Source organism: Butyrivibrio sp. LB2008 (assembly GCF_000621565.1).
Lineage (GTDB): Bacteria > Bacillota > Clostridia > Lachnospirales > Lachnospiraceae > Butyrivibrio.
The window spans coordinates 1-115343 of record NZ_JHXZ01000016.1 but is presented as its reverse complement, the minus strand read 5'-3'; the positions used below and the strand labels follow the sequence as shown (position 1 = coordinate 115343).

Sequence of the window (115343 nt, the reverse complement as noted above, 5' to 3'; positions counted from 1 at the left end):
GTTCCTTCATAGAAACAGGCTCAGCTTCAGGACTGGCAGCTTTCGGTATTAGTTCTTCTTTTTCATCATTATAAGCAAGTCTTCCGATTCTCATATCGAAAACTATTCGTTGTTTCTCGTTAAGAGCGTTGTACATTGCGCTACCGCTTGTTAGCTGATTTACAGTGGTAGTCTGCAGCGAATTGAATTTATACATAAGTTCTTCGGATTGATCTTTATCAAGCTCGGTGTTTGGATCGTAAGAATCCATATATATAAGGAGGTCGTGTTTTACGATTTCTCTGGCTTTCTGATAAATCTCGTAAGTATCAAGTGCAAGTTCCACTTCCTGCATTTCGGTTTCTGTGAGCTTTGGGGGCTCTTTTGTCAAATTATCGGAATCATCTGCCGGATCGGTGGTAGCGGAATCTGTTGTTTCATCAACAGGTGGTGCGGGAGGAACTATATAAGAATATGCACCTCCGAGTATTGTGCCGATGATGGTGAATAGCATGATTTTTTTCCAGAATTTCAGAATATATTTTGTCATGTCTTTAAGATCTATTTGAAGATTATCTCTGTAATTTTCCACGTTAATAAGTCCTTTCATTATGTAAATATATTGTTTACATTGTATACTAGATTTGGTGGAATGGCAATTTGAAATTATGAATATGTTATATTGATATTGACTTTTAATTTTTTTAAGATTAAAATCCGTATATTAGGATAAATTCAAACAAGGCGGTTAGAAATTTTATGGGAACAAAAGATATTACAGAGAAGGCGCTTGAAGACTATAACGATGTATTTGCGGATATCGTTAATGTCCTGTTGTTCGATGGTGCTGATTGTGTTAGACAGGAACAGCTTACGGAGGGGAGTCCATATAGCAACTATACGGAAAATGGCAAAGTACGGGATCAGGAGCGGGATATTTACAAGTATTGGAATAATAATCAGATCAGGCTCGCGGCAATAGGTTTTGAGAATCAGACCGCTGACGAGGCGGATATGCCGCTCAGAGTTATGAACTACGATGCGGCCGGATATCGGGCACAGATTTCCAATGGGAGCAATAGGCGTTACCCGGTTGTATCACTTGTGCTATACTATGGTTACAAGAAGAAATGGAACAAGGCAAAGACTTTGTATGACAGGCTGGAAATGCCTGAAGAACTTAAAAAATATGTTTTTGATTACGGGATGAATCTGTTTCAGATAGCGTATCTTGATGATTCTACTGTTGCAAAGTTTAAGAGTGATTTCAGGTTTGTGGCCGATTATTATGTGCAGATGCGCAAGACGGGGAAATATGTTCCACCAAATGATAAGATAACGCATGTTCAGGAAATGCTGAGCTTAATGAGTGCGTTGACAGATGATAGCAGGTTTGCAGACGTTTATGAGGATGTAAAAGGAAAGGAGCGTGTAAGTATGTGTACAGTTCTTGATGAGATTGAGACAAGAGGGATTGAGAAAGGTATTGAAAAAGGAATAGAGCAAGGAATTGAAAAAGGTAGAGACAACACTCTGATATCTTTGGTGCATGACGGCTTGCTGAGTATCGAGATTGCAGCTGACAGGGCCGGAGTATCAATTGATGAGTTTAAGGCTATGATGAAAAAGGTATATGGTTGACATGACTATAAGAGATCGCATATTTGATAAGTTACATGAAATGAATATAACGCAGAAGGAATTTGCTAAACGTACGGGAATCGCGGAGAGTACGATAAGCGATTGGCGCAAGAAGAATACGAATCCCACAGCAGAGAAGATCATGATCATATGCAAAGTCCTGGATGTTTCGCCGCAGTGGCTGTTGTCCGGAATTGAGACGCACGGTGACAGAGGAAATCCTTCTGAATGGTATGCGATTGATGCTTTGACAGAGAGCGGACGACTTATAAAAGCATTCAATTCAATGGATAAAGCTCAGCAGGCGCGCCTTTTGGGATATGCGGAGGCGTTGAGCAATATGCAGGAATAATGGTGGGAGTATGCTTGATATGTAAGCATTCGAAGTGAAATTTTTGCTTATAGAATAGGCTTAATATTTGGAGAAAAGATGGGACAATTTTTAAATCCTGGAAAAAATTCATATATAGAGGCAGTAAATTCACAGATTTTTATAGATAAGTCTGAAATGATAGCTTTTTTGAATTCTGTCGTAAAGACTAAACAGAAATATGTAAGTGTGTCCAGACCTCGCAGGTTTGGGAAAACAATGGCGGCAGATATGATATGTGCTTATTATGACAGGGATGCCGACAGTAGAGAACTGTTTGAGTCATTGAGACTTGCTGGGTCTGATATATCATATAGTGATTTGGCATGGGATGAGTATCTGGGAAAATTTGATGTTATCAGAATTGTTATGACAGATTTTTTTGACTCGGATGCTTCTTTTAATGATGCTCTAAAAGAAATGCAGAGCATTATCTGTAGGGATATAAAGAAAAAATATCCGGATGTTGATTATTTCAATGATAAAGATCTGATAAAAACCATTGCGGATGCATACACAGAAAATGGAAGACAGTTGGTTTTGGTTATTGATGAGTGGGATGCTGTATTTAGGAATGGGAAAACAGATAAAGAAGAGCAGACCAGGTATCTTGATTTTTTGAGAAATCTTCTAAAGGATAAAAGCTACATAGCTTTGGCCTATATGACCGGAATTTTGCCGATAAAAAAATATGGCAGACATTCTGCACTTAATATGTTTACCGAATATTCCATGATGTTTCCCAGGCAGCTTGCAAGATATACCGGTTTTACCGAAGCGGAAGTGGTTGATCTATGCAATAAATATGGGCGTGATTATGAAACAATAAAGGCATGGTATGATGGCTATGAAGTCAGTGATATTATGCCGCCTGATCCTAATCATGAAGAACTAAGGAATACCGGTAATCCTCCGAAAAGTGACAGATACTTTTTATATAGTCCGTTATCTGTGGTTGAGGCAATTGGAACCGGTGTTATAAAGGATTATTGGAACAAGACTGAAAGCTATGAGGCGCTGGCTGATTATATCATAAAAGATTATGATGGGCTTAAAGAAGCGGTTACTTTGCTTATGGATGGAGCAAGGGTACATGTTGATACATCGACTTATCAGAATGATATGACCACATTTTCAGGAAGAGATGATATATTATCACTCCTTATTCATCTTGGATATTTGGGATATGATGACAATACAAGCGAAGTATATATTCCAAACAAAGAGATTTATGATGAGTTCAAAACATCTACAAAGGGCAGTGAGTGGACTGAAAGCTTTAAGGCATTTGAAATCTCACAAGAATTGCTAGAGGCAACATGGAATAAGGATTCTGATAAAGTAGCTGAGCTTATGGAACGGGCACATGATCTTGCCGGTAATAGAACTTATAATGATGAATCGGCATTGAGCTATGCTGTGCAGTATGCTTATTATGCCGCTCAGAGGTATTATACAACCATACTTGAACTTGATACCGGGAAAGGTTATGCGGATATTGTATTTATTCCGGCTCCCAAGCATGCCGATAAACCGGCAATGGTAATAGAGCTTAAATATAATAAAGATGTGGATACTGCTCTTTCACAGATTAAGAAGCAAAAATACCCGGACAGGTTGGAGCACTATAAAGGAAATATGCTTCTTGTAGGAATTAATTATGATAAGAATGTTTCCAATACCGATAAGGATTTCAAACATCATAAATGTATTATAGAGATGGCTTGAAAGGTAAAGAGCGAGGATAAGGATAACCATTAAAATGATGGCAAAAAGCTATTGATTCACCATCATTTTGATGGTTTAATTTATATATAAGGGGATTCCAGCTATGAATAAAAAATATATTACTCCAACCGGAATATCAGGGAAATCAATAAAGGAGCTAAGGCAAACTCTTGGAATGACACAGAAGGAATTTGCTGAGTTTTGTGCAGTGTCCAAGCCTACTGTTGAAAGGTGGGAAATGGGAGATAAAGAAGTGACAGGCCCGATAAACCTGATTAGCCAGCTTGTTATACTTCATCCGGAGATTGCTGATGAACTTAAGCTTCCGAAGAAAGAATATCCGCTTCGTATGTATTATTATTATAAGGATACTATCTGCACGGTTATAGATATTGATGAGGCAAAGCGACTTATTAGAATCAAGAATTATGCCAAAAATATCATGTTCAGAGCTTTTGGAGTGAATGAAACTCCCTCTTTTGAGGACTATGAAGAATTCATAGAATCGAGATGTTTTCCGAGGACAAGGGATAAGATGAAGATTATGCTTGAAGGTTTAGGCATTCCTTTTTACGATCCTATTCTGATTGTTGAAAAAACAGGTGGACGCATGGCTGAGGATGATTTTTGGATAAAGATTGAAAGGTGAGATCATGATAGAACTTTTAGAGGAAGAATTAAGAAGCTTCAGCAGACAATCATCAAAGGGAAATCAGCTTAAGGGCTGTAAGGATGGCAAATGGTACAAGGCTGATTATGCCGGTTATGAAGGGCTTGCAGAATATGTTATATCGGCTCTTTTGAAGTTTTCTTTTACCAAGAAGGATGTGGAGAAAATCTTGAAAGCTGCGGATAAGTATGGAAGCGAAGTGATTGAACGTGTACGAGACGTGATTTATGAACAGATGAGGAGATATTTGTATCTTTTCTGAAATGAGAAAAGATGGAATAAGATGAAAGTGAGACTTAAACATGCGAACCCAGAAGCAAAAGAAACTGACCACAAAACGCATAATCCTCAAAAAGACCGACGGTCTCTGCGCAAAGTGCGGCAAGTCGCTCACACTCGAAAAGACAACTATTGACCACCTTATCCCCAAGTATAGAGGTGGAACGGATGAGCTCAGCAACCTGATACCTATGTGCAAGCATTGCAACAAACAGAAGGGATCGAGGATTGTGGAAGAGGGGGAATTGACGTATCTTGAGCCGTTTTATAGGCGATAAAAATAAACCACCGGCAAAGCCGGTGGTAATGACGATATAAAAATCAATGTCTTTTATATCTTGTGCTTCGACCGCTACCATGAGATTCTATATATCCTGATTTCTTTAAGCCATTTAAGGTTCTTATGGTTTTATCTTTGCTCCAGCCGAGCGCTTCAGCTATTTCCGTACGTGAAAGGATAATACCCTTGTATAGAAGGGTAAGCAATCTTTTCTCATCATTCGTCGCTTTATAATCGGTTGTAGTTGTCGGAAGAGTTACCAAAACGGAATTGTCAAATATTTCAAAAATAGGTTTATTTGCATAATCAGCGTAGGTTTCGTTGATTCTACGAATACCTGTTCCGAACATTTCAATATAGTTCATGCGGAAGAACAGATTTCCTATTATAGGGTTTCTTAAATTAGATATGTTTCCTCTGAGGTATTCTTCCTTTGTGAGTCCCTTGGGTAATCCACCCGGAGATGCGATTTCTATTTTGTCTTCAAACATTGATATTTTAATATGTGAATTGATATCCCATGTCCTATGAACAAGTGCATTTGCTATTGCTTCTCTGAAAGCTGCTTCCGGGATACGTTCTATTTCCTGACGTTCCATTCCGACTATCTGTTCATATTTATAATTTCTTCTGAACACAGAAATGATATCATCATATTGCTTCAATACAGAGCAACCTGAAAAAGTATTTCTATCAAGTATTTCGTTAATGCTTTTACCGAAGACAGCATAGTCAATTCCGGGAAAAGAGTTTTTATCGGCAAATAGAGAGGCAGCAATGTTATATTTTTTTTCTTCTGAGAAAAAACCAAACGTTCTTAACATATCGTCGGTCAATTTGGATATTCCCAACTTTTCGACCAATTTGGATTCTAATATGGTAAAAGAGAGCGCCTTATCTTCACAAGGTAAGTCTTCAAAATACAGATTACTACCTTCCAGAGTAAGTCTTTTTAAATCCATTTGATCTACTTCAACGGAAGCTGTATCGCTTCTACGATAAGCCTTCCCTTTGTAAAGATAAGGCTTATACCTTCCTTCATTTACCGAGAGGATTACCAGCTTGTTTTTTCGATCGACTTCCAAAGAATAGTCGGGCTTTGGATGGATGCTGTCATTTATCTTTGTTTCAACATCAATACAGAACTGAGTTGGATTTTTGATGCCTTGGATAGAACCATCATCACGTCTTCCGAATTCTATTGCTCCGGAACCATAGTTAGCGTATGCGCTTACTGTTTTTAGAAATGAATTAGTCATGTCTGACTTAAATTCAAGTGTCTTGTTTTCTTTCATAGTGGAATCTCCTTCTATGAATCTACTATACTATCGTTGCAACGAAAATGCAACGAAAATGGAATCGTTGCATTTTCGTTGCGATGATTATATTCCATAGTATTTCTGCATATTTTCAATTTGTGTGAACAAAGAATGCAAAAAGTTGAATTTGCATTCGTAGAAAAAGATGTTTACGTAAATCATTATAAAAGAAAACACATAATCCTCAAAAAGACCGACGGTCTCTGCGCAAAGTGCGGCAAGCCGCTCACACTCGAAAAGACAACCATCGACCACCTCAACCCCAAGTACAGAGGAGGAACGGATGAGCTCAGCAACCTGATTCCTATGTGTAAGCATTGCAACAAACAGAAGGGATCGAGGATTGTAGAAGAGGGGGAATTGGCGTATCTTGAGCCGTTTTATAGTAGTGAAAATATTTCAGAACTAAAAAAGCGTATAGAGGATATAGAGGCTGGCCGTAATATTCATGAGCAAGATTTGATTGAGGTGGATTAATATGGAAAATATGGAATGATAAATAATGCAGAACATATATATCATCAAATAACTGAATATACGTAAATTTAAGATATTATTTTTAAATATGTTATCAAAGAATTTCTGGATTTCTTCTTTAGGAAGATTAGGGATATATGCAATAACAAAATCGAAAGATGCATCGTTTTCGAAAAGGCTTTTTGACGTTTTTTGTGTGATTCTAGCCTTCCTTTATTTTCAACTTTATATAAAATATCACACATAGTAGAGCTTCCTTCCACAAATTATCCTTTAAATATATCATATACGATTAGAACGGATAAAAGCATTAATGTAATTTAAATCAGCAGGGAAGGCGTAGGAGATGCGTCTGAATACTTAATGCATGTAGTTCAAGGATGACAATATTGATTTTTATGTATATACGATTATTTATCGGAAATTCCGTGTTCTTTGAGGAGTGCCTGGAGACGGGAAACTTCATCTTTGAGTTCTGATTTCTCGTGCTCGCTATTTTCAATTTTCTCTTCTAAATCATCAATAATCGGCTGAAGTTCCTTCTTGGCATCGATAACCCCTGAGGCGTATTGAGTGGCCATCTGTTCTCTGTAACGACGCTGGCCTTCAAGAAGCTCTTTGGCTTGATTGTCATAATTAAGTTCAAAAATCATAGTGCCCACCTCCTCTATTGCAGGATTATCCTTTGCAAGGGCTTTGAAATCTTCCCATGTTGTAGCTTTAAAAAGATTGGCCCAGTATAAAAGGTTATTGCTGATATCTTCTTTTGTAGCCAATTCTGTGTGGTTTAATTGTAGCACGTTTATTCCGATAATATCAGAGTATAAATTGTGATTCTTCACATTTAGTAATTGATACTTCGAATAAAACTCGGGACTTGCGTCTGAAAGCAGATTCTTGTCAGTTATGCAGTAAAGAGTAGTCGGTTTAAGTTGGGTATAATTGTCACCACGGTCGATACTGTCATAAGCTCTGCAAAGATATAGAATAGAACGCTGAATCCATTGCTCTTCAAAATACATCTGCAGCTCGATATTCATGATCTCATTGTTGTTCAGCGTGAGCTTGATATCCATGATTGTTTCCCTTGCTGCGTTATTAAGGTCGATAGGATTCTCAACGTGAATATCCTTTACTTCAGACGGTGTGATTCCCTTCAAGGCGCAGACAAGTCCTGTAAGCGCACCCTTAGATTTCTGCATGACATAGTGAAACATCATGTCGCTTTGCAGGGTGTACTCAATCTTGCCTGTGGCAGTTTCGTAAGTTTGCCCCTGCTTTAAGTTTTTAGTCTTCATATTAGAAAAACCTCCTAGAAAAAAATAGATGGCATAAAGCCTAGAAGCCGGCGAGAATGACTTGATCAAGTCGACCGACAATGACAATTCTATCAGACAAATCTTAAGAAATACCGTCGAAAAAACTTAAGATTTTTTGTAGGGACAAAAGAAAGAAGAATTAATAAAAAAACAGATAGCTAGAGTTGATCGAATGCAGCAGTGAAAAGAAGAGCCGCCTACAATGTGACTTGGGTGTAATACAGTTTTCAAGTTCAAAAATCAGCACAAAATAAACTGTATTTTATATTTTATATTTTTTTAATAATGATAATATTTCATTTGAAAGCACATGAATATATAATGGCTATTACATACTTTATAAAAATGAAATGGGGAGGAAATAAAAATAATACACTAAAGAAAGTAAATTAGTTGCCGATATACTTATTGGATGTAAGAAAAAAGGGGAAAACTACATATTGTAGAGAGTAGTGCAAAGCTACCATATATGGAAGAAAAATTGACAGTATGTCACACGCTCTTTATAATAAAAAGTATATTATTCGGCAAAATAACGTATACGAATTAATGGGAGCATATGAAAAAAATCGGGGGCGGAACATGTAAAATCTGATTCAGACATATACGTCAGAAAGCGCGGGTGATTTATGATGCGAATCGCGCAAAAACATGGAAAACCTAAGCATTGCGGCGTACAGGGGAGAGAACCTCCTGATACGATTTATGCAACTACGGAGATTCCGCCATAAGTAGCAAAGTGAATAAGAAAAAATTCATTTGGAGGGTAATGTGGCTAAAGAGAGCAATCAAAAGGGTAATGTCGCCAAGATAGCAATTATTGCTGCAGTTGTCGTCATAATTGCATTGTTGATTACGGTTATAGTACTTCTCACGAAAATGTCGGGTAAAAAAGAAGAGACCAAGAGAAATATGGTCGTTAATGAGACTAATGCCGAACAAATTGCAGAAGAACTTATAAACGAGCCGTATGTTGCGCCGGGATATTACAGCACGCAGATGAGTACAGAATGGCATTTCACAACAGGTGATGCTGTTTCTGAAGATGCGTATGTAAAAAATGATGCCGGTAATACAAATGATGTATATTTTGACGTATTTTTGGAAAGTGATGAGAACACCCCTATTTTAGAGTCACCTGTGATTCCTAGAGGATCCGAGTTTAAGGATATTAAATTGGATAAAAAGCTTGATGCAGGTACTTATGATTGCGTGATGGTATATCACCTTGTAGATGAAAATCAGGATACTGTAAGCACATTAAGAGTAGCCTTTAAAATTTTTGTAGAAAATTGAATATCAAACGGAATAACGAGGTTCCAGGATGGAACAATTTGTAAACATAACTCAAGGAGGAAAATGTTATGCGTAAAACTAAGAAAATGATGGCAGTTGCACTTTCAGCAACAATGGTATTGGCAAGCAGCCTTACAGCTTTTGCAGAGGAGCCGGTTAAAACTGGTAACACAGAGGGTGCAGGAACTTCTGAAGGTCACGTAGAAAAAGAATTGCTTAATGTTGTACTTCCAACAATTGCAGAAGGAGCTACACCGTTCAGTTATACAATGGATCCTGAGAGACTTGTCCAGGCAACAAATAAAGCCGCCCATGAAGGTAAGACTTTCCCTGATAAGGATAGTGATAAAGGAGTATATTTCCTGGCTGCAGCGGATACTTATGCTAATACCAGTGAAACGCTTACAGTAACAAACAAGAGTAGCTGTGCGATTGATCTGACTGTTAAGGTACAGGCAGTAGCAAGTGCAGGTGGAAAAGATATTGGTCTCGCAACAGATGATGAAACATTGACAGATGGTGATAAGCCTTTACTTTATTTGGGACTTAATGTTGGTGATGAAACAACTGTAGTTTCCGGAACAGAGCAGACTGTTACTAATAAAATTGAAGGTGTAGCAGAGAATTTCGAGGTTGCTGTTGACGATGGTGGAGACTATGTTTATCAGCAGAAATCTGGTGCAGCAGATAATTCTTGGAAGAAAATTGATCTTAATATGGAGGGAGCAGTTGGTGAACTTCCTATTACATCTGAAACAACAGCTCCTACTGTTAAAGTGACATGGTCATGGGATAAGGCAGCTACAGATGCAGCACCTTCTATAGCAACAACATCCTATACTTTGGTTGCAGATACACCAGTAGCAATAAATGTTAATCTTGGAGCAGGAAATTTGGCAGCAACTAGCGTAACAGCTCTTAAGAGTGGAACACAGGCTCTCCCTTCTGATGCATGGTCATATTCTAATGGAGTACTTACTATAACTGCAGCAAGAGTAAATACTCTTGTAAATGCGAAGGTGACTAGGACGTATACAGTGGTATTTAATGACGAAGCAAAGACGACTGTAGATATCACATTGAACGGTAGTGGAGAATAATTTTCTAGAATAAACGATAGTATTTGCTGTGAAATAATCAGCGAAAAAAGAGAAGTAATCGGTTGTTTACAGCTATTACTTCTCTTTTTTATGGAGTTGTTATTTTGTAGCCTCGTTCATATTGTTGTTCTGATGATATTAGGTATAAAATATAGAAGTGATCTATGTGAATCTTGGATAATACAGGAGAATGTATGAATTTTAGATTATTAGCTGAAGACTGTGTTGAATATAAAGATAAGATATTTTTTTGTTCAACTAACTGTAATGTTATTTTTTCTCTTAATAGAAATGATAAAAGAATAGTATTAGAGAGTTGCATTCCCGAAGAGGGAGCAAGTGCAAGGCGATTATCATCAAAATTACTTATCTGGAAAGAATCAATAATATTTGTTCCTATGAATTCAAAAAAGATGTGGATATGGGATATTAGTAACAATAAGTGGAGTTCAATTGATATACCAACATTGGGAGTTACGAAAAATAGATTTTTTCAAGCATGTATATATGGTGATTATATATATATGATTGGCTGTGCAACACCGGCAATAGTTTGCGTAGATATGACTTCACATGCGGTGAAAATGATAACTTCGCCTTTTTCAAGTCTATTAAAGAGAAAAAGGCGCGAAGAGGATATTATATTTAGAACAAACTATGTTAGATTATGTAATTTTATTTATTTAGCATCATGCGTCGATAATTCTGTTATAGAGTTTAACTTAGAAACGGAAGTTGTAAAAATATATTCAGTGGGAAATAAAGAAAATCGATATTCTGGAATTATATATGATGGAAAATATTTTTGGTTATGTCCGAGATATGAGGCAAAAGTGTTTAGATGGGAAAAAGATTTAAATGAGTTAGTTGCATTTGATATTAATATAAGCACGAATGAAAAACATATTTTGGGAGGAATATGTAAAATAAATGAAAAACAGTTTTTACTTGCTGCTATATGTGGAGGATCGATTATTTTTAGCGAGCACAATGGCGTGATTAATAGTAAAAGTAAAAATTCAAATTATTTGTTTGCAAAGAAAGAGTATGATCACATATATATGCTTGATGATAATTCTACATACACTGAAATTTATAGAGAAAAAAGATCAGACGTGATATTGGAAATAGATAGAGAGAAGCTATGGCGATTTATACGTGAAAGAAGACAGTTGAATGTCAATTTTTGTATCCAAGAAAATAAATCATTTGAATTACAAGACTACATTAAGGTTATTGGATGAAAGTAGAAAAATACAAATGGTATATTTTATGTAATACAGCATGTAAAAAATATAATTTGCAGATTTCGAGATGCAAAATAGCACAAATGATTTGGCTAATCTATCAAAGAATTTTTGTTTGCTTAGGGGATTTTTATGAAAAAAATAGTTATGTTTGGCACGGGGATTGAAGCAGAAAAATTCTTTTGCAGATATTCATCGAAATATCATGTCGAATTTGTTATTGATAATTATCGGGGTGGGTCAGAATTTCATGGTTTACCTTGCTACAAATTAAATGAAGTGTCAAGTGTTCTGGGCGAAAAATATGTGGTATTAGCAGTTGGGAGAGATATATACAGAGAAATATCAAATATCTTAAAGGATATGGGGCTTGTGGAATTCTCAAATTTCATATGGGGAGCATATTTTGAGAAAAAAATAGCAATACTATATGGAAATTGCCATGTTGGTGCCATTGCAGATTTTTTAAAACAGAGCTATGAGTTTGCAAGAATATATTCTATTCAATATTTTTTTGTTAATGAATTAGAAAAAGGGGAATTATATCCGAGAGAAGAAGAGGTTAAAAATGCTGATTTATTAATTGTTCAGGATCTTCGTGAGGATAATAAACTTGGAATTCCCGGTGCTGAGTGGATAAAAGCTCATGCTGGGAAAAAAACAAAGGTGGTTGTGATTCCAAATTTATGGGGGATAAATTTTGTTTGGCCACAAATTAGAATAAACAGATTAGAATTTGAGAATCTGCTAATAAGGAAACATATAAATAACAATGCAGTATTAGATAAAGATAGTGAGATAGTAAAGAAGCTAGCAAGAGGGATTATTGGTCATCATGATGCTTTTCTTGATGCTAATATGAATACGGATACAGTTTTGTTAGGGGAAAGAATAAGAAATGAGGAGATTTTTTCAAATGAGGAGATTGTCAGATTATTTTCTTCAGCTATCGAAAAACTGAAAGGAAGAGAAGATAAATGCGACATTAAGATTTCTGATTTTATTTTGGAAAACATATCAAAAATGCAATTATTCTATGATATAGGTCATCCTCATGAGAATATTCTGCTCGAGAAAACGAATAGGATTTTGGATTTTCTCGGGATTAGTCGTTTAAGTAAAGCATTAGTACATGTAAATGCTTATGATCAAGGTGAGATATTTGTATATGGATGTGTTCGAAAAGTGCATGAGATGAAATGGGAGAAAGAGGTGATTAGAAGCCACAATACAATATTTACGCTTGATGGTCACGGAATAACCTTGGAAGAGTATATAGATGCTTATAAAGCGTGGAGATAATATTTTTCTATCCAATATATTGTAAACGAAAAAGAGGAAAACGTATGAACGCTGTCAAGGGTTATGTAACAATTATAGTACCGTGCTTTAATGGTGGAAAATATGTTTATAGATTCCTTGATTCTTTGTTGATTCAAAGCTATAAGAAAATACAATTGATTTTTGTAAATGACGGTTCTACAGATGAAACAGAAACAGTTTTCAATGAATACATGGGCCAAATTATTAAATGTAATAAAGAATTTAAGTACAAATATATTAAGCAAAGTAATAAAGGGCAGGCAGCAGCAATTAATGCGGCACTTCCATTTGTTGAAGGCGAGTATTTGATGTGGATGGATTCGGATGATTATATTTCTCCAGAACATGTAGAGGTCAAAGTTGATTTTTTAAAGAAAAACCAAGAATATCAAATGGTTATGTGTAGAGGGAGAGTTGTTGACGAAAATGATATCGGTGAGGTTAAAAGATATCTTGAGTATAAAAATATATCTGGGAGTTTATTTAATGATATCTTATTAGAGTATTGTGGATGTGCCAATGCGCTATTTCTTGTAAGGTCATTTGATTTTTTTGAAATATTTAAAGATGGAAAGATATATGAAAGCAGGATTGGGCAAAATCTGCAAATGTTATTACCGCTTACATATAAATTGAAGGTGGGACACATAAATAATTGTTTGTTTTCTTATGTGGAGAGGAGTGATAGTCATAGCCACAACTATAACACATTGCAAGAGATTGATAGAAGGATAGTTGGGGTATTTGAATTAAAATATATAATTATTGGTAAGTTATTTGAGCAATCAATGCAAAAAGTTCAAAAGTTGAATACGATATTGGGAAAAAGAAAATTACAGCAAAGAATAGATTCGCTTTGTTTATTTGATATTAAAGAAAATGACAGACTATTGGCAGAGAAAATTATTGATGGAATAATACAAAGAATCAATATGAAAAAATCAAGATTCTTGATATGGGGGTATACAGAAAAAAATATAAAGCTCAGAGAGTATCTGCTTCAATTTGGAAAAGTAACAATATGTGGTTTTATTGATTCGGATTTGCAGAAGCAAAACATTGACTGCGTTATTTCTCCAAAGGAGATAAATAGTGATGATTTTATTATAATTTCTGTAAAAGTATATAGTGAGATAATAAATGAATTATGCAAGAAAGATTTAAAGTTAGATAGGGATTATATATATATTGATTATGAGGTGAAAAAGGAAATTAAAAATTATGATAAAAGTTGGGATAGCGACATTTCAATTTGCAGATAATTATGGGGCAGTATTACAATGCTTTGCGTTAAATAAGGCAATAAGTATGTTTGAAGATGTATCTGTTAATGTAATCAATTATTTTCCTTATAGTTTTGCGTATCGAAAAGTATATGAATCGGAATATGACAAAGTAAGATGGTATAGTAAGAGAAAAAAATTTAAAGAGTTTCTTATCGAACAATGTGGGATGGATGAACAAACAACGAATATTATTGATGGTAGAGGATATGATGTTGTTTGTGTAGGAAGTGATCAGATATGGAATCCTAAATGGGATTATAAAGAATATTTACTTCAACATGTTGGTAAAAATGTAAAGAAAATATCATATGCGGCTAGTTTGGGGTGTTCTGTTAACGAGGCAATGGTAAAGAAAGAGTTTTTTGATGATGCTCTATCTAAATTTGCAAATCTATCAGTAAGGGAAGAGGAACATACAGATTTTATTTCTGAGATGTCAGGGATTAAATGTGAGTGCGTGCTTGATCCTACGCTTTTGCTTGATGTAGATTTGTATAATGATCTTCTTGAAGGAAATGATTTTTACAAAGAAAGTAAAAATGATTATATATTTTTTTATTGGTTAGACCATGATCAGAATGTATATAAAACAGCATCTCTTGTGAATGAAATAGCATCAAGAAGAGGATTGAAGGTAAAACATACTGTATGGCAAAAAAATTCTGAGATTTTGTTTCCTGATGGTGAATGTGTATTTTACGAGAGTATAGAAGGCTTTTTATCATTAATAAAAAATGCGGCATATGTGATCACAAATTCGTATCATGGAACTATTTTTTCTATAAAATTTGGAGTTCCATTTTATACATATGTTGTAGAAAGCATGAAGAGTAGGTTTTCAACTTTACTTACCTATGGTGATATTAAAGAAAGATTATTTGTAAGTGAATTGCCACAGATTAACGATGATATAGATTTTGAATTGATAAACAAAAAAATAAATGATAAACGAGAAGATTCAATCAGATATTTAAAGAATGCAGTCATGACAAATTCTTTGGAAAAGGGTTAATTAGATGGGGAATATTTCTACAAAAGAAGAAGTGAAATGTACCGGATGTGGACTATGCGCCGAGATTTGTCCTTCCAAGTGTATTACTATGAAAGAGAATAAAGAAGGCTTTTTATTTCCCAATGTTGACAACAATAAGTGTGTTGACTGTGGTAAGTGTGTGGATATTTGTGAAGAAAAGTTATATGAACATGCTTATCAGATGGAAGCATTTGCGGCGTGGACTTTAAATGATGAGATAAGAAGAGTGAGTAGCTCGGGCGGAATATTTTATGAATTGGCCAAAAGCTTTATAGAAAGAGGCGGAGTAGTCTATGGGGCAGCGTTTGATAAAGAATACGCTGTAAAGCATATTAGAGTAAAAAATATTGAAGAATTGCCATTGATTATGGGCTCGAAGTATTTACAAAGTGATATTTCTGAATGTTTATCAGTAGTTGTTGCTGATTTACAGAATGGAATTGATGTTTTGTTTTCGGGGACGCCTTGTCAAGTGAATTCGGTTAAGAAATTGGTATGTGATTGTAGTGGAAAGCTATTCTGTGTTTCAATTATATGCCATGGTGTTCCATCGCCAATGGTGTGGAAAAAGTATTTAAAGTTAAAAAGAGGACAATATGCTGAAGAAGGCTTAAAAAGCATTTCATTCCGAGACAAAGAATTGGGCTGGAAAGCGTTTTCGATGAAGATAATGTTCGAAAATAATGCATATATTGAAAATCATTTATATGATTTATATATGCAAGGCTTTCTGGAAAATTTGTATTTGAGAAAATCGTGTTATCAGTGTGAGTTCAAAGGTGAAAATAATTTAGCAGATATTATATTGGGAGATTATTGGGGAATTGAGAATGTAATGCCTGACATAGATGCGGGCAAAGGTGCAAGTTGCGTAATTATAAAATCAGAGTATGGAAGAAAACTGTGGAACAGAATAACGGATAATATTTGTTGTTATGAAACGGAATATAAGGATGTTTTGAAGTATAATTCTGTTTTGGAAAGCAGTGTAAAGAAAAATAAACATCGTGATAGATTTTTTGAACAGTTATTGGCTACAGGAATAGTTGAGGATGCAATAAAAAATTGCACAGGAATTGGAAAGATTACGAATGAGGTTCGCAGAGATTATTATTATCCAATTATTTATAAATACTTAGAAAACAAAATAAATGGAGTCGAGATTTCGGATAGAATAAAAAAAAGAAAAATAAAAAAAATTATTCTATATGGTGTTACTGATATTCTTCAAATTGTTATTAAAGACTTGAATGAATGTGAGGGCATTGATATAGCTATAGCTGATAGGAATTGGGAGTTTTATAAAGAAAGTTATCCTGAATTTGAAGTTATTTCAAAAGAAAGAATACCTACTTTGATAGAGCAAGATAAGGCAGATGCAGTTATTATTTGCAATCTTCTAAGAGAAAAGCAGATTATGGAAGAGTTGTTTGAATGTGGAGTTCCAGACAGCCGAGTGATATCAATTGCTAGTTTTATATAAACAGTACTGTGAATGAAGGAGATAATATAGTATCTCCTTCATTTAAGGGTGTTGTTGAAGGAAAAAATACATGACAAATAAAAAAGTGTCTATAGTTATTCCTATATATAATTGCGAAAAATATATTGGAGCTTGCTTGGATAGTATTATTGCGCAATCATATAAAAACTTTGAAGTGATATGTGTTGACGATGGATCCGCTGACAATACCGGAACAATTCTAGGTGAGTACGAAAAGGCTGATGATAGAATAAAGATAGTTTCACAAAACAATCTGGGAGTCGTGACAGCTAGATATAATGGGATAAAACAGGCTGTTGGAGAATATTTGATGTTTGTAGATTCGGATGATTATATATATCCGGAAATGTTGGAATGTATGTTAGCTCAGAGTTGTGATAGCGATTTAGTGGCGTCAGGGTTAAATGTTGAGAACAAAAATGGTATACAAACTATATATGATAATTTTGATGAGGGAGAATATAACCTTATAAATGATGGAGATTATTTCTATGGAAATATGATTCGATATATAGGAAAGGATGATGAGGGAATTCTTCCTTTTAGTGTTGGAAAGCTATTTCGAACAAGTCTATTATTTGATGTTTTTTCAGAATTGGATGTTTCAATTCATTACGCAGAAGATCGCGAATTGGTATATTCATATCTTTTGCGTGCTTCGTCAGTAAAGATAATTCACAAAGCTTTTTATTTCTATAGATATAATAATGAATCAGTTCTGCGATGTGCGAATCCGTATGCTTTGGAGGATGTAGGTAGGCTATATCGTGGATTGTTCAGCAGATTTAAAAAGCATGATAAGGCGCATCTTCTAATTCCTCAATTGGAACAGGTGATAACTTCCAGGTTATATTTACTTACAAAGTACATGGGATTTGCGCCTATAAGGCAGACGGTTAGATTTATAATGCCGTATTTTGAAAATATTTCGGATAAGAAGCTGGTTCTATATGGAGCAGGTGTTGTAGGATGCAACTATTATAAGCAGACATTGGATAATCCGGATATTAATTGGGTGCTTTGGGTTGATAAAAACTCGGAATTGGAGAATGTATCCAAAGTAAGTGAACTAAAGCAAATTGAATATGACTATATCATTGTTGCGGTAATGAAGGAAGCTATTTATAAGGAAATTGCAGCTGAGTTGAATGATTTAGGTATACGAAACGAAGCAATATTATGGAAGCCTCCGGTTATTATGGCTGAATGACAGGACATACAAGTAAATTGAAATCCAAAAAATGAGTGGGAATGAGAATGCGCTTTTTAGATCAGGCAATTGAAGAAAAATTATATGAGACATCAGAGGCGGCTTTACGTGCTCAAACATGGAAAGAATTTGAAGCTGCAGCCGATAAGACACCTGTATATTTGTTCGGCACAGGTGAAGGTGCGGATTTTGCACTGAATGCATGTGGAAACAATGTAAAGTTTGCGGGTGCAGTTGATAATGATACGTCAAAATGGGATAGGGGCTTATGTGAGTATGTTTCTTATCCTGTCGGAAAAGAACTGAAGGTAAATTCGCCTGATAAATTAAAAGAAATATCAAAGGAGTGTGTGGTGCTTATTACGAGCATCAGATATTGTGATGATATAAATGCCCAGCTTAAAGAAATGGGTATACGGAATATATATTCTCTTTTACACATGGAAGCCAATAGGCGTAAAGAGGAGCAGACAGATACTGCTTGTGATGTTGTGGATGAGAAGAAAGAGTATGCGAAAGCTTGTCTTAAAAAGGAAATATCCTCTAAAAAAGTGATACTTGCCAGAGACGGTCTTGGAGGACATGGAAAGCAGATTTTTTTGAAATTGGCGGAAATGAGGCCTGATCTCGATCTTGTATGGATAACGGAGAAAAATATATCGGACGTAATAGATGGTGTTAGGATAATAGCGCAGTCAGATTGGAAAGCATATATAGAGGAACTTGAAACTGCAAAGGTTTGGATTTACGGAGATATGATTCCTGAGTTTGCTGTAAAGCGACCTGAACAGATATATATACATGTTAAACATTGGGCAAGTATAACACTTAAGAGTTTTTATTTTCATATGACTAAACATATGGAAACTAAAAGTATATATGATTATTATCGCCATAATACAGATGCAATGGATTATTGCATGGTGGGTAGTGATTTTGATGAGGATACTTGCCGAAGCGGATTTGATTTTGACGGTGAATTTGTAAGGGTTGGTTCTCCGCGTAGTGATGTGCTTTTTAAAGAAGGGGTACGTGAAAAGGTTTATGAAAAGCTTTCGTTGAGACCTGATGTACATACAGTTCTGTATGCTCCTACATTTAGATCTGTTAATCAAAAGGCTTTGATCGGTCATATGAGAGATGTTGATCTTGATTTTGATATGCTTAGAGATGCGCTTACAAATCGATTCGGCGGTGAGTGGGTAATACTTCTGAGGATTCATCCTGATGTGGCTATAGAAAGCAATAAGGTTGAGACAAACAGTTTTGTCTATAATGCTTCATATTATGATGATTCAGAAGAATTGGTTGCGGCGTCCGATGTGCTGATATCTGACTATTCCAGTATTATGTTTGAACCAGCGTTTGTAAATAAGCCGGTATTTCTTTATGCTCCGGATGTAGATGAATATATCACAAAGGATAGGGCATTATTATTGGATTATTACAGTTTGCCTTTTGCGATTGCGAAAGATAACAAGGAGCTTTCTGATATAATAACTGATTTTGATGAGAATAGTTATTCGAATGATGTAAAGAACTTTTTAAATAAATACGGAGCATCGGAAGACGGTCATTCAGCCGAGAGAGCGGCGAAATTTGTATCTGAGCTGATTGATCTGTAATATGTCATATTGATTGGAGAGCGGATAAATGCCGTACATTATTTTAAAGTTTGATGATCTGGATGAGCAGACTCTTCCAAGTTTCTATTCGCTTTATGAGTATTGTAAGGAGCGAAACGTCCCTGTTTGTTATGGATTGATAGGAAAGAGCCTGGAGAATCCCGCAAAGGAATATGTGTCAGCTTTGCTTGATATGAAAGTCGGAGGAACGGAACTGTGGAATCACGGATATTATCATTCGGAACCGGAGTTTTCATCTGAATCTGCCGATACTCAGAAAGAATCGATTCAGTTGACACAGAGTCTGATGAAGAAGTATTTGGGCGAGGCTGCAATATGTTTTGGCTCGCCACATAATAACAGTACCGAGACGACGGTCGGTGTTTTAAGAGAATTTTTCCCCGAGATAAAGAATTATTTTTTTATGGTTGATGGAAAAGGCTTATCTAAAGCACATCAACTGATAATGAGATGCAATTATGAGATAAAGACAGGAGTGGTAGATCTTGATTTTTTCCGAGAAGAATATGACAGAATCAAGGAATACCCTTATTTTGTCATGCAGGGACATCCAAGCTTTTGGAGAGATGTGGATTATGAGAATTTTAAAAAGCTTTTGGATGTTCTGATCGAAGACAGAAATAAATTTGTTACTGCAGAACAACTGTATAGTGTGGATATATCGGGAGAATACGGTGATTCTGCAAAAGAATTGTGTGACGATGTCATAGGCTTTTGCAATAACCATTCGCGTGTAGCATTTTATGGCGCGGGAGAGATCGGAAGAGAGACGTATAGGTTTATGCGTATGAACGCGGTTGAGCCGAATGCTTTTCTGGTATCTGACGGACACAAAGATGTTGAAGAAGTGTGTGACGTTCCTGTATTTACAATTTCTGAGAAAAACAGTGAGCTTATTGAGCGTGATGAAGATGGGACTATGAAGTATGGAATAATTCCTACTGTGCTTGGTAAGCTTCATAAAGAGATATTTGATAGAACGGAGTTTGAAGAATATGATATCTGGCGACCTGAGGGCGGTAAAGAATCATATGACAGATTCGTTGATTATGTAAGGTATAAGGTTTCATTGGAAAGTCTAAAGTAAGATGTGGGGAAAAATAGTTGAGTGAACCTTTTTTAACAGTAATTATTCCTGTATATAATACGGAGAAATATTTGGTGCAATGTCTTGAAAGTGTGCTGGCTCAGACTTTTACAGACATTGAGTTTTTGTGCATAGATGATGGATCTACGGATGGTTCGCCTCAAATGCTGGATGAATATTCGCAAAAAGATGCAAGGATAAAAGTTATTCATAAGGCTAATGGCGGGCTTGTAAGTGTCAGAAAACTGGGCGTTGAAAAGGCAGCAGGTAAATATATAGGATTTGTAGACAGTGATGACTGGATTGATCCCAATATGTACGAAAGGCTTTGCGATGCTGCGATAAAGAGCGATGCAGATCTGGTTTCGTCTAATTACTGGCAGGAAGGTTCATACTCCAATATTTCCAAAGATGCGGTGGAGGCAGGAGTATATACTGGCGCAAAGATTGATGAGTTGCGCAATCGAATGATACTTGATCTTAAGAAACACGATAAAGGACTTAGCGGGTCTTTGTGCACGAAGATTTTTAGAGCATCGATGTTGAAGAAGATTATTCCGGAGATTCCTGATGAGATAAGAGTTTCGGAAGATAAGGTAACTTCTCTTACTTTTATACTTGAATGTAATACGGCGGTAATTCTTGATGAGGCTTATTACCATTACAGGATCAACCGGGAGTCTATGTTTCATGTGGACGATCCGAATTATTTGCTTAACTATCATTATGTCTACAACTACTTTAGAAAATTGTACAGTCACAAGAATTTTACCGAGTACATGAGAACGCAGGCAGAACTGTATATAGTGCAGTTTCTTATAAAGGGGATAAATACTCAGATGGGATTTTCATTCAGAAACCTTATGTGGATAGATCCCGATTGGATTAAATCTCCTGATCTTGGAAAAAATATAGCGTTATATGGAAGCGGAGATCTTGGCAGAACATATGAAAAGCATATAGTAGAGAGCAGCGACAAGGCGTTTTGTGGATATGTGGATGGGGACATTATTCCCGATGATTATGACAGCATAGTAATTACAATGAAGAATAGGGATACTTCTGAAGAAGCAAGAGAAAAGCTGATAAAACTTGGTGTGGATCCGAAAGATATTTTTTGGTTTAAGCAGGAAGAGATCTTTTGGAAGTATGTCGATGCAATGGGATTAAATCGGGAGATGTGACAGTAATGGGTGATTTTAAGTATGAAGAAGAGTATAGGGCTAAGTATGTAAATGCTAAGCTTGAGGATATTATTATTTTCCGCAGTGGACCGATGGCAAGTTCGCACATAGACGGAATGGATTTTGACGATAATGCCAGAGCTTTGTTTGAATACGCGTTAGAAGCCGGTATAAACAGAAGGTATAAGCTTGTGTGGATTGTGAAAAATCCCAGCCAATGGGCGCCTAAGTTTTCAGAATATGAGAATGTATTGTTTTTGTCCTGGGAGGATGCGGATTCTGAGGATATTGAGAAGAGAGACAGATTCTTTTACCACCTGTGTCTGGCAAAATATTTTTTTATGACTGATTCATACGGGCTTGCCCTTGGATGCAGAAAAGATCAGGTGAGAGTAATGTTGTGGCATGGCTGTGGTTTTAAGACAAGGCTTGGATTTGCGCCTAACGAAGAGCATTACGAGTATATGACTGTCACAGGCGATGAGTATGCAAGAACTTATGCGAAGATTTTCGGGCTTCGCGATGATCAGATGCTGGTAACAGGTTATCCGAAGGTGGATTATATTTTTCATCCGGATGAAGAATGGCAGAGTAAGCTGGATGTTAGACCGGCTTCAAAATATGTTTTCTGGCTGCCTACTTTTAGAAATACAAGTACACCGGGACTCGAAAGGCACAATCATACAAAGCCCAAGGGAGAGACGGGCTTGCCGGTCGTAGTTTCTCTTGAAGAAATGAAGAGATTAAATGATCTTCTGGCTGAGAATGATACAGTGATGATAGTAAAGCTGCATCCTTTTCAGGACAGAAAACTCATATGCGACATGACGGATTTTTCCAATATACAGTTGTTGGAAAATGAAAATCTGCTCAAGGCTGATATACAGATCAATCAGATTCTTGGATATGCGGATGCGCTTATAAGCGATTATTCTTCTGTGGCTATAGATTATCTTGTCAAGGACAGACCGATTGCTTTTACTCTGGATGATCTTGAAAGCTATGGGAAAGAACGTGGATTTTTCTGGCCAGACGTTAAGCCTTATCTTCCCGGCAAAGAAATATATAATTACGAAGAGTTATACGGCTTTGTGAAAGATGTCCTTGAAGGACATGACCCCGGAGCTGAAAAGCGACATTCAATAAGTGAAAAGATGCAAAAATACAATGATGATCATAACAGTGCGAGGGTATTTAAAGCGCTTGGAATCGAGGTATGAATACGATGAAGACAGTTATAACCTATGGAACCTTCGATCTTTTTCATGAGGGACACTATAACATTTTAAAAAGGGCCAAGGCTCTTGGTGATTATCTGATTGTTGGTGTAACAACGGAAGGCTACGATAATTCCAGAGGAAAGCTGAATATTGTTGAGTCTGTCATGGACAGGATTGAGCATGTTCGTGATAGTGGGTTTGCGGATAAGATTATAATAGAAGATCACATGGGCCAGAAGATTGAAGATATTCAAAAATATCATGTGGATACCTTTGTTATCGGATCGGACTGGATTGGAAAATTTGATTATCTCAAGGATTATTGCGAGGTTGTTTATCTTGAGAGGACAAAGGGCGTTTCCAGTACGCTTAAAAGATCTGAAGAGTTTCAACTTATTCGGTTTGGCGTTGTCGGTAGCGGAAGAATAGCGGGACGATTTGTCAAAGAGGCCAGATATGTGAGTGGTGTTCATGTTGAGGGTGTTTATAATCCGCACATAGATAGCGCGAAAAAGTTTGCTGAAGAATTTGAACTTGATCTGTATGAGGACGACTATGATAAATTACTTGAAAAAGTAAATGCTGTATATATTGCTTCGCCTCATGAAACTCATTACGAATATGCCAAAAGAGCACTTGAAAAAGGCAAGAATGTGTTGGCTGAAAAGCCTATGGCTCTTAAAAAGAAAGATGCAGAGGAACTGTTTGCTTTGGCAAAAGAAAAGAAATGCATCTTGATGGAGGCTATAAAGACAGCTTATGCTCCTGGATTTATCAGGATGATCGGTATGGCAAAGAGCGGAATCATAGGCGAGATAAGAGACGTGGAGGCTTGCTTTACGAAGCTTACCGGAGACAATACCAGAGAACTTATGGATACTGAGTACGGCGGGAGTTTTACAGAGCTTGCCAGTTATACGGTTCTTCCTATCATAAAATTATTGGGAGCGGATTACAAAAATATTCGCTTTAAATACAATAATACTGAGAATGGATTAGACGGTTATACAAAGGCATATTTTGAATATGAAGATGCACAGGCTACTTCCAAGACGGGACTAAAGGTTAAGTCGGAAGGGCAGTTGGTGATTTCGGGAACAACCGGTTATATAAAGGTTACAGCGCCTTGGTGGAAAACTTCTGAATTTGAGATCTGTTATGAGGATACATCGCAGAATGAAAAAGTTTTTACTCAGTTTAAGGGCGATGGACTCAGATACGAGATTAGCGATTTTGTCTCCATAGTAAATGGATACGGCAATAATGATTTTAAACTTACAAGAGAGGAATCGATAGCTATAGCGGAAATTATGGAGAGGTTTCTTAAAGATCAAAGGGGAAAATAATTGGAATGATAAGAGGCTGAATTGAAAGAATCAATTCAGCCCTTATGATTCACATATTCATGTTTTTGTATTTCTCAAGCTCGGCTCGTAGTTTGGTGATTTCTGAGTCCTTGTTAGCAATAGTTGCATCCTTTTCAGAAAGCAGGCCATCTTTTTCGGCAATAGTGGCATCCTTTTTAGAAAGCAGGCCATCTTTTTCAGCAATAGTGGCATCCTTTTCAGAAAGCATGTCATCCTTTTGGGCAATGGTGGCATCTTTTTCGGAAAGCATGTTATCCTTTTCGGCAATCACGGTTTCATACTTTTCTTCAGCATCAGTATAACCTGCGGTATACTGAGAGTTCATCTGCTCTCTGTAACGACGCTGGCCTTCAAGAATCTCTTTTGCCTGATTGTCATAATTAAGTTCGAAGATCATGTTACCTACCTCCTCGATGTCAGGATGATTCTTGGCAAGTTTTTTGAATTCTTCCCAAGTGGTTGCTTTAAAAAGATTTGCCCAATACACAAGATTGTTGCTGATATCTTCTTCGGTTGCAAGATCTGTGTGGTTCAATTGTAGCACATTTATACCGAATTTATCAGTATACAGGTGGTGATTTTTAAGATTGGTAAGTCGGTATTTGGCATAGAATTCTTTTGGCGCTTTCGGAATGAGTCCCAGATCTGTTATGCAGAATAGAGTTGTAGGTTTGATGAGGGAATAATTATCACCGCTTCCGATGTTGTCGTACGCCCTGCATAGATAAAGTATTGAACGTGAGATCCAATATTTATCGGGATATACCTGCAGCTCAATGTTGAGGATTTCGCTGCTGTTGAGAGTGAGCTTTATATCCATGATTGTTTCTTTGCCTGCACTGTTGAGGTCGATTGGATTTTCGACGATGATGTCTTGTACATCATCAGGTGATAATCCCTTTAGGGCACATACCAGGCCGGTCAAGGCGGTTTTTGAATTTTGCATGACGTAGTGAAACATCATGTCACTCCTGAGAGTAAATTCGATTTCTCCTGTTGCGGTTTCGTAGGTAACTGAGTTAGATTTGTCTTTTGATTTAGACATTTAGATGATTCCTTTCTAGAAATAAAAAGATTTGGCGAATCGCCATGATGTCGACTTGGAATTGTCATTGAAAGACCGTCGACTCGTTCTATGATAGCAGATAAATCTTAAGAAATACCGTCGAAATTTCTTAAGATTTTCTGTAGGACAGAAAAACAAGGGTGGGGCTGAATATGAAGAATTTGCTAACAGAAAATGAGGTGTTACATGTTTTTTTCAATCTCGAAGGATATACCGTGCAGTGCCTTCTGGAAAAGATAGAGAAATCAGACGTGATCAGCTTTGACTTTTTTGAAACTCTGATTGCAAGAATCGAGATGTGCTACACGGATCTTTTTGAATTGATAGATCTGAAGCTTAAGGAAAAGGGCATTATCATTCCTGATTTCGCAAGGCTACGTCTGTATGCTGAGAAGGAGCTGTCAAAAAATCATGCACCTAGATTGGAAGAGATATACGCATTTCTTCTTGAGGCAGCAGGCGTACATTCTGTATCCGCGGGAGAATTGGCGGATTTTGAATGGATGTTGGATCAAAAAACTATCATTGAGAGAAAAGATGTATGCGGGATTTGCAGAAGTGCGATTTCTGCAGGGAAGACAGTTTGCATTACCTCGGATACTTACTATTCAAGAGAGCAGATAGAGAGTATTATTGGCCGATTTGGACTTGGTGATGTGAGTGAGGTTTTTGCTTCCTGCGAGTATGGAGTGTCGAAGACGCAGGGGCTGTATTCTTTTCTCAAAGAAAGATATCCGGGGAAGAAAATCTTGCATATCGGTGATGATGAAACGACGGATATTGAAAAGGCTTCGGAATATGGTATAGATACTCAGCGTATATATAATGGTGCCGATCTGTATGATCATTTGGGCGGCTTTGGTTTGGATAATGAGATAAAGAGCTATTCTGACAGAGTTAAAGTCGGAATGCTGATCGCATCGGTTTTTAACAGTCCGTTTTGGTTTGAAGAAGCTTCGCAAAAAGTATCTGTAAAGGATTCGTTCGGGATAGGATATTCCTTCTGTGCGCCGATGATCACTGATTTTGTTTTGTGGATGAAGCGAAGCGCTGAGGAACAGGGCTATAAGCAGCTTTTGTTCTGTGCCAGAGACGGATATCTGCCGATAAAGCTTTACGAGAAGGTTGCGACGAGTACTAAGTCTTTTTATTTTCTTTCGTCCAGAACTGCTGCAATCCGCGCAGGGATGGAAAATCCGGAAGATATAGAATATGTGGACAGCATGAAGTATTCCGGATCCGCGGATGAAGCGTTAAAGAGACGATTTGGTATAGATGCTGCGAATTTTTCGCGTTCTGAGCGCGATGAAGAGATACTCAGGAAATCCGGGATGCAGCGCGAGAATTACAAAAAATATATTGAAAAGCTGGATATAGACGAGGGTGCGATCGGAATGTTTGATTTTGTTGCAAAGGGCACTACTCAGATGTATCTTCAGAAGTTGTTCGCTCAGCACATCAAGGGTTTTTACTTTTTGCAGCTGGAGCCTGAATTTATGGCGGATAAAGGTTTGGATATAGAACCTTTTTATTCTGATGAAGAGAAAAATAGCAGTGCAATATTCGACAATTATTATATTTTGGAAACTATTCTTACGGCGCCGTCCCCGCAGCTTGAGGAATTTGATGAAAGCGGTGAACCTGTTTTTGCTAAGGAGACCAGAAGCAAGACAGATATAGAGGTCTTTGAGAAAGCACAGAAGGGAATAATTGAGTATTTTGAGAAGTATATTGAACTTGTGCCTGAGGCTGCAAGAATAGAAAATAAGACGCTTGATGAGAAAATTCTGGCTCTTGTAAATAAAGTTCATATTGAGGATGAAGATTTTTTGAAGCTCAAGGTGGAAGATCCGTTTTTTGGGAGGATGACGGATATAAGGGATGTGATTGGGTGATGTACGAATAGACGGGAGTAAAAATGATAAAATAAGGGGCTGAATTGAAAAATCAATTCAGCCCTGATGTAACTCACTTATTCATGTTTTTGTATTTCTCAAGCTCGGCTCGTAGTTGAGCGATTTCTGAGTCCTTGTTAGCAATAGTGACATCCTTTTCAGAAAGCAGGCCATCTTTTTCGGCAATAGTGGCATCCTTTTCAGAAAGCTTAGCTTTCTGCTCTTTAACCTCTTCTTCAAGTTGATCTATCATATATTTAACTGTATTATCATCCAGAATCTTCAATTCTTCAGAAAAAAACATAGTCATCATCCTTTCTGTGTTCCGGCATATGCCATAAAGGTCATGGTACATAGACTTGAAATCGGGATGTGTTTCTAACAGCTTTGAGATATATTTAGGTTCGTCACAGCCAAGGAAAGTCAGCCACGCATCCATATCACTTCTAATACCATTATTATGTAGATTTTCAAGGAAAATATCAACGGGAATAAATATAAAGTTTTGGAGCATATTCATCTTTAGGCCTGTATCCGATACGGTAGAAAATTTGTGAACAAAAACATCTTTGTATTCTTTGAATGCAGAAGGAGAGTTTTCGAGAAATACGATGGTGTATACAGGAGCGATATCCTTATATGAGAATTCTTTTTTACGTAGATCCCTGATGCGCTTGTATTGACGCAGCAGAAGATCTGCGGAGTAGCATGAAGCTCTTTCTCCTGTGAAGGCATAGCCGAGTTTTTGCACTTCGATGTTTGCGAGAGTTCCGTCTTCGAGTTCTACTACGATGTCTGTTATAACAAGGGATGATTCATCTCCGATGCGGGTGTTGTCGTTAGTCAGCTGATATTTTACTGTGACTTTTCTTCCAAGTATTGTGCTTAGAAGCGAGGACAGACGCTCAGGAGCATACTCGGGATTGAGAATCTCTTTGAAGTAGCAATCATAAAGCATTTTTACGCCTTTGGAACCTGTGCAGATTGACAGAAACTCATTTTGATGTTTTTCCGGCCAATTGTTGAAGATTGCACGAAGCGTATCATTTGCATTGATTTCTTCAAGTATCTGCTCTTTGGTCTTGATCATTGGAAAAAATTTTGAAAGATTTGTTTGGTTACTTTTCATTTGATACCTCACTTATAGAATTTTTATAGATTTGGCGAATCGCCATGGTGTCGACTTGGAATTGTCATTGAAAGACTGCCGACTTTTTCCATGATAGCAGATAAATCTTAAGAAATACCGTCGAAATTTCTTAAGATTTTCTGTAGGACAGAAAAACAAGGGTGGTGCTGAATATGATGTGGAGAAGGGCACTAATCAGATGTATCTTCAGAAGTTGTTCGCTCAGCATATTCCGTTTTTTGGGAGGATGACGGATATAAGGGATGTGATTGGGTGATGTACGAATAGACGGGAGTAAAAATGATAAAATAAAGGGCTGAATTGAAAAATCAATTCAGCCCTGATGTAACTTACTTATTCATGTTTTTGTATTTCTCAAGCTCGGCTCGTAGTTGAGCGATTTCTGAGTCCTTGTTAGCAATAGTGGCATCCTTTTCAGAAAGCAGGCCATCCTTTTCAGAAAGCTTAGCTTTCTGCTCTTTAACCTCTTCTTCAAGTTGATCTATCATATATTTAACTGTATTATCATCCAGAATCTTCAGTTCTTCAGAAAAAAACATAGTCATCATCCTTTCTGTGTTCCGGCAATCTCAGCTTCTTTTTCAGCAATAAGCCTTTCTTTTTCGGCAATCTCGGCGTCTATTTTAGCGATAAGTCTTTCTTTTTCAGCAATCTCAGCATCTTTTTTAGCAATCTCAGCTTTGCATTTTTCTTCAGCATCAGTATAACCTGCGGTATACTGAGAATTCATCTGCTCTCTGTAACGACGCTGGCCTTCAAGAATATATTTTTCTTGATCGGCGTAATTTAGTTCGAATATCAAAGTTTCTACCTCCTCAATGCCAATATCATTCTTGGTAAGGCTTGTGGATTTAATTGTACCACAGTTATATCGAATTGATCAGTATATAGGTGGTGATTTTTGAGGCTGGTAAGGCGGGAGGGGTATATGTATAATCTATGATATATGTAATCATGTGTTTACAAACGTAATCATACAATATATAATAAGAATAGAAGGAGGGTGATATATATGGCAAGTACATTGATTCAATTCAGAGCAGATGATGCAGATAAAATTGAGGCTACTCAGATATGCGATAACATAGGTATAACGTTGCAGACTTATTTTAAGATATGTATGATGAGATTGATTAAGGAACAGGGGATTCCTTTTTCTATGAAGATGGATGGTAGAGAAGAAAATGCCGGTATTAAAGCATTAAAACGAGCAAGTCAAATTGCAGAAGAGAACGGAATTTCTGACATGAGTTTGGAAGAAATCAATTCTGAAATAGCTGCGGTAAGGAAGAGATGAAGAAGTATTATGCAGTTATTGATACAAATGTAATTGTATCAGCAGCGCTTCGTTGGAAATCTGTTCCGGGAAGTATTTTGGAATTGGCATTTTCCGGAGTTATTATTCCGGTGCTTAATAATGAGATTGTCGCAGAGTATAAGGAAGTGCTTTCGAGACCTAAGTTCAAATTTACTAAAGATATAGTCAAAGATATTATTGAAGAAATTTCTAAGAATGCTGTTTTTGTTGATGGTAAATCTTTGAATATAGATTTGCCTGATCCAAAAGATAGAGTTTTTTATGAAGTGACTATGGAAGAAAGACAAAATGAAGATGCATATCTTGTTACGGGAAATATAAAACATTTTCCGATGGAACCTTTTGTTGTTACGCCAAGAGCAATGCTTGACATCGTTCTGGAAAATATTGATGATAATTATTATGGAAACATTTATTGAGACTCCAAAGATGAGCGAAATATTGTATGAAGAATTCATGGAACCCTTAGGAATATCCGCTTATAAACTGGCACAGGCTATTCATGTTCCTGTATCGAGAATTCAAGATATTCTTCATGATAGAAGGAAAGTGACTGTTGACACATCTCTGAGATTGGCAAGATTTTTCGGAGTGTCGGATCGATATTTTTTAGATATCCAAAATGATATAGATATAAGAAAGCTTAGAATATCAATGGCGGATGATATTAAAATGATTCACCCGTATAATACGGCTGTGATGTAAGTGGAAAGAAGAAAAGGACCGGATTAATACTTTGTGGTTAATTCGGTCCTTTTTTAGTCAAAAAAATTTATTATTTCATAATCAACTTCAAATACTTCAAAAAGGATAAGTCTTAGGATTTATGCATCTCCACACAACGTAATATAATTCATATCCTAACTATTTTACGTATCCTCACCTCTCGCGTATAATATAATCAGGACAAAGTTTTCTGCCGATATACATATTGAAATATTTTCGGTTAAGTATAGAGGAATAATGCTTATGAAGAATCCAGGGATGAAAATAAAAGCGTTGTTATCGGTAATATCTACGGCAGTCATGCTGACTGTGAATTCTGTCAATGCGATGGCGGTTGATACGGTTACGCTGCCTCTTGAAGTATATGGAAAAGATGTGGTGTCGCTTGCGCTTCCGACGATCAGTGAGGAGGGGGAGTCGCCGTTTGACTTTATTATCGATCCTCAGAATCTGATCTATGAGACTGATGCGGCCAGATATGGCGGAGGTAAGGTTGAAGAGGGCGCTACGCTCTTGTTTAGGAACCATGAGGGAGAATATGATTTTTCAAGGCGAAGTGACAGGCTGACGGTAAAGAATCAGAGCAATGTCCCTGTCGAGGTTACGATAAGCGCATGCGTTGAGAATCGCGGAGAGATTGATATTGTCGGAAATACTGATTTTGGAGATTCGGATTCGTGCAGTATGTATCTTGCGATTGTCGATGATGAAGGCAATGAGAAGCCTATTTCGGAGGACGGAGAGATATCTGTAAGTACCGAGATGCACAAGGCGCCGGATGATGCGTATGTTTACAGGATTGATGAGGAGAGCGGAAGTTATTCGTATGAATTTTCGAGATCTCCTGATGAGATAGATTTTGACTCGTATTCTTTTGGGCTTATCGGATATTGTAATCCGGGCGGAAATTGGCAGGATATTGCGGTTCATCCGGTAGTGAGGGTGACTTGGAAGGTTGAGCCTGTCTTGTCCGAGGAAGAGCAGGAAGAAGAGGAAGAACAAGAGCAGGAACAGCCGGAAGAGGAAGCTGCCACAGAAGGTGGCAGTGAATCTGAGGAGGAAGCAGCTGCAACAGAAAGCTCAGAATCTGCGGCAACGGAAACTTCGGTTGTCGAAAAACGTGAAGTTCTGCAGATACAGGCGGATGTAGAACCGGGTGATTCAAATGCAAATATAGAGGCTTCGGTAGAAAGTGCAGAGGAGGTCATTGTCGAAATGCATGATGCGGAACCTCCCGAAACAGACGAAGAAGAGGATGTTTCAGAGAGCATGAGATCACCTGCCGAGGGTGATGGAAACACGGATTCTGCGGGAGCGGGAGCTGATAACGAAAGCGAAGGCGAAGGCGGCAATTAAAAGTTGTAATTAAAAGCCGGCAAATAAAGATACTAAGTGGGCAAGCACATATGGTTTCACAGGGAGAAAGGAGATATCTTCTATGAACACTAAGGCAATGTACAAGTTATCTTATGGTCTTTTTGTATGCACGGTAGTAAGCGGTGATAAGAAGAATGGATGTATCATCAACACCGCGGTTCAGGTTGCATCGGATCCAAATCGAATCTCCATTGCGATCAACAAGGCAAACCTGACTCATGACATGCTAAAAGAAACGGGAAAGTGCAATATTTCTGTAATCAGCACCGATGCGTCTTTTGACATCTTCAAACACTTTGGATTTCAGAGCGGAAGAGATGTAGATAAGTTCGCGGACTTTAACGATTGTAAGTTCGCAGACAACGGCATTCCTTATATCACCAAGGGCACCAATGCATATTTTTCACTTAAGGTGGAAAAAGAAGTGGACTTGGGTTCCCATACTCTTTTCATCTGCGAGCCTGTATTCATGGACATTCTCACAGATATACCTTCTTGCACATACGAGTATTATCAGAATAATATCAAGCCTAAGCCCCAGCCTGTCGGAGAAACTCCAAAGGGAGAAACTATCTGGAGATGCACTATCTGCGGATTTGAATATGTTGGAGAGGAAATGCCCGATGACTATATTTGCCCGATATGCAAGCATCCGAAGGAGGATTTTGAAAAAATAATAAGATAGCATGACATCTTAAATGAAATTACAGAAATCCGCACTGGCTGCGGATTTCGTGAGAACATGATTCAGGAGTCAACCAAGCCCTATCGACGAAGTCGATTCAAAATGGCTTGGTTGATGCATTCTTGAACTTCATGTTCAAGAATATAAAAGCTACAATTTGAATTATACAGAGTAATACTATATTATTTATACGTTATAATTATGTGGCTGAATATAAATGTAAGAAGGTAATTTTTTAAAATGGCGAAGAAACTTAACGGAACAGTTATAGTAACATACAGATGTAATGCGCGCTGCAACATGTGCAACAGATTCAAGGCACCGTCAAGGCCCGAGGATGAGATATCAATTGAGACGATCAAAAAGCTTCCCGAGATGTATTTTACCAATATCACGGGCGGTGAGCCTTTTATCCGCGAAGATATCAAGGATATTGTGAGAGAGCTTAAGAAAAAGAGCGACAGAATTGTTATTTCTACAAACGGCTTTTTTACCGACAAGATAATCGATCTGTGCAAAGAGTTTCCCGATATCGGAATAAGAATCTCAATCGAGGGACTTGAGCAGACCAATAATGAGATCAGAGGTCTCCCCGACGGCTTTAACAGAGGTTATACGACGCTCAAAAAGCTCCGTGAGATGGGCATGAAGGACGTCGGATTCGGAATGACGGTTCAGGACAGAAATGCGCCGGACCTCTGCGAACTCTATAAACTTTCCGATGAGCTTGGAATGGAGTTTGCGACTGCATCTCTCCACAACAGCTTCTATTTCGTCGAAGCCAAGAATATCATCAAAGACAGACCGATGGTTGCGCAGAACTTTGAGAATCTTGTCAACATGCTCCTTAAGTCGAAGAGCCCCAAGAAGTGGTTCAGAGCGTACTTTAATCACGGGCTTATCAACTATATTTATGGGCAAAAGAGGCTTCTTCCCTGCGATATGAGCTTTGATACTTTCTTTATCGATCCCTACGGCGATGTTATGCCTTGTAACGGGACCAAGGATAAAGAAGTAATGGGAAATCTCAACGATCAGACCTGGGATGAACTATGGAACAGCGAGCAGGCCGAGAAGGTGAGAAAAGTTGTAAGATGCTGCGACAGGGATTGCTGGATGATAGGTTCTGTATCTCCTGCGATGCACAAGTACATCTGGGTTCCCGCATGGTGGGTTATCCGCCACAAATTCAAGGCTCTTTTCATGAAAAAGCCTTATTCAATGTACGAACTTAAAGTTGTTCGCGATTACAGGGACGGCAAGGTGTCCAAGGAAGAACTTGATAAGTGCAGTACCTGCGATTTTAACGCGGTTGCAAATAACGGGCTTAAAGATTGCGGCGGTTGCACCGGTGACAAATAACAGCTTAGGGGATGAATGATGGACAACTCCATTGATTTTCTGCGTGATGAAGTCAGAAACGGCTTCTATATACCTACAGCGATCAAACAGGCTTGGGCAGCCACGCTGGACATCTTAAGTAAAATAGACAGTATATGTAAAAAGCATGGAATCAGATATTTTGCCGACTGGGGCTCGTTTCTGGGCGCAGTAAGGCACGGTGGATTTATCCCGTGGGATGACGATCTCGATATCTGTATGCTTCGTGATGATTATGATAAGTTTAGACAAGTCGCGGACGCAGAGCTCCCGGAGAGCTTTGTGATCCACGACTATGAGAGAAAAGAAAATCACTGGCTCTTTCTTGCAAGAGTCGTCAACAACTCCAAGATGTGTTTTGACTTGGAGTATCTTAATGAACATAACAATTTTCCGTGGCTCGCGGGCGTGGACATCTTTATCAAGGATTACCTCTATGAGGATGAGGGAAAAGAGAAGGCGCGCTGCGACGAGATCCTTAATATCCTGGCGGTTGCGGATGCCATCGCGGACGGAGAAGGTCATAACGAAGGAATTTCTCAGAAGTTAAAAGAATTTTCGAAGAAGTACAATACTATTTTTCCCGTATTATTAAGGAATAAAGATTCTGAAAGACAAGTTGCTGTCGAGCTATATCGCCTTGCGGAGAAGCAGATGGCGAGAGTTAAGCCTGAAGAAACGCAGCGTGTCGGACAGATTTTTCCCTGGGTAATAAAGTATGGAAGCGGTGCCGGTGAAAAGAAATCCTGGTATGAAAAAAGTATTCGCCTTCCTTTTGAGAATACTACTATACCTGTTCCCGCAAATTACAACGAGGTTCTGAGTAAAAGATACGGAGATTACTGCACTGTCAAAAAGAACTGGGACGGACACGATTATCCTTTCTTCGAAGGGCAAAAGAAGGAAATGGAGAGGGTGTCGGGCGAGTCTGTTTTAAGGTATAAGTTTGACAGACGACTTCTTAAAAGAACTGTTCCGGAAAAAAGCGAATCTCTTAAGACAGTTGCAAAAGAATGTACCGCAGAACTTGAGAGGATGCTGGCTGATGCCAATCGGATATGTGCAGAAGATGCGGCTACATCAGACTTTTTTGACTTGCTTACACAGCTTGTTGGCGATATGCAGCAGCTTGCGGCGGATCTTGGGACACTTGTGGAAAATGTAAAGGGAACGGACAGAGAGTGCACCGTGAAACTTGTCGGTTCTTTGCAGGCGCTGTGCGATGCGCTTTGGGAAGAATATTCTGAGATAAAAGATAAGATAGAGAACGGGAACGGCGATGTTGCGCTTTCTTGTGGCCTCGGAAATGGCTTTGCTAAGAGTAAAGACGCTTTAAACAAGGCTATTCAGTCTGTGAATGATAATATTCTGAGCAGAAAAGAAGTTCTGTTCCTTGCTATAGGAACAAAGGAGTGGAGTGCCTTTGAATGCTTATACGAGAAGGAATTAAAGACACCCGATACCGATGTATACGTAGTTCCACTTCCTGTTATGAAAAAGAGCTTCGACGGCATGATAAACATGACGGATGATGAGATTGTAGAGTCTGCACATTTAAATGAGTATCCGGAGAATGTAGAGTGTACCGACTTCAGGGAATACGACCTTGGTATGCATGCGCCCGACAGAGTATATATCCAGAACCCGTACGATGAGGTCAATCCCTGCCTTACGGTTCCGCCATATTTCTATGCAAGCAATGTCCGTAAGTATGCGGATGAAGTTGTATATGTTCCTATTGCGCCTACATCGGAGTTCTCAGAAAATGACGGCTGTGACATGTACAATTTGGGCCACTATGTAACTGCTCCCGGTGTGATTTGCGCTGACAAGGTCATTGTTCAGTCAGATAATATCAAGAGATTGTATGTGGATGCGCTTACTTCTTTTGCGGGAAAAGATACTGCGGATGTGTGGGAAGATAAGATCGTGGTGGCGGAGTCGGAGAAGAATCCTGTGGATGCGAAGAAGTGTGCCGATAAGGGTGTTGGTGAAACGCAGAACAGCAGGAAAAAGAAGCTTCTTGTGTGCATAGGTGCAAATGAGCTGGTTGAGTCTAAAGAACGCAGCGTGCCTTTGGCGGAGGCATTAAATAAAAAGTTTAAAGTTCTGGAAGATGCTGCAGATAAAATTGAGGTTTCGCTTGTTTTTTATCCTGAAGATAAGCGTTTGTGGCAGGAAGTAGATGAAAGCTTGTCGAAGGAAGTATTTGAGATTATAGATAGAGCAAATATGCATTTTATATCATCAAAGCCACAGGACGCAGATAAGATTGCGCAAGAATTTGACGCCTACTATGGTAGTCCATCCCCATTTGTCCCCGCGTTTTCTATCTCTGGAAAGCCTGTGATGATAGCAGATTTTGGATTGGAATAATTATTATCTGTATAGTGGGCTGTTTGTTGTTAACACATTATTTTTATGGTAATCTTTAGATGATAATAAGGTGTTTGTTTATTTTGGAGGATATAGAATGAGCGTTGACACATTATTGAATGAGGTCAATGGATTATCAGAGGAAAGATTGGATGAAGTCATTACATTTGTTCAATTCCTCAAATCTATAGACAACAAGAATGATAAAGAAAAAAGAAGTACAAATGCATATAGAAATCCCGGAGGGCTTTCAGGAACTTTTGTGATGGCTGATGATTTTGATGAGACACCGGACTGTTTTAAGGAGTATTTATGAAATACCTTTTGGATACCCATGCGTTACTATGGTTTCTTTATGATGATCCGCAATTATCGGATGAGACAAAGAATGTGATTTGTAACGCAGAGGAAGTATATGTAAGTATTGCGTCATTGTGGGAAATAGCAATTAAGAAGAGCATTGGCAAACTTGAGATAGATTATTCGATTATGGAGATTGCTAATGTATGTGAGAGTAATAAAATTAAAATCATGCCTATAAAACCGATGCATTTAGATTGGATTGCAAGGCTTCCTATGATTCATAATGATCCGTTTGACAGGCTAATAATTTCTCAAGCTAAAGTAGAAAATTTGGTTTTAATTTCACGCGATAGTAAATTTTCCGGATATAATATAGACCTTTTATGGTAATAATCAAGCAAAAATGCCCTTCTGAAATATCTAATGCGGCTTATTTCAGAGGGGCTCAATTGATGTAAACAACATTATTGGGAGATTGGCATAAACATAATGAATAACTACAAAAAGCAAAGGTTTCCTGTAAAAAGAATATTTATTTTGGATGAGATAGCGCTTTTGTTGTCTCTGGTTTCGGCATTTGTAATCAGATACGGCGAGAACGCGGTGAGATGGCATGACATGTTCGACGGGCTGTATGTGTCGGTTGCTGTTTTCGTATGTATTTTGCAGGTTATAGTATTTCTTTTATATGACTGCAGAAGAGAGCATATATTCTTGCAGGACCCTGTAGAGAACTTTATGTCGGTTCTGAAAGGCAAGTGCATGATCGTTGCATTCTTGCTGCTGTATCTTTATGCTTTGCAGCTGGGAAAAGATTCTTCCAGACTCGTGATAGGAATGTTTTTTGGCTTCAGTGTCCTGTATTCGTTTATCTTCAGAATGATCTACAGGAAGAAGAACAAGGACAGATTCCTTGCTATGGGAGACAGGAATACATATAAGGTGCAGCTTCCTGTTAAGGATATCATAGATATTATTGAGAAATACTACGCATCGGGCTGTGATGATATGCTTATTATCGGCGCGAGAGAAGATGATGAATCGGCAAAAGAACTGCTGGAAGAGACAGGAAAGCGCGGAATTCGTACATATCTTGCCCTTAATTCAATGGGATATGATGTGCAATCGGGAATCGTTACCGATATAGAAGATCATGCGGCAATACCTGCGACTGTTCGAAACGAGCGCTTTGAAGTGTTTGGCATAAAATATGCCGTTGCAAGAACTGAAGAAGCTGTTTTTCATGTGATCACACATTTAAAAGATCTGGCCGGAAAATATATCTGTTTTTCAAATGTACATACTTCGGTAATGGGAAGAGAGAATCCCGAGTATAAAGAAGTTCTCAACAGTTCCGCATTTACTTTCGCAGACGGAACTCCTATAGCTAAGCTCCAACAAAAGGCCGGCTATATAGGTGCTGAGAGAGTTGCGGGACCTGACTTCATGGAGCATATGTTCAGAGATACGACCGATGGAAAAGTGTCGCATTATTTCTATGGATCATCAGAAGAGACCATTGAGAAACTGCGTGAGAATCTTTTGAAAAAATATCCCGGAATAAATATTGCGGGAATGTACTCGCCTCCGTACAGAGCTCTTTCCGAAGAGGAAGACAATGCGGATGTCGAGAGGATAAATGCATCCGGTGCGGACATAGTCTGGATAGGTCTTGGCGCGCCCAAGCAGGAGAAGTGGATGCTTGCTCATAAGGACAGGATAAATGGCGTTATGATGGGCGTCGGAGCAGGCTTTGATTTCCACGCAGGAACGATCAAAAGAGCTCCCGTCTGGATCAGGAAGATAGGTTTTGAATGGCTTTACAGACTGTTCCAGGATCCGGGAAGGCTTTTTAAGCGCTACTTTGTTACGAATACAAAGTTTATATACTATGTGACGAAGGATTCTATGGCAAAAGGCAGATAAAACTTTCGCTTATTGTAGACTCTATAATAAATAATAAGGACAAGAGCATGACGGAATTAAAGGTAAGAATGCAGAAGATGTTGACCGGAATATATGGCAATGAAGTGATAGGAGAGAGGATTTATCTACTATTCTTTGCCTTAACGGTTGGAACAAGAGCTTTCGGTTGGTATGACGGAATGGTTCAGATCAAGGCGGCGATTGTTATCTGTGCATTCTTATTTTTGTGCAAGATTCTAGTAACAAAGCATACCGCCAAAGAGTATGCGATTATTGCGGCGCTCATGCTTCTTGCAGGTCTCGTGTACATAAACACGGACCATAGCCAAAAGGGACTTATAGAATGCTTCATGATGATGCTCGGAATGAAAAAAGTTGATTCCGCAAAAGTGATACGCTGCGGAGCGCTTGTTGCAGGGCCTCTTATCATGCTCAAGATCTTTCTCGGGGCATTCGGACTTGCATCGGAGATTTATTATCCGCAGACAAGAGAAGGTGCCGGAACTATGTTCAGGCACGCTTTCGGATATGCGCATCCAAACACGCTTCACATGAATACGATCATGATAACCATGATGTGCATGTATCTGGTCACTGTTTATCTTAAGGGAAAAGAGAATTCAAAGTTATTACTATTTATGGCTTCTGTCGCAGCAATCCTCTTTAATCTTTATGTCTTTCAGTATTCCGGCAGCAGGACGGGGGTACTTGCAAGCGTTGTTTATGTCACAGTAAATTACTATCTTTTCGTTATTAAGAAGATCGGGCTTTTGGAAAAAATCCTTAGCTATGCGGCATTCCCTGTTACGGCATTTATCTCTATAGTGCTGCCGCACATCCTTCCCGATAATCTGTTTGATCTTTTCAACGGGAAAATATTCAATACCAGATTTGCACTTGCGAAATATTTCTGGAGCAATAACAGTATCTCGCTGTTTGGAATAAGTCTGATAAATCCTGACGAGTCCTACAGAACATACGGAATCGACATGTCGCAGCTGTATCTCTTTTTGCAGCTTGGAATAGTGGCATTTGTTGTTATGTTTGCTCTTATAACATTTCTTATGAATCGCTGCATTGCGGAGGATAAGAGGGCAGAGATCGCGGTTATGGTGACTATGTTGTTTATCGGAATCTGGGAGCCGCTTCTCTATAACTTATCGGCAAAGAATTTTACATATGTCTTTATCGGAAGCGCGCTCTATGCATTCCTTGAGAACATTGAAGAGAAATCGGTTCATGTCGGGACTGCAAATGAAGCTGATACCGGAAAAGAAGATGTATTAAAGCTTGGGAAGCGCATCCTGGTCGGAGTGGCAACCGGTGTTGTCATGACACTTATCTATCTTGCGGTCACAAAGGAACCTACGGCTTTGTACGGCGCAAGGGAGAGAGATGAGAGCAACAAGAGCCTTGGTATGAAGCCGGAATATTATACATCACAGGAGATTGCGGAGTTTAAGAAAAACGGTGATATTGTCATAGATTATGACGGGCAGGACAAGCCAATGTACAAATATGATGAGACGCTTGCCGTCGGAGAGTATCGCAAGAAAGTTATGAGTGTGGGCGTCTGGACGGGAATGATCGTTTTCTCTGCATATTGCGGCTTGGGAGTGATAAGAAAGAAAAAAGTGTAAAACGAGATTAAACACTTTTTTCTGTGAATGTAAAATAATATAATTATTATACGAAAATCCGCTGACAACAGGAAAAGGTTCGGGAGGATCTTATTATGGATAGGCTGTTACGAGATTCGTATAATACTAAAAAACAGATGTTGAAGTTGGTTTGCGCGCTGGTACTTTTGAATGTCGTGGTCATCATTTTGGTTGTGATCAGAATTTTTCAAAATGCCGGCGATGCGCCCATGTATGTAGTTGCAGGTTCCGAGGGGCATTTCTATGGCGAGGTCAGTGTGTATCCGCATAGTGATGAAGAGTCCGGGAATCTGTACTTTTTTTTACCCGGAAAAAAAGACAGTTCAGATTACAGGTTGTATATTGAAAAGGCCAAAGAGATAAAAATAGGAAATAAAAGCTATCATGCGGGAGATAAGCTTGATAAAAGCATTATTACTTACGCCGGTGAGGGCAATAAGAGGCTTTTGGAAAACGGAAACAGCTATACGCTTGTAAAAAAGAACGGGGATGTAGCCGAAGGAAAAATATTTTTTATGTGTGGCGGTGATGTGGAGACATTTTATATCTCTGCGAGCAAGAACCATATGGAAACGGTCGATGAGGATCCGCAGCATAAGACCAGGGCCGCGGCGACTTTCGAAATATATGATTCGGGTAATGTAAAAGAGAGTGCGGGAGCTTTAAAAATCTCCGGACATGGCAATTCGACATGGACAGAACTTATGGAAGAGTTTCCGGGGCGGGAATTTAAGCGGTCTTACAATATTTCTTTTGACAGTGCAAAAGAAATTCTTGGAATGAGTGCGGCTAAGAGTTTTGTTTTGCTGTCAAATTTTTATGATGAGAGCGAAGCAAAAAGCTATATCGTACTTGATACGGCGCGGAAACTCGGAATGGAAAATGTTCCCGACTGCAAGTATGCGAATCTTTATATCAACGGAGAATACAGAGGTTTATATCTTGTTGCCAAGAAGATAAAAGAAGGAAACGGCTTTTTGGATCTTTCTTCAGACGGATATCTTGCGAAGTTTGATTATGAGGAAAGAGTTAAGGCGGATGGGAATGTTTTTACACAGATAAATAATAATTTTGCTGAGATTGTCTATCCGGGAAAGCCAAGCAGTAAGGAACTTGAAGATATAACCAATGATCTTACCACGTTGGAAAATGCGATATCGTCCGGTGAGTTTACGAATCTTGTGGATGAAGAGAGTTTTGTGAAGTTCTATCTGATTCAGGAATTTTTTGAGAACGGAGATGCGGACAGAGCAAGCCAATATGTATATAAGGCAGGTATGGACAATAAACTTATAGCAGGCCCTGTCTGGGATTTTGATCTTACGATGGGACATCCGTGGTTTTCGTATGACGGCGCGGAGATAAATGCTCTGTGGATAAAGGGGCTTGTCGATGAAAAAGGGTGGCTTAGGCAACTTAGCAACGATGATGCGTTTATGGGGAAAATTTGCAGATATTACAGAGATTATTTTTCCGATGTTATAGAAAAGGAGATGGATTCAACGTTTCCGCTTGTTATGTATAAGATCGAGAGCAGCTTCTATATGGATATGATCCGCTATGAAAGAGGACCGGAATACTATGATAAGTTTGACTATGCCAAATACGGATATGACAGATTTGATTCTCTTGGGATAATTGGAGAGACCAAGAACTGGGTTATGGCAAGAAAGAGCTTTTGGGACGGATATGTGAAAAATCCGGATGAATATGAGGTATTTATAACGGAACCCGGAAAGGGAACCAAGTCGATAAGGAGCCTGATAGTGATGAAAAATAAGCGGGAGAACATAAAATAGGGTGATTATTGTGAAATCATGCTATAATGGTTCAGTATGAGTAATAAAAACAAGACATTTCAAACGTACATGCTCTGGCTGATAGATATGGCATGTATCATAACTTCATATATTCTTGCTATCTGTATAAAAGATATCGGTAACTGGGGAGTTAAGATCGAAGATAGGACAAAACATAATATGATATGTGTTGTCTTTCTTTTGGTGTGTGTAGTTTATTCATTTCTTGCAGACTGGAACAGAGATTTTGCAATAAGGGGGTATATCAAGGAATTCTTATCTGTTTTCAGATTTATGACTGTGATGATTGTTGCATCATTTCCCATCACATTCTTTTTACAGATCTCACCGATAATGTCCAGATTTGTAGTGGCAGTTTTCATAGTTATAGATATCATACTCACTTATATTGCAAGAATAATATTTAAAAAAACTTTCAGGAAGGTTATTTCAAACGACAATAATGCTGTGCGGGTGGTTGTTGTTGCAGAGAGCAATCTTATGGAGGATACTGTTCGCAAATTGGCAGAGAACGCGGGAAATCTGGGATATAAGATTGTAAGAGCTTATGCGGCGGATGACACAAACAGACAGGAATCTTCCGGGGAACCCTGGTATATAGACGGCGTTCATGTTCATCATGGAATAGAGAATCTTACATCACGCCTTATAACAGATCCTTTTGATGAGGTATTTATCAATACTCCCAATATTCCTCAGAAGGAGATGAGAGATATCATACTCGGCTTTGAAGAGATGGGAATCACGACTCATTATAATCTTGAGCTTCCCGGATTTGGCAAGGCAAATACACAGTTTGATGATTTCCTTGATTATTCTGTTCTGACTTATTCAATGAACAGAACAAGTTACAAGCGTCTCTTTATAAAAAGAGGACTTGATATACTCGGCGGAGTTGTGGGACTTATTATCACCGGCATCGTGACAATATTCCTTGCGCCTGCCATAAAGCTTGACTCAAAGGGACCTGTTTTCTTTTCACAGACAAGAATAGGAAAGAACGGAAGAAGGTTCAAGATATACAAATTCAGATCGATGTATATAGACGCCGAGGAGCGCAAGAAAGAGCTTGCAGACAAGAATGAGATGAGCGGATTTATGTTCAAGATGAAGGACGATCCCAGAATTACCAAGATCGGTGCATTTATCAGAAAGACAAGTCTCGATGAGCTTCCTCAGTTTCTCAATATATTAAAGGGCGAGATGAGCCTTGTCGGTACCAGACCGCCTACGGAAGAAGAATTCAAGAATTACAACGAACATTACAGAAGAAGGCTTTCCATGACGCCCGGTCTTACGGGACTTTGGCAGATCAGCGGAAGAAGTGATATCACAGACTTTGACGAAGTGGTCAAGCTTGATCTTGAATATATAGATAACTGGAGTCTTACAGAGGACATCAGAATAATCCTCAAGACAGTATATGTTGTGCTGTTCGGAAGAGGAGCTGAATAATAAAGAGGTTATATATGTTAGAGAGCAATATAGATCTTAGCGGAAAAAGAGTTCTGGTGACCGGAGCGGCAGGTTTCATCGGTTCCAATCTCGTGCTTGAACTTATAAGAAACTATAAAGATACAGGCATATCTGTCCTTGGTATAGACAATATGAACGATTATTACGATGTAGGGATCAAAGAGGACAGACTTAAGAAAATTGACGAGCTGACAGGCTCAGATGCAGGGCTGTTTACTCTTATAAGAGGAAGCATCTCTGACAGAAGTCTTATAGACAAAGCTTTTAAGGATTTTAAGCCCGAAGTTGTCGTAAATCTTGCGGCACAGGCAGGCGTCAGATATTCAATCGACAATCCTGACGCATACATAGATTCCAATATAATAGGCTTTTATAATATTCTTGAGGCATGCAGACATTCCTATGATGAGGAGATGAAAGACGATTCGTATAATGGCGTTCTTCATCTTGTATATGCTTCAAGTTCAAGCGTTTACGGAAGCAACAAGAAGATTCCTTACAGCGTGGAGGATAAGGTTGATAATCCGGTATCTCTTTATGCTGCGACCAAGAAGTCAAACGAGCTTCTTGCACATGCTTATTCCAAGCTCTACGGCATTCCCTCTACGGGACTTAGATTCTTTACGGTTTACGGACCTGCGGGAAGACCGGACATGGCTTACTTTGGATTTACCAATAAGCTTGTAAAGGGCGAGACTATAAGGATCTTTAACTTCGGTAATTGTAAAAGAGATTTTACCTACGTTGATGACATCGTTGAAGGCATCGTGAACGTAATGAAGAAGTCTCCCGATGAGAATGAGAACGGAGTTAAGTACAAGGTTTATAACATCGGAAACAACGATCCCGTAAACCTTTTGGATTTTGTCGATATTCTTCAAAAAGAGCTTATATCTGCGGGCGTTCTTCCGCAGGATTATGACTTTGAGGCACACAAGGAACTTGTGCCTATGCAGCCGGGCGACGTTGAGATTACCTATGCGGATGTGACTGCTCTTGAAAACGACTTTGGATTTAAGCCTTCTACTTCGCTTACGGACGGTCTTAGAAGATTTGCCAAGTGGTACAAGGAATATTACGGTTAAGGATACAAAAAATGCTTGATTACAAGTTACCTGTTTTAAAAAAGAAAATTTCATTTAAGACACTCAGCAATGTGCTTATATGTATCTATGTGTTAAGTCTCATTCCGATGCTTATTTTGGGCTTTTACAATTTTCCGTCGGCAGATGACTTTTCCATGGCGCTCCAGCCGCATCAGGATTTTGTGAGAACGGGAAATTTCTTTGTGGCATTTTTCTCGGCATTAAAGAAGGCACATTGGATTTTTTATAATTACGAAGGATATTATTTTTCAGCTTTTCTTACCTGCTTATGTCCTGCGATATTTAGTGAGAAGCTGTATTTTCTGGTACCTGTCATTGTTATTTCCATGCTTACGTTCGGAGTATGCTATTTCTACAATGCACTCTTTGTAAAAACATGGAAACTTGATAAGCATCTCACCAACGTGGTTTCAATGACAACGCTTATCATGATGATCCACTTCCTTGAAAATGAAGCGAGATCGCAGGCCTTTTACTGGTGGAGCGGCGCGGTCAATTACGTTTTTACTTTCGGAATGGCTTTTTTCTGGGTGGGACTTCTTTTAAGAGTACTCTATGATGAGGACAAAAAAGCCTGCAAAAGACATTTTATCTGGGCGTGTATTTGGGCTTTTCCCATGGGCGGCGCCAATTATATGACTGAGCTTGAACTTGCGATATTGATGGTTCTTATGATCTTTATCTGCGTGATGCACAAGTTTTCAAAGATATCAGTTGAAGGACTGGGCGAAGCCGGCCTTAGATATATAAAGCTAATATGGATTCCGGCGGTGATCTATCTCATAGGATTTGTAATGAGTATCACGGCACCCGGACTTAGTAACAGAAAGGCCGAGACTGAGGGCTTTTCGCCGGTCAAATCTGTTTTGCTGTCGCTATATGGTACATTTGATGTTATTATAGATAAGATGGCGAGATGGGAAACACTTGTCGTTTTATTGTTCCTTATTCCCATATTCTGGAAGCTTGCGGAAGGGCTTAAGGGCAAACTTCGTCATCCCGTTGTATTTACGGTTTTTGCGTACGGCATGGTGTCATCAAATATGACGCCTCTTTATTTCGGAGTGGGCAATTTTGATTCCGGAAGAGTTATCGTACTTGCATGGATGGAATTTGTATTTTTTGCGATCATGACCGTGTTCTACATTACGGCATGGGTCAGAAATATATTTGAGGAAAAGGTTGCTTCGAAAGAAGAAAAATCTTTTTCATGGGAAGCATCATCGGCCATATTGGTGCTTGCAGGAATTCTTATATTCGGTTCTGCGCTCTGCGTAGTTCCGAGCCCGCATTATTACAGTGTGACAAGTGCTGTATATGATCTGACAACGGGAAATGCGGCACATTATAGTAAAGAAAATGCTGAGAGACTCAGAATTTTAAATGACAGTAATACTAAAGATGTAGTGCTTAAACCGTACGAGGTAAGGCCCGAGATGCTTTTTAACCAGGATGTTATCGTACTTAGTGAAGATATGCTAAAAGAGATGAAAGAGCTTAAAGAAAGTAAAGGCTATGAGGCATGGGAGGACAGTAAGATCGAATGGATCAACCGTGCAATGGCGCGTTATTACGAGAAGGACAGCCTGACGCTTTCAAAAGGAGTGACACAATGAAAAGTGATTTTGAAGAGAACTACAAAGTTCTTGAATTTAAAGAGTATGGTGACGAGAAGGGAAATCTTGTAGTTGCCGAAGGATCGGGATTTGATATTCCGTTCGATATCAGAAGGGTTTTTTATATTTACGGATCCGACAGAGATATCAAGAGAGGCAATCATGCCAACAGATATACAAAGTTTGTGCTTATAAATGTAAGCGGAAGCAGTAAGGTCCTTATTGATGACGGCAAGAAGCGCGAAGTTGTGGTTCTTGATAAGCCGAGAATGGGACTTTATCTGGGACCAATGGTATGGAAGGAGATGTACGATTTTTCTCCGGATTCTGTTCTTCTGTGCCTTGCAAGCGAACATTACATTGAGAACGAATATATTCGTGACTATGATGAATTTATAAAGGAAATTAGTGGGTAAAAGAAATTATGAGTAAGCTTTCTATTGTTATTCCGGTTTATTACAACTCGGACACACTTGAACTTTTATATGACGATCTCAAGGAAAAAGTTCTTGGTAAGATCGGTGATTATGAGATTGTTTTTGTCGATGACGGCTCGGGAGACAATTCCTGGGAAATTATAAACAAGATTGCCGCAAAAGATAAGAATGTTGTAGCAACCAAACTTTCAAGAAATTTTGGTGAGCACGCTGCGCTTCTTGCGGGACTTTCGGTCTGCACCGGTGACTGCGCCGTGACCAAGCAGGCGGATCTTCAGGAAGATTCAACGCTTATCCTTGATATGTATGAGAGCTGGAAACGCGGAAATAAGGTTGTTCTCGCAATCAGAGGTTCAAGAGATGAGAACGCGGTTAAAAAGTTCTTCGCAGGTTGCTATTACTGGCTCGTAAGAAAGACTATCAACAAAGATATGCCTCAGGGCGGATGCGACTGCTACCTGGTTGACAGGCAGGTCATCAAGGTTCTTGAGATGATGGATGAAAAGAATTCATCACTTACGCTCCAGGTTATGTGGGTAGGCTTTAAGACAGAAAAGATCTATTTCCACAGAAAAGACAGAGAAGTCGGAAAATCCCGCTGGACACTCGGAAAGAAAGTAAAGCTTGTTGTGGATTCAATGATGAGCTTTTCATATTTCCCGATAAGATGTATGGCAACGGTAGGTTTTATATTTGCTTTGATGTCACTTATCGGAATCATATTGACCATAAAAGAGAAGTTCACAACAGGAACACCCATACTTGGATATGCGTCACTTATGAGTGTTGTTCTCTTTGGATTCGGACTTATCTTTATAATGCTTTCGATGCTCGGAGAATACATCTGGCGTGCTCTCGAGGAATCACGTAAACGTCCTCCTTTCATCATCGATGAGGTACACCGCTCAGAAGAAAATAAAGAAGAGAAGTAATAGAGAGGCAACTATGGAAAAAATAATGCAAGGTCGTATGGATCGCGGATATTTCAGATATCAGAAAGAGTATGAGGACAAGGCTCTCGAAGTGCTAAGGTCGGGATGGTATATTCTCGGCAAAGAAGTTGAGAAGTTCGAGGAAGAGTTTGCATCTTATGTCGGAACAAAGTATTCGGTTGGTGTTGCAAACGGACTTGATGCTCTTTGGCTTGCATTCAGAGTGCTTGGGATCGGAAAAGGCGATGAAGTCATAGTTCAGGGCAATACCTATATCGCAAGCGTAATGGGAATAACCATAAATGACGCTACACCGGTATTTGTAGAACCTGATGAATATTATCAGATAGATGCCGACAAGATCGAAGAGAAGATAACAGACAAGACCAAGGCTATATTGGTCGTTCATCTCTACGGTCATGCCGCAAATATGGAAAAAATCTGTGCTATATGCAAAAAGCACAATTTAAAGCTTGTTGAGGATTGCGCACAGTCTCACGGTGCAATGCATAACGGTAAGATGACGGGATCATTCGGAGATATCGGATGCTTCTCTTTTTACCCGTCCAAGAACATGGGAGCTTACGGAGATGCGGGCGCTATAACAACAGACGATCCGGAGCTTGCAAGACTTGTTAAGATCTACAGAAATTACGGAAGCGAGAAGCGCTATTACAACATGGTTGTAGGTGCGAACTCAAGACTTGATGAGCTTCAGGCGGGGCTTCTCAGGGTTAAGCTGACTCATATGGATGAGATAACAAAAGAAAGAGAAGAGCTTGCAAACTATTACACAGCCTGCATTGACAATTCCAAGGTGATAAAGCCCGCTGTTGCAGAAAATGCAACTTGCGTGTGGCACCAGTTTGTTTTAAGAGTACCTACGGAAGGTGCGGGAGAAGACGGCAGATCGGCATCTGCTGAGCGCGACAGATTCAGACAGTACCTTGAAGATAACGGAATTATGACGATAATACATTATCCCATTCCTCCTCATCTGGCACAGGCATATGAATATCTGGGCTTAAAAGAGGGAACTCTTCCGATTACGGAGCGTTTTGCTGCGGAGGTTATATCACTTCCGATGTATACGGGGATGACAAGAGAAGAGCAGGACAGAGTTATCGCCTGTGTAAATTCTTTTAAATAATCGCAGAGATAGTAGAGGATAGAAATGAACATAGTTTTATTATCCGGCGGAAGCGGAAAGCGTCTTTGGCCTCTTTCCAATGATGTAAGGTCAAAGCAGTTTATCAAGATGTTTCATCCGGCAAATGCAGATGGCAATGGCGAACTTGAATCTATGGTTCAGAGAGTTTACAGCCAGATAAAAAAGGCTGATAAAGATGCGAAGATAACAATTGCGACCAGTAAGACACAGGTTTCAGCCATTCACAATCAGCTTGGAGACAAGGTAAGTGTGTGCGTTGAGCCTACAAGAAGGGATACATTCCCTGCGATAGCGCTTGCAGCCGCATATCTTTCAGATAAACTGGGCGTAAAAAGGGATGAGCCCGTAATAATATGCCCTGTCGATCCGTATGTTGATGACGGGTATTTCAAGTGCTTTGTGGAACTTGAAAAAATGGTTTCGTCAGGTGAGTACAACCTTAATCTTATGGGCGTTGTACCGACTTATCCAAGTGAGAAGTACGGTTATATCCAGCCTGAGACTAAGGATATGATAAGTAAGGTATCCGCATTTAAGGAAAAGCCCGATGTAGCGACAGCTGAGAAGTATATTGCAGACGGAGCTCTTTGGAACTGCGGAGTATTTGCATTTAAGCTTGGATATATTCTTGACAGAGCTCATGAACTTATTGATTTTAAGGGATATGAGGATCTGTATGAGAACTATGCCGATTGCAAGAAGATAAGTTTTGATTATGCGGTCGGAGAACACGAGAAGTCTATCGGTGTTGTAAGATTCTCGGGTGAATGGAAGGATATCGGTTCATGGAATACTTTTGCCGAGGAAATGCACGAGAATATAATCGGCAAGGGCGATATGGACGAAGCCTGCGAAAACAGTAATATTGTAAATGAGCTTAATATTCCCATTATTGGAATGGGACTTAAGAATATGATCGTGGCGGCATCAAATGACGGAATCCTTGTATCCGACAAGGGAAGATCGAGTCATATAAAACCTCATGTTGAGAAGCTCACTCAGCATATAAGATATGCCGAGAAATCATGGGGAAGCTTTACCGTAACCGATGTTCAGGAGGGAGCTCTTGTCATAAGAGTAGAACTTTTGCCCAATCACAGACTTCATTATCACAGTCATGAATTCAGAGATGAAGTGTGGACTGTAATGAGCGGAGAGGGAACGGTCATTATCGATGGAGAGAAAAAGGCGGTCTGTCCCGGTGACGTTGTTTCCATGAAAGCCGGTCAGAAGCATACGGTTATCGCAAAGACAAAACTTGTTATAAATGAAGTTCAGATAGGAAAAGACATAAATGTAGAAGATAAGATCAAGTATGATTTTCCTGTTTGATCTTTGGGTTGGAGTAGATTATACATGAAGAAAGAACCGGCAGTGGACAAACTTATAAGAAATCTCATAGATAAGCATTTATTCGAGATCTCGCTTGGATTGCTTATTCTTATTTCTGTATTTATAAGATTTAAGCTTGCTCCCAATACGGAACTTTCTCCGGACTACGATTTTTATTACAGGGATTGGGTTGAGTTTTACAGACAGAACGGAATTATAAAGGGGCTTTCAAACGCACCCGGAGATTACTATGTTCCGTTTAATGTGATATATGCACTGTGTTCGCTTCTTCCGTGCGAGGCGTGGGTGCCTCTCAGCATTATTCCTGCAGCGTGCGAACTGGTATCGGCATTTTTTATTTATAAGATCTTTTATTTCCTTACGGGAAGGAAAAGAGCTTCTGTTTTTGCCGGTGTCATGACTCTATATCTTCCGTTTGTTATTTTTGACGGAGCGCTGTGGAAACAGGTTGACGCGGTATATACGTGCTTTTTGATGATAGCGGTGTACAAACTTTTACAGCAGAAATACAGAGCTTCGATGATCTGGTATTCTGTTGCATTTGCTTTTAAGCTTCAGTCGATATTGTTCCTGCCTGTATATCTGATAATCTATATCATCGGCGGATTTAACGGCGAAGATAATCATGAGAATGAATCAGGTAAAAAGACAGGATTCAGTATCTTGGAGTTTTTGTGGATCCCGGTTGTTTATCTTATCGCCGGACTTCCGGAAGTTCTTGCAAAGCACGGGCTTAGGGCAACTTACTTTGCTTATCTGGACCAGACTGCGGAGCTTGATTCCGAAGGATACGGAATGGTATCTTTTTTTCCAAATATTTATAACTGGGGATTTGACGATCATTACAAGCTTCTTTCAACGGCTGCCGTTATGGTACTTGCGGCGGTGCTTGTGAGCATTTCGGTTTTCTGTTACAGATTCAGGGAAAAGATAGACAGGAATAAGGTCCTTTATCTTGCAATATGGACAGCCTGGACATGCGTGATACTTCTTCCGGGAATGCATGAAAGATATGATTATGCGATGCTCATTCTTCTTACACCTTTTGCGATAATGGTTAGAAAGAAGATAGTGCCTTTTATGGTTATAGCAAATATCTGCTCTTTGATAGTGTACGGCATTACATTGTTTGGTGCGGATATAATTGACATTGCTTATGTTTCGGTATTCTATGTGGCTTCATATTTATTTGTTACCGCTGATATTGTTGGCATTTTAAACGGAGGTAATGAGAGAAGTGAAGCTTAAAAAAACATTTAAAATGGCAATCTGTGTATGCCTTCTTATTGGGGCGGTGCTTATCCTCGGATTCAGTTTTTTTACAACGATCTACTATAAGATGAATGAGGAGAATGATAAGCCGTTTTACGGATTTGAGAATATTCCGCTTCTTGTCTTGTTTATGGGGCTGATCTTATTTGGTTTTTATCTGCTTAAGAAAAAAGGAGTATTGGCGAATTACAAAAAGTTTGCGATATGCGGACTTACCTTTTGCCTGGCATATTGCCTGCTTCTTATTTTCTCGATAAGACCGCTTCCCGTAAATGATTCCAAGTTGTTGGATGGCGTAATAAACAATTTTGTTAAGGGGGATTATTCGAAACTGACGAATAAAGGGGGGTATTTATTCATCTGGCCGTTTCAGCTTGGTTATGTGTTTTTTGGCGAGATGATGACTTCTTTTTTTGGTGCGGGAAATTATCTCGCGTGGGATCTTGTTCAGCTTGTATCAGTTTTTTTCACCATGTTCTTACTTAATAAAATCTGTATGGAATGTTTTGACGATCCGGAAATTTGCGGTATCATGTCGCTTTTATCCATGGGCGCATTGTTTTTTTATAACTATGTTACCTATATTTACGGTGATATCTTAAGTATGGGACCGCAGACGCTTGCGCTGTATCTTATGATCAGATATATGAAAACGGGTGAACAGCGTTACGGGCTTTGTTCGGGGCTTTCTATCGCAGTGGCGGTGATGCTGAAAACGAATTGCAAGATTACTGTGATAGCACTTATCATGATGCTGCTTTTTAACAACATCAGGGATAAAGATGATGAGAAAAAGGTTAAGCTTTCAAAAAGGCTTATCGTTGCGGCTTGTATGCTCATTTTTGTATTCGGGCAGCAGGCATATATAAACAATCATTACATGAAAGTTACGGGACTTGAGGCTATTCCGAAAGGCAGTCCTTCTGTTTCGCATATAGCCATGGGACTTCAGGAAGACGGTGGCCTTGAACCCGGATGGTATAACGGTTATAACTATAATGTATTTGCTGCAAACGATTATGATACGGAGCTTACCAAAAAAGAGGCGACCGAAGAAATAATGAACAGGCTGAATCTGTATATACATCATCCTTTTTATGGAATGAGATTTTTTACAAGGAAATTTCTTTCACAGTGGGGGGATCCTGTTTGTATTTCAACTCAGAATCTTGACTATGTGAGCAGGCACCATGAGATTTCGCCGCTTGGAAGGTTTATTGTATTTGGGGCGGGAAGTACTGTTATAACCTGGATTATGAATGTTTTTATGACGCTGTGTTATCTTGGCGTTGTTATATATTTTATAAGAGTTTTGAGGAAAAAGCATGTCTCGGACTACGAGATGCTTATGTTACTGTTGATCTTTGGTGGGATGCTATTCCACGAATTTTGGGAAGGGTCCTCACGCTATGCAATGAGATATTACATTTATCAGCTTCCTTTTGCTGCGTGTGGATTAAAGGTGCTACTTGGATTTATTCATGAACATAAACTCAAAAAAATATGATACTCCCGATGAGAGAAGGGACGGACTTTTTGCATTTGTCTGGTGCCTCATAACAGGTGCGGTGATAATGACAATATGTACGATGTCTTCGTTCCTGTATCCCTTTAATTTATGGGATGACTCAAACAGTTATCTCACAGTCGGAAAGAGTATGTTAAGGGGACTTGTACCTTACAGGGATCTGTTCGATCAAAAGGGGATTTATCAGTACAGCATATATATGTTAGCTTCGCTGATATCAAGAAAGACATTTCTTGGCGTATATGTCATGGAGATAATTGCTTGTACTATGGCTCTTTTGGCGGCGCTTAGGATTATGCAACTGTATCTTAGGTCGGTGTCGATGCCGTATATCCTGACACCTGTGGTCGGAATGGTGATCTACACGGCCAAATGCTTTTACTGGGGCGGAAGTGCGGAAGAATTTCTTTTTCCTTTTTTGATGTGGGGAATGTACATTTCGCTTAAGCATTTCAGGGAAAATTATCCGGAGCCGATGAGCTACAGAAGAGTTCTCGCGGGCGGAGTTCTGGCCGGATTTGTATTTAATATCAAATTTTCCTCGCTTGGTTTTTACTTTGCATGGATGGCGATGGTATTCTTTGCGGATATCATTGGAGCAAAGGCTGTTAAGAAGGCATTTATCAGTTGTTTTGTATTTCTTGGCGGAATGGCTTCGACTTTTATCCCCGGACTGATATATTTTGGTATCAACAATTCAATCGTCAGCTGGGGAAAAGTTTATATATACAAAAACGTTTTTGAGTATTCCAAAAAGCTTTCTTTTGCTGAGAGAATGGCCTTTCTTTATGACAAGATGACGGACCATATGTATGACAATAAATTAGTTTATTTGACTATTTTTGTCGGTGCGTTATACTTTACTTTGGCTCTTGTATTTTCTTTTATTCCGGAAGATAAATACAAGTTGGTAAAGAGAGATATAATTGTAATTCCACTCAAAGTTGTTGAATATGTCAATATTGTCATGCTTTTGGGATTCCTTATTTTGGTAATCTTTATCGGCGGAGTCAGCATAACATATTACCCGTTCCCGATTAACGGATTTACGGTGCTTGGTGCTGTTTCTGTCGGATATTTGCTTGAGGGATTATATCTTAAGATAAAGCGTGAAGCATTCAATGATATACTGACAAAGACGACAAGTGCCGTTATGCTCGCAATGCTTTTGATTGCAGGTATTGCGGGATATTTCATTTCGCCAAACGTGCCGTATATGAAATTAAAGAAAGAAGATCTGTGGCTCTATCATTTCCGCGACTATATTCTGGCAAGCGGAATTGAGAACCCCAAGATCATAAATGAGAACGGCTTTGATGCCGGACTTTATACGGTGACTGATACGACACCCGTATGCTATTATTTTCAGACACAGACTCTCAACATGGATGAGGTGCTTGAGGAGCAGAAAAAGTATACGCATGATAAGATTGTAGATTTTGTGGTTTCTGTCGGTACTCCGGCAGAGGGTGTTGATGACTACGATCTTGTTATGGAAGAAGAGTTCGTACCTACAGGCGATGCGGTGACATATTATCTTTATCAGAAAAAGGCTGAGTGATCGGCTGAGTAATAAGGAGATTTTTCGATGCCTATAAGAGTAAACAGTTTCATGGGAAAATTTGGTTGGTTTGCTAGAAAGCATTTTCCTATGCTTGCAAGTAATGCTTACCTTAAATTGCAGTTTTTTACAAGAAGTAAATCCCAGAAGGCTTATTGTGACTACTTCCTCAACGCTAAGGAAGTTCCGATGCCCAATGTGGTAAATATTGAGACCATAAACAGGTGTAATTCTACCTGTGCGTTCTGTACAGCCAATGTTCATGCGGAGTGCAGACCTCTTGCGAAGATCGATGACGATGTTTACAAGAATATTATCGATCAGCTTGCAGACTGGGGATACAAGGGACATCTTACATTGTACGGAAATAATGAGCCTCTTCTTGATACCAAGATTGTTGAGAGACACAAGTATGCTAGGGAGAAACTTCCGGACAGCTTTATTTTCATGTCTACCAACGGACTTATTCTTACAATCGATAAGGTAAAAGAAGTTGCTCCTTATATCAATCAGCTTATAATAAACAACTATTCCATGGAGATGAAGCTTCATAAGAATATTCAGGAGCTTTACGATTATGTAAAGGCTCATCCCGATGAGTTTAAGGATTTGGATATTCAGATTCAGATGAGATATCTTCAGGAAGTTCTTACGAACAGAGCGGGAAGTGCGCCCAATAAGAAAGCTACCGAGAAGGTTATTAAGGAGACTTGTCTTCTTCCTTTCACAGATATGTGGATCATGCCTAACGGTAAAATGGGACTTTGCTGCTGTGATAATTTTGAGAAGACTGACTTTGGCGATCTTACCAAGATGAGTCTTAAGGAAGCATGGGGAAGTCCTCAGTTCCAGGAAGTCAGAAAGAAGATCGCAGAGGGAAGACAGAACTATAATTTCTGTAAGCACTGCGACTTTATTGATGCGGGCTTCCGTATGCAGATTGTCAATGCGATCTTAAGGGGAGACCAGGACGCTGCAAACAAGCTTGGCGGCCATGAGAGAATGAAGATCGGCAATAAGAATAATGAGGATGACAATATTAAATAATTGGCGAAGTTGAGGGGAATTTAGCCAAATGAGACTCTTAGGAAGACGTTTTGTAATATTTGCGGCTCTTTTATTTGTTCTGATTATTTCAGTATTTTATTGTGTTATCGGTGAGAACAGCTATATAGGGGTTCATGACAACATGGACCTCTTTATTGCACAGTTTGCGATGCTCAGGAACACCGGTACATTTTTTTCGCACGGAGTAAATGCACCTTTCCTTGGCGGAGTATCAAGGGATGTGCTTCCGGGTGAAGCATCTTTATATACGGTTCCGTATATGATTTTTTCTCCGTTTACGGCTTATATAGTTGGATATGTTCTTAAGATCGTTGTAGCTGTTGTATCTTCGGTGCTTCTTTTTGCAGACTGCACGATAATGAATGATTACACAGGAAAGGATACTCTTTCGGAACGTATGAGATTTTGCCTGAAAGATGAGTATTCGGGCGAACTTAATCTTGCGGTTGGAGCAGGCTTTTTGTACGGAGTGCTGAATCTTTTCCCTGCATTTGGGATTTCTTTTTCTTCAATACCTCTGATCGTATATCTTCTCAGAAGAATATATCTTACAGAGCGAAGTGAAGGCGGTATGAAAAGGTTGAAAATGGCAAAGTATCTGGTGCTTATTTTCTGTTATCCGTTTGTTTCATACTTTTCCTACTTTGGTTTCTTTATTTGTGGATATCTCCTGGTCGGAATCATTTGGATGTGGATAAGAGACAAAAAAATAAGCCTCGGACTTGTTTTGGGGTTGGCGGCTCTTTCATTGGGATTTCTTGCTTTCGAGTACAGATTGTTTGGGATGATGCTTTTTTCTGATGTTATTACTATCAGAGATACCATGGTTCAGAGCTATGTATCGCTACCGGAAGTGCCTGCGCTCATAAAGGATGTGTTTGTAAACGGCATGATGCACGCGGAGGATTGTCACAAGTATTTTGTGATGCCTGTGTGTACTTTGTATTTTGTGTTTTTGAATGCCCGTTATATTTTTAAGAAGGATTTCAGGGGAGTATTTAAGGATGAATATAATCTCTGCGCTTTGATACTTGCTTTTAATGCAGGTGTATACGGCTTGTGTTTTATCAAAGAGGTCGAGGAGTTTTTGGTCACGCTGGTTCCTCCGCTTAAGGGATTTCAGTTTAACAGGACGGTCTTTTTCAGCCCGTTTGTATGGTGTGCGATGCTCTTTATCATTTCATACAGGATGTATAAGGCGGGGATTCTCAAGGGAATCCTGTCATATGCGATTATAGCTGTGGCTGTCATTATAGTTCTTGTAAGGCCTACAAGGTACAACGATCTTTATAATACGTTCTATCATGTGGTAAAAAGCGAGGTTTTCGGAAATGTGACTGATGACCTTAACTTTGGAGAATTCTATTCAAAAGAGCTGTTTGATAATATAAAAAGTGAGATCGGCTACAGCGAAGGTGAGTGGAGCGTTGCATACGGAATGCATCCGGCAATTCTTGAATATAACGGCATCTCTACGCTTGACGGGTATCTTGGATTTTATCCGCAGAGCTATAAAGAAAAGTTCAGGAAGGTTATTGCGCCGGCACTTGACCTTAATGAAAGTTCCAAAGCGTATTTTGACGAGTGGGGAGCACGCTGTTATCTTTATTCAGGTACGGATGCGACTATAGTCATGGCATCAAAGAGTATGTATGGCGTAACCGATAATAATATTTATATAGATGCCAAAGAGCTTAAGGATATGGGAGGCAAATATGTCTTTTCGCGGATCGACATATCAAATGCGTCGGAGATGGGACTTTTGCTCCTTAATGAGTTTAGCGGATATGATTCACCTTATAAAATTTACGTATACGAATTAGAGTGAGAATACCTTCGAAACAACGGTTGGCTGAATAATAACGGGATTTGTGATATAATTCAAATGTTGCGGTTCTTAATTTTTTTCGATGAACTACATAATAATTTTGAATGTTCAGCGAGCTCTTTTTTTCGGCAAGGAGATTTATATAATGTCCAAAAAATCAGTAATTGTTGCAGCATTGTGCATGGCGGCCGGAATGGTGACCGGATGCACTTCATATAGTGAGGATTCCTCTGCAGGCACTGAAGGTACTTCTGATGCGGCAGTTGAGGCATCTTCGGAAAAATCGGTTAATTCGGCGGCATATGGAATAACAATTGATGCAGCCGATGAAGCGTCAACAGTAGCATCTACGGCAGCATCGACCGGGAAGTCGGGCGGAGCCGGTACAACTGCATCGACAGAAGCGTCAAGCGAATCATCAAGTGACAGTGCTTCCGATAAAAAGTCTGCAGATGATAAATCGGCAGATAAGAAAAATGTTAAAGACAAGAAAGATTCTGACGGTAAGTCAAAGACTAAAAAAGCCTCTAAGAATGGGATTCCCGAAGTTCCCGAGGTGAAGGACGGGGTTACGAAGATAACCGACAGAGGCGTAGAAGCTTATTTTGAGTGGGCGCCTGCTGAAGGCGGAGACAGGTATGAGATCATCTGTGAAGGAAAGCCTCGCGGAAGCTCGAATTATACCAAGCTTGAAGAGATGTATACCAACATGCCGAACTATTCGTACGGAGCCGGTTTAAACTACGATGTAAGGATCAAAGTCAGAGCATATAACGGAAATGTTCAGGACGGTCTTTGCAGTGAGTGGAGTGAATATGTTGAGGGCAATACCTATGAAGACTCTCTCGCTACTCCTGTTGTAAAGGATGGGGTTAAGCGTGGAAATGCAGGTGGTACAGAAGTTTATTTTGCATGGGAAGCGGTTAAAGAAGCAGATCACTATGAAGTAGTGGTTGAGCATAAAAAGAGTGATAAATCCGAATATGAGATAAAGGAAGTTACTTATACAAACGCTCCTAATTATACATATTCCGCTCAGGGCGATTATGATGTGAGAATAACGGTTAAGGCTCAGACAAACGCCTGGATTAATGGAAAAAAGAAAGTGTTTAGCAGTCAGGCGAGTTCCTATGCTAAAGGAAAGACATACTAATTTATAGCTTGAAGAGGATTTTTATGGATAAAATTGCAGTATTGATACCCTGTTACAATGAAGAAAAGACAATAGCGAAGGTTATAAGAGATGCCAAGGCGGCTCTCCCTGAAGCTGTTATTTATGTATATAACAACAATTCAAAAGACCGCACCGCGGAAATAGCAGCAGCTGAAGGAGCGGTTGTACGTAATGAGTATATGCAGGGAAAAGGTAATGTTATAAGGCGTATGTTCCGTGAGATTGATGCCCTTGTATATGTTATGGTTGACGGCGATGATACATATCCTATGGATTCCGCACCGGAGATGGTCGACCTTGTTCTTAATCACAATTCAGACATGGTAGTAGGTGACAGACTTTCATCGACATATTACCAGGAGAATAAAAGACCTTTCCACAATTTCGGAAACAACCTTGTAAGAGGAAGTATCAACAGATTATTCGGATGCAATATAAGAGATATCATGACCGGATTCAGAGCTTTCAGCTATGAGTTTGTTAAGACATTCCCTGTACTTTCTAAGGGATTTGAGATAGAGACAGAGATGACCATTCATGCCGTATATAACAATATGCAGATTGATAATGTCGTGATTGAGTACAGAGACAGACCTGAAGGATCTGAGAGTAAGCTCAATACTTACGAAGACGGTATGAAGGTTCTTAAGACGATTGCAAAGCTTTACAGAAACTACAAGCCTTTTGGGTTCTTTCTTATCATTTCGACTATACTTGCGATAATATCAATGATCTTTTTCATTCCGATCCTGAAAGAGTATTGGGAGACACATCTCGTACCTAGATTCCCTACTTTAATCGTATGTTGCTTTATTATGCTTTCGGCGGTTCAGAGCTTTTTTGCGGGAGTTATTCTGTCGACACTTGCGGTAAATAACAGACGTGAGTTCGAGATGCAGCTCAATATGCTCCAGCGTCATAAGGAAACAGATTTGTTGAAATAAGGATTATATAAATGAGTGACAATATTACCAAAAATAAGTCGGGGCTTTTCAAAAAAGCCTCTAAAGACTTTATATTCAGCGTTCTTGCGCTGATAATTTATAACGGTGTTTTGCAGCTTCTTATCTATCCCGAGATTGAACAGAGGGTGGGAGCGGATGCTTTCGGCACCGTTCTTTATTTGATTTCCGCGGTTTCTGTAATGGGCGCGGGATTTGGAACGGCAGCAAGTTATTCGAGGATGATGGCCAAAAAGAACAGAGAGGAAACAAACGGTGATTACAATGCTTTCCTTCTTATTATTGCGGTTATATCCGTTCCTGTTACTTTTGTATCTCTTTGGGCGGCAGAAGGGACGGCTTTTGGGCTCTTTTTGCCTGTGCTTGTACTGATGATCGTTACCGTGTTTAGATACTATGCGGATGTTCAGTACAGAATGACCATAAGATTTAAAGAGTACTTTCTTTTCTTCGTCGCTACTTCTGTCGGATATGTGATCGGTCTTTTGCTTTACCCGGTGACACGAAGCTGGGTGTTTGTTATTTTGCTCGGTGAAGTTTTTGGAATTGTATTTACGGTCATTACGGGAACAATCTTCAGAGCGCCGTTCTTTAATCTGTCCGGCTGTTTTAAAGAGAATATGGCTTCTGCATGGTTCATCTCGGGCAGTAATCTCGTGGCGGCGCTTATACTGCACTCTGACAGAATACTGTTAAGGCTCCTTGTTGCAGAGGAGAGGGCAGTTACCATTTTTTATACGGCAAGTCTTGTGGGCAAGATCGTTGCTATGATAACGACTCCTTTAAACGGTATCGTTATAAGCTATCTTACCAATTATAAGATTGAGATGAACAAGAAAAGATTTGCCGGTATCGGTGCGCTGTTTATGGGACTTACGGTCATGGGTGCCGCAGCCTGCTGCGTTGTTTCCATGATATTTGTGAAGTGGAGATATCCGGATATCTATGAAGAGGCATCGGAATTTTTCTTTTTGGCAAATCTTGGTCAGCTCATGTATTTTATTTCAGGCTCTTTGATGGTAATACTTCTTGCATTTACGGAAGAGAAGCTTCAGCTTGGTATTAATATTGTTTATGGAATAGCATTTGCGGTTATAGTTATTCCTGCTACGTATTTTGGCGGTATTGTAGGAATTTCCTATGGCCTTGTTGCTGTGAATGCAGTGAGATTTATCTTGGTTATAATGTTGGGAGTAGGAAGACTTGGAAAAAATATTAAGGAAGTTTGACAGACAATAAATGTCGTTTGTTATGATTGATATAACGTTTGCTGATGTGCGGCAAAAGACTAAAAACTTAAGACTTTCTTAAGATTAACAGCAGATTTCATTAATTTTCATTTCCTTTCGTAATATTATGACGATATAGGTGTTAGAATTAAACTTGATGAAGTATCAGCGAGGAGGAAAAATGAAGAAAAAATTTATTGGACTTGTTGCGGGCTTGACATCTGTAGTTATGCTGACATGCGGCTGTTCCTCAATTGGATCGGACGCAGATGCGGCATTTGAGTATATAAATGATGAACTTGCAACAGGGTTAAGCGGAACAAGTGAAGAGGCAACACAGGGAGGAACATTGATCTTTGCAGAGGATATTTATCAGCCTATGCTTGAAGAGTCAAGTTCGGTTGCTTCGACAACCAAAGAGGAAGAACCTCAGGAAGAGCCACAGGCAGATGATGACAAGGTAGTAATGGTATTTATCGGCGACAGCCAGATTGAGAACGGAAGAGACAGCGGAACGGATCTTGCTTCGCTTGTATCTGAAAGAGTTCCCAATTCTGTTGCATATAACCTTGGAATAGGCGGAACTACTGCTGCGCTTGAACATTCAACATCAGACGCATCTTTGGATAAGTGGGATTCTATTTCTTTTAACGGAATAGCTTACAGCCTTGCAGGCAAAGTTGACAAAGACAGAGTTTTTGCCAATTATCCGGTAGTTCTTGATAACCTTAACAAGATAGATCCTGAAGAAGTTGACTATTACTTTATAGAGTACGGCGCAAATGACTTCTTTACAAAAATGCCGCTTGATAAGACTCAGTTTGAAGGTAATCCTCTTCATTCATATTATGAGGCGCTCGAGGTGGGAGTCAGCACCCTTAAAGATATCAGCCCGAATGCCAAGATTGTTATGATGACTCCGTTCTACGGAATTTACAAGGATTCTCAGGGTAAGTTCCTCGGAGATTCTTACGTAGTAAGCTACGGAGTTGACACTCTTGCTAACTATGCAAGAAAGGCTTTAAATGTAGCCGAGGACAAGAAGCTCATAGATTTTGATGCTATGAATGACAACAAGAAGTGCGATCTGTATCTTGATACAGCAGAGGAGTATCTCATGGACGGTACTCATCTCACGGAGAAGGGACGTAATGTATTTGCAAGACTCCTTGCGCACATTCCGAACTTCTACGAGGAGAACGAGCCTTACGCATATCTTGAGAATGACTATATCAAAATAAACGAATTCGATCCTGAAGATTATTTCATGATTTCCGACAGTGAGCTTGAGGAGCGCTACCCCGAAGCCTACGAGAAACTCAAGGCCGGTGCCTACCCTCTCGCCCGAGAGCACGGCGCAGGATCCGATGACGATGACTAAACATATGCGACACATGTGATAAGCGGACGACCTATATGGCCATTTTTCACAGCCGGCAGCGGCGGTATCAGTTTGGAAATGCTTGTGTACGTCTGCGCAGTGATTTTCAGAAATTAAAAAAACAGGGAATGCTTCCTTTCACGTTGTTCAGAGAAGTCAGCATTCCCTGTTTTTTTAATTTCGAAAATCATCTTGCTCGTCCGAAAACTGCGCATTTCCAAACCGATACCGCCGCTGCCGGCTGCGAAAAATGGCCGTATAGGTCTGGCTGTTTATTCAATGGAGTGGCTGCGAAATCATTATTTTTCCAAAGGAGTAGAAAAAGGTTGATTTTAATCGCAAAGTAATTCATAATATACAATGTTAATGAATGTTTTACAAAGAATATTGATTGATTTTTACGTTTGTGAGAACTGCGGAAACGTGATTATAGCTGAAAAGCAGAGATGTATAGTGGGGTTGCCGCTACGTAGTTCCATAGGTGGGATTTTCACAGTTTTTATGTGAGTTGTAACATTCAAGAGCATATGCGGGCGGGAATATTTATTCTGCCCTCGCTCTGTCTGTTTGAGCCCGGTACGGGCGAGTTTAGGAGCGAAGAATAAATATTCCCACCCGCGTATGCCTTGAATGTCAACGAACATAACACTGCGAAAATCCCACCTATGGAACGCATATATTGAAGAATGCCTTGGGGTAGGGTATACTACTATTGTTGTTCGTACATATAATTTTTAACGAACGATTATTTAGAGAATAGAGGATAAAATAATGAAAAAGGCCTTAATTATAGGTGCAGGTCCTGCGGGTCTTACTGCAGCATATGAGCTTTTGACCAAGTCAAAAGATTATCAGGTAGTAATTTTTGAGGAAACTGATAAATTTGGCGGTATTTCAAGAACTGTTAATCATAAGGGAAACCGTATGGATATGGGAGGACACAGATTCTTCTCCAAGGTTCCCGAAGTTAATGAGTGGTGGGAGAAGATGCTCCCTAAACAGGGCTCGCCGACCTATGATGATATAGTTTTGAACAGGCCTATGAAGATGGCTGAGGGCGGCCCCGATCCTGAGAAGACTGACAGAGTTATGCTCAGAAGGAACCGCGTATCACGAATCTTTTTCGACAGAAAGTTCTATGATTATCCCATCTCACTTAAGGTAGAGACTTTCAAGAACATGGGACTTATAAAGACTGTTCAGTGCGGTTTTTCTTATGTCGGAGCTATGCTCTTTAAGCGCAAGGAGAACTCACTTGAAGATTTCTATATAAACCGTTTCGGAAAGAAATTGTATTCGATGTTCTTTGAGTATTATACAGAGAACCTCTGGGGAAGACATCCTTCAGAGATAGATCCTTCATGGGGAGCACAGCGAGTTAAGGGTGTTTCCATTTTGGCGGTACTTAAGAATGCGCTTCGCAAGAAGTCGGGTAAGACGGGCGGAAAGGTTGAGACTTCACTTATCGAGGAGTTTAGTTATCCTAAGCTTGGACCCGGTCAGCTCTGGGAAGTTACTGCGGAAGAGATCAAGAAACTTGGCGGAACAATAATCATGAATGCCAAGGTTACCAAGATCCGCAAGGAAGGTAATCATATAAAGGGCGTGTCATACATGATGGATGGCAAGGAGATGGATATAGACGGAGATGTTGTTATCAGCTCAATGCCTGTTAAGGACCTCGTTGCAGGAATGAATGATGTTCCCGCAGATCCCGCAAGAATTGCGGCAGGTCTTCCTTATCGTGATTACATGACTCTTGGAGTTCTTGTTCCCAAGCTTAATCTTGTAAATAAGACCAATATCAAGACTATCGGTAATATAGTTCCCGATAACTGGGTATATGTACAGGACAGAAATGTTAAGATGGGACGTTTCCAGATCTACAACAACTGGTCACCGTACCTTGTAAAAGACCTTGATCATACAGTATGGCTCGGACTTGAGTATTTCTGTTTTGAAGGCGATTCGATGTGGAATATGACTGAGGATGAATTTGCTAAGATGGCCATTGGTGAGATGGTAACGCTTAATCTTATAAGCGATGCAAAGGAAGTCATTGATTATCACATGGAACGTGTTAAGAAAGCATATCCTGCATACTTTGATACTTATGATGAGATGGATAAGCTTATCGAGTACCTTAATACAATAGATAATCTATACTGTGTGGGACGTAACGGACAGCACAGATACAATAATATAGATCATTCCATGTGCACTTCGTTTGAAGTTGTAAAGAATATTATAAGCGGCGAGACAGACCGCAGTAATATTTGGAATGTTAACACAGAGAAGGAGTACCACGAGACTGACGGTCAGAAGGCAGAAGATGTCGAAAATGAAGAGGTCGAGGTAGACTGATGAAAATGCATTTCGTAATATAGATCGAAGTGTATGATGTAGAGATAGATTAAATTTTAAATGCGGTGCTTGAGATTAGAAACGGCACCGCATTTTTTTAGGAGTATTATGAAAAAAAAGATTAGTATTTTGATCCCCTGTTTTAATGAGGTGGAGAATGTGGAAGGCATATCTTCCGCAGTTGAAGAGGTCATAAAAAAAGACCTTTCAGATTATGATTATGAGATTGTTTTTATAGACAATGCATCAACGGACGGAACAAGAGATAAGATTGAGAAGATCTGTGCGGGAAATGAGAAGATAAAGGCGATATTTAACGTAACCAATTTCGGTCAGTTCAATTCACCTTTTCACGGGATGTGCTCCCTTGACGGAGATTGTGTGATTCCCGTGTGCGCTGACTTTCAGGATCCCGTTGAGCTTATCCCCGTGTTTGTAAAAAAGTGGGAAGAGGGCCACAAGATTGTGAGCGGCGTAAAAGCGTCCAGTAAGGAAAACGGATTTATTTATTTCCTCAGAACAATCTATTATAAGACAATAAAGAATATGTCCAGCGTTCGCATGATCGAGCATTTTACGGGCTTTGGACTTTATGATAAGACTTTCATATCACTTCTTAGACAGCTCAACGATCCGGTTCCTTTCATAAGAGGAATAGTTGCCGAGTACGGTGAGGGATTTAATATGACAACCGTAGAATATGAGCAGCCAAAGAGAAGAGCGGGAAAGACACATAACAATTTCTATACATTATATGATGCGGCAATGTTGAGCATTACGTCATATACCAAGGTGGGACTAAGACTCTGTACTATTGCAGGGTTTGTTTGTGCACTTATCGATATGATAGTTGCATTTATATATCTTGTGCTTAAACTTACTCACTGGTATAGCTTCCATGCAGGTTACGCACCGATGATCATCGGAATGTTCCTTATAGGGGCAATACAGCTCTTTTTCATTGGACTTACCGGAGAATACATCCTCAACATAAATACCAGAGTTATCGGACGCCCGATAGTGGTTGAGGAAAAGCGCATAAATTTTGAAAAAGAAAAATGATTTTAGGGTTACAGACCGGGCTTAGGGAGATTTAATGAGTTTTATTTCATTTGCATTTATGGCTTTTTTGCCGATTGCAGTTTTGGTCAACTTTATAGTACCTGCTAAGTATCGTTATATCTGGCTTCTTATTGTGAGCATGGTGTTTTATTCGACTGCGGGTATAGATGCTGTGGGAATCCTTTTGTTGTCGATACTTTCGGTTTATATGTCGGGAATTTATATTGGCAAGAAAAAAGGTATGGCAAAGCTTGTACTTTTCTTATGCCTTCTTTTTAACATTGGAATTCTCTTTGTTTTTAAATACCTTAATTTCTTCATGGTAATTTTGGAGAAAGTTACACTTGGTTCGGTAGAAGCGGCTCATTTTAATATGATACTTCCTTTGGGACTTTCTTTTTACATACTTAAATCTGTCGGATATCTTATCGATGTATACAGAGATAAGATAGAACCCGAAGAGAATTTCTTCAAACTTGCGCTTTTTATATCGTTTTTTCCCCAGATTGTTGCCGGACCGATAGAGAGAGCGGGGAATATGCTAACGCAGTTTGATAATCCCAAACCCATTGATTTTGACAGATTCAGAAATGGGTTTCTTCAGGTGCTTTGGGGATATTTCCTCAAGCTTGTTATAGCGGAGAGACTGGCTATTTTTGTTAATACTGTATTTGATACATCAGACGGAATCAGAGGATCAGTGGCGTTTGTTGCTATTATTTTCTATACGTTTGAGATTTATGCGGATTTTGCGGGATATTCACATATTGCTATAGGAATTGCCAGAATCTTGGGCATTGATGTAATGAAGAATTTTGAGTGCCCGTATCTTGCGATGTCAATTGCGGAGTTCTGGAGAAGATGGCATGTGTCGCTTTCTTCCTGGTTCAGGGATTATCTCTATATTCCGCTTGGCGGAAACAGAAAAGGCACTGTCAGAAAATTCATCAATATACTCATAGTATTTACTGTCAGCGGACTTTGGCACGGCGCGGATTTTACATTCCTTGCATGGGGACTGATTCACGGTATTTATCAGGTTATAGGAAGTGTGCTTTCTCCTTTCAGGGATAAAGTGACGAAGGTATTTAATGTCGGAAGGGCAAGCTTTTCTCACAGAGTTGTAAAAACAGTGGGGACATTCATTCTTGTGGCTTATGCATGGGTATTTTTCAGAGCGGATGACATATATCAGGCTCTTGGGATAATCAGGAATTCATTTGCATTCACGCCGTGGAAATATGTTGACGGAAGTATGTACCAGTATGGTCTTACCAGAGGTAGTTATCTTGTCGGTATATTTGGCATAGTGCTTATGATAATTGTCGATCTTGTAAACAATAGAGGAATTGTGATAAGGGAAAAGATTCTGTGCCAGGGAATGTGGCTTCGCTGGATCATTATGATAGTGGGAATTTTGGTTACGGTAGTATGCGGTATATGGGGGCCGGGTTACGACGTATCTGATTTTATATATAAGCAGTTTTAAAGGCGAGAATGGGGATGAGCATAAAAACAAAGATAAATATTGCATTGAAGTGCATATTTTTTACATTAACCGTAGGTGTCATTCTATATGGGGCGACGGTTGTATTGGAGAGAAAAGACAGTCTGTATAAGTATGCGGATTTTTTTGATATGGCTGAAAAAGATCAGATAGATGTTCTGTTTATCGGATCATCGCATGTCATAAATGCTATCAATCCGACGGTTTTATACAAGGAATACGGTTACACATCTTATAATATGGGAGGCCATGGTTCACTTCTTCAGTCAACATATTGGGAGCTGATGGAATCACTTCAGTATACAACGCCCAAGTGGGTTGTTGTTGATGCCTATATGCTTGAAAAGGACTATCGCTATCTTGACGACAGGGAGGCAAATCCCGATGAGGATGAGGTAAATACATCTGTTGAGCAGCTTCATCTCAATATGGATGTATGGCCGTGCAACAAACTAAAAATAGATGCGATGAACGACCTTATTTTGGATAAAAAAGTAAGGAGAGAATTTCTTTTTAATTTCCTTGTATATCACAACAGGTGGGAATACATATCCGAAGATGATTTCAAATCCATAACGGGGCATGAGTCACGAAATGAGTTGTTTGGCGCAGAGATGAGATATGATGTGGAGACATCGATACTTCTTTGCAAACAGCCAAAGGAAGGAACAATCCTTGAAGAGGAGACGGTTGGGGAACGCTATCTTGCCGCTATTATCGAGGAGTGTCAAAAACGTGGTATCGGTGTACTTGTGACTTTCGATCCTTTTAATCCTGAGACAAAAGATATTATTGCGGCAAATTCAGCCGGTGCGATCGCAAAGGCTTACGATGTGCCTTATCTTAACATGCTTAACGGTGATGTCATAGATATATATTCGGATCTTAACGATCACGGTCATCTGAATGTTGTGGGAGCGACAAAGACTACAAGGGCTATAGGTGACTGGCTTAAGAAGAAAGGAAAGCTTACCGACCACAGGGGCGATAAAGCCTATTCTTATTGGGAAGAACGCAGTAATAATTTCTATGACACTATCAGGGATGATATTCGAGAGGAGAACAATCTTATTTCCAAACTGAGTCTTATGTCTCTTGGGGAATATGGATTTGTATTCTATTGCAATGATGGTTCACAGGTCTTTACGGATAAACCGATGGAACATATTATCAGTGAGATAGCCGGTTCAAACATGATAAAAACCACGGCGGGCCCGTATATAATGATAAACGATCCGAAATCGGGAAAAATCTATGAGGCTTCGGGGGACAGTTGCCTTGAGAATATAGAGATAGCTATGGGGCGAATGTACTATCAACCTGTCGAGCACGATTTCAGATTATTCTATGAGGCGGATGACACGGATACCAATTACCTTTATGACGATGCTTATATAGGTGCGGATATCCAGATACTAATATATGATAAGGAAACCGGCGAAGTGATAGATCATCAGTATTTCACTTCAAAAGGAGGAAAGTATGCCAGATAAGATTTGTATTGTTGGAATAGCGGGAGGCACCGCATCAGGAAAGACTACGATAGTCAGAAAGATAAAAGAGAATTTTGGGGATGACATCGTTGTCATAAATCATGATTCGTATTATAAAGCACACAATGACCTTTCATACGAGGACAGGTCCAAGCTTAACTACGATCATCCCGATTCATTCGATACACAGATGATGATCGAGGATGTAAAAAAGCTTAAGAATAACGAGGAAGTGGATATTCCCGTTTATGATTTTTCGATTCACAACAGAGCCGATGCGACGGTTCACATCGCGCCAAAGAATGTTATAATTCTTGAGGGAATTCTTGTTCTTGAGAATAAGGAATTGAGAGACCTTATGGATATTAAGGTCTTTGTTGATACAGACGCCGATGAAAGGCTGATGCGCAGAATAAGACGTGATATGGTTGAGCGTGCAAGAAGCATAGAATCTATTCTTAATCAGTACGCAGATACCGTTAAGCCGATGCATGAGCAGTTTATCGAACCCAGTAAGAAATATGCGGATATCATTATCCCGAGAGGCGGAGAGAACCTTACGGGAATCAGTATCCTGCAGCAGCATATAAAAAGTATGCTAGACACAGATAACTACATTGCTTAGGAGATTATACATATGCTTATGGTTGCATGGTCAGTAGTGCGACTCATCTATTGGATGTTGATAGTGCCCTATCTTATCGGGCAGGTATTTAATTTTATATTGCCAAAAGAGAGAAAAACGGTTGGAACTACGTTCGTTCTGGGACTTCTTATCTACTTTGCATTATTTGAAATAATATCGATTCCATGCATGCTGCATTATAAATGGTTTGCATTTACGCATTGCAGAAGGATCTATGTGGTAGTGACATCGATACTTGCGCTTATCGGAGCATTCAGATTTGATAAGACTTTGTTTAAGCTGAAAGCATTATCCGAGCTCAAGACGGAGACAAAGATCTACTATGGGATTTTTATAGCTCTTGTGCTGTTTCAGATTGTTATGAGCTATGTGTATGCTCCGTTTAACGGGGATGATTCATTCTATGTTGCAAATTCTCTTGCTGCACAGCAGAGAGATTTTATGAACAGAGTCGATACCAATACGGGAGTATTGATAGACCTTGATATCAGACATGCGCTTGCTGTTATTACAATGTGGATAGCTTTTATCGCAAAGAGTTCGTCGGTGCATGCGACAATTGTGTCACATTCGGCTGTTCAGGTGCTTTTCATACCGCTTGTTTATTATGTATATTATCTTATAGGTAAAGTTCTTTTTAAGGATAAAAAAGAGAACCTGCCTGTATTTATGATCTTCGTGAATGTCATAATGATATTCGGAAATGTTTCGATAACTACGCCCGCGGCATTTTTTCTTACAAGAACATGGCAGGGAAAGGCGCTTTTGTGCAATATAGTTTTCCCTATGATCTTCTGGATCTTTTTACTTATGTTTGACGATGTGTCAAAGGTAAAAGAGGTGCAGGGCGGATTTAAGGAAAAGCTGAAACTGACGGCGCCTTTGTGGATAATGCTCGGACTTGTGAATATGTTCTCGGGAATGTGCTCGGAGCTTGGAATTGTTTTTTCAAGCGGGCTCGCAGCTCTTTTTACACTTGTACTTCTGTTTGTTTCAAAGAGATGGACTGTGCTTGTGGGAGCATTCATGGCGGTCATACCCAATCTTATCTATTTTGGAATCTATATAATGATGGGAGGTGGGCTGTGATATGTACGGAATATTTGTTCAATGTTTTGTAGAGCTCAAAGAGTATTTTGGCGGACACGGTGTGCCGGTTGATGATTTTAAAGCAATGCTTATGCTTGTTCTATTTCTTGCGGCAGCAGTTTTTATAATTGTTTCCGAACACGATCTTCCAAAGAAAGCGTTGTTTGGAATCTGGCCGGTTGTGATGGTTGTAGCATTTCTATTCCCTGTAACCAAAATGATATTTGTAAAAGTACCGGGATTTGATGAGGGAAGAGAGTATTACAGATTGTTGTGGCTCATACCTCAATATATTGTGCTTGCTTATGCTGCGTGCCTTATCCTTAATAAGATAAAGCATGATGCGGTAAAAAGAGCTACTTTTGTTATAATGTTACTTGTTATAGTATTTACCGGAAAGTATGTATATACCGAAGGTGTTTACATGAAGAAGGCGGAGAATCTTTATCATATTCCGCAGGATGTTATTGATATTTGCGAACTGGTCGCACCTGAGGATGAGGAAGAACGCGTTACAGTGGCATTTCCTGAGGAGCTTACGTGGTTTGTAAGGCAGTATGATTCAAATATTCTCATGCCTTACGGAGCGGATTATATTGAAGAAGGCTACTTGGAGCCTGTATATAATGCGTATAAGAATGTTGAAGAAGTAAATGGTGTCGGAATTGTAAATGCCGATCAGCTGATAGAAGCAACAAGATTTAATGTGTGTTTCTATGTTGTTGTTCCGGAAGATACAGAGACCAGAAAGATGAGCAAAGATCTTAAGACACTTGGTTTAGAACTTGTGGATAAAGTGGGGCACTTTTATGTATATAAAGACCCTGTTGCAATAAAAAAAGCTCAGGAAGAAGAATTAAATGGATAAAGAAGTACAACAATATCTGGACAGAGTGCATGAGTCTGATTTTGCCATGCTCTCAGAGGTTGACAGGATATGTAAAAAATATGATATACAGTATTATCTTCACGGAGGAACTTTTCTCGGCGCTGTAAGGCACAAGGATTTTATTCCGTGGGATGATGATGTGGATATTCTCTTTTTGCGTGAGGACTATGAGAGATTTATTGAGGTCTATGAAAAAGAAGCTGATAAGAGATTTAAGCTCTTAAGATTTGAAAGATATCCTCAGTTTTTTGATTTTATCACAAAGATTGCAGATTACGATCTTACTTACGAGGAGACCTCATTCGGAGCGGAAGATTTCTACGATCACAGATATTCGCATCCGACACTGGATCTTTTTGTATTCGACAAAGAGGCGGATAATCACAAGTGGCAGCTTATCAGAATGAAACTTCTCTATGCTCTTGCGATGGGACACAGGCCGTATGTTGATTATTCCAAATTTAAAGGAGTCATGAAGGCTGTTTCCTGCATTCTTACGACTGTAGGAAAGTTCATACCTTTCAGAGTCATTGCGCAGGAATATATGAAGCTTCAGACTCTCGGAGGAATTGCCAAGAGGGCCGACAGAGGCGGCGATGAGACGACTCTTTTCATCTCTAATGAGCAGCCCGATCCAAGATATTGGGGACTTGATTTTGATGCGGATCATCTTGTCTACGGACCTGATGTGGCACATATAAGGGATAAAGAGTTCCCTATTCCGAAGAACCATGACAAGTGGCTTAAGAAGACTTACAAGGATTATATGAGTCTTCCTCCCGAGGATAAGAGAGTGCCTATGCACGTTAATGTTATTAAGAAAAACGAGGAATGATAGATATGAAAACAATAGCGCTTATAATTGCCGGTGGCACAGGTGCCAGAATGAAGCAGGATATTCCCAAGCAGTTTCTTACGGTAAATGAGAAGCCGGTTATTGTGTATACGCTTGAGGCGTTTCAGAATCACCCTGAGATTGATTCAATCGCGGTAGTGTGTGTTGAGGGCTGGGAGCAGATGCTTATGGCATATGCACGTCAGTTTAATATTTCCAAACTTGAGCATGTTGTAGGCGGTGGAGAGAACGGTCAGGGCTCGATCCGCAACGGCGTGTATGAACTTGAAAAGAATTTTGATGCGGATTCTATAGTACTTATCCATGATGCGATAAGACCTATGGTATCGGCTGAGATTATATCCGACTGCATAATGAAGACCAAGCAGTACGGAAATGCAATTACGGCGATTCCTTGCGCGGAAGCCATGCTTACTACAACGGACGGCGAGATGTCCGAAGAGACATATCCCAGAGATAATCTTAAGAGAACGCAGACACCTCAGGGATTCAGACTTGGAGAGATATGTGAACTTCACAGAGAGGCTCTTTCCAAGGGGATAACCAATTCCGTTGCATCATGTACGCTTATGACGGAACTTGGCAGAAAAGTGTATTTTTCACAAGGATCTGAGAAGAACATTAAGCTTACGACAGTTGATGATATTGACATCTTTAAGGCGCTTCTTATGAGCAAAAGAAGTGAATGGTTGAAGTAAAATGCTTTTTAATTCATACGGGTTTATGCTTTTATTTCTGCCGATATTTCTGGCGGCGTATTTTTTAATAAGAACTTATATCAAAGATCATAAGAAAAAAGAAGGCATGCTGAATCTGCTGATGGTTCTGGGCTCTCTTGTTTTCTATGGTCTTTTTGACTTTCGTAATACTGTCATTTTTTGTATGAGTATATTTCTCAACATAAATGCAATAAATATCATCAGGATGAAGAAGAATTCAAAAGTCAGGCTTGGTATTTGTATTGCGGCAAATGTTGCGATCTTATGCTTCTTTAAATTCAGAGGGACTTTTTTCCCGGTTGCGATCAGCTTTTATACTTTCAATCAGATCTCATACCTTATCGATCTCTATAGGGGAGATATAGAAGAACATGATCTGATGAACTATCTTATCTACATTTTGTTTTTTCCAAAGATACTCCAGGGACCGCTTATGAATTATTCGGATTTTATAGGCGGGCTTAAGAAGGCGTACGACGAGGATCTCGACTGGGAAAAGATAATGCGCGGAATGCTTCTTTTGTCTATAGGAATGTTCAAGAAGGTTATCCTTGCGGATACCTTCGCAAAAGCGGTTGATTACGGCTTTTCTTCTATTCCAAATCTGGGCAGGATGGAAGCGATATTGTCAGCCGTGTTCTATTCATTTCAGCTGTATTTTGATTTTAGCGGTTACTGCGATGTTGCGGCTGCAATCTGCCTTATGATGGGCTTTGAGCTTGCACTTAATTTCAATTCGCCGTATAAAGCGGTGGATATAGATGATTTCTGGGACAGATGGCATATTACTCTCACTAAGTTTTTTACGAAGTATGTCTATATTCCTCTCGGAGGAAACAGAAAAGGGCGTCTTAGAACGTATGAGAATATCTTTACAGTATTTCTTCTTAGCGGAATATGGCACGGCAACGGACTGACATTTGTTGTCTGGGGAATCATGCACGGTATTCTCAGCATCGTCACAAGGATTGTGAAAAATAAGAAAAAAGCTGCCGGTGAGAAGGCGCAGAGCAAAGCGGTATCTGTATGTAAGAGAATCTTTGGAATAATCTTTACATATGCTTACGTGACTGCGGCCTGGGTGTTCTTTAGGGCTGAGAAGATATCCGATGCGCTGCTTCTTTTTAAGAGAATGGCGGTTGGCGGAATAAGACCGTTTTACAGTACTTTCGCGGACGGATTCAATCTTGATGAGATATGGTATGTGATCAAGGTGACGCCGCTTATGAAACTCAGTTTTGCATGGGATATATGCTTGTGGCTTTTTCTGATAGTCGGCGCAGGTATCATATTTTTTGGCAAGAATGCAGTTTCGTATTCCAAGGAATGCAAGATAAATCTTGGAACAACGGTACTTACTGCGGTGCTTTTGGTATGGAGTATCATTAGCTTTTCGGGTGTGAGTACGTTTTTATACATGAATTTCTGACGGGAAGATTGGTATGAAAAGGTATAAAAAATATTTTTTTATCTTAATAAGTTTGATATTGATCGTGTTTATTGCCTGCGGGGCTCTGGTCGTATATGTGGATCCTTTTTTTCATTATCATGCACCTGTGGCGGGATTTCCGTATATTGTTGACAATCAGCTGAGTCAGAATCCGGGAATGGCAAAGAATATGATTTATGACGGATGTATCATAGGATCTTCGATGACGGTTAATTTTGATACCGACGATTTCAAGGAGATAATGGGGACCGATACGGTTAAGCTCAGTTACAGCGGGGCGTATCCGAAAGATGATTACAACATTCTGTCGATCGTTTTTGATAAGAATACCTATGCGAGAAAGCAAAAACCTGTAAAACAGGTATATCTGGCGGTAGATATTCCTACAATGGCCGCAGATCCTGCTACGACGAAGTATCCGCTTCCCATGCATCTGTATGACAAGAATGTCATAAATGATGTCAAGTATCTCATAAATAAGGATGTTTTGTTTGAATATATTTTCAGGCCTGCGATACAAGGGAAAGGATCCGATCTTTCGGAAATCTATTTCAGCTGGTGGACGCCCGAGTATTACAATACGCAGTGGGTTATGCACAACTATGAACAGCCGGAAGAAAATCCCGTGGAGACGGAAAAAGACGCTCTGATCGAAGCTACGGAAGTTAATCTATCCGAGAATATCCTGCCTTTTGTTGAGGAGAATCCGGACACCGAGTTTTATTTCTTTTTCCCGCCGTACAGTATCTTGTACTGGAACAATGTTATGAGGGAGAATACTTTTGAGGCAACGATGGAACAGTACAGATATGTTGCTGAGAGACTTCTTCAATATGACAATGCAAGGGTTTTTTATTTCCAGACGATGGAAGAAACACTTGATCTTGATAATTACGCGGATTATTCACATTATAAACCCGCAATTAACAAATTTATGGTAGAATGCTTTAAAGACGGAAAATATGAAATAAGATCCGTCGAAGAAATGGAAGATGGATTATCGACAGTTAGAAAAATGGTTGCAGACTATGATTTTGCAGAACTTTTTTCAAAAGAATGGTAAGGAAGAACATTGACATATGAAGCACGAGAGATTGCAAAAAGTAATTGAGTGGGGAATCGGGATTATATCATTTTTAGTGATTGTACTTATGGTTGGAACAATCGTCAGAGTGTCCATGTATGCTGTGCCGGTATCGGATGATTATTGGTATGCAAGAACAGGAATAGGAGTTAAAGGGCTGTGGAATCGTTTTGTTGTCGCATGTGATTTTTCGCGTGAGATATATGAACATCATCAGGGTACCTATTTTACTTCATTTTTTGGATCTTTTTTTAATCCTGTAATCAGCGGCGGATTTACAGCGCTTCGTATCACGATGATGGTGAATGCGATCCTTATTTTGGGATCGGTACTGTTTTTGACAGGTGTTTTTGTGCGAGGTGCCGCAAAAGTCGGAGCGCATGTATACCTGTTTATAATGGCTATCGCGGTATTCCCGCTTACGGTATATGATGCGTTTCAGGAAATATACTATTGGTATGTCGGCGCATCGGTATACGGATTTCCTGTAGCATTCGGCATTATTTCACTCGGGCTCTTTATTGTTTATAATTGTAATAAAGAAGTTGCACTCACCGGAAGAGAGCCGGCTGTGGGAGCTGCTATTTTCGGAGTATTTGCGGTCGGTGCATCTCTTGCCATAACGGGAACATATATGTATCTCCTTCTGGGTATAGTTATATATTTTGTGATCAAGAGAAAGAAAATTGAAAAAGATAATGTGATCATATTTTTGATTTGCCTTGCGGGAGCTTTAGCCAATGCACTTGCACCGGGGAATTTTTCAAGACAGGATCTTGAAAGCAGCAGTACTCTTGATATTAAGGCAGGAGTGGCCCATACTTTGGGATACTATCAATATGGGTTAAAATGGCTGTTTCTTGATAAAAACTTTTTTGTCCTGTTTGTCTGCCTTATAGCAGTGGGATATCTGATCTATGATAAGATCAAGCTTCACAAAAAGGCATGGGGCGTTTCGGTGATAATGCTTTTGGTGACTCCGCTTGTTACAGTGTTCCCGGTAGTTTTGGGGTACGGAGTCGGATGGATTCCGAACAGATGCTTTTTTGTCATGACGGTTGCGCTGACTCTGGCGCTTGACAATCTTGCGCTGTTTGTGGGATGGCTTATCGGAAGGATGCTTAAAGGACATAAGAGGATGTCTGTTCTTACAGTTCTTTCTGCAATAATATTTGTAAGTTTTATAGCAACAACATATTCTCCGAGAGAATACTGTATTGCTAAATTGAATAAGCAGTTGTATGACGGCGAATTCCAGAAGAATTACGCCGATACCAAAGAACTTATCGAGAGTTTTGCCGACAAGAAGGGGCAGGATGTTGAAGTTGACGTTCCAACCGAGCCGGAATCGATAAGAAACTTCTATACATTCTTTTTACCTGATGATCCGGACAATGTGATAAATAAGGATGTGGCAAGGGCGTACGGTTTAAACTCTATAGTTAATATAAGAGAGGAATGATATTTGTATGGGAAGGAAAAGAAATAACAGAGAAGAATTTGATATATACAGTGATGATGATTTTGATATTCTTTCTGATGACGATATGGAAGAATATGAAAATGATGATGACTTTAGGGATGCTGAAGACTTCGAGGATGATCTGAGCTATGAAGATTACGACGAGGATAATGAAATGGGATTTGAAGAAGATTACGAGGATGACTATCGTGCAGACAGAGGCGGAAGGCGTGACGGTTTGCAGAGAAGTTACAGAAATGACAGGCGCGGTGATTCTGTAAGGGACTACGATGAAGACGACCGCTATGATGATTATTCGAGGGATTATGAAGACGATGAGCATGATGATTTCGTAGATCTCGATGAAGACAGCAGACGCGTAAGTAAGCGCTCTAAGAAACGTTACAGAGACGATGACTATGATGACAATTATGAGGATGATGACGAATATGAAGGAAAAACAAAAATTCCCCGTTGGGCTCATTTTGTTGTGATCGGTATCATTGCTCTTGTGATCCTGTTTTTTGTGCTTAAACTTGCAAAGTGGAATTCCAGCAGTTTTGAACTTGAGGAATCGGATGAAAAGAATCTTGAGTATGAGCTTGCGGATATTCCCAATTATCTTTCTGACGAGCAGCTTGCAATGCCGGCTCATCAGGATGGCAAAGAGACAATTCTTTTCCTCGGAAACGATGCGATCACCTATGACAAGGGAGAGACCGGAGTTGTAGAGCAGATTGCAAAAGAAACAGGTGCTACATGTATAAACGCAGGATTTCCAGGATCAACCATTGCACGTAAGGCTGCTTCTTACAGCAGTGATTTCCCGATGGACGGTTTTTGCTTTGCCAGTGTTGTTCAGGCAATCACAAGCGGAGATTATGCGGTCCTTCACGATGCTGCGGGGCATATGTCCGATTCTGCATATGAAAGCAGTATATCAACACTTGAAAAGGTTGATTTTAATAATATTGATACCATCGTTGTTGATTACAACGCTCAGGACTATTTGGACGGCAGAATCGGAATGAATCCCGATGATCCGAAAGATGAGGTAACTTATAAGGGCGCTCTTTCATCGGGAATAGCCCAGATTCAGGAGACATATCCTCATATCAGGATCGTGTGCATGACTCTTACATATTGCTTTGCCTATAATTCAGAGGGAAAGACAATGAAAGGTCGTGACTACGACGGCGGAAACGGTGTTGTTGTTGATTATTATCAGTATATGATCGATGCATGTTCAGCGGCCCCTCACAGCGGAGTAAGTGTTATAGACAATTACTACGGAACCATCACGGATGAAAACAGCCAGGATATGCTTCTTGATAATGTCCATGTAAATGCGGATTGTAATAAATATATTGCCAAGCATTTCGCTGAATTCTACGCAAAAGTGCTGTCGATTGAAAAAGGGGAAGGATAAATGAAGGAAAACAGCATAGTTAAATATTTGCAGTTGCAGGGGGCTGTTATTGTTTATTCTCTTTCCACCGTTGCTGCCAATTGCGCATCCAAGTACGATTTTCTGTCATTTGGATGGATGGGCTTTTTTGCTCTTGAATTTGTGGCTTTGGCAATCTATGCGGTTATCTGGCAGCAGGTAATTAAGAAGTTCCAGCTTTCGGTGGCATATGCCAATAAGGCTATCACTCTTATGTGGTCAATGCTCTGGAATTTTATTATTTTTTCGAACGGGATCACACCGAAAAAGGTGATAGGTGTAATGATCGTCATTGCGGGAGTGATTGTTATGAACAGCTCTGACAAGGAGGGAAAAGAAATTGAATAAGTTTTTCTTTTTGATGATCCTTGCGGAGTTTATAGCTTCTTCTTCTCAGATGCTTCTTAAAAAGAGTGCTGAAAAGAGTTATGCATCGGTTATAAAAGAGTATCTGAACGTATTTGTTATTGCGGGATATTCACTTCTGCTTGTATCTATGGTAATATCAATTTTCTGTTATGACGGACTTGGCTATATGGGCACGGTTGTCATGGAGCCCATAAGCTATGTCATAGTAATGTTCATGGCAAGAGCTTTTTTCAAGGAAAAGCTCACAGCAAGGAAACTAATCGGCATGGGCCTTATTGTTTGCGGCATTGCCGTGTTCCATTTGTCTTGAATCCGACCGGTGAATTGTGAGGAAAATTGTGACTGAAAACAAAGATATTTATAAGATCATTGAACGTGTGCTTTTATGCGTTCTTATAATATTTGTGCTTGGATTTGTTTGGATCTATGCGGATGCTGATATCAATCACTATACTGTGAAGATGAATTCCGATATAGCTTCCGAGACGCTTGTCGGTATCTCAATTTATGAAAACGGCTATACGCTTCCGGATACGTGGTGCGGATCGACTCACAAATATATTATTTCGACACCGAATCTTGAGGCGCTTTTGTATCCTGTGACGGGATATAATATGAATCTTGCAATGGGCATATCGTGTGCTGTGATGATGATAGCGCTTGTTGGAGTTATGATCCTTTATTTCAGGCAGATAGGGCTTCGCGGTGCTGAGATATTTGTGGCGGCAGGACTTGCGCTTTCGCTTATGAAGTGTGGTGAAGACATCCATAATATGATGTATCTCTATGCGGAGTATTATGTAAGCCACCTTATAACATTGTTTATTATTATGATGTTATACAACAGCTGCCTTAAGAAGAATAAAGTTTCCGTTCCGATAATTGTTTTTACGGTTGTTCTTGCCGTTATTAACGGACTTCAGGGAATGCATGCATGTCTTTTTTGCTATGCACCGCTACTTGGAACTGAGATCCTGAGAAGATTTGTTTTATTTATAAAAAAGAAAAAGCAGGACAATTTCTTTATTCTCGGATGGGTATTCGGACTTTTTGCGATATCTTTTCTTGCGACAAAGTTTTCGGGAGGATACGGACTTGGTGCAAGCAGGAATATAAGACATGCAGGAGAGAAGTTTGTAGAGATAGTACTTCCTTTTTTGCTTGAAGTCATTAGCTTTGACACTGCGCCTGTTCTTGCGATACTTTTCTGTGTGCTGGCGGTTTGCGGTTATGTGATGACCGCGATTTCTCTGATAAAAAGAAATGATGATGAAGATGACAGGGCCGGATTTAACAGATACAGCCTGTTTACGATGCTGTTTGGCGTTATAATCTGCGTTCTTTCATCAACTTTTACTACGTCCGAAGCGGCGCCGAGATATTATCTCATGCTGGTATTTGTTGTGGCGGTCGGAACTGCTGCATTTATGAACAGATTTGATAAGAAGTACACCATGTGGATTGCGGTACCTGTCATTGTATATATGAGTATTAAGGGTATGTATTTCTATGACGATCTGATTAAGAGCGATAATACAAAAGAGTATGGCGGATATCTTGCCAGTGAGTGGATGAGTGAGAGAGGCTATGAATACGGCTACTCAACTTTTGACCATGCAAATATGATAACTGTACTCAGCAATAATAAAGTAAAGATAAGGCCTGTTAATTCTATGGAGGAAATGCAGGGGGCCAAGTGGCTTTCCGACAAGAATTGGTATCCGCCTGTCAAGGACGCGGCGGGAGCTACGTGCTATATTGTGTCGAAAGCGCTTGAACAGGACTTTGAGAAGTTTATTGAAAGGGAGAATCCTGTAATAGAAGATACGGGAAATGCCGGAGACTACACAATATATGTTCTTGATAAGGACTATACTGTGTGGGTTGATTAAAGGGAACCTATTTGATCATGCTAACCGGAATTTAATAAGTATACGTAATATAGGAAGGAAATAACCGAATGATAACAAAAAGTTGTTATTATATTTCGGAGATGTTAAAATGCTATATATGGTATAGGGGGTTATCGAGGGAGGATATATTTAGTTACGGAATTTGATTGATCGTACGAGGAGTGTATATGAAAAAGATAACTAAGCGAGGATTATTTCTCGGCCGCAAGGCTTCTAGTGACAGAAAAAAACGAGACTACAGGGAATACGAAGAATACGACAGAGATTATGACGATCGTGATACCGGAAGATATGACGACTATGATGATTACGATGATAATCGTGATTATGATGATCGCCGCTATGATATGGAATATGAAGTCTATGATGATAATCGCGGGTATAGGGATGATCGTGATTATGATGATTACGATTATGATCGCGACTACGAAGATAACAACCGTGATTACGTGGATGATCGCAAATACGGCGATATAGACGTCGAGTACGATAATAATTATAAAGAAGATGATTATGATAGGGATTATGCTGACGATGATCGTGACTATGTAGACGGAGACGACTACGGACACGGTTATGCCGATGATGATCGCTATTATTCAGGTGCTGCCCATAATTATGACGATAACGCAGGGGAGCGCGATTACAGAGATGAAAGTCAGTATGATTCCTATGATTATGACAGGGATTATGCTGATGATGACAGAGAATATGCAGAAGATGCCAATCGGTTCGAAGATGAAGATCTTCAGAAAACATTTGGCGGTGACAATGAATATGACAACAGATATATAGATGATGATTATGAGTATGACGGCGGATTCGATGACAGATATGATGATGAAGAATATGGCCGTGGATACAAGGCATCGATAAAGGGCGGCTACAGATCCGGTAAATATTCCGGCAAAAAGCATCCCAGACGCAGAGCGGAAGATGACTATGATGAAGGGCCGGGAGCTGTATTTGCAAGATTGGGAAAAGCTTTGAAGAATACGACTGCTGTTGAGCGTATAGCGGCAGCTGTTGCAGTTGTCATTATTTCAGGTGCTATTGTGACAGGAGTGTTCTATTCCAAAGCAATAGGCAAGAATAATGAGATCAGTGCATTTGCGGATGTCGGATCTACGATCGGTGATGTCCAGATTGTCGGACAGAGCGGACTTGTTGCGGTCGCTGATGCTGAAAAAGCAAAGGTGATGACTGCAGAGATCATTGACGAAGCAAAGACAGAGGCAACCGAAGAGGAAGAGAAGAAAGAAGAGGAAGAAGTAAAGGGCGGTAAAGTTAATGTCAATCTTTCTTCTATCAAGAGTGATCTTAAGATCAAGTTTGTGGGAAGCAATAAAAAGCTTGTCGCAAAAGTTCCTTTTAAGGTAACTGTTGAGACTCCCGACGGATCTACAGTAGATTATGAAGATGATGACAGAGACGGAATCATCTATAAAAAAGATATGAAGGCCGGAACATATAAGGTTACTCCCAAAGAGCTTCCTTCCGACTTCTCTCAGTACACTCTTGATACATCAACAAAGACAGTTACCGTTAAAGATAAGGTTGAGATGAAGGCTGTTGATGTCAGCGATGAGGTAAAGAAAGAATCACAGGTTAATGTCGCAAAAGAAGATACAGCTGTAAAGAATGTTGTGGAATCTACACTTAAAGATACCGTTGAGTATGTAGAGAGTGAGAAGATCCCGCTTGACGGCAGCGATACTGACGGATCGGGAACATATAAAGAGATCAATAAGTCTGATATCCCAAATCCTATGTCACAGTCTTCGATAATTGATTTTGCGAACTTTAGGACGGTTGCGCTGTTTGCAACGGATAAGCCGCTGACTGATGAAAATAACAGTTCACCGGAGGATCCTGCCAATACAGCAACTACCGTTGATAAATCAAACGATGATGAAGCAGCAAAAGAAGCTTCTAAGAAGGCTGAAGAAGAGCGACAGGAAAAAGAAAGACAAGAAAAAGAAGAAAAAGAGAAAAAAGAAAAAGCGGAAAAAGAGAAACAGGAAGCAGATGCGGCTGCAAAAGAGGCTTCAAGACAGGCTGAGGAAGCAAAGAAGGCTGAAGAAGCCAAAAAGGCCGAAGAAGCAAAGAAGGCCGAGGAAGCCGAGAAAGCAGAAATTGAGAAAAACGGAAGCGTTCCTGTAAAAGAGACTTCGATCACACTTGCGGTCGGAGATACAAAGACAATTGACTTTAAGGTTGATACATTAGGTTCTATCAGAACAAGCGCAAATAACAGTAATGTTAAGGTGGATGGTCTGAAGATTACCGGTGTAAGTGCCGGAACATCTGAGGTTACCGTTACAGCAGCCAAGTATAAGGAAGCTAAGATTACAGTTACGGTTACCGCCAAGAAGGAACTTAAGATAAAGGCTGATAAATTCGATAAGACTGTAAATGAAACAATCGCAGCTGCAGATTATCTTGATACTAATGCAGCAGATTGCAAGTTCACAAGTGACAATACCAAGGTCGCAACTGTAGCAAGTAACGGTGATATTAAGCTTGTTGCAAAGGGAACTGCAAAGATCACTATCACAGCTTACAATCAGAGCAAAATTGTTACTGTTACTGTTAAGGATGCACCTGCAAAGGATCTTCCCATTAAGTTCAAGAAGGTTACACTTGTTGAAGAAGAGAAGGTTAGCATCGGAATTAATGCCAATGATTATCCGGGACTTAAGGGTACTTCAAAAGACGGTTCTGTAGCAGGCGTTTCAGGAACCGATATTCAGGGTAAGAAGGGTGGAAAGACAACTACAGTTACATTTACGGCGACAGGTTACAATGCATTTGAGATTCAGGTTACTGTAGTAGGCAAGAAAGAACTTCTTAAACTTGCCGACGGAACTCAGGTTTATATAAAGGGATCTGACGGAAAGTTCAGAGAAGCTACATACGCTGATTATTACAACAAAGAAAAATTCTACCTTTTACAGAAGGGCGAAGGAAATTACAAATACAAAGGCTGGCAGACAATAGGCGGAAAGACCTACTATTACAATAAGAACTGCGAGTATGTAACAGGTGAGCAGGTTATCCAGGGTGCCAAGTATGTATTTGGAAGCGACGGAGTTCTTTCTACTTCTTCAGGATCAAGAGGAATTGACGTAAGTAAGTGGAACGGCTCAATTGACTGGAAGGCTGTTAAGAACGAAGGAATTGATTTCGTTATTATCAGATGCGGATACAGAGGATCATCGGCAGGAGCTCTTATTGAGGATCCTACTTTCAGAACAAACATCAAGGGAGCTCAGGCAGCAGGCCTTAAAGTCGGTGTGTATTTCTTTACACAGGCTGTAAATGAGGCTGAGGCTGTTGAAGAGGCTTCAATGGTAATTGAACTGTGCAAGGGCTACAGCATCTCATGTCCCGTATACCTCGATGTTGAGGGAAGTAACGGACGAGGCGACAGCATAAGCGCAGCTCAGAGAACAGCAAATATCAAAGCATTCTGCGGAACAATTCAGAATGCAGGATATAAGGCAGGTGTATATGCAAATAAGACTTGGTTTACAAGTAAGATCAATACACCACAGCTTACAAATTATAAGATCTGGCTTGCACAGTATGCGGCAAGTCCGACTTATACAGCTACCAGATATGATATGTGGCAGCATACATCAAAGGGAAGAGTTTCAGGTATTTCCGGAAACGTTGACCTTAACACATTATACAGATGATGACTGTGAATATAGGTACAATATATGAGCAACAGTTACAAGGACAAAGGATTGGAATCTTTTAAGATTCTGTCCTTTGTTTTGCCTTTTATTTTCTATATTGGGATTGCGGCTTTGGACGGCCCGGTGTGGTGCGTGGATTCCCAGAGTTATGTAAGCATGGATTTTTCAAGGGAACCGGTTTACCCACTCTTTTTGGCACTTATCAGAAAGATATTTGAGATTTTCAATTTTTCGGGTGAGTTTCATGAGCAGCCCTCGTATCTTTTCTGTGCGGTGATAATTCAAAGCCTCTTGTGGGTATATGCCTCTTGGAGACTTGGAAATGAGGTCCGAAATGTTGCAAGCAGGTATCTCAAAGCGGGCAGTGCGCTGTTTTTGGGGTATGCCGGAGTGCTGTCACAGATGGCTGTCGCATCACTTAACAGGTTTGCGGCAAAGAGAGGTTCAATGTACTCTGAGTGCATAATGACTGAATCTCTTGCGATTCCTCTTTTTGTGATCTTTACTATAGAGCTTTGGAATCTGCACAGGGTATATTTGAGAAATACTCTGATGAGGGTGTTCCTGCTTGGGATTCTGATCGCAAGTATAAGAAAACAGATGCTTATTTGCCTTATCTTGTGGGGATTTTCGGCGTTTGTGATTTATCTTTTTATAAACAGACAGGAAGGGATACATAAGCTTTTTATAACAGTACTTATGATATTCGCGGCGCTTGTGTGTATCACCGGACTCGACAGGATATACAATTCGGCGATGCGCGGAAGATTCGTTGAACATATAGGAAACAGCAAAGGTGGCCTCGATACGGTATTATATACGGCAAGAAGTGAGGACGCGGAGCTGTTTAAGGATTATGAGGGATTTCCCGATCTTGATGCTCTGTATACCGATATTTACGAGACTTGCAAAGAGCAGCAGCTTACGATAGATTTTGCGCCGGGATATGAAAATGGCGAGGATTCCAATGTATTTAACTCGGACTGGCCGGCAATGGCTTCTCATTATGCTGAGAGCTATGATGTAATAGGTTTTGATATTGTTCAGGTTAAGTGTGATGCTTATGTTGCGGAACATTTTCCGGATCTTGAGCTTTGTGATGCTCAGCTTAAAGAGGATCAGATTGAAGGAATTCTTTTAAAGGGGCTTCTGAAAAATGCCTTTGACAGAATACGAAAGGGCGAGGGCAGACCGATAATATATGTGTTTACGGCAAATGTTCTCAAAGCGTTTGTAATATCCGTAGCAAATATAAGTCCCAGAGTTCTTATTATGATAGCGCTCTTTATGTATACATTGTTTTTGACATCGTTTGTTTTATTGTTTTTGAGCAGTGTGTTTGGAAATTGGGGGAACGAGAAGAATGTGAAGGATGATTTCCTTCTCTTTGCGTTTCTTACGCTTTCAGGCATTGCAATAAATTCTGTGGTTACGGGCTCCATGATCTTTCCACAGCCGAGATATATGTGCTATGGCATGGGACTCTTCTACTTAGCACTGACTTGTGATATAATAGCCACGAAAAAATGAAAAGGAAAGGTTTACTTTTATGAAAACATATCTTGTAACGGGAGGCGCCGGATTTATCGGTTCCAATTATATTCATTACATGTTTAAAAAGTACAATGACGAAATTCGCATCATAAATGTTGATGCACTTACATACGCGGGAAATCTTGAGAATCTTAAGGATGTCGAATCTCGTGACAATTATACTTTTATCAAGGCAAATATTTGTGACAGAGATGCCATCAACAAGATCTTTGAAGAAAATGACATAGACAGAGTTGTTCATTTTGCGGCAGAGAGTCATGTTGACAGATCTATCGTAAATCCCGAGATCTTCGTTGAGACAAACGTACTCGGAACAGCAACTATGCTCAATGCGGCTAAGAAGGCATGGGAACTTCCCGACGGAACATTCAAAGAGGGTAAGAAGTTCCTTCATGTTTCAACTGATGAAGTATACGGTTCACTCGATGACGATCCGAATGCTTACTTCTATGAGACAACACCTTACGATCCGCACAGCCCTTATTCAGCAAGTAAGGCAAGTTCAGATATGCTTGTAAAAGCTTATATGGATACATATAAGTTCCCTGCAAACATCACTAACTGTTCAAATAACTACGGACCTTATCAGTTCCCTGAGAAGCTCATTCCTCTTGTGATCAACAATGCACTTGCAGGTAAGGATCTTCCCGTGTACGGTGACGGTAAGAATGTTCGTGACTGGCTCTTTGTTGAAGATCATGCAAAGGCAATCGACATGGTACAGGAGAAGGGAAGACTCTTCGAGACATACAATGTCGGCGGACACAATGAGAAGCAGAATATCGAAATCGTTAAGACTATTATCGATGTTCTCAGAGAAGAGCTTGATGACAGTGATCCCAGAAAAGAGAAGCTCAGCTATGACCTTATTAAGTATGTAACAGACAGAAAAGGTCATGACAGAAGATATGCGATCGCTCCCGACAAGATCAAGAAAGAGATCGGTTGGGAACCTGAGACTATGTTCAAAGAGGGTATCAGAAAGACCATCAAGTGGTATTTCGAAAACCACGACTGGATGGAGCATGTTACAAGCGGTGACTACGAGAAATACTATACAAAGATGTATTCCGGAAGATAAAAGAGGAGATTTAAAATGAAGGGTATAATTTTAGCGGGCGGCTCAGGAACAAGACTTTATCCGCTTACAAGAGCTATTTCAAAGCAGATAATGCCTGTTTATGATAAGCCGATGATCTACTATCCGCTTTCTACTCTTATGCTTGCAGGTATAAGAGAGGTTCTTATAATATCAACTCCAAGAGATCTTCCTATTTTCGAGGATCTGTTCGGAACAGGTGAGCAGCTTGGAATGAAATTCAGCTATGCTGTTCAGGATCAGCCAAGGGGCCTTGCCGATGCATTTATCATCGGTGCGGATTTTATCGGCGGAGATTCTGTTGCACTTGTTCTTGGAGATAATATTTTCTACGGACAGAGTTTTTCGAAATTGCTTCGTGAAGTAGCATCAAGAGAAAAGGGTGCCACTATTTTCGGATATTATGTAAGAGATCCCAGAGCATACGGCGTTGTCGAGTTTGATGAAAACGGAAAGGCTATCAGCATCGAAGAGAAGCCTGAGAATCCTAAGAGCAACTATGCTGTTCCGGGACTTTACTTCTATGACAATCAGGTAGTTGATATTGCAAAGAATGTTAAGCCCTCTGCAAGAGGCGAGATTGAGATCACAAGCATAAACAATGAGTATCTCAGGCGAGGAGAACTTCGTGTTGAGACAATGGGAAGAGGATTTGCATGGCTTGATACGGGAAATCACGACTCACTTCTTGATGCCGCTGATTTCGTCTGCGCATTCCAGAAGAGACAGGGACTTTATGTTTCATGTATTGAGGAGATTGCTTATAAGCGCGGTTTCATTAACAAGGAACAGCTTCTTAAGCTTGCAGAGCCTCTTATGAAGACTGATTACGGCAAATACCTGGTTGAGGTTGCAAACGGACTTTAATGTCCAAGACAGAGGTTTCGGATGGACTATAAGGTATTCAGAAAGGCGGTACTTGCTATTGCCAGTGCGCTAATTTTGGTGCTGGTCATAGTCTATGCTACCAATGCAGACAAAATAAATGCAATTTTCGGTAGAGGAGGAGCTTCCGACTCGGGAGCTTCTGCCTCGACCTTATCAAGTGGTGTTATAAGTGCTTTCGGAGAACAGATTGGCGATAACACGCAGGGCTTTTTGTATGACGACAGCTTTTTTGACGAAAACGAAGAGATTCCTTCAGCCGTTGTCATAAAGAAGAGCGAAAACGGCAATGATGAGAGTTCTGCCGACGGTTCCTCCGAAGAAACCGTAAAAGATAAGAATGATAAAGACGATAAGTCGGGAGAAGCTGTCTTTGGAGAGCTGGAGAATCCCGAAGAATTAGAAGATATATATAATGAGTATATAGAACCTGCATCAATTGTAGGATCGTATTAATTTTTGGAGAGAGACAATGGGTAAGATTAGCGTTGAAACATGTGAAATTGAGGGGCTTAAGGTTATAACTCCGACTGTATTCGGAGATGCCAGAGGATATTTTGTTGAGACATATAACAAGAATGATTTTGTTGAAGCCGGAATAGATGTTGAATTTGTTCAGGACAATCAGTCTGCAAGCAAGCAGGGAGTTTTGAGAGGACTACATTTCCAGAAGAATTTTCCTCAGGATAAGCTTGTACGTTGCATAAACGGTGAAGTATTTGATGTTGCCGTTGATCTTAGAAAAGATTCCGCTACTTTTGGAAAGTGGTTCGGAGTTGTTTTATCTGCGGAGAACAAGAAACAGTTCTTTATTCCCAAGGGATTTGCACATGGATTCTATGTGCTTTCCGAGTATGCTGAATTTGCTTATAAATGCTCTGATTTCTATCATCCGAATGATGAGGGCGGACTTATATGGAACGATCCTGATATTGGAGTAGAATGGCCTCTTATTGATGGTGTAGAATTAAACCTTTCCGAAAAAGATACTAAGTGGGGAGGAATAAAAGAGTTTTGAATAAAAGAATGAAAATCAGAAAACCCCCCAAGAAAATTTTCTTGGGCGTTTTCTATGTATTGGCGCTTGCATTGGCGCTTATACTTGTGTTACATCAGAACCCTTATGCAGATCAACTTTCAGAGATAAGAAAAAAGGTATCAGGATGTATTTTACTGGGCGCTCTCTGTATTTTGGTCACTTTGTGGTATGAAAAACTGACAGTGCTTCCTGTTGAGCTTTTCCAGAACAGGAAACTTATAAAGAGACTTGCGGTCAACGACTTTAAAAAGAGATATGCAGGTTCGGCCATGGGAATAGTCTGGGCATTTGCTCAGCCTGTTGTTACCGTTGCGCTGTATTATGTTGTGTTTGGGTGGTTGTTTAATCCGGACAGAGGCGTGGAAGAAAGCGTCAGAGGAGCCGTTACTGCAGGCGTGAAAGTGCCACAGGTTCTTTTTTTGACAGCAGGACTTGTTCCGTGGTTCTTTTTCAGTGAGGCGCTTACAAACGGAACAACATCTCTTCTAGAATATAACTATCTTGTTAAAAAGGTGCTTTTTAAAATAAGTATTCTTCCCATTATCAAGATAATCGCTGCCATGTTTATGCATGTTTTCTTTTTGAGCGTATTACTTATAATGGCTTGCGGTCTTCAATATTATCCCAGTATTTATTGGATTCAGATTCCGTACTACATGGCATGTGAGTTTATCCTTGTTCTTTCGATAAGCTATTTTACAAGTGCGATAGTGGTTTTTTTCAGAGATCTTTTGCAGATAATAAATATCGGACTTCAGGTCTTTATGTGGGGAACACCGATTCTCTGGAATATGGATGATATTCCGTTCATTCGTGACAATCACTTACAGTGGTTTTTTAAGCTCAATCCTATGACGATCATTGTCGAAGGATTCAGAAATTCCATTTACGGGCACACGTGGTTCTATGAAGATTTTTATTCTTCCACATACTTCTGGCTTGTTGTACTTGCATTGTTCTGCTTCGGAGCGGTTACTTTCAAGAGACTTAAACCTCATTTTGCGGACGTATTGTAAAGGATGACACGGAGAGATACATGAAGAAAGACGTAGCTATTGAGGTAAAGAACCTCAGTAAAGTATATAAATTGTATGAAAAGCCCATGGACAGGGTCAAGGATTCGTTTGGCCTTGCGGGAGATAAAGTGTTCAAGAAGCATATTGCTCTTAACAACGTAAATCTCACGGTTAAAAAAGGTGAGACTGTTGGAATAATCGGAACCAACGGATCGGGAAAATCAACAATCCTTAAGATTATTACCGGCGTACTTACACCTACATCGGGCGAAGTTAATGTAGACGGCCATATATCGGCTCTTTTGGAGCTCGGTGCAGGTTTTAACATGGAATATAACGGAATAGACAATATCTACTTGAACGGTATGATGATCGGCTTTTCCGAAGAAGAAATAGAGAAAAAAATGGACGCAATCCTTGAATTTGCTGACATAGGCGATTATGTTTATCAGCCTGTAAAAACATATTCAAGCGGTATGTTTGTGCGACTTGCCTTTGCGGTTGCCATTAACATCGATCCGGAGATACTTATAGTTGATGAGGCGCTTTCTGTAGGAGACGTATTCTTCCAGGCTAAGTGCTATCATAAATTTGAAGAGTTTAAGGAACAGGGAAAGACAATTCTCTTTGTTTCACATGATCTTTCCAGTATCAGCAAATACTGTGACAGAGCGGTTCTTCTTAACAAAGGTGTTCTTCTCGGAGAGGGAACGCCAAAGAAGATGATAGATATCTACAAGCAGGTTCTTGTGGGACAATATCCTCTTCCAAGCAGCGATACAAGTAATCTGCTTGATGATGAGGATATCAGAAAGGCTGCGGAAGAAGCTGATAAGAAAGCAGATGCCAAGGCTTCGAATAAAAAGGATGAGAAGCCAAAGGATGCTTCGCTCAATCCCGATGCTCTTGAGTACGGAGACGGAGCGGCAACCATAACAAATTATTATGTTACCGATTCAAAGGGGATAAGATCTGCTTCGATCATTAAAGGAACAGAATTTACCATTCACATGGAAGTTGAGTTTAATGAGGATATTGCGGCACCCATATTTGCATTTACCTTCAAGAATATTTTGGGTATTGAGATAACGGGTACCAACTCCATGGTTGAGAAAGCTTTTTTGGAACCTGTAAAGAAGGGCGATAAGAAGGAAATAACATTTACCCAGAAGATGTCTCTGCAGGGAGGAGAATATCTTTTAAGTTTCGGGGTTACAGGTTTTGAACAGAACGATTTTACAGTTTACCACAGATTGTATGATGTTCTTAATATCACGGTTGTTTCGGACAAGAACACGGTCGGATATTATGACATGGACACAACATGTAAAGTGAGAGATATAGATGCAGGAACAGATTAAGATTGGCAATGTCACACTTAATTTCAAACATTACTCGGGGGTCGATCTGTACAGTGACGGTGCTGTAGAGAACGATCTTCTTGATATTGTTAAAAATCATAAAAAAGAAGAATATCCCGAGATCATAGAGAAGAAGGCAAGCTGGCCGATTCTCTATCACCTTTCCGAGCAGAGAGCCAATATAGTTGAGTGGATTCCTATGGATCCCAATGCCAAGGTTCTTGAAGTCGGTTCGGGCTGCGGTGCTATAACGGGCATGCTTGCCAAGAAAGCGGCAAAGGTTGTTTCGTGCGATCTTTCAAGGAGAAGATCTGAGATCAATGCCTACAGGAACAGAGAATGCGGAAACGTTACTATACACGTGGGAAACTTCAGGGATGTTGAGCCGGATCTTGATAAGGATTTTGATTATATCTTCCTTATCGGCGTATTTGAGTACGGTCAGGGGTATATCGGAACGGATAACCCTTATGAGAAGTTTTTGAGGATGCTCAACAGACACCTTAAAAAGGGCGGAAGAATTGTCATCGCCATAGAGAACCGTCTCGGACTCAAGTATTTTGCAGGTTGTTCGGAAGACCATCTCGGAACATATTTTAAGGGAATCGAAGGCTATACCGCTGACAGCGTTGCCAAGACTTTTACCAGAAACGGACTTATAAATATATTTAAAAAGTGCGGAATGAATGATTATCATTTCTATTATCCGTACCCGGATTACAAGCTTATGACAATGATCCACTCCGATTCTTATTTCCCTAAGTTCGGAGAGCTTCAGGACAATGTCAGAAACTTTGACAGGGACAGAATGGTTCTCTTTAATGAGAAACATGCTTACGAGGATCTTGTTAAAGACGGAATGTATCCGGATTTTGCCAATTCTTTTGAAGTAATATTGGGACCCGGATTTGATACCGTATACAGTAAATACAGTAATGACAGGGTTGATGAGTTCAAGATAAGAACAGATATTGCGATAAGCAGATCGGGAAGAAAGATCATTAAGAAGTTTCCTCTTACAGAGGCTGCAAGAGAGCATGTCTACGGCCTCAGAGATGCATATTTGGGACTTCAGGAGAAGTTCAGAGGCGGTGATTTTGAGATAAATGACTGTCAGATAGATGAGACAGAAGGATGTGCGATCTTTTCTTTTGTAAACGGAGTCCCGCTTGCATCGCTTCTTGACCAGTGTATTGACAGAGATGACATGGATGCCTTTAATGCTCTGATAAATGAGTATATTAAGAGGCTTAATTATAAGACGGATTATCCCGTATCGGATTACGATCTTATCTTTTCCAACATAATGGTAAACGGCCCTATCTGGACTATAATCGATTATGAGTGGACCTACGGAAAGTGCATTCCGCCAAAGGAACAGGTATGGAGAGCGCTTTACTGTTACAGGCTTGAAGACAGAAAGAGGGAGAAGTTCGATCCGAAAGCTGTCTATGAGAGACTTGGTTTAAAAGAAAAGGAAATTAAGGTTCTTCTTGATGAAGAATATGCTTTCCAGAAATATGTCACGGGAAACAGAAAGTCTCTTGTGGAGATATGGAAAGATATAGGAAGAAAGGTAATTGTTCCCAAGGAACTTTCTAAGGGGGCAGATGCCGCAAGGGCTGCTGACTGCGTTCAGGTATATTTTGACGAGGGAGCGGGCTACTCGGAGGATGATTCGATCTTCCCCGAGGAACAGTATGATGACAATAATATTATCGAACTTGATATTCTTGTTGATTCGAGATGCAAAGTGTTAAGGCTCGATCCTGCATTTGCGCCTTGCATGGTTACAGTTATCGAGGCCGGGTGGAACGGACAATCGATTGAGGACGGTTCGGCGGATATAACACTCAAGCCGGTTAACGGTGAGTGGATCACGGATGATTCGTTTATGTTTAATACGGACGATCCGAATATTGAGTTTGATCTTACGTCAAGCGGGCTTAGTATAAAGGAGAAAAATCACCTCACGGTGAAGCTTCTTACTACGATGGTTCCTAAAAATGCAGCTGATGCGATTATTAATTCCATTGATGTTTCACAGGCAAATCCTGAGCCGAAGGAAAAAGTGGGGATAATAAAGAAAATCGGAAGGAAGATCGTTGAAAAGCGTGAGGCACGCTACTACAGAGACGAGGAGTAAAAACGGGGAATGCTTAAGGGGTTAGTTAAAAATACTCTTGTAAGAAAGAGAATAACTAAATATAACAAGATGGTAAGTGCCAAGGCGTCAGCTTATGATAAATGGCAGAAGAATATCGATAAAAGCCCTGTTATTGAAGCGGAGGCGCCCGTTAAGTATGAGACCGGAGAAAACGGAGAGCTTATTCCTCATAAGCTTCCCGAACCAAAGATAAAGGTTGTTCCATATGCAAAGGTATGGGAAGTAACAGATGCCAAGAACGATGACAATGTGGTATATGTTTTTGCAAGTCCCAAGGGAAAACTGACAAAGAGAGCAACTGAAGTTATAAAGCAGTATTTTATTGCTCATCCGGAGCACAATGTGGTTTACGGAGATGAGGATGAAGTCGGAAACGGCGGAAAATATATCCATCCTTTCTTTAAACCCGACTGGTCTCCCGATTCGTACCTTAATGCATTTTATATAGGCAGTTTTTTTGCATGCAGATCCAAGACGGTTCATGCTGCGATCCCGGAATATGACAATGCTGTCAAGATGCTGGGCGGAACCGCAAATAAGAAAAATTCACCTGAGCAGGTAGGACTTGAAGCATCGCTTCTTTCTGCCGATGTTCTCTTTTGCATGTTGGCTATACATGAAAGAGCATTTGCAAAGAGAACCGGAATGGAGCTTCCGATAGGTCATATCAGGGAAGTTTTGTATCACAGAAATGCGGGGCAGGATGTTTTTTACGGAAGGAGCTTCCATAACTCAAGACATATGCTGTTAAAGCCCGTTACGGTGAGCATTATCATTCCTTCAAAAGATCATCCCGAGATTTTTCAGCAGTGTCTGAATTCGATAATCGAGACGACAAAGGATGCGGGAATAACTTATGACATTACTGTCATAGATAACGGAAGTTCGGCGTCAAACAGGGTAAAGTACGGTGTGTATGCATCGAGAGCGCCAAGAAAGAACGGACTTACCAAAATAAATTATTTATATAAGCTTCAGGATTTTAACTTCTCGGCTATGTGTAATCAGGGTGCGAGAAGTTCGACCGGTGAATATCTTCTTTTCCTCAATGATGATATTGAGGCGGTAAAAGAGGGATGGATGACGGAGCTTATTTCCCAGGCTCAGCTTAAGCATGTGGGCGCTGTTGGAGCAAAGCTTATTTATCCAAAGACAGATCTTATTCAGCATGCGGGAATAGCAAATGTCAGAAGAGGCCCCGTGCACAAGCTCAGTAAGATGCATGACAATAAGAGTCATTATTTTGGCTATAACAGAGGAATACATAACATGATTGGTGTAACTGCGGCCTGTCTTCTTATCAGTAGACGCAAGTTCAACGATGTGGGAGGTTTCCCTGAGGAATTAAAAGTTGCCTTCAATGATGTGGATTTCTGTTACAGCATTTTTGAAAAAGGTTATTACAACGTTTGTTGTAACCATACATATCTTTTGCATCATGAGTCTCTTACAAGGGGACTTGATAACCTTGATCCGAAGAAAATGGACAGACTTGCGGCAGAGGGTGAAACTCTGATGAGAAGACATTCTCATTTGTATAACAAGGATCCTTTTTACAGTCCGCATCTTACTGAGGATGAGACAATATCTGCGATCATTCCGAAGGAAGACTATACGCCTGTTGAGGATATTCCTTATATACCGCCTGTTCTTCATGAGAAGGGCATCAAGGGGGCAAGAGAGGATCAGTGCCTCAGAGTCGGATGTGAGTACAATGCATCTATGGATAACTGGCTCTACGGCGTGAACACGGCTGAGAACCTCGAGGGATATTATCTCAAGGGATACAGTTTCGTGATAGGATCTGACAATGCCATTTATGACAAGAAGCTTCTTTTGAGGCTTGTTGAGAGATATGAGGACGGAGCGGGACCGGTCGGACCTGAGGTGTACAGTTTTACTCCATATATTTGGTACAGACCGGATATCAGGGTAAGGCTCCAGGATCAGGTGAATGTCGATCTTACGGGATATAAAGTTAAGATCAAAAAGGGGGAATTAAAGCCCGGATTTTATCAGATCGGTATGCTTGCGATAGACAGAACGAGCAGACTTAAGCTTATTAACTGGGTACCCAATATCCTGCATGTAAAAAATTGATCTCGTAGAAATAAATGTGAAGAATTGATTGGAAGTTTTTATGTCAGAAAAAGATTTTGATTTTAAAGCAGCATATGAAAAAGAAAAATTAAAGAGCGCCGATCTTGCATCAAGGATTGCAGAGCTTGAAGATAAGAACAGCGAGCTTGAATTTAAGCTTTCAAGGATAAAGAACAATCCTATCTGGAAGGCAAGTACGCCTGCCAGAAATGCGATGCACTTTACCATAAGGCAGATCGACAGGGTGAGAAATCAGGGCTCTGTAAAGGGAGTTATCGCCAAGATAAAGTACAAGCAGATAGAAAAAAAGGCAATGGCTCATTACGGAACGGAGAGCTTTCCGACTCCCGAAGTAAGAAAAGAGCAGGAAGAGACTGTTTTTGAGAAAGCGCCTTTGATCTCTATACTGGTGCCTCTTTATAACACACCTGAGAAGTTCTTAAGAGACATGATCGAGTCTGTTCTTGTGCAGACTTATTCAAACTGGCAGCTGTGCCTTGCGGACGGTTCCGACAGTGAGCATGTGGAGCTTGTATCTCAGATAGTAAAAGGTTATATGACCGATGCGAGAGCTTTGGACAAGGACGGAAATTGCAGGATCTCTTACGAGAAGCTTGAAAAGAACGAAGGTATATCCGGCAATACCAATCACTGCCTTGAACTTGCAAAGGGTGAGTATATAGGTCTTTTCGATCACGATGACATACTTCATCCGGAAGTTCTCTATTGGTATGTTAAGGCTATAAATGAGGAAAATGCAGATTATATCTATTGTGATGAGACAACCTTTAAGGGTGATGACATCAATAAGATGATAACCATGCACTTTAAGCCCGATTATGCTATTGATAATCTCAGGGCGAACAATTATATCTGTCATTTCAGTGTGTTTAAGAGAAGCCTCCTAGAGGGAACAGAGCTTTTCAGAACAAAGTTTGACGGAAGCCAGGACCACGATATGATCCTGAGACTTACCGACAAGGCTGAGCATATCGTGCATATTCCAAAGCTTCTTTACTACTGGAGATCTCATGCGGGAAGCGTTGCATCGGATATAAGCGCAAAGCCCTATGCGATAGAAGCTGCAAAGGGAGCGGTGGCAGATCATTTGAGGCGCCACGGCTACGATCACTTTAAGATTACGAGCACCAGAGCTTTTGAGACTATTTTTAAAATAAGTTATGAAGTTGTGGGAACACCTAAGGTAAGTATAGTTATTCCCAACTGCGAGCACGCAGAGGACCTTAGAAGGTGTATTGATTCGATATATGAGAAGTCCGTCTATGATAACTATGAGATAATAGTTGTCGAGAACGGAAGTAAGGGCTCTGAGATAAAGGGCTACTATGATGAACTTAAGTCGGGTGCGCTCAAGGATATTGTCAAGGTTGTAGATTTCTACGAGGACAAGAGCAACTTAAATCCCGACGGTTCGAGACCTAAATTCAATTATTCCAAGGTTGTAAACTACGGTGTGAAAGCGTCGGACGGAGAGTATATCATTCTCCTTAACAACGACACCAAGGTTATAACCGTCAACTGGATAGAAGAACTTTTGATGTACGCTCAGAGAGCGGATGTTGGCGCGGTAGGCGGTAAGCTCTACTTCCCTGACAGAAAGATACAGCATGCAGGTGTTGTTCTTAAGCTTGGAGCACACAGAACAGCGGGACATTCACATTACGGACAGGCGGGTATGAACCTCGGATACATGGGCAGGCTTTGCTACGCTCAGGATGTAAGTGCCGTAACGGGAGCATGTCTTATGATATCGCGAAATAAGTACGATGAAGTCGGCGGACTTGACGAGACTTTCGAAGTAAGCTTGAACGATGTTGATTTTTGCCTTAAACTCAGAGAAAAAGGGTATCTGAACGTGTTTACACCTTTTGCTGAGATGTTTCATTATGAGTCTCTTTCAAGAGGTCTTGATCTCGAGGGAGAGAATGCGAAACGTTACGAAGAGGAGTCGGAGCGTTTCAGGACAAAGTGGAAGGAAGTTCTTGATAAAGGGGATCCATACTACAATCCGAACTTTAGTCTGGACAGAAGCGATTATAGTCTGAATGTAGAGGGGTATTCGAGTTTAAGGGATCAATAAAGCATTAAAGATAATACATGCTATAATAAAACAGTAGTTTTATTTTAAGGAGGAAAGAAAAATGAGTGAAGCGTCAAAACAGCTTGAATATTGGCTTAACGATCCGTATTTTGATGACGAGACAAAGAATGAATTGATGGCTATCAGAAATGATGAGGCTGAAGTTGAGGATAGATTTTACAGAGAGCTTGAGTTTGGTACCGGCGGACTCAGAGGAGTTATCGGCGCCGGAACAAACAGAATGAACAAGTACGTTGTAAGAAAAGCTACACAGGGACTTGCAAATTATATCAAAAAGAACGGCGGCCCCGATGCAGCTAAAAAAGGTGTTGCAATTTCTTTTGACTGCAGAAGATTCTCACCCGAGTTTGCGGATGAGACGGCTCTTTGCCTTGCAGCAAACGGTATCAAGGCTTATGTGAGCGACATCTTACGTCCCACACCCGAGCTTTCTTTTGCACTCAGAGAGTTTGGATGTATCGCAGGCGTAATGGTAACAGCTTCTCACAATCCTCCGGAATATAACGGATACAAGGTATACTGGGAGGACGGCGCACAGGTAACACCTCCTCACGACAACGGAATAATTGCCGAAGTTATGGCTATCACGGATTATCATGAAGTTAAGACAATGTCCAAAGAAGATGCCATTGCTCAGGGACTTTATGTTTCATTCGGAACAGAGATAGATGACAAGTACATGGTAGAACTTAAGAAGCAGATCATTCATCAGGATGTTATCGATGAGATGGCTGATAAGTTCAGCATTGTATATACACCTTTCCACGGAACAGGTAACCTTCCTGTAAGAAGAGTTTTGAAAGAGCTTGGATTTAAGAATGTGTATGTTGTTCCCGAACAGGAAGCTCCGGATCCGGAGTTCACAACACTTGAGTATCCCAATCCCGAGGATCCCAAGGCATTTAAGCTTGCGCTTGAGCTTGCAAAAGAGAAGGATGCGGACATCGTTCTTGCAACCGATCCCGATGCAGACCGTCTCGGAATCTACGCAAAGGATCTTAAGACGGGCGAATATGTTGGATTTACAGGTAATATGTCAGGTATGCTTATCGGTGAGTATATCTTGAGAGAGCGCACAAATACAAAGACAATGCCGGCAAACCCTGCTTTTGTAACTACTATCGTTACTACCAACATGGCAAAACATGTTGCTGAAAAGTACGGACTTTATTATACTGAGGTTCTTACAGGATTTAAGTACATCGGTGAGCAGATCAAGATCTATGAAGAGAATAATCAGTCTCACAACTATGTATTTGGTCTTGAGGAGTCATACGGATGTCTTGCAGGAACTCATGCAAGAGATAAGGACGCTATCGTTGCCGTTATGTGCCTCTGCGAACTTGCTGCATTCTATAAGAAACAGGGCAAGAGCGTATGGGATGCAATGATCGATATGTATGAAGAGTATGGCTATTACAAAGAAGGTCAGTATTCTATCACAATGAAGGGCAAGGAAGGCGCTGAGCAGATCGCAGCTATTATGGATAAGCTCAGAAACAATCCTCCCAAGACATTCGGCAACTGGAAGGTTGAAGAATTTAGAGATTACAAGACCGGCAAGGTTATTGATATGGAGAGCGGAAAAGAGTCTGAGACTGGACTTCCGGCTTCTAACGTTTTGTATTTTGCACTTAATGACGATTCATGGTGCTGTGCAAGACCTTCAGGAACAGAGCCCAAGATCAAGTTCTATATGGGCGTAAAAGGAAAGAACTTGGAAGATGCCGCTAAGCTCCAGGATGAGCTTACTGAGGCGGTAAAGAATGCAATACAATAATTAAGTAAGGTAATAAGAATTATGGGAATCAAAAATGCGGTCATAAAAACAATAACGTATGCTAAGCGCAATGGTGTTGGGGCCGCATTTTTTGCTGCCCTTGAAAGAGTATCTCTTGATGCAAATGAGAATTATGAATTCCATCATCTCTCCGAGGATGTACTGAAGGAGCAGAATCTTGAGTACAGACGTTTTGCGGAGGAAGGGGAGACCGTGAACTTCAGCATTGTGGTTCCGATGTACAATACCCCGGAAGAATATCTCAGGGAGATGATAGAGTCTGTAATAGCACAGAGCTATGCAAATTGGGAACTTGTTCTTGCGGATGCTTCGCAGGAAGAGTCTAAGATTGCGAAAGAATATGCGGGTAACGATCCCAGGATCAAGTATTATCACTTGGAAAAAAATGCCGGTATATCCGAGAATACAAACAGAGCTATCGAGTTCGCAAAGGGAGATTATATAGGTCTTTTGGATCATGATGATCTTATTACTCCCGATGCTTTGTATGAGGCTTTTCGTGTTATCAAAAAGAGCATGAAGCAAAATCACCTGTCGGGATACAGGAATTGTCCTATTAGGCTTATATACTCGGATGAGGATAAGTTTGAAGATAACAACGGTGAAAAGAGATATTACGAGCATCACGCCAAGCCATCCTTTAACATGGATTATCTTTTTTCAAATAATTATATCTGTCACTTTACGATCATAAGAAGCGACATAATTAAGAGATTAAAGCTTCGTGCAAAGTATGACGGTGCGCAGGATTTCGATCTGTTTCTCAGAACATGCTGTGAGGCTGCATTATCAATGGATATGGCTTCCTGGCAGATCGCGCATATAAGTAAAGTCTTGTATCACTGGAGATGTCACAGCGGATCTACCGCGGCAAATCCCGCAAGCAAGACATACGCTTACGAGGCAGGACAACATGCTATAGAGGCTGCACTTTCGGATGCAAGGATTGATGCAGATGTAACGCCGCTTCCGCATCTTGGCTTTTACAGAGTTAATTACAAGCCGGATATTCTGTCATGCAGGAAAGATATCGGATGCGTCGGCGGAAAGCTTGTAGATGAGAAAAAGAAGATCGTGGGCGGAATATATCTAGAAGATAAGACCACTCTTTATAAGGGGATACCGCTTGGATACAGCGGCGGACTGCAGCACAGGGCAGTGGTACAGCAGGACTGTTATGCCGTTGATATAAGATGTATGGCGATAAGACCTGAGTTTGTAGATGCATATGAAGAAGTCACAGGCATGAAATATACAGATACTTTCAATGAGAATGGCACGGAAGAAAGATTCGCGGGGCTCTCTGAGGAAAAAATCATAGAGCTCAGTTTTTTGGTATGCAAAGAAGTCAGGAAGCGTGGGCTTCGCATCATGTGGGATCCGCAAGTTGTTAAGAGGATATGATCGCAATGAAAACGGTAACTGTAGTAATACCTAATTATAATGGAAAAAAATATCTTGATGAATGTTTCAAAAGTCTGAAAAAGCAGACATACAGGGACTTTCATGTTATCATGGTTGACAACGGCTCTACTGACGGCAGTGCGGAGTATATCAGGGAAAAATATCCCGAAGTTGAAGTAATTACTCTTGATGAGAATACGGGATTTGCAAATGCTGTTAATGTTGGGATAAAGGCAGCAGATTCCGAGTATGTTTTTTTGCTTAACGATGACACTGTATGCGATGAGAAGGTGCTTGAGACTTTAGTAAAAACAATGAGCAGAGGAAAGAAGCTTTTCAGTGTTCAGGCAAAGCTTCTTCAACTTAAAAATCCCGAGCTTATAGATGATGCAGGGGATTACTATTGCGCTCTCGGATGGGCTTTTTCACCCGGAAGAGATAAGAAGAGCAGTTTATTTACAGGGCTTAAGCCTGTAACGAGTGCATGTGCGGGAGCCGCAATGTACAGGACTAAACTGTTCGAAGAAGTCGGATACTTTGACGAGAAACATTTTTGCTATCTTGAGGATGTTGATATAGGATACAGGGCGAGGATAAAGGGGTATATAAACGCCTGTGATCCGGATGCTCTGGTTTATCATGCGGGAAGTGGTACTTCGGGTTCGAGGTACAATTCTTTTAAGGTTGAATTAACAGCGGGTAATAACTTATACTTTATTTATAAAAATATGCCGGTTTTGCAGATAATTATTAATTTACCTTTTATTCTGGCCGGGATTATTATTAAGCATGTCTTTTATGTGCGTAAAGGGCTTGGAATGAGTCATGTTAGGGGAATCATGGCAGGGGTTTCCAAGATCGTAAAGAATGCGGACAGAAGACAGAAGTTTGGGAAGAAGGAGCTTCTTGCGTGTGCTGGACTGCAGCTTGAACTGTGGATCAATATAGCAAGAAGATTTGGGGCAACAAGAGTATGATCAAGGACAATCAGGTACATTTAAATAGGGCACATGTAATAGTGGACGGGCTTATAATAGCCGGTTCATATATTGCGTCATATCCTATTCTGATGTATTTAAAAGCAGATGCTAATGTAGGATACATAAAGTTTCATACATATCTTATGGCACTTTATTATGTACTTCCCGCATATCTATTTCTTTATTACATGATGCAGTTGTATACATCGAGACGTGCATTAAAGCTTTGGGATGAGTTTGTTGATATTTTTGAGGCTAATGTTTTTGGTGCGCTCGGACTTTCGGTTGTATTGTTTGTTTTTAAGCAGTACGATTTCCCGAGATGGACTGTATTCATATTTTTTATTCTGAATACATTTATTACAACATTTGCACATGGACTTTTAAGAAAGTTTTTACAATTTATTAGAAAAAAAGGATACAATATTAAGCATATTTTGCTGGTCGGATATTCAAGGGCTGCTGAAGGATATATCAGCAGAATTCTGGATAATCCTCAGTGGGGATATGTCATTGCGGGTGTCTTGGATGATTTTGTTCCTATAGGAACAAGTTATCATGGAATTGAAGTCATTGGAAACATTGATTCACTTTCAAATTATCTGGAAGACAGTAAATTTGATGAGATTACTATCACACTTCCTCTTAATGATTATGACAGATTGGAGGAACTTGTGGCTCAGTGCGAGAAATCCGGTATTCATACCAAGTTCATTCCGGATTATTCTTCTCTTTTCCCAAGTAATCCGTTTACGGAAGATGTGCAGGGAATACCTGTTATCAATATCAGATATGTTCCCCTTTCAAACTCGATGAACAGGCTTGCAAAGAGGTGCGTTGATATTTTTGGCTCACTTATGGGAATAATCCTGTTATCTCCCTTAATGTTTATCATTGCTTTTCTTATAAAAGTTACGGACAACGGACCTATACTTTATAAGCAGGAGAGAGTGGGACTTAACGGCAAGACGTTTAATATGTACAAGTTCAGAAGTATGAGAGTGCAGACCGAATCTGAAGAGAAAAAGGGCTGGACTACAAAGGACGATCCGAGAGTTACAAGTATAGGAAAAATAATCCGAAAAACCAGTATTGATGAACTTCCGCAGCTCTTTAACATATTGATCGGACAGATGAGTATTGTCGGTCCGAGACCTGAGAGACCGCAGTTTGTCGAGAAATTCAAGGAACAGATTCCAAGATATATGGTTAAACATCAGGTTCGCCCCGGTCTTACGGGCTGGGCCCAGATAAATGGTTATAGAGGAGATACTTCTATACGAAAAAGAATAGATTATGACCTTTATTACATCGAAAATTGGTCCATGATGTTTGATATTAAGATAATAATCGGTACGATAAGGTACGGAATTGTCAATAAAAATGCATATTGAACGGTTAGACTTGTATATTTTTTACTTTTGTGGCAAAATGTATTGGGTAAACGCTAACTTTTTTACGTAAATGTTACAAAAGGTTACAAAGAAGTATTAAGAATGACCAATTCGTTGGGACAACAAGGAGAAAGTGGAGAGGTATTATGTCTAATCGTGATGATGAATATTATGACAGAGGTGGTCGCAGACCTTCTCAGAGAGACGATAGATACAGAGATGATGTGAGATCTTCAGGAAGAAGTAGAGACTCTAGATCTAGACGTGACTATGATGATTATGATGAAAGACCCAGAAGAAGAGAACCCGAAGGTTCTGCCGGAAGAGGCGCAAGATCTTCAAGGGACTATGATGCCCCTAGAAGAGGTCAGTCATCAAGACCCGGTTCAGCCGGAAAAAATGGCAAGAAGAAAAATAAAGCAATGATTCTTCTTATAAGTGAGATAGCTGTTGCATTGTTACTTATTTTTGCAGCTTGGCATATATTCTATAAGATTGATGTCGGTAAAGTCGGGAAGGTAAAACTTGACGAGGAAGCAATCAATGAGAGTATCAGTGATGAAGCTGCAGAAAACGAGCACATGAAGGGATATACCAATATTGTTCTCTTTGGTGTAGATGCCCGTGATGAACAGCTCAAGAAGAAAACAAGAACTGACTCTATCATTATCTGTTCAATCAATAATGATAACGGAGAGATTAAGCTTTGCTCAGTATATCGTGATACATATCTTAATCTTAGCAATGATCAGTATAACAAGTGTAATGCCGCATATGTTTACGGTGGTCCCGATCAGGCTATCGCAATGCTCAATATGAACCTTGATATGGATATTAATGACTTTATTACTATCGGTTTCAGAGGACTTACTGATGTCGTTGATGCATTGGGCGGTGTAGAGATCAATGTTCCCGATGACGTAGTTGAGCACCTTAATAACTACGGACGTATGATGGCTAAAGAGCTCAAACTTGATTTCAAAGACGTTAAGAGCTCAGGAATGCAGAGACTTAACGGACTTCAGGCAACAGCTTATTGTCGTGTAAGATATACAGCAGGTGGTGACTTTGATCGTGCGGCAAGACAGAGAGAAGTAATTCAGGCATGTCTTGTGGAAGCAAAGAAGAAGAGCCCTTCAGAACTTGAAAAAGTTGCTAACAGTATGATGGGTGAAATATATACATCATTTGATATATCGGATATTGTAAAGCTTCTTAAAGATGTTCCTAAGTACGAGATAGTTGAGCAGAACGGTTTTCCTGAAGAGAGCATGAGAGCTACAGGTAAGATCGGTAAGGGAAGTATGGTAATTCCTGTAAATCTTGAGAGCAATGTAAAGTGGCTTCACGGATTCCTCTTTAATGATACTGAGTATGCTGTATCTGAAGACGTTAAGAAGTATAGTGAAAAAATTAGTGCAGATTCAGGAAAGTAAGGCGAATTTTTTTAACTAGAATATGACATGGAAGGGCCGGGTTCTGTATGAGCTCTGCCCTTTTGTATTCGCATAATTTTTATTATAATTGAGGTAGAGATGTATAAAATTGATGTGATAATACCTACGTATAAGCCGGACAAGTCTCTTGTCGAATTGATCGACAATCTCGAGAAGCAGTCCGTAAGACCTGAACATATTATCATCATGAATACGGAGAAGAAGTACTGGGATGATTTCGTTGCCGGTGCGGGTGTTGCTCCGGAAGAAAAATACGAAAATATTATTATCGAACATGTCAGCAAAAAAGAATTTGATCACGGTGAGACCAGAAATCGCGGTGTCAGCCTTTCTTCGGCGGATTATTTCCTTATGATGACGCAGGATGCGTTCCCGAGGGATAAAGCACTTATAGCATCTCTTGCAAAGGCGCTTGATGAGGATGTTGCGGCAGCATATGCAAGACAGTATCCGAAAGCTGATTGTAATCTTGCAGAGAGATATTCAAGGAAATTTAATTATCCGAATGAGTTTATAAGAAAGACTCAGGCGGATGTAAGCAGATTGGGAATAAAGACTTATTTTTGTTCAAATGTCTGTGCCATGTACAGGCGTGATATATATGATAAAATAGGCGGATTTACGCATAAGACCATATTTAATGAGGATATGGTATACGCAGGAAATGCATGCCAGAAGGGATATGCTATATGTTATGTTCCTGAGGCCGGGGTGGTTCATTCACATAACTACACCTGCATGCAGCAGTTCCACAGAAATTTTGACCTCGGTGTATCACAGACGGATCATCCGGAGATATTCGGAAGTATCAGCTCTGAGACAGAGGGAAAGAAGATGGTCGGTCAGACCGTCAAGCATTTTCAACATATTGGAAAGGGCTATCTTATTCCACATTACATTACTATGTGCGGCTTTAGATGGCTTGGCTACAAATTAGGTAGAAATTATAAGAAATTGCCGAGGACATTGGTTAAGGCATTTTCTATGAACAAGGAATACTGGGAGTAAATAATGGAATTAGATCTTTCCGGAAGCAATATAAAAATATCTGATGACATGCATACATGGGAGGAAGTAAACCTCCTTTATAACGCAGCTCTGAAGCAGATTCAGACCAAGATTGAAATCCTTAATGAGGAGTTTCAGGAAGTTCACAGATACAATCCGATTGAACATGTAAAGGCCAGAGTAAAAGGACCTGAGAGCATTGTAAAGAAGCTCAAGAGAAATGGATATGAGTCCACCATTGAGAATATGGTGCGCTACGTAAATGATATTGCCGGAATCCGTATAATATGCTCTTTTACATCAGATATATATAGAATAGCAGAGATGATCAGCAGCCAAAAAGATATACAGGTACTGACCATCAAAGATTACATCATGAATCCCAAGGACAGCGGATACAGAAGCTATCATATGATAGTTTCGCTTCCGGTTTATCTTTCCGACAGGATCGTGAATGTAAAAGTTGAGATACAGATAAGAACAGTCGCGATGGATTTTTGGGCTTCGCTTGAGCACAAGATTCAATATAAATTCGAAGGGAAGGCACCGGTACATATCAATACCGAGCTCTATGAGTGCGCCAAGATGGTGGCCGATCTTGATGCGAGAATGTTATCCCTTAATGATGAGATTCAGGCGATTGAAAATACAGATGCAAAATAATTGAGGATATGAATATAGAAGGCATTGGGGGAAATGAGCTTTTGATCTTTTGAAAAAGCCCATTAATGAGGAGTGGCCAGACACATCGCTGCGCCCGGCCTATTATGAAAAAATCTATCTTCTTTTTATTAAAAATCGTTTGTGCTCGTTGCTATGAAAATACTATACAAGCTAAATATGAATAGAATATGAACGTCGAATGAACAAATAGTAAAAGTACACAATAAATAGTTTTTTGGTAATACAATCTTGTCTAATTTGCATAATGGATGATAAGCTATATTGTATGCAGATAAGGGGAGGTTTTGCATATGAGGAGGGAAGATTATGGAGAACTTTATGGACAAACTTGAAAAAAAGTTTAGTGCCCAGGACATAATAAAAGCCAATTCTCAGGCAGAGATGGCTGAAGCCCAGAGAATCAAAAAAGAAGCTGAACACTACAGGAAAGAGATCGTAGAATTACGCAAACATGCTGAAGATTATAGTCAGCAACTTGAACAACTAGAGGAATTGATGGAAGCTTCAAGGGACTATTCGGAAGAGTTTGACAGAGTACTTTCAAAAATCGATGAGAGTGATTCCAAGACCCATGACGTTGGGGTTCAGATATATAGGAATGTACAGGCTATTGTTGATAAGAACCGCGAAAAGATCGAAGAAGAAATTGCTGAGATCAATAAGAAGATGGAAACAGTGCTTGATATTGTTGAATACAAGAATAACGCAGTCGGACCGCTTCTCATTATTATCGGATTGATCGCTTTGGCGGATCTGACATTTAATGTTCTGACAATATTCGGTATTATTTAATTAGCTTATATAGAAAGACTTTTACGCGATGAATTTAAAAGATACGGTTTTTAAAAAGAAGATTAAAATATGGTTCTTGCAATCGGCATTGATCGTCATTTTTTTATGGATTATGTTTATGCCAAACATGATAAACTATGAGAAAAATGCTGACAACTATTTTACGGTAAAGCTTAATGACAAGGAAGTCGGTCATGTCGGCTCTCGTGAGGATGCATATAAAGCATACAGAGATGCACGAAGGGCAATAGCAAAGGGAAAGAGTGCGGATGAACTGACTCTTGCCAAGACTAACCTTTCTATTGAGGGACAGAATATCATGTGGGGAGTTGTTGACTCTCCCGACAGACTATCCGGCAAGATGGTTAGTATACTTAAGCAGAACATGCAGGAAACTACGTTTAACAGAGCGTATACGATAAAAATAAACGATTATTCAATCAGTCTTAAAAATATAGATCAGGTTAATGAACTTTTGGAGACAGCTGTTTCAAAGCGTGATGCCAGAGATGAATTTGCGGTTGAGCTTACTGTGGATCCGTCCAGAGAAGTTAACGTATTGACTGCACAGATACGCAGTAAGGAAGAGGTTAAAAAGAAAGACGAAGAGCTGGATCTGGCTTTTCCGGAACTTGGTCTGAATGAGCTGATCACCGATTCGGTCAGTAAGGCAGCTCCCGATTCCAAATATATGAAATTTGACGACTATCTTGAACAGGTAGGAATTGTTAAAGACGACGCGGCAAATCAAGAGAAACTTATAGAAATGAAGTTCAATGATAAGGTTGAGATCGTAGAAAGTTATCTTCCCGAAAACCAGCTCGTAAGTTTGGCGACAGCTATTGAAGAGGTTACCAAAGATAAGGAAAACAAGGAAATTTACGAAGTACAGACCGGAGATACTCTTGGAAGTATAGCGACTTATCATAATCTTTCTATTGATGAGCTTATTGCAATGAATCCCGGTAAACTTGAAGATGAGTTCTCGGTTATAAGACCTCAGGACGAAATAACGGTTAATGTTCCGAAGCCTGAGCTTTCAATACAATATACGACACGAAAGTATATTAAAGAAAGTTATGAGGCGAAAGTACAGGAAGTTCAAAATAACTCATGGTTTAAGAACCAGACAAAGGTATTGCAGGAACCTTCGGCCGGTGAACATGAGGTAGTTGACAGAGTTACTTATGTCAATGACAGTGTTGTTTCGCGTGAAAATGAAAATGAACTTATCAATACGCTTGCAGTTCCTAAAGTTATTATGAGAGGAAAACTGGATCCTCCGACATATATCAAACCTATATCAGGAGGAAGATTCTCTTCCGGATTCGGAAGAAGAAACAGACCTACAAAGGGAGCAAGTTCATACCACAAAGGTGTTGACTGGGCAACTCCTGTAGGAACAGCCGTTTCGGCATCGGCAGCGGGAACCGTTACCAGAGCCGGATGGGGAAGCGGATACGGATATTGTGTATATATCAAGCACAATGACGGAAGGGAGACGAGATACGGACATCTCTCCAAGATCCTGGTTAAAGTAGGACAGACTGTAGAACAGGGAGAGAAGATCGCACTTTCCGGTAATACCGGTGTATCAACGGGACCTCACTTACATTTCGAGATCCTGGTTGGCGGATCGCAGGTAAATCCGTTAGATTATCTGAATTAACAGATATAAAGAGATATTATATTCAGTAAGTTACGATATACGCGCCGTAAGCCGCGTATATCGTGCAAAGCACCGATACCATGGGGGCTCTGCTTGTTTTGACACAGTGTTGGTATTGTGCTATTAATATAAAATGGTCGTGAGTAATTTAGGTGGTTACTGCATTTGCGGTAAAATTACCCGACAGGGAAAGGCTTGTATATGGAGAAGTATATTATTAAAGGCGGTAATCCGCTTGTAGGTGAGGTGGAGATAGGAGGCGCTAAAAACGCTGCACTGGCGATTTTGGCAGCTTCGACTATGACGGACGAAGTTGTTCATATAGAGAACATGCCTGATGAATCAGACACAAATGTAATGTTGCAGGCTATCGAGAGTATAGGTGCAATTGTCAAGAGAACAGGCAGACATTCTGTAAAGATTTGTGCTTCGCAGATCAGAGACTATGTAATTGAGAATGATTACATCAAAAAAATAAGAGCATCATATTATCTTTTGGGAGCTCTTCTTGGTAAATACAAGAAGGCAGGCGTAGCGCTTCCCGGAGGTTGTAATATCGGTCTTCGTCCTATAGATCAGCATATAAAAGGGTTTAACGCTCTTGGTGCATCGGTTAATATCGAACATGGTATAATTGCAGCTCGTGCAGACGCACTTGTTGGTAATCATATCTATCTGGATGTTGTAAGTGTAGGCGCTACAATCAATATTATGATGGCAGCTGTCATGGCAGAGGGACAGACTATCATTGAAAATGCGGCTAAAGAGCCTCATGTAGTTGATTTTGCCAACTTCCTTAACAGTATGGGGGCCAATATAAAAGGCGCAGGTACTGATGTTATCAGGATTAAGGGCGTAGAGAAACTTCATGGTACAGAATATGCCATTATACCGGATCAGATCGAAGCGGGAACATTTATGCTTGCTGCAGCAGCAACAAGAGGTGATATAACAGTCAAAAATGTTATTCCCAAACATCTTGAATCAATAAGTGCCAAGCTTATCGAGATGGGATGTCAGATTCATGAGTCTGACGACGCAGTTCGTGTTGTCACAACAAAGAGACTTCAGAATACACATGTTAAAACACTTCCTTATCCGGGATTTCCTACGGATATGCAGCCGCAGATGACGGTTGCGCTTGGACTTGCAAGTGGGATAAGTGTTGTTACAGAGAGTATTTTCGAAAACAGATTTAAGTATGTAGATGAACTTACAAGAATGGGCGCAAGTATTAAAGTTGAAGGAAGCTCAGCTATAGTTGAGGGCGTCAACAAGTATACGGGAGCAACAGTTTCGGCTCCTGATTTAAGAGCAGGCGCAGCGCTCGTTATTGCAGCACTTACTGCAGACGGTATCTCCACAATAGAAGATATCAAGTATATTGAACGTGGATACGAAGATTTTGATAAGAAACTTCGTGAACTTGGAGCTCACATCGAGAAAGTCGAGAGCGAGAGAGAAATGCAGAAATTCAGACTTAGAAATGCATAAAGGATATAATCTTTTTTGATAATAAATAAGGCGGTCAATCAGATGATTGATCGCCTTCTATATTTTCTTTTATAAATAATCTTAAATGATCTCTTTGATGTAAACATCAGGACACTTGGTCAGATCGATATAGTCATTGCCAACTTTGACAGTCGGGCGGGAAAGGTGCATCTTGTTGATGAAAATAATCTCGCCTACTTCGCCTGTACTGAGACGAACTGTATTGAGAAGGTAAGTGTTAACTATGTTCTGCAAAAATGCGATTATCATCTCGGGATCGTATTTTTGGTAACCTTCTTCCTCGAACATTGATATCGCAATAAACGGACAAAGAGGACCGCGATAGTAGCGGGCACTTGTCATTGCGTCATAGACGTCTGCAATGGCAACAAGTTTACCGAATTTATCAATCTGAGGACCGCGAATCTTAAGAGGATATCCCGATCCGTCGCATCTCTCGTGATGCATAAGCGTTGCATTCTTGATATGCTGACTGATGTTAAGATTCTTTATTATCTCATATCCGCGCTGCGGATGAGTCTGCATAAGTGTGTATTCATCCTCTGTGAGCTTGTCGGGCTTTCTGATAATCTCATCCGGAATCAGGAGTTTGCCGATGTCATGGAAAAGACCTGACTGAGTAGCAATCTCAACTTCCGATTCATCCCATTTAAGCCACTGGGCAAGGATGTTTGAAATCAGGGCAACATTGATGCTGTGTGTAAATGTTGCATCATCATAGGATCTAAGATTGTGAAGCATATCGAAGATATTGGTCGAAGATCTTCCCTTTTCAAGAAGACCATAGATGGGAGCCATCATATCATCAAATACAAGATCTCTGTTGTTCTCGATAATATCCTTAATGGTATGCTCAAATTTCTCGGCGCATTCCTCGAAACTGTGCTTAAATTCTTTAAACTCAGGTGATTGTTTGATACGCTCAGAATAAGTGAGTCCTTCATCGTTGGTTATGTCGACGAACTCATTCTCAAGTTCGACGAGGTCATCCTCGATAAGAACATCGATAATTGAATAGAAAGCCAACCTGGCAATGTCTTTGTCCTCAAGGACGGTTCCTTTGTCAAGAAGCTTCAAACTGGAATTATAAGTGTGTACATCATTTGCAAGCACCATACCGGGTACGAGCTTGCGTGTAAGAATTCTTTTCATTATCCCCTCATTAAAAACAAAAAATCTAAATAATGATAATTTATTATAGTTACGCATAGGTTTTTTTGTCAAACATTCTTGACAAGAAAGAGCATTGAGAATACCATAATTTTGAATTTTTTACAATTTTTTTATACAAAATACGTTATTTTATCGGATTTGTTGGGAAGGATAGGGACGAATGAACGAAAAACAGAGTATTTTTGAGACCATCGCACAGAGCTGGCAGTATTTTGCTGCGCTGATAATCCTGGTAGCAATTGCATTTGTTATCACGATAGCTGTAGAAAAGGTTGCGGTAAAGAAGGAAGGAAAGCAGGACGAGAGACTGTTAAGCGTAAGAAAGATGGCCATTATAGGTGTTTTTTCAGCTGTTTCTTTTGTTCTTATGCTATTGGAATTTCCACTTCCGTTTGCACCTTCTTTTTATAAGTTTGACTTTAGTGATATGCCGGCACTTGTTGGCGGCTTTGCGGCAGGACCTTTTGCCGGCGTTATGATCGAGTTTATCAAGATCCTCTTAAAGATTGTGATCAAGGGAACAAGCTCAGGATTTGTCGGAGAGATAGCGAACTTCGTTGTCGGAGCGGCTTTTGTCGTACCTGCCACTATCATCTACAGACTTCGCAAGACGAGAAAGACTGCACTTATAAGCTGTATTGTCGGAACATTATGTATTACGCTTGCGGGATCGTTCCTCAATGCATTCTTCCTTCTCCCTGCATACGCGATCATTTACGGATGTGACATCAATGCATTTGTGGAGATGGGAACAAGCATAAATCCCGCTATCACAAACATAACTACATTCTGCCTGCTTGCTGTTGCACCTTTCAATCTTGTAAAGGGCATTGTGGACAGCGTTATAACATTTGTGCTTTATAAGCATATAAGCCCGATATTAAAGGGGAACAGTCATAGGACAAAATAAAACATCAGATTTTAAGGAGCATTCTTAAATGGGATGCTCTTTTTTTGTTGATAGCAAGAGGGGATTTTGGCATAATAAAAAGAGGTGGTTGGGGACGCTGATTTTATATGAGTTACAAACTATAAGGCGAGGAGATTAGGCATGGTTAGGATAGCAGTTTGTGATGATTCGAAAGTTATGCGTAGTGATATTGGTAATAAGGTACTTGATTATTCTGTGAAAAAAGATTTTGAGTATTCTTTGGATACTTTTGATGCAGGGGAGAAGCTTGTAGAGTCAGGTAAGAAGTATGACTTGATCTTTATGGACTATGAATTTGAAGATAACGGAGCGAACGGACTTGATATTGCAAGGAAGATTCGCAAACACGATAAGAATTCTACCATTGTGTTTGTAAGCAGTTATCCGTCTATTGTTTTTGATACCTTTGAAGTGGGCACATTTAGGTTTTTAACAAAGCCTGTCGATGATAAAAAATTCTGTGAAGTTCTTGATGCTTTTATGCAGACGATGAAAGAAGACGGTGTTCTTAAGATACGTCTTGACGGTGAAAATCATTTCTTTAAAGAAAGCACAATCTCATATGTTGAAGGTATGGGGAAAAACTGTATCTTACATTTCTGCGACGGTCGGGAAGATATGGAGTGTCATGAGACTCTCGGCGCAATAGAGGGACGTCTTTCGCAAAAAAAATTCTATAGGTGTTATAAATCATTTCTCATCAATCTTGCGCAGATTGATTCCTATAATCACAGCGAAGTTACCATGAGTACAGGGGATAAATTGCTTATCAGCAGGCGTAAGTATAAGGAATTTAATGGCTTCTACGCAGATTACCTTGTGAGAGTGGGGGGATGAGACAAAATGGAAGATATGAGTCAGTATTTATGGATTATCTTTGCAATATATACTGCGCGTGGATTGCTGGTGATTGTAAATTATTGGATTATTTTTGAGAAGTTTTTTATTTTCCCAAGTGAGAAGAAAAACAAAAAGATTTGGATTGTATTTTATTTTGTAGTCAATTATCTGTATAGACCAATAATAAATTATGGCCCCGGATGTCTATGCCTTATTATGCTCGTTATGTATCTTATACGTGTTGTACCATTTTTGTGGACAAAGTATGGACGTAAACCTATTTTTTTGGTAATTGCATTGTTTTATGGGAACATTATTGACTGTATTGCTAATAATATTAAGTATATATTTGGGGGCGGGCTCAGTAATGAGATATATAACAATTTTTATGCGGATTTTTTTACTCTGATAACAGAGTTATTGGTATTCTGCTTTCTTATAATTTTGGTTTTGCTTAAAAGGGCAACTTACATAAAAGTCTATTTCACAAAACTTACAGCAATGGAGTACATCATTCTTTTTTGTGTGGATATTTCATATGGTTTATTGGAAGCTGCAATTTATAAATCGGATACAGCCAATGTGACGATGAAGAATTTAAGTATTATAACATTTATATTACTTATGCTCTTGATTGTGCACGTTTTTATGGTTCGGGATCAGAATACATCCATGAATAATATGATAGGTAATCTTAAAGAACCTATGAAACAGATTACAGCTTCATACATTGAGATGAATGAGAAGAATGTTGAACTCAGGCGATTTAGACATGACATAAAAAATCTTCTTCTTGTATTAAAATCGCTGATTACAGATGATAAAATGGATCAGGCAGTAAGATATATTGATAAAATGTATAATGCAATTGAAATAAATAGAACAAAGATGTTTGATACCGGGAATTATATAGCAGATGCTTTGTTGGAATCTAAGGCAAAAATTGCAATACAAAATGATATTATAATGACTGTTGATGGGAATATACCGTCAAATAGGGTTGAAGATGTCAATATGGTTATTTTGATTTCAAATTTGCTTGATAATGCGATAGAAGCTGCTAAACAGGTAACAGGTGAAAGAAAAATTGAGGTACAGTCAATACTTAAGAAGAACTTATGGATTTTGTCAGTTAAGAATTCATGCGTTAAAGATATTGTGATTCGAGAGAACAGAATTGAGACTACAAAGGAGGAAAAAGAGGCGCATGGATTTGGAATATCCAATATTGAGAGGGTGGCAAAAAAATATGATGGAAATTTGAAACTTAGTTGTGAGAATAATATCTTTACAGCGAGAACGACCATAATGCTGACTGCATAAGAAAAGCCGTTCACTCCGTAAAATATACATTTGGTTCTCTTGTGACGATATTTAGTTTTGTTTTGTGTAATATATAATCATTGAATGAAAAAATTTTAAAACATAACTATATAATTACTCAGAAAAGGAGGGACCGATAATGTTAGATGATATTATAGTTTATATTGGAATTCATTGTATTTATTGATTTAACATAGTGGTAAACTAAGCAGGTTTTCAACAGCGAAAAGGGGCTGTTGAAAACCTGCTTTTTATTGTGTAGCATCTTTAATAAAAGGGGCTGTCGCACTAGTGCGCAGCTCCATTTTTATGCCGAAAAACACAAAGCCGAGCTTCGAAAAGCCCGGTTTTTGCGATAAAATATGTTTATGCGACTAAACAACATCTTACAAGGAGATTATACCGTTTCTTCCTTGTATCATCAAATCAAACTTCCGCTCGACATAGAAATTTCTATTCCATCAGACGATCCGGTGCGCCTTTTAAGTGCTTTTGTGGAGGAAATGGACCTTTCTGATCTGTATTCCACTTATGACAGAATCAGAAAAAATCAGGCTTCACCGCGTCAGATGCTCAAGATTGTGACCTATGCAGCAATGAACAGAATCTATTCCAGTCGTGACATTGAATCAT

The 115343-nt window shown here is 39.8% G+C and carries 97 protein-coding genes and 1 pseudogene (1 of these 98 running past the window's edge); 90 read left to right on the top strand and 8 right to left on the bottom strand.

From position 1 onward, the window contains the following. Positions 1-571 carry the 5' portion of a Wzz/FepE/Etk N-terminal domain-containing protein gene (locus T356_RS0106160; RefSeq protein WP_026513737.1) on the bottom strand. The gene continues 482 nt to the left of window position 1, outside the view, so the window shows 571 of its 1053 coding nt (coding positions 1-571); it begins with the start codon at positions 569-571; its stop codon lies off the left edge, out of view. A 167-nt stretch (positions 572-738) separates the two neighbouring features. On the opposite strand from T356_RS0106160, the gene T356_RS0106155 reads away from it, so the two are divergent. From T356_RS0106155 to T356_RS20775, 6 genes are all read left to right on the top strand, one after another. Beyond that, a complete protein-coding gene (locus T356_RS0106155; RefSeq protein ID WP_026513736.1) occupies positions 739-1620 on the top strand; it encodes an Rpn family recombination-promoting nuclease/putative transposase in 882 nt (293 codons plus the stop codon). Position 1621: 1 nt separating this feature from the next. Further along, positions 1622-1972, top strand: coding sequence for a helix-turn-helix domain-containing protein (locus T356_RS0106150; protein WP_026513735.1), 351 nt, complete (start codon positions 1622-1624; stop codon positions 1970-1972). A gap of 78 nt (positions 1973-2050) precedes the next feature. Continuing rightward, complete coding sequence (locus T356_RS0106145) at positions 2051-3718, top strand: AAA family ATPase (RefSeq protein ID WP_026513734.1); 1668 nt, start codon at positions 2051-2053, stop codon at positions 3716-3718. Positions 3719-3821: 103 nt separating this feature from the next. Continuing rightward, positions 3822-4367 carry a helix-turn-helix domain-containing protein gene (locus tag T356_RS0106140; protein WP_035780548.1) on the top strand — a complete coding sequence of 182 codons (546 nt, stop codon included), beginning with the start codon at positions 3822-3824 and terminating at the stop codon, positions 4365-4367. A 4-nt stretch (positions 4368-4371) separates the two neighbouring features. Continuing rightward, a complete protein-coding gene (locus T356_RS0106135; RefSeq protein WP_026513732.1) occupies positions 4372-4650 on the top strand; it encodes a hypothetical protein in 279 nt (92 codons plus the stop codon). Positions 4651-4690: 40 nt separating this feature from the next. Further along, positions 4691-4945, top strand: a complete 255-nt coding sequence (locus T356_RS20775; protein WP_081777760.1) for an HNH endonuclease — start codon at positions 4691-4693, stop codon at positions 4943-4945. A 43-nt stretch (positions 4946-4988) separates the two neighbouring features. Here T356_RS20775 and T356_RS0106125 read toward each other — a convergent pair whose 3' ends face one another. Next, on the bottom strand, positions 4989-6242 hold the full coding sequence (locus tag T356_RS0106125) for an ATP-binding protein (RefSeq protein ID WP_026513731.1): 1254 nt from the start codon (positions 6240-6242) through the stop codon (positions 4989-4991). A 135-nt stretch (positions 6243-6377) separates the two neighbouring features. On the opposite strand from T356_RS0106125, the gene T356_RS18585 reads away from it, so the two are divergent. After that, the gene (locus T356_RS18585) at positions 6378-6743 is read left to right on the top strand and encodes an HNH endonuclease (protein ID WP_051563198.1); all 366 of its coding nucleotides are present in this window, start codon (positions 6378-6380) and stop codon (positions 6741-6743) included. A gap of 410 nt (positions 6744-7153) precedes the next feature. Here T356_RS18585 and T356_RS18580 read toward each other — a convergent pair whose 3' ends face one another. Continuing rightward, the gene (locus T356_RS18580) at positions 7154-8041 is read right to left on the bottom strand and encodes a PD-(D/E)XK nuclease family transposase (protein ID WP_035780547.1); all 888 of its coding nucleotides are present in this window, start codon (positions 8039-8041) and stop codon (positions 7154-7156) included. A 792-nt stretch (positions 8042-8833) separates the two neighbouring features. Here T356_RS18580 and T356_RS0106110 point away from each other — a divergent pair. From T356_RS0106110 to T356_RS0106050, 13 genes are all read left to right on the top strand, one after another. After that, positions 8834-9358, top strand: a complete 525-nt coding sequence (locus tag T356_RS0106110; protein WP_026513730.1) for a hypothetical protein — start codon at positions 8834-8836, stop codon at positions 9356-9358. Between the two features lie 68 nt (positions 9359-9426). After that, positions 9427-10458 (top strand): hypothetical protein, encoded by a 1032-nt coding sequence (locus T356_RS0106105; RefSeq protein ID WP_026513729.1) that lies wholly within the window; start codon positions 9427-9429, stop codon positions 10456-10458. A 194-nt stretch (positions 10459-10652) separates the two neighbouring features. Further along, positions 10653-11702 carry a hypothetical protein gene (locus tag T356_RS0106100; protein WP_026513728.1) on the top strand — a complete coding sequence of 350 codons (1050 nt, stop codon included), beginning with the start codon at positions 10653-10655 and terminating at the stop codon, positions 11700-11702. 135 nt (positions 11703-11837) lie between these two features. Beyond that, on the top strand, positions 11838-13007 hold the full coding sequence (locus T356_RS0106095; RefSeq protein ID WP_026513727.1) for a WcbI family polysaccharide biosynthesis putative acetyltransferase: 1170 nt from the start codon (positions 11838-11840) through the stop codon (positions 13005-13007). Positions 13008-13051: 44 nt separating this feature from the next. Further along, positions 13052-14290, top strand: a complete 1239-nt coding sequence (locus T356_RS20215; RefSeq protein ID WP_051563197.1) for a glycosyltransferase family A protein — start codon at positions 13052-13054, stop codon at positions 14288-14290. Then, positions 14250-15326, top strand: coding sequence for a polysaccharide pyruvyl transferase family protein (locus T356_RS0106085; RefSeq protein WP_026513726.1), 1077 nt, complete (start codon positions 14250-14252; stop codon positions 15324-15326). Before T356_RS20215 ends, T356_RS0106085 begins: the two co-directional genes overlap by 41 nt. Positions 15327-15330: 4 nt before the next feature. After that, on the top strand, positions 15331-16830 hold the full coding sequence (locus tag T356_RS18570) for a Coenzyme F420 hydrogenase/dehydrogenase, beta subunit C-terminal domain (RefSeq protein ID WP_051563196.1): 1500 nt from the start codon (positions 15331-15333) through the stop codon (positions 16828-16830). Positions 16831-16900: 70 nt separating this feature from the next. Continuing rightward, complete coding sequence (locus tag T356_RS0106075; RefSeq protein ID WP_026513725.1) at positions 16901-18061, top strand: glycosyltransferase family 2 protein; 1161 nt, start codon at positions 16901-16903, stop codon at positions 18059-18061. Between the two features lie 47 nt (positions 18062-18108). Then, complete coding sequence (locus T356_RS0106070; protein WP_197020886.1) at positions 18109-19686, top strand: CDP-glycerol glycerophosphotransferase family protein; 1578 nt, start codon at positions 18109-18111, stop codon at positions 19684-19686. A 28-nt stretch (positions 19687-19714) separates the two neighbouring features. Then, positions 19715-20794, top strand: a complete 1080-nt coding sequence (locus T356_RS0106065; RefSeq protein WP_026513723.1) for a DUF2334 domain-containing protein — start codon at positions 19715-19717, stop codon at positions 20792-20794. Positions 20795-20811: 17 nt separating this feature from the next. Beyond that, entirely contained in the window at positions 20812-21978 is a 1167-nt protein-coding gene (locus T356_RS0106060) for a glycosyltransferase family 2 protein (RefSeq protein ID WP_026513722.1), read from the top strand. Between the two features lie 5 nt (positions 21979-21983). Next, the gene (locus tag T356_RS0106055) at positions 21984-23198 is read left to right on the top strand and encodes a CDP-glycerol glycerophosphotransferase family protein (protein ID WP_026513721.1); all 1215 of its coding nucleotides are present in this window, start codon (positions 21984-21986) and stop codon (positions 23196-23198) included. Between the two features lie 5 nt (positions 23199-23203). Then, positions 23204-24544, top strand: a complete 1341-nt coding sequence (locus T356_RS0106050; protein ID WP_026513720.1) for a Gfo/Idh/MocA family oxidoreductase — start codon at positions 23204-23206, stop codon at positions 24542-24544. A gap of 49 nt (positions 24545-24593) precedes the next feature. On the opposite strand, the gene T356_RS0106045 is transcribed toward T356_RS0106050, so the two are convergent. Continuing rightward, on the bottom strand, positions 24594-25610 hold the full coding sequence (locus T356_RS0106045; protein ID WP_026513719.1) for an Rpn family recombination-promoting nuclease/putative transposase: 1017 nt from the start codon (positions 25608-25610) through the stop codon (positions 24594-24596). Positions 25611-25783: 173 nt separating this feature from the next. Between T356_RS0106045 and T356_RS18565 the strand changes: the two genes are divergently transcribed. Beyond that, positions 25784-27526 carry a hypothetical protein gene (locus T356_RS18565; protein ID WP_051563195.1) on the top strand — a complete coding sequence of 581 codons (1743 nt, stop codon included), beginning with the start codon at positions 25784-25786 and terminating at the stop codon, positions 27524-27526. Positions 27527-27599: 73 nt separating this feature from the next. Here T356_RS18565 and T356_RS0106035 read toward each other — a convergent pair whose 3' ends face one another. From T356_RS0106035 to T356_RS0106025, 3 genes are all read right to left on the bottom strand, one after another. Beyond that, the gene (locus T356_RS0106035; protein ID WP_026513718.1) at positions 27600-28655 is read right to left on the bottom strand and encodes a PD-(D/E)XK nuclease family transposase; all 1056 of its coding nucleotides are present in this window, start codon (positions 28653-28655) and stop codon (positions 27600-27602) included. Positions 28656-29005: 350 nt separating this feature from the next. After that, positions 29006-29215: a hypothetical protein gene (locus T356_RS0106030; protein ID WP_155838981.1), complete on the bottom strand. Its 210-nt coding sequence runs from the start codon at positions 29213-29215 to the stop codon at positions 29006-29008. A gap of 5 nt (positions 29216-29220) precedes the next feature. Continuing rightward, entirely contained in the window at positions 29221-29478 is a 258-nt protein-coding gene (locus T356_RS0106025) for a hypothetical protein (RefSeq protein WP_026513716.1), read from the bottom strand. Between the two features lie 210 nt (positions 29479-29688). Between T356_RS0106025 and T356_RS0106020 the strand changes: the two genes are divergently transcribed. From T356_RS0106020 to T356_RS0105695, 65 genes are all read left to right on the top strand, one after another. Next, on the top strand, positions 29689-29973 hold the full coding sequence (locus T356_RS0106020) for a type II toxin-antitoxin system RelB/DinJ family antitoxin (protein ID WP_026513715.1): 285 nt from the start codon (positions 29689-29691) through the stop codon (positions 29971-29973). Next, positions 29970-30413: a putative toxin-antitoxin system toxin component, PIN family gene (locus T356_RS0106015; RefSeq protein WP_026513714.1), complete on the top strand. Its 444-nt coding sequence runs from the start codon at positions 29970-29972 to the stop codon at positions 30411-30413. Before T356_RS0106020 ends, T356_RS0106015 begins: the two co-directional genes overlap by 4 nt. Further along, positions 30397-30699, top strand: a complete 303-nt coding sequence (locus T356_RS0106010; RefSeq protein WP_026513713.1) for a HigA family addiction module antitoxin — start codon at positions 30397-30399, stop codon at positions 30697-30699. The genes T356_RS0106015 and T356_RS0106010 overlap by 17 nt, the downstream gene beginning before the upstream one ends. 264 nt (positions 30700-30963) lie before the next feature. After that, positions 30964-32076 carry a hypothetical protein gene (locus tag T356_RS0106005; RefSeq protein ID WP_155838980.1) on the top strand — a complete coding sequence of 371 codons (1113 nt, stop codon included), beginning with the start codon at positions 30964-30966 and terminating at the stop codon, positions 32074-32076. An 82-nt stretch (positions 32077-32158) separates the two neighbouring features. Further along, positions 32159-32782: a flavin reductase family protein gene (locus tag T356_RS0106000; protein WP_026513711.1), complete on the top strand. Its 624-nt coding sequence runs from the start codon at positions 32159-32161 to the stop codon at positions 32780-32782. A gap of 240 nt (positions 32783-33022) precedes the next feature. Beyond that, positions 33023-34144 carry a radical SAM protein gene (locus T356_RS18560; RefSeq protein WP_035780545.1) on the top strand — a complete coding sequence of 374 codons (1122 nt, stop codon included), beginning with the start codon at positions 33023-33025 and terminating at the stop codon, positions 34142-34144. An 18-nt stretch (positions 34145-34162) separates the two neighbouring features. Continuing rightward, positions 34163-36538 carry a LicD family protein gene (locus T356_RS0105990; protein ID WP_026513710.1) on the top strand — a complete coding sequence of 792 codons (2376 nt, stop codon included), beginning with the start codon at positions 34163-34165 and terminating at the stop codon, positions 36536-36538. A gap of 97 nt (positions 36539-36635) precedes the next feature. Next, complete coding sequence (locus T356_RS0105985) at positions 36636-36854, top strand: DUF2281 domain-containing protein (protein ID WP_026513709.1); 219 nt, start codon at positions 36636-36638, stop codon at positions 36852-36854. Next, positions 36851-37231 (top strand): type II toxin-antitoxin system VapC family toxin, encoded by a 381-nt coding sequence (locus tag T356_RS0105980; protein ID WP_026513708.1) that lies wholly within the window; start codon positions 36851-36853, stop codon positions 37229-37231. Before T356_RS0105985 ends, T356_RS0105980 begins: the two co-directional genes overlap by 4 nt. Before the next feature lie 99 nt (positions 37232-37330). Beyond that, positions 37331-38767 carry a WecB/TagA/CpsF family glycosyltransferase gene (locus T356_RS21490; RefSeq protein ID WP_242846568.1) on the top strand — a complete coding sequence of 479 codons (1437 nt, stop codon included), beginning with the start codon at positions 37331-37333 and terminating at the stop codon, positions 38765-38767. 47 nt (positions 38768-38814) lie between these two features. Continuing rightward, entirely contained in the window at positions 38815-40407 is a 1593-nt protein-coding gene (locus T356_RS0105970; RefSeq protein WP_026513706.1) for an O-antigen ligase family protein, read from the top strand. A gap of 95 nt (positions 40408-40502) precedes the next feature. Beyond that, complete coding sequence (locus T356_RS0105965; protein WP_026513705.1) at positions 40503-42227, top strand: CotH kinase family protein; 1725 nt, start codon at positions 40503-40505, stop codon at positions 42225-42227. Between the two features lie 36 nt (positions 42228-42263). Further along, the gene (locus T356_RS0105960) at positions 42264-43703 is read left to right on the top strand and encodes a sugar transferase (protein ID WP_026513704.1); all 1440 of its coding nucleotides are present in this window, start codon (positions 42264-42266) and stop codon (positions 43701-43703) included. A 14-nt stretch (positions 43704-43717) separates the two neighbouring features. Continuing rightward, complete coding sequence (locus T356_RS0105955; RefSeq protein ID WP_026513703.1) at positions 43718-44809, top strand: NAD-dependent epimerase/dehydratase family protein; 1092 nt, start codon at positions 43718-43720, stop codon at positions 44807-44809. A gap of 11 nt (positions 44810-44820) precedes the next feature. Then, entirely contained in the window at positions 44821-46446 is a 1626-nt protein-coding gene (locus tag T356_RS0105950; RefSeq protein ID WP_026513702.1) for a DUF6056 family protein, read from the top strand. Next, a complete protein-coding gene (locus tag T356_RS0105945) occupies positions 46443-46862 on the top strand; it encodes a sugar 3,4-ketoisomerase (RefSeq protein ID WP_026513701.1) in 420 nt (139 codons plus the stop codon). Before T356_RS0105950 ends, T356_RS0105945 begins: the two co-directional genes overlap by 4 nt. An 8-nt stretch (positions 46863-46870) precedes the next feature. Further along, positions 46871-47815, top strand: a complete 945-nt coding sequence (locus T356_RS0105940) for a glycosyltransferase family 2 protein (protein WP_026513700.1) — start codon at positions 46871-46873, stop codon at positions 47813-47815. Between the two features lie 13 nt (positions 47816-47828). Beyond that, a complete protein-coding gene (locus T356_RS0105935; protein ID WP_026513699.1) occupies positions 47829-48965 on the top strand; it encodes a DegT/DnrJ/EryC1/StrS family aminotransferase in 1137 nt (378 codons plus the stop codon). 24 nt (positions 48966-48989) lie between these two features. Then, a complete protein-coding gene (locus T356_RS0105930) occupies positions 48990-50318 on the top strand; it encodes a sugar phosphate nucleotidyltransferase (RefSeq protein ID WP_026513698.1) in 1329 nt (442 codons plus the stop codon). Positions 50319-50342: 24 nt separating this feature from the next. Then, positions 50343-51587 (top strand): hypothetical protein, encoded by a 1245-nt coding sequence (locus T356_RS0105925; protein WP_026513697.1) that lies wholly within the window; start codon positions 50343-50345, stop codon positions 51585-51587. Then, entirely contained in the window at positions 51577-53118 is a 1542-nt protein-coding gene (locus tag T356_RS0105920) for a glycosyltransferase family 39 protein (RefSeq protein WP_197020885.1), read from the top strand. Before T356_RS0105925 ends, T356_RS0105920 begins: the two co-directional genes overlap by 11 nt. Continuing rightward, positions 53093-54700 carry a hypothetical protein gene (locus tag T356_RS0105915; protein WP_026513695.1) on the top strand — a complete coding sequence of 536 codons (1608 nt, stop codon included), beginning with the start codon at positions 53093-53095 and terminating at the stop codon, positions 54698-54700. The genes T356_RS0105920 and T356_RS0105915 overlap by 26 nt, the downstream gene beginning before the upstream one ends. Before the next feature lie 27 nt (positions 54701-54727). Further along, a complete protein-coding gene (locus tag T356_RS0105910; protein ID WP_026513694.1) occupies positions 54728-55747 on the top strand; it encodes a radical SAM/SPASM domain-containing protein in 1020 nt (339 codons plus the stop codon). A 28-nt stretch (positions 55748-55775) separates the two neighbouring features. Next, positions 55776-57596, top strand: a complete 1821-nt coding sequence (locus T356_RS0105905) for a DUF6044 family protein (RefSeq protein WP_026513693.1) — start codon at positions 55776-55778, stop codon at positions 57594-57596. Positions 57597-57741: 145 nt separating this feature from the next. Continuing rightward, positions 57742-58749 (top strand): hypothetical protein, encoded by a 1008-nt coding sequence (locus T356_RS0105900; protein WP_026513692.1) that lies wholly within the window; start codon positions 57742-57744, stop codon positions 58747-58749. Between the two features lie 23 nt (positions 58750-58772). Further along, positions 58773-59714: a glycosyltransferase family 2 protein gene (locus T356_RS0105895; RefSeq protein WP_026513691.1), complete on the top strand. Its 942-nt coding sequence runs from the start codon at positions 58773-58775 to the stop codon at positions 59712-59714. Positions 59715-59725: 11 nt separating this feature from the next. After that, positions 59726-60961 (top strand): hypothetical protein, encoded by a 1236-nt coding sequence (locus T356_RS0105890; protein ID WP_026513690.1) that lies wholly within the window; start codon positions 59726-59728, stop codon positions 60959-60961. A 181-nt stretch (positions 60962-61142) separates the two neighbouring features. Then, positions 61143-62342, top strand: coding sequence for an SGNH/GDSL hydrolase family protein (locus T356_RS0105885; RefSeq protein WP_026513689.1), 1200 nt, complete (start codon positions 61143-61145; stop codon positions 62340-62342). A 771-nt stretch (positions 62343-63113) separates the two neighbouring features. Continuing rightward, a complete protein-coding gene (locus tag T356_RS0105875; protein ID WP_026513687.1) occupies positions 63114-64706 on the top strand; it encodes an NAD(P)/FAD-dependent oxidoreductase in 1593 nt (530 codons plus the stop codon). 108 nt (positions 64707-64814) lie between these two features. Continuing rightward, positions 64815-65768: a glycosyltransferase family 2 protein gene (locus T356_RS0105870; protein WP_026513686.1), complete on the top strand. Its 954-nt coding sequence runs from the start codon at positions 64815-64817 to the stop codon at positions 65766-65768. Positions 65769-65802: 34 nt separating this feature from the next. Continuing rightward, entirely contained in the window at positions 65803-67257 is a 1455-nt protein-coding gene (locus T356_RS0105865) for an MBOAT family O-acyltransferase (protein WP_026513685.1), read from the top strand. A 14-nt stretch (positions 67258-67271) separates the two neighbouring features. Next, complete coding sequence (locus T356_RS0105860; protein WP_026513684.1) at positions 67272-68768, top strand: hypothetical protein; 1497 nt, start codon at positions 67272-67274, stop codon at positions 68766-68768. Further along, positions 68758-69393, top strand: a complete 636-nt coding sequence (udk, locus tag T356_RS0105855; protein ID WP_026513683.1) for a uridine kinase — start codon at positions 68758-68760, stop codon at positions 69391-69393. Before T356_RS0105860 ends, udk begins: the two co-directional genes overlap by 11 nt. Before the next feature lie 12 nt (positions 69394-69405). After that, a complete protein-coding gene (locus T356_RS0105850; RefSeq protein ID WP_026513682.1) occupies positions 69406-70503 on the top strand; it encodes a DUF6077 domain-containing protein in 1098 nt (365 codons plus the stop codon). 1 nt (position 70504) lies between these two features. Continuing rightward, positions 70505-71371 (top strand): hypothetical protein, encoded by an 867-nt coding sequence (locus T356_RS0105845; RefSeq protein WP_026513681.1) that lies wholly within the window; start codon positions 70505-70507, stop codon positions 71369-71371. Continuing rightward, positions 71364-72227: a LicD family protein gene (locus T356_RS0105840; protein ID WP_026513680.1), complete on the top strand. Its 864-nt coding sequence runs from the start codon at positions 71364-71366 to the stop codon at positions 72225-72227. Before T356_RS0105845 ends, T356_RS0105840 begins: the two co-directional genes overlap by 8 nt. A gap of 5 nt (positions 72228-72232) precedes the next feature. Continuing rightward, a complete protein-coding gene (locus T356_RS0105835; protein WP_026513679.1) occupies positions 72233-72946 on the top strand; it encodes an IspD/TarI family cytidylyltransferase in 714 nt (237 codons plus the stop codon). Between the two features lies 1 nt (position 72947). Next, a complete protein-coding gene (locus T356_RS0105830) occupies positions 72948-74396 on the top strand; it encodes an MBOAT family O-acyltransferase (RefSeq protein ID WP_026513678.1) in 1449 nt (482 codons plus the stop codon). Positions 74397-74409: 13 nt separating this feature from the next. Next, complete coding sequence (locus T356_RS0105825) at positions 74410-75480, top strand: hypothetical protein (RefSeq protein WP_026513677.1); 1071 nt, start codon at positions 74410-74412, stop codon at positions 75478-75480. Positions 75481-75496: 16 nt separating this feature from the next. Next, positions 75497-76963, top strand: a complete 1467-nt coding sequence (locus T356_RS0105820; protein WP_026513676.1) for a DUF6056 family protein — start codon at positions 75497-75499, stop codon at positions 76961-76963. 7 nt (positions 76964-76970) lie between these two features. Beyond that, positions 76971-78392 (top strand): hypothetical protein, encoded by a 1422-nt coding sequence (locus T356_RS18555; protein WP_035780542.1) that lies wholly within the window; start codon positions 76971-76973, stop codon positions 78390-78392. Then, positions 78393-78758, top strand: a complete 366-nt coding sequence (locus T356_RS0105810) for a hypothetical protein (protein ID WP_026513675.1) — start codon at positions 78393-78395, stop codon at positions 78756-78758. Further along, a complete protein-coding gene (locus T356_RS0105805; protein WP_026513674.1) occupies positions 78751-79089 on the top strand; it encodes a hypothetical protein in 339 nt (112 codons plus the stop codon). The genes T356_RS0105810 and T356_RS0105805 overlap by 8 nt, the downstream gene beginning before the upstream one ends. A 28-nt stretch (positions 79090-79117) precedes the next feature. Further along, positions 79118-80671, top strand: coding sequence for a hypothetical protein (locus tag T356_RS0105800; protein ID WP_026513673.1), 1554 nt, complete (start codon positions 79118-79120; stop codon positions 80669-80671). A 188-nt stretch (positions 80672-80859) separates the two neighbouring features. Continuing rightward, entirely contained in the window at positions 80860-84393 is a 3534-nt protein-coding gene (locus T356_RS20210; protein WP_051563192.1) for a GH25 family lysozyme, read from the top strand. 24 nt (positions 84394-84417) lie between these two features. Further along, the gene (locus tag T356_RS0105790) at positions 84418-85926 is read left to right on the top strand and encodes a hypothetical protein (RefSeq protein WP_026513672.1); all 1509 of its coding nucleotides are present in this window, start codon (positions 84418-84420) and stop codon (positions 85924-85926) included. A 19-nt stretch (positions 85927-85945) separates the two neighbouring features. After that, positions 85946-87031 (top strand): dTDP-glucose 4,6-dehydratase, encoded by a 1086-nt coding sequence (rfbB, locus tag T356_RS0105785; RefSeq protein WP_026513671.1) that lies wholly within the window; start codon positions 85946-85948, stop codon positions 87029-87031. Between the two features lie 15 nt (positions 87032-87046). Continuing rightward, a complete protein-coding gene (gene rfbA / locus T356_RS0105780) occupies positions 87047-87916 on the top strand; it encodes a glucose-1-phosphate thymidylyltransferase RfbA (RefSeq protein WP_026513670.1) in 870 nt (289 codons plus the stop codon). 21 nt (positions 87917-87937) lie between these two features. After that, positions 87938-88390, top strand: a complete 453-nt coding sequence (locus T356_RS0105775) for a hypothetical protein (protein WP_026513669.1) — start codon at positions 87938-87940, stop codon at positions 88388-88390. A gap of 16 nt (positions 88391-88406) precedes the next feature. Beyond that, positions 88407-88952, top strand: coding sequence for a dTDP-4-dehydrorhamnose 3,5-epimerase (rfbC, locus tag T356_RS0105770; protein ID WP_026513668.1), 546 nt, complete (start codon positions 88407-88409; stop codon positions 88950-88952). Then, positions 88949-89989, top strand: coding sequence for an ABC transporter permease (locus tag T356_RS0105765; RefSeq protein ID WP_242846567.1), 1041 nt, complete (start codon positions 88949-88951; stop codon positions 89987-89989). The genes rfbC and T356_RS0105765 overlap by 4 nt, the downstream gene beginning before the upstream one ends. Before the next feature lie 20 nt (positions 89990-90009). Continuing rightward, positions 90010-91350, top strand: a complete 1341-nt coding sequence (locus T356_RS0105760) for an ABC transporter ATP-binding protein (protein ID WP_026513666.1) — start codon at positions 90010-90012, stop codon at positions 91348-91350. Further along, positions 91334-93496 carry a class I SAM-dependent methyltransferase gene (locus T356_RS20770; RefSeq protein WP_081777757.1) on the top strand — a complete coding sequence of 721 codons (2163 nt, stop codon included), beginning with the start codon at positions 91334-91336 and terminating at the stop codon, positions 93494-93496. The genes T356_RS0105760 and T356_RS20770 overlap by 17 nt, the downstream gene beginning before the upstream one ends. A 9-nt stretch (positions 93497-93505) precedes the next feature. After that, a complete protein-coding gene (locus T356_RS0105750; RefSeq protein ID WP_026513665.1) occupies positions 93506-95617 on the top strand; it encodes a glycosyltransferase in 2112 nt (703 codons plus the stop codon). A 40-nt stretch (positions 95618-95657) separates the two neighbouring features. Further along, positions 95658-97718 (top strand): glycosyltransferase family 2 protein, encoded by a 2061-nt coding sequence (locus T356_RS0105745; protein ID WP_026513664.1) that lies wholly within the window; start codon positions 95658-95660, stop codon positions 97716-97718. Between the two features lie 61 nt (positions 97719-97779). Further along, positions 97780-99519 carry a phospho-sugar mutase gene (locus T356_RS0105740; RefSeq protein ID WP_026513663.1) on the top strand — a complete coding sequence of 580 codons (1740 nt, stop codon included), beginning with the start codon at positions 97780-97782 and terminating at the stop codon, positions 99517-99519. A gap of 21 nt (positions 99520-99540) precedes the next feature. Continuing rightward, positions 99541-100944, top strand: a complete 1404-nt coding sequence (locus tag T356_RS18535; RefSeq protein ID WP_051563190.1) for a glycosyltransferase family 2 protein — start codon at positions 99541-99543, stop codon at positions 100942-100944. Positions 100945-100949: 5 nt separating this feature from the next. Beyond that, positions 100950-101921: a glycosyltransferase family 2 protein gene (locus tag T356_RS0105730; RefSeq protein ID WP_026513662.1), complete on the top strand. Its 972-nt coding sequence runs from the start codon at positions 100950-100952 to the stop codon at positions 101919-101921. Then, positions 101918-103318 (top strand): undecaprenyl-phosphate glucose phosphotransferase, encoded by a 1401-nt coding sequence (locus T356_RS0105725; RefSeq protein ID WP_026513661.1) that lies wholly within the window; start codon positions 101918-101920, stop codon positions 103316-103318. Before T356_RS0105730 ends, T356_RS0105725 begins: the two co-directional genes overlap by 4 nt. 146 nt (positions 103319-103464) lie before the next feature. Then, on the top strand, positions 103465-104754 hold the full coding sequence (locus T356_RS18530; RefSeq protein ID WP_035780539.1) for an LCP family protein: 1290 nt from the start codon (positions 103465-103467) through the stop codon (positions 104752-104754). A gap of 99 nt (positions 104755-104853) precedes the next feature. Next, a complete protein-coding gene (locus T356_RS0105715; RefSeq protein ID WP_026513660.1) occupies positions 104854-105783 on the top strand; it encodes a glycosyltransferase family 2 protein in 930 nt (309 codons plus the stop codon). Positions 105784-105831: 48 nt separating this feature from the next. Continuing rightward, positions 105832-106446, top strand: coding sequence for a GTP pyrophosphokinase (locus tag T356_RS18525; RefSeq protein ID WP_442856032.1), 615 nt, complete (start codon positions 105832-105834; stop codon positions 106444-106446). A gap of 327 nt (positions 106447-106773) precedes the next feature. Continuing rightward, entirely contained in the window at positions 106774-107259 is a 486-nt protein-coding gene (locus T356_RS0105705; RefSeq protein WP_026513659.1) for a hypothetical protein, read from the top strand. 118 nt (positions 107260-107377) lie between these two features. After that, on the top strand, positions 107378-108928 hold the full coding sequence (locus T356_RS0105700) for a peptidoglycan DD-metalloendopeptidase family protein (protein WP_242846566.1): 1551 nt from the start codon (positions 107378-107380) through the stop codon (positions 108926-108928). Between the two features lie 201 nt (positions 108929-109129). Next, positions 109130-110422, top strand: coding sequence for a UDP-N-acetylglucosamine 1-carboxyvinyltransferase (locus T356_RS0105695; RefSeq protein WP_026513657.1), 1293 nt, complete (start codon positions 109130-109132; stop codon positions 110420-110422). 81 nt (positions 110423-110503) lie between these two features. Here T356_RS0105695 and T356_RS0105690 read toward each other — a convergent pair whose 3' ends face one another. Then, entirely contained in the window at positions 110504-111595 is a 1092-nt protein-coding gene (locus T356_RS0105690; RefSeq protein WP_026513656.1) for an HD-GYP domain-containing protein, read from the bottom strand. Between the two features lie 181 nt (positions 111596-111776). Here T356_RS0105690 and T356_RS0105685 point away from each other — a divergent pair, with 181 nt between their 5' ends. From T356_RS0105685 to T356_RS21820, 4 genes and pseudogenes are all read left to right on the top strand, one after another. Beyond that, positions 111777-112526 (top strand): ECF transporter S component, encoded by a 750-nt coding sequence (locus T356_RS0105685; protein ID WP_051563185.1) that lies wholly within the window; start codon positions 111777-111779, stop codon positions 112524-112526. A gap of 141 nt (positions 112527-112667) precedes the next feature. After that, positions 112668-113384 carry a LytR/AlgR family response regulator transcription factor gene (locus T356_RS0105680; protein WP_026513654.1) on the top strand — a complete coding sequence of 239 codons (717 nt, stop codon included), beginning with the start codon at positions 112668-112670 and terminating at the stop codon, positions 113382-113384. A gap of 675 nt (positions 113385-114059) precedes the next feature. Beyond that, positions 114060-114710, top strand: coding sequence for a GHKL domain-containing protein (locus tag T356_RS21260; protein ID WP_197020884.1), 651 nt, complete (start codon positions 114060-114062; stop codon positions 114708-114710). 368 nt (positions 114711-115078) lie between these two features. Further along, positions 115079-115343: pseudogene (locus T356_RS21820) on the top strand (IS5/IS1182 family transposase); the annotation flags it as partial.

Bases quoted from the DNA above. Each gene is read 5' to 3' on its own strand.
- T356_RS0105910 (WP_026513694.1), top strand. From the start codon at position 54,728: ATGCCTATAAGAGTAAACAGTTTCATGGGAAAATTTGGTTGGTTTGCT.
- T356_RS18585 (WP_051563198.1), top strand. From the start codon at position 6,378: ATGCAAAAAGTTGAATTTGCATTCGTAGAAAAAGATGTTTACGTAAAT.
- T356_RS0106045 (WP_026513719.1), bottom strand. From the start codon at position 25,610: ATGTCTAAATCAAAAGACAAATCTAACTCAGTTACCTACGAAACCGCA.
- T356_RS0106010 (WP_026513713.1), top strand. From the start codon at position 30,397: ATGGAAACATTTATTGAGACTCCAAAGATGAGCGAAATATTGTATGAA.
- T356_RS18560 (WP_035780545.1), top strand. From the start codon at position 33,023: ATGGCGAAGAAACTTAACGGAACAGTTATAGTAACATACAGATGTAAT.
- T356_RS0105705 (WP_026513659.1), top strand. From the start codon at position 106,774: ATGGAGAACTTTATGGACAAACTTGAAAAAAAGTTTAGTGCCCAGGAC.
- T356_RS0106145 (WP_026513734.1), top strand. From the start codon at position 2,051: ATGGGACAATTTTTAAATCCTGGAAAAAATTCATATATAGAGGCAGTA.
- T356_RS0105835 (WP_026513679.1), top strand. From the start codon at position 72,233: ATGAAAACAATAGCGCTTATAATTGCCGGTGGCACAGGTGCCAGAATG.
- T356_RS0105840 (WP_026513680.1), top strand. From the start codon at position 71,364: ATGGATAAAGAAGTACAACAATATCTGGACAGAGTGCATGAGTCTGAT.
- T356_RS0105935 (WP_026513699.1), top strand. From the start codon at position 47,829: ATGGAAAAAATAATGCAAGGTCGTATGGATCGCGGATATTTCAGATAT.
- T356_RS0106105 (WP_026513729.1), top strand. From the start codon at position 9,427: ATGCGTAAAACTAAGAAAATGATGGCAGTTGCACTTTCAGCAACAATG.
- T356_RS0106100 (WP_026513728.1), top strand. From the start codon at position 10,653: ATGAATTTTAGATTATTAGCTGAAGACTGTGTTGAATATAAAGATAAG.
- T356_RS0105915 (WP_026513695.1), top strand. From the start codon at position 53,093: ATGAACATAAACTCAAAAAAATATGATACTCCCGATGAGAGAAGGGAC.
- T356_RS0105695 (WP_026513657.1), top strand. From the start codon at position 109,130: ATGGAGAAGTATATTATTAAAGGCGGTAATCCGCTTGTAGGTGAGGTG.
- T356_RS20770 (WP_081777757.1), top strand. From the start codon at position 91,334: ATGCAGGAACAGATTAAGATTGGCAATGTCACACTTAATTTCAAACAT.
- T356_RS20775 (WP_081777760.1), top strand. From the start codon at position 4,691: ATGCGAACCCAGAAGCAAAAGAAACTGACCACAAAACGCATAATCCTC.
- T356_RS0105870 (WP_026513686.1), top strand. From the start codon at position 64,815: ATGAAAAAAAAGATTAGTATTTTGATCCCCTGTTTTAATGAGGTGGAG.
- T356_RS0106140 (WP_035780548.1), top strand. From the start codon at position 3,822: ATGAATAAAAAATATATTACTCCAACCGGAATATCAGGGAAATCAATA.
- T356_RS0105980 (WP_026513708.1), top strand. From the start codon at position 36,851: ATGAAATACCTTTTGGATACCCATGCGTTACTATGGTTTCTTTATGAT.
- T356_RS0105680 (WP_026513654.1), top strand. From the start codon at position 112,668: ATGGTTAGGATAGCAGTTTGTGATGATTCGAAAGTTATGCGTAGTGAT.
- T356_RS0105830 (WP_026513678.1), top strand. From the start codon at position 72,948: ATGCTTTTTAATTCATACGGGTTTATGCTTTTATTTCTGCCGATATTT.
- T356_RS0106135 (WP_026513732.1), top strand. From the start codon at position 4,372: ATGATAGAACTTTTAGAGGAAGAATTAAGAAGCTTCAGCAGACAATCA.
- T356_RS0105860 (WP_026513684.1), top strand. From the start codon at position 67,272: ATGAGCATAAAAACAAAGATAAATATTGCATTGAAGTGCATATTTTTT.
- T356_RS0105925 (WP_026513697.1), top strand. From the start codon at position 50,343: ATGAAGAAAGAACCGGCAGTGGACAAACTTATAAGAAATCTCATAGAT.
- T356_RS0105950 (WP_026513702.1), top strand. From the start codon at position 44,821: ATGCTTGATTACAAGTTACCTGTTTTAAAAAAGAAAATTTCATTTAAG.
- T356_RS0106000 (WP_026513711.1), top strand. From the start codon at position 32,159: ATGAACACTAAGGCAATGTACAAGTTATCTTATGGTCTTTTTGTATGC.
- T356_RS0106155 (WP_026513736.1), top strand. From the start codon at position 739: ATGGGAACAAAAGATATTACAGAGAAGGCGCTTGAAGACTATAACGAT.
- T356_RS0106005 (WP_155838980.1), top strand. From the start codon at position 30,964: ATGAAGAATCCAGGGATGAAAATAAAAGCGTTGTTATCGGTAATATCT.
- T356_RS18580 (WP_035780547.1), bottom strand. From the start codon at position 8,041: ATGAAGACTAAAAACTTAAAGCAGGGGCAAACTTACGAAACTGCCACA.
- T356_RS0105890 (WP_026513690.1), top strand. From the start codon at position 59,726: ATGAGTGACAATATTACCAAAAATAAGTCGGGGCTTTTCAAAAAAGCC.
- T356_RS0105965 (WP_026513705.1), top strand. From the start codon at position 40,503: ATGGATAGGCTGTTACGAGATTCGTATAATACTAAAAAACAGATGTTG.
- T356_RS20215 (WP_051563197.1), top strand. From the start codon at position 13,052: ATGAACGCTGTCAAGGGTTATGTAACAATTATAGTACCGTGCTTTAAT.
- T356_RS18535 (WP_051563190.1), top strand. From the start codon at position 99,541: ATGGGAATCAAAAATGCGGTCATAAAAACAATAACGTATGCTAAGCGC.
- T356_RS0105955 (WP_026513703.1), top strand. From the start codon at position 43,718: ATGTTAGAGAGCAATATAGATCTTAGCGGAAAAAGAGTTCTGGTGACC.
- T356_RS0105845 (WP_026513681.1), top strand. From the start codon at position 70,505: ATGTACGGAATATTTGTTCAATGTTTTGTAGAGCTCAAAGAGTATTTT.
- T356_RS0105810 (WP_026513675.1), top strand. From the start codon at position 78,393: ATGAAGGAAAACAGCATAGTTAAATATTTGCAGTTGCAGGGGGCTGTT.
- rfbA (WP_026513670.1), top strand. From the start codon at position 87,047: ATGAAGGGTATAATTTTAGCGGGCGGCTCAGGAACAAGACTTTATCCG.
- T356_RS18565 (WP_051563195.1), top strand. From the start codon at position 25,784: ATGAAGAATTTGCTAACAGAAAATGAGGTGTTACATGTTTTTTTCAAT.
- T356_RS0106095 (WP_026513727.1), top strand. From the start codon at position 11,838: ATGAAAAAAATAGTTATGTTTGGCACGGGGATTGAAGCAGAAAAATTC.
- T356_RS18530 (WP_035780539.1), top strand. From the start codon at position 103,465: ATGTCTAATCGTGATGATGAATATTATGACAGAGGTGGTCGCAGACCT.
- T356_RS18555 (WP_035780542.1), top strand. From the start codon at position 76,971: ATGGGAAGGAAAAGAAATAACAGAGAAGAATTTGATATATACAGTGAT.
- T356_RS0106015 (WP_026513714.1), top strand. From the start codon at position 29,970: ATGAAGAAGTATTATGCAGTTATTGATACAAATGTAATTGTATCAGCA.
- T356_RS0106070 (WP_197020886.1), top strand. From the start codon at position 18,109: ATGCGCTTTTTAGATCAGGCAATTGAAGAAAAATTATATGAGACATCA.
- udk (WP_026513683.1), top strand. From the start codon at position 68,758: ATGCCAGATAAGATTTGTATTGTTGGAATAGCGGGAGGCACCGCATCA.
- T356_RS0105700 (WP_242846566.1), top strand. From the start codon at position 107,378: ATGCCAAACATGATAAACTATGAGAAAAATGCTGACAACTATTTTACG.
- T356_RS0105865 (WP_026513685.1), top strand. From the start codon at position 65,803: ATGAGTTTTATTTCATTTGCATTTATGGCTTTTTTGCCGATTGCAGTT.
- T356_RS0105790 (WP_026513672.1), top strand. From the start codon at position 84,418: ATGAGCAACAGTTACAAGGACAAAGGATTGGAATCTTTTAAGATTCTG.
- T356_RS0106050 (WP_026513720.1), top strand. From the start codon at position 23,204: ATGAAGACAGTTATAACCTATGGAACCTTCGATCTTTTTCATGAGGGA.
- T356_RS0105900 (WP_026513692.1), top strand. From the start codon at position 57,742: ATGTCCAAAAAATCAGTAATTGTTGCAGCATTGTGCATGGCGGCCGGA.
- T356_RS0105970 (WP_026513706.1), top strand. From the start codon at position 38,815: ATGACGGAATTAAAGGTAAGAATGCAGAAGATGTTGACCGGAATATAT.
- T356_RS0105945 (WP_026513701.1), top strand. From the start codon at position 46,443: ATGAAAAGTGATTTTGAAGAGAACTACAAAGTTCTTGAATTTAAAGAG.
- T356_RS0105760 (WP_026513666.1), top strand. From the start codon at position 90,010: ATGAAGAAAGACGTAGCTATTGAGGTAAAGAACCTCAGTAAAGTATAT.
- T356_RS0106125 (WP_026513731.1), bottom strand. From the start codon at position 6,242: ATGAAAGAAAACAAGACACTTGAATTTAAGTCAGACATGACTAATTCA.
- T356_RS0105690 (WP_026513656.1), bottom strand. From the start codon at position 111,595: ATGAAAAGAATTCTTACACGCAAGCTCGTACCCGGTATGGTGCTTGCA.
- T356_RS21490 (WP_242846568.1), top strand. From the start codon at position 37,331: ATGAATAACTACAAAAAGCAAAGGTTTCCTGTAAAAAGAATATTTATT.
- T356_RS21260 (WP_197020884.1), top strand. From the start codon at position 114,060: ATGAATAATATGATAGGTAATCTTAAAGAACCTATGAAACAGATTACA.
- T356_RS18525 (WP_442856032.1), top strand. From the start codon at position 105,832: ATGCATACATGGGAGGAAGTAAACCTCCTTTATAACGCAGCTCTGAAG.
- T356_RS0105850 (WP_026513682.1), top strand. From the start codon at position 69,406: ATGCTTATGGTTGCATGGTCAGTAGTGCGACTCATCTATTGGATGTTG.
- T356_RS0105985 (WP_026513709.1), top strand. From the start codon at position 36,636: ATGAGCGTTGACACATTATTGAATGAGGTCAATGGATTATCAGAGGAA.
- rfbC (WP_026513668.1), top strand. From the start codon at position 88,407: ATGGGTAAGATTAGCGTTGAAACATGTGAAATTGAGGGGCTTAAGGTT.
- T356_RS0105685 (WP_051563185.1), top strand. From the start codon at position 111,777: ATGAACGAAAAACAGAGTATTTTTGAGACCATCGCACAGAGCTGGCAG.
- T356_RS0105940 (WP_026513700.1), top strand. From the start codon at position 46,871: ATGAGTAAGCTTTCTATTGTTATTCCGGTTTATTACAACTCGGACACA.
- T356_RS0105730 (WP_026513662.1), top strand. From the start codon at position 100,950: ATGAAAACGGTAACTGTAGTAATACCTAATTATAATGGAAAAAAATAT.
- T356_RS0105715 (WP_026513660.1), top strand. From the start codon at position 104,854: ATGTATAAAATTGATGTGATAATACCTACGTATAAGCCGGACAAGTCT.
- T356_RS0105820 (WP_026513676.1), top strand. From the start codon at position 75,497: ATGAAGCACGAGAGATTGCAAAAAGTAATTGAGTGGGGAATCGGGATT.
- T356_RS0105885 (WP_026513689.1), top strand. From the start codon at position 61,143: ATGAAGAAAAAATTTATTGGACTTGTTGCGGGCTTGACATCTGTAGTT.
- T356_RS0106020 (WP_026513715.1), top strand. From the start codon at position 29,689: ATGGCAAGTACATTGATTCAATTCAGAGCAGATGATGCAGATAAAATT.
- T356_RS0105930 (WP_026513698.1), top strand. From the start codon at position 48,990: ATGAACATAGTTTTATTATCCGGCGGAAGCGGAAAGCGTCTTTGGCCT.
- T356_RS0105875 (WP_026513687.1), top strand. From the start codon at position 63,114: ATGAAAAAGGCCTTAATTATAGGTGCAGGTCCTGCGGGTCTTACTGCA.
- T356_RS0105905 (WP_026513693.1), top strand. From the start codon at position 55,776: ATGAGACTCTTAGGAAGACGTTTTGTAATATTTGCGGCTCTTTTATTT.
- T356_RS0105740 (WP_026513663.1), top strand. From the start codon at position 97,780: ATGAGTGAAGCGTCAAAACAGCTTGAATATTGGCTTAACGATCCGTAT.
- T356_RS0106055 (WP_026513721.1), top strand. From the start codon at position 21,984: ATGGGTGATTTTAAGTATGAAGAAGAGTATAGGGCTAAGTATGTAAAT.
- T356_RS0105725 (WP_026513661.1), top strand. From the start codon at position 101,918: ATGATCAAGGACAATCAGGTACATTTAAATAGGGCACATGTAATAGTG.
- T356_RS0105775 (WP_026513669.1), top strand. From the start codon at position 87,938: ATGGACTATAAGGTATTCAGAAAGGCGGTACTTGCTATTGCCAGTGCG.
- T356_RS18570 (WP_051563196.1), top strand. From the start codon at position 15,331: ATGGGGAATATTTCTACAAAAGAAGAAGTGAAATGTACCGGATGTGGA.
- T356_RS0105750 (WP_026513665.1), top strand. From the start codon at position 93,506: ATGCTTAAGGGGTTAGTTAAAAATACTCTTGTAAGAAAGAGAATAACT.
- T356_RS0105825 (WP_026513677.1), top strand. From the start codon at position 74,410: ATGAAAAGGTATAAAAAATATTTTTTTATCTTAATAAGTTTGATATTG.
- T356_RS0105960 (WP_026513704.1), top strand. From the start codon at position 42,264: ATGAGTAATAAAAACAAGACATTTCAAACGTACATGCTCTGGCTGATA.
- T356_RS0106065 (WP_026513723.1), top strand. From the start codon at position 19,715: ATGCCGTACATTATTTTAAAGTTTGATGATCTGGATGAGCAGACTCTT.
- T356_RS0106075 (WP_026513725.1), top strand. From the start codon at position 16,901: ATGACAAATAAAAAAGTGTCTATAGTTATTCCTATATATAATTGCGAA.
- rfbB (WP_026513671.1), top strand. From the start codon at position 85,946: ATGAAAACATATCTTGTAACGGGAGGCGCCGGATTTATCGGTTCCAAT.
- T356_RS0106035 (WP_026513718.1), bottom strand. From the start codon at position 28,655: ATGAAAAGTAACCAAACAAATCTTTCAAAATTTTTTCCAATGATCAAG.
- T356_RS20210 (WP_051563192.1), top strand. From the start codon at position 80,860: ATGAAAAAGATAACTAAGCGAGGATTATTTCTCGGCCGCAAGGCTTCT.
- T356_RS0106150 (WP_026513735.1), top strand. From the start codon at position 1,622: ATGACTATAAGAGATCGCATATTTGATAAGTTACATGAAATGAATATA.
- T356_RS0105745 (WP_026513664.1), top strand. From the start codon at position 95,658: ATGTCAGAAAAAGATTTTGATTTTAAAGCAGCATATGAAAAAGAAAAA.
- T356_RS0105895 (WP_026513691.1), top strand. From the start codon at position 58,773: ATGGATAAAATTGCAGTATTGATACCCTGTTACAATGAAGAAAAGACA.
- T356_RS0105990 (WP_026513710.1), top strand. From the start codon at position 34,163: ATGGACAACTCCATTGATTTTCTGCGTGATGAAGTCAGAAACGGCTTC.
- T356_RS0106085 (WP_026513726.1), top strand. From the start codon at position 14,250: ATGATAAAAGTTGGGATAGCGACATTTCAATTTGCAGATAATTATGGG.
- T356_RS0106030 (WP_155838981.1), bottom strand. From the start codon at position 29,215: ATGTTTTTTTCTGAAGAACTGAAGATTCTGGATGATAATACAGTTAAA.